We start from the raw sequence: 115,343 nt of genomic DNA on the forward strand, positions 1-115,343 counted from the left end.
TGGTGGCCCCTTCGAGGCGGCTGATGTGGTGGGGCGTCCGGTCCTTTCGGTCTCTCCGGTCTCTCCGGTCTCTCCGGTCTCTCCGGTCTCTCCGGTTTCTCCGGTTTCTCCGGTTTCTTCGGTTTCTGTTCCGGCGGTTGGGGTGGGGCGGGTCGGTGGTTCGGGTCGCTCTTCGAGTGTGTTGCGGGAGGAGTTGCGGGCGGGGCTCGCGGCGGTGTTGTTCTTGTCGGAGGGTGAGGTTGATCCTCGGCGTAATTTCGTGGAATTGGGTTTGGACTCCATCATTGGGGTGGAGTGGGTGAAGTCGATCAATAAGGCGTATGGCACGTCGTTGACTGCGACGCGGTTGTACGACTATCCGTCGGTGGCGGAGTTGGCTGCTTATGTGGAGCAGTTGATACCGGCTGAGGAGGCCGCTTCGCCGGGGGTGGCCCCGGACCCGGACCCGGTGCCGAGTTTCGTGCCAGTTCCAGTTCCAGTTCCAGAGCCGGTGCCGGCGCCGGTGCCAGTTCCAGAGCCGGTGCCGAGTTCCGTGCCCCGACTTGATATTCCTTCCGGGACACGCGAGCATCCGGCTGCGGCCGCGACCGGGGCCACAGCGCTACCCGGGGACGCTCCGCACACCGCCTTTCGCGGTGACCGCGCGGCCGTTGTCGGAATGTCCGGCCGTTACCCGGATGCGGAGAATCTCCGCGAGTACTGGGCCAACCTCCGTGACGGTCGTGACTCCGTGCGGGAAGTGCCCGCCGATCGGTGGGACGTGTCTCGCTACTACGACCCCCGCCCCGGCCAAAAGGGCAAGACCTATTGCAAGTCGATGGGTTATTTGAAGGATGCGGACTGCTTCGACCCGCTGTTCTTCAACATCTCACCGGCCGAAGCGGAAGGTATCGACCCGCAGCACCGCCTGTTCCTTCAGGAGGCCTATCGGGCCTTCGAGGACGCGGGCTACGACCCTGGTTCGCTGAGCAGGATGAAATGTGGTGTCTATCTGGGCATCAGCGGCAACGAGTACAGCTTTCTGGTATCAGGCAACGACAGCGAGGAAGACACCATCGCGACGAGCAGCAGCAACGCGATCGCCGCGGCACGCATCGCCTACTTCCTCAACCTCAAAGGCCCGGCGATCGCCCTTGACACCGCCTGCTCGTCCTCTCTCGTCGCGTTGCACCTCGCCCAGCAGGCGCTGGCCAGTGGTGAGATCGACGTCGCTCTGGTCGGAGGTGTCTCGCTGTACCTGCTCGCGGGCACCTACGTCAGGATGTCGGGAGCGCAGATGCTGTCGGCACAGGGGCAATGCCGGTCGTTCGACCAAGGAGCCGACGGCTTCGTGCCGGGGGAGGGCGTCGGAGCCCTGGTGCTGAAGCGGCTGAGCGACGCCGAAGCCGATCACGATCACATCTACGGCGTGGTTGCGGCGTCAGGTACGAACCAGGACGGCAAGACCAACGGCATCACGGCTCCCAGTGCCAACAGCCAGATGGAACTGGTTCGTACGGTCTACGACCGGCACGGCATCGAGGCGGCTTCCATCGGTTACGTCGAGACGCACGGTACGGGGACGAAACTCGGGGACGCGATCGAGCTCGACGCCCTGAGCACGGTCTACCGTGAGCGGGGAGTCGCCGCGGGGTCGTGCGCCATCGGCTCGGTGAAGAGCAACATCGGACACACCTCCGCCGCCGCCGGCATCGCCGGCGTACACAAGGTGCTGCTCGGCCTGCGCCACGGCCTGCTCGTACCGTCGCTCCACGTCGAGACACCCAACGAGCTTCTCGAGCCCGACGACTGCCCGTTGTTCGTCAGCAAGGACCTCCAGTTCTGGGAAGCACGGAACGGCCACGAGCTGAGGCGGGCCGCCGTGAGCTCTTTCGGATTCAGCGGGACGAACGCCCACGTGGTGCTGGAGGAGTATCGCTATGCGTGACACACGTGAACACGCCGAGTCCTCGGCTGTCGTGATCATCCTGTCGGCAGTGACAGAAGGGCAGTTGGACGCCCGGGTGCGCGATCTGCTCGCCTTCGTCGAGGAGCAGCCGCGGCTCGATCTGATCGACCTGGCCTTCTCGCTCCAGGAGGGGCGGGCGGCGTTGGACTGCCGATTGGCCTTCACCGCTGATTCCCTCGACGCGGTGGCCCGGGGTCTGAGGACCCATCTGGGACAGGACGGCACTGTCGAACTCTTCCACGGCCGGACACCGGAGTCGCCGGGTTGGGAGGAGCAGAGCGAGGACGACCGCAACCTGGTCCGCTCGCTGATCTCCGCCCGCGCATGGCGCCGCATCGCGGAGGTCTGGGCCGGCGGCCGTGCCGTCGACTGGGCTCGGCTCTACGCTCCGCGTCGGCCCTTTCGCATCCCGCTTCCCACGTACCCGTTCGCCAAGGAGCGGTACTGGGTGACGGTGAGTCCACAGGCGCCAGCCAGTCCCGTCCCGCCGGCGACTGCCGTGCTCCACCCGCTGCTGCACCGCAACACCTCCGAGCCCGGAGGTCGGCGCTACAGTTCGACCTTCATCGGCGAAGAGCCGGTTCTGAGGGATCACCTGGTGCACGGGGTGCGGACGCTGCCCGGTGCCGCGTACCTGGAGATGGCACTCGCGGCGGCCGCCGACTCCAGGGGAAAGGCTGTGGCGGACAGCGCGGGCGCCGCTCTCACGGACGTGGTCTGGATCCGGCCGCTCCGCATCGACGATCACCCGCGCGACCTGCATGTGGTGCTCCGGCTCGATTCCGCGGACGCGGTCCACTTCCAGGTGTCCGTCGCCGACGAGGACGCCGATGCAGCCTTGCTGTGTACGGGCTCGGTGGTGCCGTGTGACGCGCCACCGGCCTCCGTGGACCTGGCGCGGCTGCAGGCCGAATGCGGCGAACGGCGCCTGGACGCGGCCGAGATCTACCCCGCGTTCCGATCCGCCGGGATCGAGTACGGCGATTCGTTCCGAGGTATCGATCATCTGCTCCTCGGCGAGTCCCAGGTGCTTGCCCGCCTGGTGCTGCCCGAAGCGGCGCGCATCGACGCGGCCGGCTGCTGTCTGCCACCGGGCTTGATGGATGCGGCTCTCCAGACATGCGCAGGACTGACGGCCGGCGAGCCGGACCTCCGGCGGCAGGCATTCGTGCCGTTCGGGGTGGAGCGGGTCGAGGTGCTCGCCGCCCCGGCCGGAGCCCTCTGGGTCTGGGGCCGGCGTGGCGCCCGGGACACGACGGGCGGGGCCACCCGTTCCTTCGATCTCGATCTGTGTGATGACGCCGGACGAGTGCGGGTACGCGTTCGGGGCCTCTCGGTACGGGCGCTGCACCCGGAGGCGACAGCCGAGGCACCCGCCGCGCCTGGGGACGGCGAGGTGTTCGCCTCCCCGCGCTGGAAGCAGAGCCCGTTGCCCGACGCGGCCGTCCCCGCCGTCAGCGAGCGGGCCGTGGTGTTCGCCGAGGACGGCGCACTCGTGGACGGTGCCTCGGCGGATCCGGGCTGCGAGGTGGTGACGCTCGGCTCCCGGGCCGCCGCCGTCGATGTCCGCTACACGGACTACGCGTTGCAGGTGTTCGAGAAGACGCAGAAGCTGTTGCGGGACGGTACGCAGACGACGTACGTCCTCCAGATCCTGTTGACCGATCGACCGGAGTCACGGGTGCTGACCGGTCTCGGTGCGCTGCTGAGGACCGCAGCTCTGGAGAACCCGCGGATTACCGGACAGATCGTTGTGGTGGCCGCCGAGACACCGGTCGCGGTACGGCTCGATCTCCTCGCGAAGGAGCGGCGCGACCCCGTCGACGCCACCGTGAGGCTTCGCGGAGACAGGCGTGAGGTGCTCACCTGGGCCGAGGAGTCCCCGGCGGAGTCCCTCGGCTCGCCGTGGCGGGCCGGAGGCGTCTACCTCGTCACCGGCGGCATGGGCGGTCTCGGCCGCATTTTCGCGGAGGAGATCGCGGGGGAGGTGAAGGACGCCACGCTCGTCCTCATCGGCCGCTCCCCGGAGGACGAGCAGTCGCGCCGGGTCCTCGAGCAGCTTCGAGCATCGGGCGCGGAGGTGTCCTACGAATCACTCGACGTCGCCGACCGGGTCGCGGTCAAGGCTCTGGTCGACGGGATCCGGCGTACCTCGGGGACGATCCACGGTGTCATCCACAGCGCCGGCGTGATCAAGGACGACTTCATCCTGAGAAAGTCCGAACGCGCGTTCCGCGAGGTCCTGGCCCCGAAGGTGAGCGGCCTGGCGAGCCTCGACGAAGCGACCAAGGATCTCGATCTGGACTTCTTCGTGACGTTCTCCTCCGGTGCCGCCGTCACGGGGAATGTCGGTCAGGCCGACTACGCGGCGGCGAATGCGTTCATGGACGCGTTCGCCGAGTACCGCCAGGGTCTCGTGGCCGCCGGACTCCGGTCCGGCCGCACCCTTTCGATCAACTGGCCGCTGTGGGCCGAGGGCGGTATGGGTGCCGATGCCGACACCAGGATGTTGCTGCGCGACCGCTACGGGATCTCCCCGCTGGGGCGCGGCGCCGGGGTCGGAGCCTTCACCCGGTGCCTCCAAACGAACCATCACCAGGTACTCGTCGCCGCTGGGCACACGGATCGGATCAGGAAGGCGCTGACGATGCAGCAAGCCGGAGAGCACACGGCACCTGTGAACACCGGAACTCCCGGCGGCCCGACGGCGGGACGGGACGACGGCCTGGCCGGATGGACCATCACGTACATCACCTCGCTGCTGTCGGAGGTGCTGAAGGTGCCCGCGCAGCGCATCGAGGCGGGCAGCCGGCTGGAGCGCTACGGCATCGACTCGATCCAGGCCATCAACCTCACCACCCAGCTCGAGGCCTTCTTCGGAAACCTCCCGAAGACGTTGTTCTTCGAGTACCGCACCATCAAGGAGCTGAGCCAGTACTTCATCGAAGTCCACGAGGACCGACTGCGGGAGCTGAGGGGGACCGGCCCGGCCGCCGCGGCGCCCTCTTCTCCGTCACCGGCAGAGCCTTCCTCCACGTCCGCCGCCACCGGACGGGCGAGCGCGGTACCCCGGACCGGGCCGGCGAACGACGCGGAGTGGTCCGGATCCGCACCGCGCGGCACGGACATCGCCGTCATCGGAATGGGCGGGCGCTACCCGCAGGCACCTGACCTGCGGACGTTCTGGCGCAACCTCACCGAAGGCCGGGACTGCGTCACCGAGGTCCCCCAGGATCGCTGGGACCACCGTGTCTACTACGACGCGGACCGTTCCAAGCCGGGTACGACGAACTCCAAGTGGGGCGGCTTCCTCGACGACGTCGACCGGTTCGACCCGCTGTTCTTCAACATGTCGCCGCGTGAAGCCGAGTTCACCGACCCTCAGGAGCGCCTGTTCCTGGAGTGCGTCTACGAGACACTCCAGGACGCCGGGTACACGCGCCAGGACCTGACGGCGCCCTCCCCGCACGGAGCCGGGGGCAACGTCGGCGTGTTCGTGGGCGCGATGTACGACGAGTACCAGCTCTACGGCGCGACCGACCAGGCGATGGCCGACGGAAGGCCGGTTCCGGGCAACGCCGCGAACATCGCCAACCGCGTCTCCTATTTCTGCGACTGGCAGGGACCGAGCCTCACCGTCAAGACGATGTGCTCCTCGTCCCTGACAGCTCTCCATCTCGCCTGCCAGAGCTTGCAGTTCGGCGACTGCGAGGTCGCCGTCGCCGGTGGTGTCAACCTGTCCCTGCACCCCGCCAAGTACCTTCTGCTGGGACAGGCCGGCTTCGCGTCAAGCACGGGCCGCTGCGAGAGCTTCGGCCAGGGCGGCGACGGTTATGTGCCCGCCGAGGGGGTGGGAGCGGTGATGCTCAAGCGCCTGGACCGGGCCATTGCCGACAACGACCGCATCCACGGAGTCATCAAGGCGACAGCGGTGAATCACGGTGGCCGGACGAACGGCTACACCGTCCCCAACCCGAACGCCCAGGCCGACGTGGTGGCCCGCGCACTGGACAGGGCGGGGGTCGACGCGCGCACCATCAGTTATGTCGAGGCGCACGGTACGGGCACCTCGCTCGGGGACCCGATCGAGATCGCCGGCCTCGCCAAGGCGTTCTCCCGACACACCGGTGACCGGCAGTTCTGCGCGATCGGCTCGGTCAAGAGCAACATCGGGCACGCCGAGAGCGCCGCGGGCATCTCGGCCTTCACCAAGGTGCTGCTGCAGCTCGCGCACGGCCGCTTGGCGCCTTCGCTCCACTCGGAGACGCTGAACCCGCACATCGACTTCGGCGAGACACCCTTCCGAGTGCAGCGGGAGCTGGCGGAGTGGCGACGGCCGGTGGTCGACACACCCGACGGACCTCGGGAGTATCCGCGTGTCGCCGGCATCTCGTCGTTCGGGGCCGGCGGCTCGAACGCCCACGTCATCGTGGGGGAGTACGTACCGGCCGGGCCTGCGCCCGCCGACGATCCGGCGCAGTGGCCCCTGAAGTCGGTCATCGTGCTCTCGGCGAGAACTGAGGAGCAACTGCGCGAGCAGGCCCGGCGCCTGCTGGACTGGGCGCGGGAGGAGCGGATCGAGGATGCCGATGTGCCCGGTGTCGCGGCCACTCTCCAGGTGGGCCGTGAGCACATGGTCGAGCGGCTGGCGTTCCTGGCCGGCTCGGCGGCCGAGCTGACAGCCCGGCTGGGCGACTTCGTCGAGGGCAAGGACGACACCGAGCTGTACCGGGGGCGCGGCAGGCGCTCCAAGGACGTCGTCTCCGTCCTCGTCGAGGACGAGGACATGGAACGCACCATCGCGGCCTGGGTGGACAAGAGGAAGTTCGCCAAGCTGCTCGAACTGTGGACCAACGGGTTGGATCTGCCGTGGCGCAGCTACTACCCGAACTCGCTGCCGCGTCGGATCTCGTTGCCGACCTACCCGTTCGCCCGCAAGCGGTTCTGGATAGCCGCAGCTGCTCAGTCCGACACCGGGACGGCCGGCCGCAGCGCGGTCACGGCAGCCGAGTCCGTGGAGCCGGCGGTGCGCCCTGCCGTGCCGGTCCAGGCCGCGCCGACAACTGCCCCGGCAGCACCCGGCGCGCGGATCATCGCGAAGCCCCGCGGCATCGGCTTGACGCCCCTGGACGCAGGTTTCGGGCACAGTGGTGGGCCGGCGCCCGCGCGACCCACTTCGCCGGGCGTCGTCCCGGTGCCGGAGGGGCCGGCCGCGGAGACCGGAGCGACCGTGACCGGTACGGAAAACATCCCGCGCCCTGCTCCGGCAGACCCGCTCGGCCCGACGCCCGGCGCGCTCGTCCCTCAGGCGCCCGCTGTTCCGGACCAGGAGAAGCTCGTCCACGAGCTGGCGGCGAGCCTCGCCGACGCCCTGTACATGGGCGAGGAAGAGATCGATCCGGACACGAAGTTCACCGACATCGGCCTGGACTCCATCGTCGGCGTGGAGTGGACGAAGGCGATCAACAAGCGATACGGACTGGATCTGGCGGTGACCCGGCTCTACGACCATCCCACCGTCATGGAGCTGACGGCCTACATCGTCCGGGAGCTGGCCAAAGGAGGCGCCCCTCAAGGGCGACCCTTTCGTGAGGTGACTGAGCCCGAGCCCGAGCCCGAGCCCGAGCCCGAGCCCGAGCCCGAGCCCGAGCCGATCGGGGTGGGCGGGATGGGCGGGCCGGTTCCAGCGACCGAGCAGACGACGCGGGCCGAGTCCGTCGTCGTGCCGCCGGGAGCGGATCCCGGCCGGGCCGGTGCGATCGCCGTGGTGGGCATGTCCGGTAGGTACCCGGCGTCCGGGACTCTGCACGAGTACTGGGACAACCTGGCGCAGGGCCGCGACTGTGTGGGTGAGGTCCCCGATTCCCGGTGGTACGTCGCCGATCACTACGACCCGCGCCCCCACCAGCAGGGCAAGGTCAACTGCAAGTGGATGGGGCACCTCGACGACATCGACGTCTTCGACCCGTTGTTCTTCAACATCCCGCCCGCGGAAGCGGAGCTGATGGATCCGCAGCAGCGGCTCTTCCTTCAGGAGGCGTATCACGCGTTCGAGGACGCGGGATACGACCCCAGCTCGCTGAGCGGTCACAAGTGCGGTGTCTATCTGGGGATCATGAGCAGTGAATACGGCATGCTCATGCAGCGGCAGGGCGGTGAGTCGAGTGCGGCGGCCACGAGCGGCAGCAATGCCATCACAGCTGCACGCATCGCCTATTTCCTCAATCTCAAGGGTCCCGCCATTGCTCTGGACACGGCCTGCTCGTCCTCTCTGGTGGCCACTCATCTGGCAACGCAGGCCCTGCGGAGCGGTGAGATCGACATGGCCCTCGTCGGTGGCGTCACCCTCTATCTGAGCCTGGACTCGTACCTCAGCATGTCCAGCGCGGGAATGCTGTCCCCGGACGGCCGCTGCAAGGCCTTCGACAACGGTGCGAACGGGTTCGTTCCCGGCGAGGGTGTGGGGGCGCTCGTCCTCAAACGTCTCGACGACGCCGTGCGCGACCGCGACCACATCCACGGCGTGGTTGTCGGCTCCGGCATCAACCAGGACGGCAGGACCAACGGCATCACCGCGCCGAGCGTCGTGAGCCAGACGGAGCTGGAGCGCGACGTCTACGAGCGGTACAACATCGACCCGGCCGGGATCGGCTACGTCGAGATGCACGGTACGGGGACCAAGTTGGGCGACCCGATCGAGCTGGAAGCCCTGGCGACGGTCTACCGTGAGCGGACCGACAAGACCGGATACTGCGCCATCGGCTCGGTGAAGAGCAACCTCGGCCACACCTCCGCCGCAGCAGGCATCGCCTCGATCCAGAAGGTGCTGCTGTGCATGCGGCATGAGCAGCTGGTGCCGACGCTGCACTTCGACCGCCCCAACGAGCACTTCGACTTCGAAGGCTCTCCGTTCCGCGTGAACACCGAGCTCGCGCCGTGGAAGACCGAACCGGGCTCCCCGCGGCGCGCGGCCGTCAGCGGCTTCGGCTTCAGCGGTACCAACGCCCACCTGGTCGTGGAGGAGCATCTGCCGGAGGCGGCGGACGCCGCGGAGCGGCCGGTCGGGGGCCCGCAGGTCTTCGTGATCTCAGCCAGGAGTGAGGAGCAGCTGAGGACGTCGGCCGCTCGCCTCGCGGCGCACTTGCGCGCCCACCCGTCGCTGGTCCTGACGGACGTCGCCCACACGCTGCAGCAGGGCAGGGAAGCCATGACACGGCGGCTGGCCGTCGTGGCCACCACGCCGGGAGAGTTGCTGGAGAGACTGACACGGTACGCCGAGGACGGCCGGGCGGACGGCGTATTCACCGGCCTGGCCGGCAAGAACCGGGCAGGGCGGTCCGAGCCGGTACCGCAGGCCGATCGGGACGGCACGGTGCCGGTGACGGAAGCCGAGCAGCTGGCCGCGGCGTGGATCGGCGGAACGCCCGTCGACTGGGCGCGGCTGTCTGCGGGGACCCGGCCCCGCCGGGTCCCCCTGCCCACGTACCCCTTCGCCCGCGAGCGCTACTGGTTCGACGACGCCCCGGCGTCCCGGCAGCCCGCGGTGTCCCTCCAGTCACCGGACCCCGTCGTCACCGAGGAACAGCACGAACCGGACATGCCCGACGGCGAGGTCACGGACGGTACGAACATCCTGTTGGCGCCTGTCTGGGACGTGGTCCCCCAGCGCGTGCCGCAGGACGTCACCCTCCCGCCCGGCCGAGTCGTCGTGATCGGCGGCACCACGGAGCACTGGGAGCGGATCCGTGTCGTCCATCCACGTGCCGAACGCCTGCCGCTGGACCCCGCGGACACGACGGAGACCATCGCCGCGAAGCTCGACGCCACCGGCGAAGCCCTCGGGCACCTCGTCTGGCTGGCTCCTGGGGAGCCGGCCGCCGACGGCGCGGACGACGCGCTGGTGGACGCACAGGAGGCCGGTCTGTACGCCTGTTTCCGCACGCTGAAGGCGCTGCTGAGCCTGGGGTACGGCCGCCGCCCGCTCGACGTCACGGTCGTGACCGAGCGGACTCTGCGGGTCCGGCGTACGGACGCCGTGGACCCGACCCACGCCGGACTGCACGGACTGCTCGGCTCAGTGGCGAAGGAGTACCCGGGCTGGACGGTGCGCCTGGCCGATCTCGACCCGGACCGCGACTGGCCGGTGGCGCAGCTGTTCGCGCTGCCCCGCGAGGAGAGCGGCAGCGTGTGGGGGTACCGCCGTGCCCGCTGGTACCGCCAGACCCTCGTGCCCGTGCAGGACACCACCACGGAGCGCACCCGCCGGGCGGTGTACCGGCAGGGCGGCGTCTACGTCGTCATCGGCGGCGCGGGAGGCATCGGCGAGGCATGGACCGAGCACATGGTCCGCACCTACGGGGCGCATGTCGTGTGGATCGGACGGCGGGAGGAGGACGAGTCGATCCGGGCGAAGCTGCGGCGCCTGGGGGAGCTGGGCCCCCAACCGCGCTACGTGCGGGCCGACGCCACCGACCGGGCGGCGTTGGAGCGGGCGTACGAGGACATCAAGAGGACCCACCCGGTCGTCCACGGTGTGATCCACTCGGCGATCGTGCTGCTCGACCGGAGCCTGGAGCGCATGGAGGAGCAGCGCTTCCGCGCCGCGGTCACGGCCAAGGTCGACGTGAGCGTCCGAGTCGCCCAGGTCTTCCGGGGCGAGCCGCTGGACTTCCTCCTCTTCTTCTCCTCGATGAACTCGTTCCTGAAGGCTTCGGGGCAGTGCAACTACGTGGCGGGATCCGTGTTCGAGGACGCGTACGCCCACCGCCTCGCGAGCGAGCTGGACATTCCTGTCAAGACCATGAACTGGGGTTACTGGGGCACCGTCGGCATCGTCGCCGCACCGGAGTACCGGGAGCGCATGCACAGGGCAGGTGCGGGCTCGATCGAGCCCGCAGACGGCATGGCGGCTCTTGACGTCCTCCTTTCCAGCACGTTCGATCAACTTGGGCTGATCAAGGCCCACGGGGGTAATTCCTGACATGCTGAACGACATTCGGCGCGAAGCCATCACGATGGTGCCCGAAGGCACGCGGGTTCCCCTGCGCCAGCTGTGTCGGGAGCCGGCTGGTACGACGGGCCCGGCGGCGGGCACATCGGCCGGTGCCGCCGCGGGCGTGGACGAGGACCTGCTGAGCCGCCTGCTGCTCGTTCAGCTCGAGAGCGCGGGGCAGCTGTCCGGCGAGGCTCCCGCCCTGCCCCCCGGCGGCGGACTGCGGCGCTGGCTGGGCGAATCCGTGCGGCGGCTGCGCGTTCAGGGGCTGCTGCACGGCTCCCCCTCGCGGCCGGCCCCGGCGGTGGCGGTGAACAGCTCCGCCACGTGGTCGGAATGGGAGGACCACGGCGCCGGCGCGCAGGTCGACGCCGCCCTGCGCGCGCAGTTCACGCTGCTCGACGCCACACTGCGTGCGCTGCCGGGCATCCTGCGCGGCGAGGTGCTCGCCACCGACGTGATGTTCCCCGACTCGTCGATGGAGCTGGTCGAGCGCATCTACCGGAACAACCCCGTCTCCGACTGCTTCAACGAGATCCTGGCGGACGCCGCGGCTGCCGTGGTGCGGGAGATCGTGCGCGCCGACCCGGATGCCCGCATCCGCATCCTGGAGATCGGCGCGGGCACCGGCGGCGGGAGCGTCACCGTCTTCGAGCGGCTGGAGCCCTTCGCGGCGCATGTCGAGACGTACTCCTACACGGATCTGTCGAAGTCCTTCCTGATGTACGCGGAGCAGGAGTACGGGCCGCGTCACCCCTATCTGGAATACCGGTTGTTCAACGTCGAGGACCCGCTGGCGGCGCAGGGCATAGCACCCGGTTCCTACGACCTCGTCCTGGCCACCAACGTGCTGCACGCCACGAAGGACATCCGCCGGACGCTGCGCAACGCCAAGGGCGCGCTCAAGCAGCACGGCGTCCTGCTCGCCAACGAGCTGTCCACCCATTCGCTCTTCACACACCTGACGTTCGGCCTCCTCGACGGCTGGTGGCTGTACGAGGACGACGAGCTGCGCATGCCGGGCGGTCCCGGCCTCTCCCCGGAGTCCTGGGAGGAGGTGCTCGACGACGAGGGATTCGGCTCCGTGTCCTTCCCGGCGCGGCGGCTGCACGAGCTGGGCTACCAGGTGATCGCAGCGGACAGCGACGGCCTCGTCCGGCAGGAGGTCCAGGAGACTGCGGCCCCCACGGCGGAAGCGGTCGGCGACGGCCTCGTCCGACGCGAGGCCCAGGAGGCCACGGCCTCCGGCGAAGTGCTGGAACAGCACGTCAAGGACACGATCTTCGAGCAGCTGAGACTGTCGTTGAAGATCGACCGGACACAGATCGCCGCGGATGACGCCTTCATGGACTACGGCGTCGATTCGATCATCGGCGTCCGGCTGATCCAGGAGATCAACCGCGCGCTCGGCACCGACCTCTCCACAACCGACCTCTTCGACCACGGGTCCGTCAGCCGGCTGACGCGACACATCGTCGACCACGCCCACCGGAACGGGGTGGCTGACCCGCCGCCGGCCGGGCAGCGGTTCGCGCCCGAGGAGCTCGCGTCGCCTCCGGCCGCGTCCCGCCCGACCGCCGCGGAAGCCCCGTCCAGAGAGCCCATCGCCGTCGTCGGCATGAGCGGCAGGTTCGGCGGCTCGGCCGGCGTCGAGCAGCTCTGGGAGCACCTCGCACAGGGCCATGACCTCACCGAGCCCGTCTCACGCTGGGACCTGTCGCGGTACCACCCGACCGATGCGCAGGGCTGCGATCGCGGCAGCTTCATCGACGGGATCGATCGCTTCGACCCGGCCTTCTTCAACATCTCGGGCGTCGAGGCCACCTACATGGACCCGCAGCAGCGGCTCTTCCTCGAGGAGTCGTGGAAGGCGCTGGAAGACGCCGGCCACGCGGGATCCGACACCCAGGGGCGGCGCGTCGGCGTGTACGTCGGCTGCCAGGAGAGCGGATACGCGCAGCTGTTCGGCGCCGAGGCGCCCCCGCAGTCCATGTGGGGCAACGCGCTGTCGGCGATGCCGGCGCGCATCTCGTACCATCTCGACCTCCAGGGCCCGGCGATCGCGGTCGACACGGCCTGCTCCAGTTCGCTCGTCGCCATCCACCTCGCCTGCCAGGGGCTGTGGGGCGGTGAAACCGAGATGGCCCTGGCGGGCGGCGTCTCCGTGCAGTGCACGCCGCAGTTCTACGTGCTGGCAGGCCGCGCCGGCATGCTCTCCGCGAGCGGCCGCTGCCACACCTTCGACGACCGGGCCGACGGCTTCGTGCCCGGCGAGGGCGTCGGAGTCCTCGTCCTCAAGCGGCTCAGCGACGCGCTCGCCGACGGCGACCACATCCGCGGCGTCATCAGCGGCTCCGGGATCAACCAGGACGGCGCGTCGAACGGGATCACCGCGCCGAGCGCCGCGTCCCAGGAGCGGCTGGAGACCTCGGTCTACGACACCTTCGGGATCCGCCCCGACGACATCCAGATGATGGAGGCGCACGGCACGGGCACCAAGCTCGGTGACCCGATCGAGTACCAGGCGCTGAAGCGGGCCTTCCGTCGGTACACGGACCGGCGGGACTACTGCGCACTGGGGTCGGTCAAGTCCAACCTCGGCCACACCGTCACCGCCGCCGGCGTCGCCGGAGCCATCAAGGTCCTGCTCTCGCTCGAGCACCGGAGCATCCCGCCCTCGATCAACTTCGAGCAGGCGAACGCGCACATCGACATGTCCGACAGCCCCTTCTACGTGAACACGGTGAACCGCCCCTGGGCTGCCGGGAGCGACGGCACACGACGTGCCGCGGTCAGCTCCTTCGGGGTCAGCGGTACCAACGCCCACATCGTGTTCGAGGAGGCTCCGGGGGCGGTCCGCCGCCCCACCGCACCCACCGCACACCTCGTCACCCTGTCCGCGGCCACCGCCGGGCAACTCGTCGAGCAGGCCGAGCGCCTGATCGAGCACTGCGAGCAGCGGCCCGAACTGGACGCGGGCGACATCGCCTTCACCCTTCTCCTCGGCCGCAAGCACCTCTCGCACCGGCTGGCCTGGGTCGTACGCGACCGCGGGGAACTGGTCCAGAGCCTGCGCACCTGGCTCGACCGGGGGCAGAGCCCCCGCGTGTGCGCCGGCGAGGTCCCCGCGCAGGGGCTTGACGAGCGTGCCGCACTGCGGAACCTCGGCAACGACTGCGTCCGGCAGGCCGCCACCGACCCGGCATCCCGCACCGAGCTGCTGTCGACCGTCGCGGACCTCTACGTCCAGGGCTACGGCTTGGATTACGCCGCTCTCTTCGCCGGAGACCGCTACACCCGCGTACCGCTGCCGACTTACCCGTTCGCCCGTGACCGGTACTGGGTGCCCGAGCAGCGGGCGCTCACTCCGGCGCGCCCCGACACGGCCGAGCCGCACCCGCTGCTGCACGAAGACGTCTCGGACTTCGGCGCCCGGCGCTATCGCACGCGGTTCACCGGCCTGGAGCACTTCCTCACCGACCACGTGGTCAAGGGACGGAAGGTGCTGCCGGGCGTCGCCTGCCTGGAGATGGCGCGGGCCGCCGCCGCCCTGACCCTGGGGACGCCCGAACCCGGTGGCGGCACCGGCGGAATCGCCCTGCGCAACGTGGTGTGGGCGCGGCCCGTGGCCGTGGACGCCGAGCCCGTCACCCTCGTCACGTCCCTCGTGCCGAAGGGCCCCGACGAGGCCGACTACGAGATCACCGGCATGCCGGGCCCGGAGACCGGCTCCACCCCGGTGGTGCACAGCCAGGGGCAGGTGGTGCGGAGGACAGCGGCGCCGGCGCTGCTCGACGTGTCGGCCCTCCTGGCCGCGTGCGACCAGGAGGAGCTGACCGCAGCCCAGCTGTACCAGGCGTACGAGGCGATCGGCTTCCGCTACGGCCCCTCGCACCGCGGCCTGGAGCGGTTGCACGTCGGCCGCGGCCAGGTCCTGGCCCGCCTGGTACTGCCCGGTTCGGTGCGCGCCGCTCGCGACGCGTTCGTCCTGCACCCGAGCCTGCTCGACGCGACCCTGCAGGCATCACTCGGCATCGGCCTCGCGGCCGGGACGGCCGCCGCACTCGACGTCACCGGCATGAAGCCCTCCCTGCCGTTCGCCCTGGACGAGCTCGAAGTGCTCGGCAGCTGCCCGGAGTCGATGTGGGCGTGGATCCGTTCCAGCGCGGGCTCCCGGGCGGACGGTACGGTCTTCAAGCTCGACATCGACCTCTGCGACGACCGGGGACGGGTGTGCGTCCGGATCCGTGGCATGTCCTACCGCGTCCTGGGGGGCGAGGTCGGCGCGACCGAGCCGGACGCGGTGTCCTGCGTCAGCTTCCTGCCGGTCTGGCGGGAGGCCGTCCCCGGTGCCCCGGACACCGAGCCGCGGGAACACGTCGTGCTGCTGCCCGACCTGCCCGGCCTCGGCGCGCTCCTGGCCCGGCGGGATCCGGCGGCGCGGCTGCTGCGTCTGACCTCCACCGCCCCCGGGATCGCGGAGCGGTTCACCGAGTACACCGTCCAGGCGCTCGACCACCTGCGCCGCCTCCTGGCCGCGGGCGTGCGGCACGGGGTCCACGTACAGCTCGTCGTCCCCGACGAGACCGGACCCGACACCACCCGCGGCCTGTTCGGGCTGCTGAAGTCGGCACAGGCGGAGGAGCCCGGGCTGCTGCCGCAGGTCGTGCTCGTCGACCCGGCCGAAACCGCCGAGCAGATGATGTCCCGGGTCGTCGCCGGCCGCCGGCATCCCCACGAGTCCTGCCTGCGTTTCCGGTCCGGCCGCGTCGAGGCCCTGGCCTGGTGCGAGGGGGACGCGCCCGCGGAGGTCCGGGTGCCCTGGCGCAGTGGCGGGGTCTACCTCGTCACGGGCGGGCTGGGCGGCATCGGCACGCTCGTCGCACGGGACATGGCCGCCGGGGTGCGCGACGTCAAGCTCGTCCTGGCGGGCCGCTCGCCACTCGGACCCGAACAGGAGTCCCTCCTCGACGCGTTGCGCGGCCAGGGAGCCGACATCCGCTACGCCCAGGTCGACGTCGCCCGGGCCGCCGCGGTGCGCTCCCTGGTGGACGGCATCGTGCGGGAACACGGCACCCTGCACGGCATCGTCCACGCGGCCGGGGTGCTGCGCGACGGTCTCGTACGGGGCAAGACCGCCGAGGAGTGCCGCGCCGTCCTCGCGCCGAAGGTCGCCGGCCTGGTGAACCTGGACGAGGCCAGCAAGGACGTACCCCTGGACTTCATCATGGCGTTCTCCGGCGCGGCAGGGGTGTTCGGCAACGCCGGGCAGAGCGACTACGCGGCGGCCAACGCGTTCCTGGACGCCTACACGCACCACCGGCGGCAGCTGGTCGCCCGTGGTGAGCGCTCGGGAGCCTCCGTGTCGGTCGACTGGCCGCTGTGGGCCGAGGGCGGGATGCGGGTGGACCCCGGAACCGAGGCGATGATGAACGAGCGGCTGGGCATGGCGCCCATGCCGACCGCCGAGGGCATGGGCGCGCTGTACGCAGCGCTGGACGCGCCGCACAGCCAGGTCCTGGTCGTGGCGGGCGACGCCGAACGGATCAGACGTGCCGTGCTGGGCCTGGCCGCGGCGCCGGAGGCGTCCCGGCCCGCACCGCTGCGGTCGGCCGCCCCGGTGGAAGGCCCGGCTGCCGGCCGATCCCGGCAGGCGACGGGCGTCGAGGCAGACGCGGTGCCCGCCGCCCTGGTCGCCTACCTCCGGAGGACGTTGAGCGAGGTCATCCAGGTGCCCGGCCACCGGATCGACTCGGCGGCGCCCTTCGAGCGGTTCGGCATCGACTCGGTGCTGGCGCTCTCGGTCACCAACCGGCTGGAGGCCGATTTCGGCTCGCTGTCCAAGACGCTCTTCTTCGAGTACCAGAACATCCAGGAGCTGAGTGCCTACTTCCTCCGCGCCCACGCGGACGCGGTGCGGACAGTCGTCGGCATCCACGATGAGCCCGACCGGTCGCCCGTACCCGAGGCCGGAGTCCCGGTCGCAGTCACACAGTCCCCGGCGCCGATCGAGGTGCCGTCACCGGCCGAGCCGGTGCAGCCCGCGCTCCGTGAGGACGCGATCGCGGTGATCGGACTCGCCGGCCGCTATCCCGGCGCCGAGGACCTGGACGGGTTCTGGGAGAACCTGGTCGAGGGACGGGACTGCGTCACGGAGGTGCCCCAGGACCGCTGGGAGCACGACCTCTACTACGACTCCGACCGGAACCAGCCCGGCAGGACCCCCACCAAGTGGGGCGGATTCCTCGACGGTGTAGCCGATTTCGACGCACTGTTCTTCAACGTCTCACCGCGCGAGGCCACGATCATGGATCCGCAGACGCGCCTGTTCCTGGAGTGCGTCTGGACCCTGCTGGAGAGCTCCGGCTACACCCGGGACCGGCTGCGCGACGTGCACGGGAGCCGGGTCGGCGTCTACGTCGGCGCGATGTACCAGCAGTACCAGTTGCTGTCGTCCGACATCGTGCACGAGTCCATCACGTCGGTGATGAGCTACAGCGCCATCGCCAACCGGGTGTCGCACTTCTTCGACCTGCAAGGGCCGAGCCTCGCGATCGACACCACCTGCTCCTCGTCGCTCGTCGCGATCCACATGGCGTGCGAGGAACTGCGCAGGGGCGGCTGCGACATGATGATCGCCGGTGGCGTCAACCTCTCCCTGCACCCCAAGAAGTACCTGGGGCTCAACCTGACCGGCCTCACGGGCAGCGACCCCGACAGCCGGGCTCTCCTCGACGGGGACGGGTTCATACCCGCGGAGGGCGTCGGCGCGGTGCTGCTGAAGCCGCTGGCCAGGGCCGTCCGCGACGGGGACGAGATCCTCGCCGTCATCCGGTCGAGCGCGACCAACCACAAGGGCCGCACCAGCGGCCCCATGGTGCCCAGCCCGGACCGGCAGGAGCGGCTGATCGGGGAGAACCTGGAGCGGGCGGGCATCCACCCGCGCACGATCAGCTACGTCGAGGCGTCGGCCAACGGTTCCCAGATGGGCGATGCCATCGAATTCGCGGCGCTGCGGGACGCCTTCGGCGAGCACACCCGGGACGAGCAGTTCTGTGCCGTAGGCACGGTCAAGTCCACGCTGGGCAACCTTGAGGCGGCCTCGGGCATAGCCCAGCTGAGCAAGGTCGTCCTGCAAATCCGGCACCGCCGACTCGTTCCGTTCGCCGGGCATGGCCGGCTCAACCCGGGGGTGGAGCTCGCGGGCACCGCGTTCTATCTGCCGCAGGAGGCGGAGCCGTGGCGCCGGCCCGTCGTGAACCTCGACGGCCAGGAGCGGGAGTACCCCCTGCGGGCGACCGTCAACTCCTTCGGAGCGGGCGGTTCCAACGCCCATCTGGTCGTCGAGGAGTACGTGGGGGAGCCCGTGGCCGAGGACGCCGCTGCACCGGCTTCCCGGGACGCCGACCTGATGCCACAGATCGTGGTCCTCTCGGCCCGCACCGAGGACCGGCTGAGGGCCGTCGCGAGCCGGCTGATGGAGTTCGTGCCCGCGCAGGCGGATCTGTCCCTCGTGGACCTCGCCCACACACTGCAGCGCGGGCGCGAGGCCATGGACTCCCGGCTGGCACTGGTGGCGGGGAACCTCAAGGAACTCGTCGCGGGCCTCGCCCACTACCTCGACGGTTCCGAGGAGACCGCCCCCGTCCCGCTGTTCACCGGTAACGCCGGGCGGGACGACTCGGATTTCGGCCTGCTGTTGAGCGGACGGGCCGGGGACACGCTGGCCCGCGAGCTGCTGGCCGAAAACCACCTCGAGAAGCTGGCCCTGCTGTGGGCGCGGGGCGGGAACGTGCCCTGGGGATCGGTGCCGCGCGGCGGCCGAACCCCGCGGATGCTGCGGTCGCTGCCGTCCTACCCCTTCGACCGGAAACGGTATTGGGTGCCACTGCCCGCGGGAGGGAATGGCACGACCGCGATCGCTGCTCCGGCGGCGTTCACCGCTCCGGCGGCTGCTGCTCCGGCCACCGGCGCCGCGGACCGGATCACGGTCATCGTCGCCGAGGTGCTGGGATTGCGGACGGAGGAACTCGACCTTGCGACGCCGTTGGAGGACCTCGGCTTCAGCTCGATCCACGCCACACAGCTGCTCCAGGCGCTGCAGGCCGAGGTCGCCCCCATGGCCGACCTCGGCGCACTGAGGGAGTGCCGGTCGACCCGGGACCTGGTGCGGCGCTTCGGGGCCGAGGCTGTCGCATCCGCTGGGGCCGGGCCGGCGCCCACCGCTCCGGTGCGCGTCCCCGAGGTCGTCCACCTCAATTCCGGACGTGAGGGCCGACCGGTCTTCTGGTTCCACGGCGGGCTCGGCGGGGTGGAGGTCTACGCGTCCATCACCGACAGCGTCGAGCGGCCCTTCTACGGGATCCAGGCCCGTGGCTGGATGACGAACAGCGATCCGCTGCACGGGATCTCGGCGCTGGCAGCGCACTACGCGCAGATCATTCGCACGGTCCAGCCCGAGGGGCCCTACGACCTCGGTGGCTATTCCTTCGGCGGCCTGCTGGCCTACGAGGTGACGCGGCGGCTCCAGGAGCAGGGCGGAACGGTCGAGAGCATCGTCATGGTGGACACCTACGACGACAGCGTGGGGGACGTGACCATGTCGCGCACCGACATGCTGTTGCAGCAGGTCAACGCCCTGCTGTTCGCCGCGTCCAAGCCTGCTCCGCAGGATTTCGCCACCACGTTGGTGCCCGGCCGCGAGGTCGACTGGGACCAGGACGAGGACGGCCTGATCGACCAGATGCTCACTCTGGCGCGACAGCGCGGCCTGAAGGGGGACGCGCAGGTGCTGCGGGCCCGGGTGCTGCGCAATCTGCGCGTCCAGGAGGCCTACGGACTGCTGGATTACGACATCGCGCCGCTCCCCCGGCCGGAGTCGGTCACCTGCTTCTACTTCCGCAACGGGAGCGGACTGTTCTACGGGGAACTGGAGCCACTGTTCTCGACGCAGGAGGACGGCGCGGTCCTGGACCACGCCGTGTACTGGGCGGAGTGGCAGCGGCAGCTGCCGAACTTCCACCAGGTCGACGTGGACTCGGCGAACCACTTCGTGATGCTCGGCGACCCGGTGGCGCTCACCGCCGTGCGGTCCTTCTGCAAGGTGCTCTACACCGCCAAGCGGGACAAGCGGCTCCCGGTGGCGAAGGCCTGGGTCACCCGCCACCAGAAGGCGAGGGACACGAAGTGAACGCGGCAGGAGGACGTGAGGAGAACATGGCAGGGCGGCTCGGCTGCGCCTCCTTCCGCAGGGACTTCGGCGTCGACTACGCCTATCTGTCGGGGTCGATGTACCGAGGTATCGCCTCGAAGGAGCTGGTGGTCGCCATGGGGCGGGCCGGCTTCATGGGATTCCTGGGCGCCGCCGGCCTGAACCCCGAGCGGGTGACGGACGACATCGCCCACATCCGGCGGCACCTGGCGCCCCACCGACCCTTCGGCGTCAATCTGCTGTGCGACCTCCAGCACCCGGCACGGGAGACGGCCAACGTCGAGATGCTGCTCGCCCACGGTGTGCGCGTCATCGAGGCATCGGCCTTCATCAAGGTCACCCCGGCCCTGGTCCTGTTCCATCTGTCGGGGCTGCGGGCCCGGCCGGGAGGCGGGGTCGCCCGTGACACGCGGATCGTCGCCAAGGTCTCGCGGCCCGAGGTGGCCCGTGAGTTCATGCGACCCGCGCCGCAGGACATCGTGGCGCAGCTGGTGGCCGAGGGCAGGGTCAGTCGCGAGCAGGCCGCGCTGGCCCGGGGGGTCCCTGTGGCGCAGGACCTCACCGTCGAAGCGGATTCAGGGGGCCACACCGACCGCGGGGTGTCCACCGTGCTGCTGCCGTCGATGCAGAGCCTGCGGCTGCGCATGACGCGGGAGTTCGGTTACGACGAAAAGATCCGTCTGGGGCTCGCCGGGGGGATCGGGACGCCGCACGCGGTCGCCGCCGCCTTCGCCATGGGTGCCGACTTCGTCATGACCGGTTCCATCAACCAGTGCACGGTCGAGGCCCGCATCAGCGACGCGGTGAAGGACCGGTTGCAGACCATCGACGTCCAGGACACCGATTACTGTCCAGCGGGCGATATGTTCGAGATCGGTGCCCTGGTACAGGTCCTGAAGAAGGGCGTTCTGTTTCCCGCCCGAGCGAACCGGTTGTACACGCTGTACAAGCGCTACGACTCGTGGGAGGAGATCCCGCAGGGGATTCGGCAGCAGGTCCAGGACACCTACTTCAAGAAGAGCGTCGACGAGGTCTGGCGGGAAACCTGCGAGCACCTGCAGAAGACGGGCCGTGAGTCGGAGATCGAGCGGGCCGAGCGCAGTCCGAAGCGGCGCATGGCTCTCATCTTCCGCTGGTACTACGGCTACAGCAGTCGGCTGTCGTTCATGGAAACCGAGTTCGATCGGGCCAATGTGCAGATCCATACCGGGCCTGCGCTGGGGGCTTTCAACCAATGGGTGCGGGGCGCTCCGTGGGAAAGCTGGAGAAATCGGCATCCGGACCGGATAGCGATGGAGCTGATGCGCCAGGCGTCCTCGATTCTCTCGGAGTACAGGGAGGCGTGGGAGTAGATTTTCTGGCAGGGTAAGGCGACACATGATCGCGGTCGTCGCGACCGGATTTGGAAGATGATGAGAAAGGATTGCCCATGCGGACCTACGTCTTCCCCGGGCAGGGGGCGCAGCAGAAGGGGATGGGGTCTTCCCTTTTCGACGAATTCGAGGATCTCACCCGCTCTGCCGACTCGATTCTGGGCTACTCCATCAAGAACCTCTGCCTGGAGGATCCGGACAAACTGCTCGACCAAACGCAGTACACCCAGCCGGCGATGTATGTCGTCAACGCCCTGTCCTACTACCGAAAGCTCCGTGAGACCGGGCTTGTTCCGGACTTCGTCGCAGGTCATAGCCTTGGCGAGTACAACGCGCTGCTGGCGGCCGAGGTCTTCGACTTCGAGACCGGCCTGCGGCTGGTGCGCAAGCGCGGGGAGCTGATGGGCCAGGCTTCGGGCGGCGGGATGGCGGCCGTGCTGAATGCCTCGGAGGCGGAGATCCGCACGATCCTCACGAAGAACGGGCTCGACTCCCTCGATCTGGCGAACTTCAACACACCGTCGCAGATTGTGATTTCCGGCCGTGCCGAGGACGTCGAGGCCGCGAAGCCGCTGTTCCAGACCGGGAACCACCTGTTCGTGCCGCTGAAGACGAGCGGGGCATTCCACTCCCGGTACATGGAGTCGGCCCGCGTGGAGTTCAGTGGGTTTCTGGCAGGAATCCCCTTCTCCGAGCCGCGTATACCGGTTATCTCCAATGTGACCGCGAGGGCCTACGAGGGCCACCTCGTCAAGGAGATTCTGACGAAGCAGATGGTCAACGCTGTGCGGTGGTCCGACACGGTGGAGCACCTCCTCGAATATTCTGGGATGGAGTTCGAAGAGATCGGTCACGGCGCGGTGCTGACTAAATTGCTGAAAAAGATCAGCCGCGAACTCGCGCGTGGGGCAAAAGCCCCGGTGCACGCCGCGCGGAAGCCAACCGAGAACGCCGGAGAAATGGTCCGGAAGTGGAACGATCGGTACACGATCGGGACTCTGTTCCGGTCCACCACAGGCAACTACGGGAACCTCGAGACCGCTACGACGGCAACCGTTCTATTCGGGCACCGAGCAGCCGTCTACATGCACGGTTATCGAGGGTACTTTGATCTCCAGGAACTGGAGCCGGTCCCAGCAGCGAAGTAAATCGGACCGAACCGACCAGCAAGCCCCAGTGGGAGAACTGATGACGACCGTTGGAATCGAAGCACTGAACATATTCGCCGGCAGCTGCTATCTCGACGTGGAGAAGCTGGCGATCCATCGCGGGCTCGACACGGCGAGGTTCGACAACCTCCTCATGAAGGAGAAGACCGTTGCGCTGCCCTATGAGGATCCGGTGACCTTCGGTGTCAACGCGGCCAAACCCCTCATCGACGCCCTGTCGCCCGAGGAGCGGGATTCCATCGAACTGGTCATCACCGCGACCGAGTCGGCGTTCGACTTCGGCAAGTCCATGAGCACGTACTTCCACGACCTGCTCGGGCTGAACCGGAACTGCCGCCTCTTCGAGATCAAGAACGCCTGCTACTCCGGGGTCGCTGCGCTGCAGACAGCGGCGAACTTCATCCTGTCGGGGACCTCACCGGGTGCGAAGGCACTGGTCATCGCCACCGACATCACGCGCTTCATGGTCGCGGAGAGCGGCGACGCGCTCTCCGAGGACTGGTCCTTTGCCGAGCCGAGCGGCGGTGCCGGCGCCGTGGCGATGATCGTCAGCGACACCCCGCACATCTTCCAGATCGATGTCGGCGCGAGCGGCTACTACGGCTACGAGGTGATGGACACCTGCCGTCCCCTGCCCGACAGCGAAGCGGGCAACGCGGACCTGTCCCTGTTGTCCTACCTCGACTGCTGCGAGAACTCCTTCCGCGAGTACCAACGGCGTGTCGGTGACGTGGACTTCGTCTCGACCTTCGGTTACCTCGCCTTCCACACGCCCTTCGGCGGAATGATCAAGGGCGCGCACCGCAATCTGATGCGCAAGGTAGCCAAGGCACGTCCCGCGGTCATCGAGGAGGACTTCCGGCGGCGCATGCACCCCGGCCTGACGTACTGCCAGCGCGTCGGGAACGTCATGGGGGCGACCACGATGCTGTCGCTGGCCAGCACCATCGACAACGCGGACCTTTCCAGCCCCCAGCGCATAGGCGTCTTCTCGTACGGCTCCGGCTGCTGTTCCGAATTCTTCAGCGGCGTGTCCCGCCAGGAGAGCCAGGACCGCACACGCGGCCTCGGCATGGAGAAGCACCTCAGCGCCCGGTACGAGTTGACGATGCCGGAGTACGACTCACTGCTGCAGGCCAATCACGCTGTGAAATTCGGTACCCGGAACACCCTTCTGGACACCGGTATCGTGCCGCAGGCCCGGACCGCGCTCGGCCGGGAACTCCTGTTCCTGAAGAAGATCGACGAGTTCCACCGGGAGTACGAGTGGCTGTCCTGAACCCGGCGGGATACGAGACCGTCAAGGTTCGCTTCGAGAACGAGATCTGCTTCCTCCAGCTGCACCGGCCGGAGGCGGGCAACACCATCAGCACCCGCCTGGTCGAGGAGTGCGCCGACGTGGTGCGCTTCGCCGAGGAGCACGCCAAGGTCCTCGTCCTGGAAGGCCTGCCCGAGGTGTTCTGCTGGGGTGCCGACTTCGAGGAGATCGCAGCGGGGGACGGGGACGGCGGGAACGAGGGATCGCCTGCGACGGCCCTGTACGACCTGTGGCTCTCGCTGGCTTTCGGATCGTTCGTCTCCGTGGCGCATGTGCGCGGCAAGGTCAACGCCGGGGGACTGGGGTTCGTGGCCGCATGCGACATCGTGTTGTGCGCGGACACGGTGATGTTCAGCCTGTCCGAGTTGCTCTTCGGACTGATGCCGGCGTGTGTCCTGCCCTTCCTGATCAGGAAGGTCGGCCTGGCCAAGGCCAACTTCATCACGCTGACGACTCAGCCGTTCACCGCCGAACAGGCCGTGAGCTGGCAACTCGTCGACGCCAGCGCGGACAACAGCGACAACCTGCTGCGCCGGCACATCCTGAGGCTGCGCTATCTGCCCAAGACCGGAGTGACCCGTTACAAGAAGTACCTGCGCAACCTCGATGACATTCTGCTCCCCTCCCGGGACAAGGCCGTCGCGGCGAACCGGGAGGTGTTCTCCGACGAGGAGAACCTGCGCAAGATCGAGCGCTACGTGAACACAGGGCAGTTCCCCTGGGAAGGAGAGTAGGAATGCACGGCCCACCCGTGGAATACCGGGAGATCACCTCTTCCATCGTCCAGATCACGATGCAGGACCAGGTGCACAAGAACACCTTCTCCGATCAGCTCATCACCGGCCTGCAGGAGGCCTTCGCGAGGGTCGGGACGAACGAGCGGTGCAAGGCAGTCGTTCTCACCGGCTACGGCAACTACTTCGCCAGTGGCGGCACCAAGGAGAGCCTGCTGCTGATCCAGGAGCGGCGCATCAGTTTCACCGATGCCGACATCTACGGCCTGGCGCTGGACTGCCCCGTTCCCGTCATCGCCGCGATGCAGGGCCACGGCATCGGCGGTGGCTTCGCCATGGGGATGTTCGCCGACTTCGTGATCCTCAGCCAGGAGAGCATCTACACCACGAACTTCATGAAGTACGGGTTCACTCCCGGCATGGGCGCGACCCTGATCCTGCCCAAGAAGCTCGGCTCCAGCCTGGCCGGGGAGATGCTGCTCTCGGCGAAGACCTATTACGGCCACGAGCTGAAGGAACGGGGCGTCCCCTTCCCTGTCCTGCCGCGCGCCGACGTTCTGCACCAGGCCCTCGAACTGGCCGAGACCCTTGCCGAGAAACCCAGGATCTCCCTGGTCACACTCAAGAGCCATCTCGTGTCCGAACTCCGCGCCGAACTCCCGCACTACATCGAGCGCGAGGTGGCCATGCACGCGAAGACCTTCCACCAGCCCGAGGTCCGGGCACTCATCACGTCCCACTACGCAGGAGGCTGACCACATGCCCGACCACCACGTCTTCGATCTGATCGTGGAGCACATCCGCGAGGTGATCCCTGAACTCGACGGTCACCGTTTCGAACGCTCCGATTCGCTGCGCGATCTGGGAGCCAACTCCATCGACCGGGCAGAGATCATCATGATGACCCTGGAGTCGCTGTCGTTGCGCATACCCCTGGTCGAGCTGGCGGATGCGAAGAACATAGGCGAGCTGGCGGACCTCATCCATGGCAAGTCCGCAGTCTGACGCCCGCGATGTCGTCGTCACGGGCCTGGGTGTCACCACCGCGGTGGGGCAGGGCAAGGACGACTTCGTCGCAGCGCTTCTCGACGGTCGCCATGCCTTCGGGTTCATGCAGCGTCCGGGCCGGGTGCCTCCGGCCTCTTCCGCCGACGGAGCCGCAGTCTTCCTGGGCGCCGAGATGGGGGAGCCGAGCTTGCCCGGGAGCATCGCCGCGCGCACCGTGCGCACAGCGTCGCTCTCGGCCAAGGCGGCCCTGACCACCCTGGACGAGGCATGGCACGAGGCCGGGCTGGACGATGCCGATCCGTCCCGCATCGGCCTGGTGATCGGCGGATCCAACGTCCAGCAGCGCGAGTTGACTCTGCTGCACGCCCGCCACGCGGACCGTCCCGAGTTCCTGCGCCCGACGTACGGCATGGGCTTCATGGATTCGGACCTGTGCGGGTTCTGCACCGAGCAGTTCCCGATCCGCGGATTCGCCCACACACTGGGCGGTGCCTCGGCCAGTGGTCTGCTCGCAGTGCTCCAGGCGGTGCGGGCGGTGCAGTCCGGCCAGGTCGACGTCTGCATCGCCCTGGGCGCGCTCATGGATCTGTCGTACTGGGAGTGCCTGGCCTTCCAGGCCATGGGCGCCATGGGCTCCCACCGCTGGGCCGACGACCCGGCCGCGGCCTGCCGCCCCTTCGACCGGAACCACGACGGCTTCATCTTCGGCGAGGCATGCGCCGCGGTAGTCGTCGAGCGGGTGGACGGGCGCCGGCATCCGACGCCGTACGCACGTTTCCTCGGCGGCGGTACGGCGATGGACGGCACCCGCAATCCCCACCCTTCGCTGGAGGGAGAGGTGGCTGTCGTCGAGGCGGCGCTGCGCGAAGCCGGCATGTCCGCGTCCGCCATCGACTACGTCAACCCGCACGGCACCGGATCGCCCACCGGAGACGCCGTCGAACTGCAGGCGCTCGCGCGCTGCGGGCTGACCGAGGCCCGTATCAACGCGACCAAGTCGATCACCGGGCACGGGCTCGCCGCGGCGGGGGCGGTGGAGATCGTGGCCACGCTCCTGCAGATGAAGGAGCAGAAGCTGCACCCGACCCGCAACCTGGTCGATCCGCTGGACGAGAGGTTCCCCTGGGTGCGTGAGAAGGCGGAGGACTGCGCATTCCGGACGGCTGTCAGCCTGAGCATGGGCTTCGGCGGAATCAGCTCGGCGATCTGCTTCGAAAAATGCTGACGGCGACCGCATCCCGGACCCACGACGGAGACCTCTCTCGAAAGCAGCGGCGATGACGAGACCGACCGTGTTCATGTACTCGGGGCAGGGGTCGCAGTATTTCCAGATGACCCGCGAACTCTACGAGCGGCACCCGCGCTACCGGCTGTGGCTGGAGTACTGCGACGACATCGCCTTCCCCGTTCTCGGTAAGTCGGTGGTGGACACGATCTTCGACCCGGACCGCACGAAGAGCGATCCGTTCGACTCGTTGGCGGACTCCAACGCGGCGCTGCTGTGCGTGGAGTACAGCCTCACACGGGTGGTGCAGGAAATGGGTTACCGGCCCGACGTCCTGGTGGGCTACAGCCTGGGAGAGATCACCGCAGCCGTGGTCGCGGAGGTGGTTCCGCTGGAGTTCGGGATCTCCTTCGCCGTGGAGTTCGCGCGGATGCTGGCGGAGCGGACACCGCTGTCCGGGATGCTGGCGGTCCTCTGCTCTGCGGAAGTCCTGCGCAGCCATGCCGGATTGTTCGCCGACTGCTGGGTGACGGGACGCAACTTCGACGGCAACTTCGTGGTCAGCGGTCGGGTCGAGGCGGTGGCACAGCTCGAGTACTCCCTGGGCCGCGAGGGCATCGTGTGCCAGCGGCTCCCGGTCAACTACGGCGTGCACACCGAACTCATCGACCCTGTCGAGGAGCAGGTACGCGGCATCCTCGCCACCGCGAGTTTCGCACCGCCGCAGATCCCGATCGTCTCGTCCGCGTCGACGGACCGGGTCGTCGACGTGACGGCCGACGGCATCTGGGCCGCCATGAGAAGCCCGGTGGATTTCGCGCAGACCATCGAGAAGATGACCGCCGCCGGCGACGCGACCTTCATCGACCTCGGGCCCAGCGCGACGCTCGCGACGTTCGTGAAGTACATCCTGCCGCCGGGCAGCGGCTCCGCGCAGGTGCACACCATCAATCGATTCGGACAGGACCTGAACTCGCTCCGCGAGTTTCAGGAGCAGACAGCTTCGATACGTGGCTGAGGACGAGTCGGAATCCAGGAGGGACATCCGGTCATGTCAACACTGAGCGAGATCAGGATCTATCAGGGCGCCACCGCGATCATCACGGGCGCCGCGTCGGGGATCGGCCGTGCGCTGGCCGAGGAGCTCGTCGCCCGTGGGTGTGAGGTCGTACTGGCCGACCTCCAGATCGAGCAGGCCGAAGAGCTGGCCGACGCTCTGCGGGAAGCCGGCGGGAAGGCGACCGCCGCCTGGCTCGACGTCACCGACCACGCGAAGTTCGAACAGCTCGTCAAGGACACCGTCGCGCGGACCGGCCGGCTGGACTACCTGTTCAACAACGCCGGCATCAGCCACGGCATGGGTGCGGGCGCACGGCACTACCGCATCGAGGACTGGCGGCGCATGATCGACGTCAACGTCATCGGTGTCGTCAACGGCGTCCAGTCCGCGTACAACCTCATGATCGACCAGGGCTTCGGCCACATCGTGAACACCGCCTCCCTTGCGGGCCTCGTCCCGAGTGCGGGGACGACGTCGTACGTCACCACCAAACACGCGGTGGTCGGGCTCTCCCACAATCTGCGCATCGAAGGGGCCCAGCTCGGAGTACGCGTGAGTGTGCTGTGCCCGGGCGTCATCCGGACCCCACTCATCGAGGGGGGTGTATACGGCCGCAGCGTCGAGGGGGTGACCAGTGAGATGACGCGGAACATGTGGGAGGAGCAGAAGCCGATCTCACCGGAGGAGTTCGCCAAGAAGTCACTCGACGCGGTCGCCCGGAACAAGGGAATCATCGTGGTTCCTGCGGCCTGGAAGCTGTTCTGGTGGCTTTTCAGGTTGTCGCCGACCTTCTCGCTGAACATCGCGACCAAGAAATTCCGGGATCTCGGGAGGCGCGAGGTTTCCGGCGGCTGAGCCCGGAAGGTACCGCGGAACGAAACCAGAAACGTCTGCCGACAGTATGTGAACAGGGAGTACCGACATGATCAGTGGGGCGTCATATCCGCAGCGCAAGCCGATACCGCGGACTCACGGAGTGTCCACGGGTGTGTCCACGGCTGCTGTGTACCCGCCTGCGGCCACTGACTGTTTCTACTCGACGGTATGGGTTGAGGCGGAGGGGCCCTCAGGGGTTTCGCTGCCGGGTTCATATCTGCTGCTGTCCCGGTCGGACGTCGATGTCGATCTGCCGGACGGGTGGGTCAACCGCGTTGTCCGCGCTTCGGATTCGGTGGGCGATGTGCTCGTTGAGCAGGCCTGGGGCTGCGTTGCGGTTCTGAGCGACGGGCGAGAAGCTGATGTGTGGTGGGGGCTTCGCGTTCTGCAGGCCTGTTCGGAGGGTGCGCTTGCGTCTCCAGGCAGGGTCGTCTTCTTGCCGGCGCCGGGCGCAGTCGACGATGCGGGGTTGTGGGGGCTCGGCCGGACTGCCCGGTTGGAGAGGTCCGACCTGGCGGTCCACTGCATCGAGGCATCGAGGGAGCAGCTTTCCCGAGCGTTGACTCTGAGCCGGAGCGACCGCTTGGAGGAGGACTACCGGTTCACCGAAACCGGGGTCCTCGAGGTGCCGAGACTGCGACGGCACACTCCTGGCGACGGAGGGTTCGCTGCTCGTCCGGATGTCTCGTACGTGGTGAGCGGGGGTTCGGGTGCTCTGGGTCTGGTGGCGGCAGAGTTCCTGGTGGAGCGGGGGGCGCGGCATGTGGTGCTGCTGTCCCGGTCGACGCGTGCGGGAGCTCCTGTGCCGCCTGAGGTCGTGGAGCTGCGTCGATCTGCTCGGGTCGAGTGTCTGACGTGTGATGTGAGTGATCCAGGGAGTGTCCGTCGGGCGCAGGACGCCATGACGCAGGCCGGTATGCCGGCGGTGGCCGGGGTGGTTCACGCCGCGGGTGTCCTGGCCGACGGTGTGTTGGCGAATCAGACGGAGCCGAAACTGAAGCAGGCTTACGGGGCCAAGGTCGAGGGCGCGAAGAACCTCCGGAACGTCTTCGCTCCGCCGGACTTTCTGGTGCTGTTCTCCTCGGCCGCTTCGATCTTCGGGGCCGTTGGTCAGGCGAGCTATGCCGCGGCGAATGCGACGTTGGACGCGTTGGCCGAGTCGTGGTCGCTGCGGGGTGAGCCCGTGCTCTCGATCCAGTGGGGCGCGTGGTCCGATGCCGGCATTGCGGCGCGTCACCGAGCAGTCGAACGTGCGAGGACCTCGGGTTTCGGGGCGATCAGTGATGATCTTGGGACCGCAGCGTTGAACCGCCTGCTCGCCGGACCCGAACGGGGGGCAGTCTGTGTTTCTCCGGTGGATTGGGACACGCTGTCGCCGGCAAACAGTTTTGCTTCACGCTTCACCGCCCGGCAGGCAACCGGTTCGCCGGTACCGGCACCGGAACTGGGCGACGTCCGTCACGTCGTTCGCATGGCGGCTCGAGAAGCTGTTGGAAGGCAGATCGAGGATGACGCCCTGTTGTCAGAATCCGGTTTGGACTCGTTGGGCAGCATACTGCTGCGAAACAGGATCGCGTCCGACCTGAAAGTCGTGCTGCCAACAGCGTTCGCCGTGGAGTCGTCAGATATTCGCTCTCTGGTGGGGTACGTCTTCGAGCAGATGCGGAATCGATCGGGCGAGGGCGGCCCTACTCGGGGAAAGCCCGCGACACAGAAACCTGCGTCGCGGACGCCTGCTGCTTCGCAGACGTCCGTCTCTCCGCTGCGTCTGCCGGTCCTGGTCATAGGGGCAGGCCTGGGCGGTATCGGCTTCGCTCGACGACTTGAAAGACTGGGTATTGCAGTAATAGTCATGGAGAAGCAGGACCGTGTCGGCGGTGTGTGGAGCTCCCTCGCCAATGCGGATTCCAGAGTGCAAATTGACTCCCCAGCGTACAGCTTCGACAGCGCGTCGCCCGCAGTGCACGGAGATCATCGATGGCGAGCGGTTTTTCCGGGCCGGGATGAGGTCCTGCAGCAGTCGAATGCCGTGTCGTCCGAGCTGAAGGAGCCGATTCACTTCAACTGTGAAGTGGTTTCTGTCAGGAAGGTTCGAGAGCAGGAGTACGAGGCCGTATACCTTCAGGGAGGCGTTGCCAAGTCTGTCCGGGTCTCAGGTGTCGCGGCACTGACGGGCGGGCTCCACCGGCCCGTGCACCACCGGTTTCGTGATGAGCACCTCTTCGCGGGGCACGTCGGGTTGGGGGTTGCCGATGACACGCCGCCCGAGCGGTTCAATGACGCGTCGGTAGTGATTGTTGGGCACGGTGCTTTTGCCTTGGAGAACATGCGCACAGCCCTGGAGAACGGTGCGCGACATGTGACGATCATTTGTCGGCGACGAAATCTGGTCGTGTCCACTCTCTGCAACTGGGTGATCAATTCGAATGAGGGGGCGACATCGCTCAACGATGTCGTTGACATCATGCGTCCGTTCTATGACCTCTGTGGCATCGATATGGAGTCCCTTCCTTCGCTCTCTCAGGAAGCGGACGGAAGTTTTGTGCTGGACCAGTCGACGGTCCCGGCGGCCTCGGATGTCTATTTCCTGGCGCAGGCGCTCGGGAAGGTGACGGTCATAGAAAGCGAGATTGATTCCGTGTCGGCCCACTCGGTCGTCACTGAGAGCGGAAGGGAGGTGGAGGCCGATGTGTTGGTCAAATGCCTGGGATCGCAGACGGACGGGAGCGTCCTGTTGCGAATTTTCGGCGAAGACAGCCGAGTTGAAGGGCTCTGGGTCGACGGGGATCCCAATCTTTTCACCTACAACGATGGTGCACAGATACCCCGAAAGGCGAAATCCCTGCTCTGCTCGAGCTACGTGTTCTTCCTGCAGGCATTCGCTGAAGCGTATCTGCATTTTCGGGACAACCCCGCCGAGCTGAAAGCGCTGTTCGGCAGAATTGCTGTCGAAACCTCCGAGAAGTCGTCCTCCGAGCGATTGCTTGTGGAGTTGTGGGATTTCATCGAGCGCGCGAAGAGGAACGTTGCGTCGCGAACCGTCGAGCTCTGCCCGTTCGACCGCTTTCAAAGCGAGAGGGAAGGGGAGTGGCGGGCGTACTCTGCGTTGCTGGGCGAATCGGCAGATGAGGGGGAGGGGCTTTGGAGTGTGATGTCCCCGACCGTGTCGCTGCTTCACCGACGGGATCCTGCGTTTCCCGTGGAGCGACGTGTCAAGCACGACGACTTCGGCTCGATAAGCATCTTTGTGCCGCGACGGCACAGGGTGCTGTTCCTGCCGGGGCAGGGGACTGATGGACGCCTCTCGCGAGCCATGCTGAAAAAAGCTGGTTGGACCAGGCGCGAAGATCTTGAGTTCGTCATTCCCGATGCTCCCTACGCGATGCCGGCATTTTCCGGTGCGGAGCAACTCGAAATTCGGGGCCTGGACTCCATGGTTGAGGAGGGTCTCTACGATGTTGCAGGAACCTATCGGGAGTGGAAAGCGGGTTTTTCGGAGCTGTGGAATCAGTATTACGGTATTCCCAGCGGCGTGGAAAATTCTGACCCTGAGGAGTCTTTGAACTCGGCCCTCCAGTACCTCAGGTCGATTGCGGAAGATCATGGACCGTTTGCCGGTGTTGCTGGATTCGGTGAAGGTGCTGCGATTGCCTCTGCGGCTCTCCACTGCCAGGATCTGGGGCGTGATGTGGGACTGGGTGACGTGCGGTTCTTCATCGCGATGTCCGCGTGGCGGTCACCTGCCCATGAGCGGGCTGGGATATTTGAGAAGACCCGGCCCATCGATGTTCCCGTGCTTCAGACGCTGGGTGAGCGAGAGGCGGATGTGTTCCAGGCTGCTGCTCCGGTCTTCGGCCGGGACTTTCGCAGGGTGTTTGAACACAGGCACCTGGGAAAGCACGCCTACCCTTCGCTCACGCGCAGTCTCGATCAGAAGCTCAATCGCCTGCTTCACGCGGCATCCAGCCTCGATCGTTCATGAGTCCTTGAGGCTCTTCCAACCTGGCTGCGCAGCGGGCCGGTTGGTCCAGGAGGGCGTTGAGGAAAGGTGAAGCTCCTGGTAGATGGGTTGTCGACCAAGATCGACCTGGCTGCCAGGAGCTTCACGTGCTTGCCTACCCATCGGGGATCGAGCTGTCCGGCTCGATCCTGCGCTACCCGGCCAGCAAGACCGTCGCCGGAACGCAGTTGAGATGGTGCCCTTGATGGGGAAGAGTCTGAGGTCATGGAGTTCTTCTGCTTTCACCGTGATCGGCCCGGCTCCCTCGCGTTGCGCGAGGAGTTGCTGGAGGAACACTGGTCCTACATGGACCGGTACGCGGAGGAGCTGATCGCTCGCGGCCCGACCTTCGCCGATGATGGTGAAACACCCACCGGCAGCGTGCACATCGTCGACCTGCCCGATCCCGCCGCCGCCCGCGCGTTCGCCTTCGGCGAGCCCAACTACCAGGCCGGCGCGTACCGGGACGTGCTGCTACGCCGGTGGCGCAACGTGCTGGGGCGCACCATGTGGGATTTCCCGGGTGGCCGGACCGGCGGCAACCGGTACCTGGTGCTCGGCCTCGGCCAGGGCCCGGCCGCCGACCTTGTTCTGCCGCTCGACCGGGACGAACTGGTCGCGTGCGGGCCGTTGCTGTCCGACGACGGCGACACCTGGCTGGGTACGGCGGTGCTGCTCAGGGCCCCGGACCCGGACACGGCAAGAGCCGTCCTGACTCCGGAGCGGTACGTGGACATCGAGGTCCACAACTGGGAGTTCGGCGGGCGCCGATGAGCCACGGAGGCACCGGGCTGACGTCATCTCCGGACCACATCGACCTGGGACAGGAGCAGGTGACGGTGGCGCTTCGGGCGGTTCCTCTGGTGGGCGGGCCGGTGGAGTTCCGGGGAGCGTTGGAATCCGGTGAGCTGTCCGGCCCTGGAGGAGGCCCCCGGACCGGCCGGACCGGCCCGGACGAGACAGACGACCTGGCCGACGGCCTGCATCCCACCGCCGCCGCGTACCGTCGCATGGGCAAGCGCTTCGCAGCCCACGCTTTCGCGGCCGACGGCGCCTTCCTCTGAGCGAGCCGGGCTTCGCACCCTGCACCAGGCGGAACGCCGCCTGCGGGTACAGCGCGTCGCATCCGCGAAAGCCCTCCGCCCAGATGTTCAGTTCCGGCCGTCGGCCATCCAGACCCTTCGCCGAGAGCGCCCTGGCTGGACCAGCTGCGGGCCGGTCCGCTCGGGTCGGCGGCAGCCGGAAGGGGGCATTGCCGCCCTTGCGCTTGTCGATCAGGAGTTGCACCGGTCGTTCGGCAGTCCCTCCTCAGCCGCGCTGGAAGAACTCCACCTCCGCGAGCGCGATGTGGCGGCCCCGGGCCAGTCCGGCGGGGGAGCTGAGGGTCAGTCGGATGGCCGTGACGTCGCTGATGCCGACGGAGACCGTCTGGGGGCCTGCCTTGTCGCTCAAAGCGATCGGCTTCCGGTGCACGTGCCCGCCCTTCACCGTCACCTCCATGTCCATCTGCAGGGCACGGGCCTCTTCTGCGTACTTCTCGGCGGATTTCGAGGCGCCGTTGGTGATGATCAGGTCGACGAGCCGGAACGGCTTGCCGAAGGTGTACGTCACGGAGGCACCGGATCCGGGCACTGCCCAGTAACGGTTGCTGAGCCCGTCCGTGGTGTCGTCCGCCGGGTGCCCGGGCAGCTGGGCGGTGGCCGTGACGCGGGCCGGGGTCACCGCCTTCGGCCTGCCGAGTTTGTCCCGGGTGTCCTCGAACAGATTCCGTCCGGCCGGGAGAAGCAGGAAGCCTCCCGCGCACAGGGCCACCACCACGGCCAGGGTCACCGCGAGGCGCACCAGGCGTCCCGAGCCCGCACGGGCGCGCCGCCGCAGCGGCCACACGGTCCGCCACCACGGCAGCGGAGTGGACGCGGCGACCGGGGTCAGGGGGGCTGCGCAGCTACGGCAGAAGCGGCGGTGCGGCGGGTTGGGAGTGCCGCAGGCCGGACACGGCACTCCGCTCGCCGTGTCGTTCGCCGCGACGGGCCGGACCACCGCGCGTGGGGCGACCGCCTTGGCGGGCTTGACCGGTTGCGGTGCCGCCGCGCGGGGCGCGGCGGGGGCGGGCGAGCGTCCGGGCGTCGGGCCGGCGGTGCTCCGGGAGGGCGGGTCCGCGGTGGGTCCGTCGACCGTGACTCCTGACCCGGGCGGTTCCGGGGTGGCGCGTGGGGGAGCAGATCGTGGTGAGGTCCCGGTCGCCCCGGCCGCAGACTCCGCGCCGGTGTCCTCGGAGTCGGCCGCAGCCCTGGAGCTGTCGGGGAGCGGCGTCGCGGCCCTCTCGTGCGAGGGAGGCAGGGCGGCATTCGCCGTACCGGTGGACGGGGCGTGAGGTGACTCGGCGGCGGGACCGGACGTACGCGACGCAGGGTCCTCCGTGGGCCGGCCCGCCGTCGGCGGGTGTTCCGGCCCGCCCGGCGTTCGCTCCGTACGCGCTGCCGCGCCGGCCTCCGACCAGCCCAAGTAGCTTCCGCAGTTGCCGCAGAAGTCGTCCGTCGCTCCGTTGGACGCCCCGCACACGGGACATTCACGCATGACGTTGCCCTCCTTCGTCGGCGGGTGGCCCGGACAGCACGTCCACCCGGTACGCGATGTGCACCGGGCACAGGGCCCGGACGAGTTCGTGGACCCGGTCGGCGTCGACCGTCTCCGTCCGGTCGGGCCACACCCGGATCAGGACCTCGTGGGCCGGCGCGGGCGGCAGACCGGTGCCCGCTGTGCGTGACCAGACGGCGGTGCCGTCCCCGCTGACGTCCGCCCGCACGCCGAGGACCAGGCGCAGCGCCTCGACCAGGCCGTGCCGCGTGCCGCGCCGACGGTGCAGTTCCATGGCCCGGACCGCAGCCTCGCGGCGCAGCTCGACCGGCCACCTGGGGTCGTCGACGCCACCCACCCATGAGGCCAGCCAGGCCAGGAAGTCGGTCGGTGCCACCCGGGGATCGAGGTAGGCGGGCAGATTGTCGAGGGTGGCGAACACCGGGGCCAGCACGGTGTCGAGGCCGGCCGTGAACCGCTGGGCGAAGTCGGCGTCGGCGTACAGGGCGGGCAACTGCGCGCCGATGGGATGCCGGCTGGGCAGGCCGGGGACGGCGGCGCGGCTCATCCGTGGCCCCCCGGCTCCGCGGCACTCACGACCACCTGATGCTGGTACGAGAAGACGAGCGTGCCGGCGCCGATGTCGATGCGGTCGACGGGGGAGCCGCGCCGCCCCGTGATCGGATCGGCGGCGAACAGCCGGATGTCGTCCACCAGGACGTCGCCGACGGCGCGTTGCAGCACACCGAACACCTCTCCGTACTGCACCGGCCTCCCGAACGGCCAGCCCGTACCTTCCGTACCGCCGTGCAGGGGATTGAGGTGGCGGAACAGTGCGGCCAGCGCGGCGTCGCGCACCCGGCCGGTGTCACCGGACAGCACGGTGAGCCGGGCCACCACGGTGACGCCTTGGTAGACGGGCGGTTCCACGACCAGCCGGGTGCCGATCAGACGGCGTTCGTCGAGAGCATCGGTGATCGTGGCGAGCACCTGGTCGGAGGGGATCAGCTGCTCGAAGCGGAGCCGGTCGTCGCCCTCGTCGGCGACCGCGTCGGGCACCACCAGAACCCGTACCGCGCCCGGGGCCTCGGCGGCCGGCAGGCAGCGTACCCGGCGCACCGAAGGTGCCGCCTGGCGGGCGATCAGCTCATGGTCCTCCGCGGTCACCGCGCGCTCCTGCATGCGCAACGCCTGCGGAGCGCGCAGCTTCGCGTTGTCGACGGTTTCGCCGGCGACCCCGCCCCGGGCCGCCTCCCGGTTGCCTACACGGGCCACGTACGGCACGGAGCTGCGCAGCACATTGATCGCACCCCGGGCGACGTTGCCCGCCGGGCCGCCACCGGTGCGGTAGCGCGCCACGCGCACCTGGGCCCCCTTGGGGGGAACGGCGCCGCATACACGCAGCGTGCCGTCCACCTCGCGCAACGCCGGAGGAAACGTGAACTCGCCCGTCGTCGCGTTCACCTGCACGTGCCGGTCGGTGGGCTGCGAGCCTCCGAAGTGGTCCACGACGTCCCAGCGCAGCCACCCCTCGGCCGAGGAAACCTCCACCACCGGTGGTGCTCCGTCGAGCAGGACGGGCGGGCGGTCAAGGCGGAAGGTCTGCCCCGCCACCCCCTCCGAGGTGCCCAGCGGTACGTCCGTCACCGTCTCGGCGTGCTCCACCGTCATGGTGCCCCCGATGGTGAAGACGGCGGCCTCGCGCACCGTGGGGGACTCGGAGTAGAACGGCTGGCCAGGCTCCGCCTCGACGACACGGCAGCGCAGCCAGCCCGCCCGCGTCCCCCCGACCACCGACGTCGTGTGCCCGGCCGGTACGTACACGACGATCTCGCCGGGCCGGTTCAAGCCGCCCGTGGTGTCCTCACCGGTCTCGCACCGCTGCCAGCGGCCACCGTCCCAGGCCTCCCACACCAGCGGGGGCTGGCGCGGGTCGACGCCGACGCCCTCGACGCGGCTGTCGAGACGCACCGCGACCACGCAGCGTGGCACGGAGGTCGGCAGGCCGAACAGCAGGGCGTCACCGGGCTCGGGCGCCGCCTGGAAGCACGGTACGTCGCGGCCCTCCGCGAGGGTGCCCGTCCGGTCGGTCTGTTCCCCCGTGCGGGGCGCGGTCACCAGGCGTGTCAGCTCGCTGGGAACGATGTGCAGTTCGGCCGTGGTGGCGAACACCACGGCCTCGCCACTGTCCCCGGTCGCCGTCGTCACCTCGGTGCCCGTGGCCAGGGTCACCGTGTCGGACTGTGGGGCCGACAGCCAGAAGTCGACCTCGGCGCCGGCGGCCGCCGGCGGGAACAACTGAATGCCCAACAGGTCCAGGAACGCCAGGTAGTTCTTGTCCGGGACCCGGTTCAGCCGGTACAGCAGCTGGTCCACGAGGTAGGCGAACGTCTCGATGAGGGTGATGCCGGGGTCGGAGACGTTGTGGTCGGTCCACTCCGGCGCGCGCTGCTGCACGTACCGTTTCGCCTCGTCGACGAGCTGCTGGAACCGGCGGTCGTCCAGATTGGGGGAAGGCAGGACCATCAGATCGCGACCGGTTCCTCGGCCCCCTCCTCGGAGGGGATCGTGTAGAAGGGAAAGACCAGGTTGCGCCGGTCGTTGGTGGTCCGCACCGTGTAGTGCACGTCGATGTAGAGGGTGCCCGCTTCCACGGAGTCGAAGGCCACGACCACGTCGTCGACGGCGATCCGTGGCTCCCACCGCTCCAGCGACTCGCGCACCTGCTGGGCGACCCGGCCGGCGGTGTCACCGCTGCCCGGGGCGAAGACGTAGTCGTGGATGCCGCAGCCGAATTCGGGCCGCATGGGGCGCTCGCCGGGCGCCGTCCCGAGCACCAGCCGGATGGCCTCCTCGATCTCGCGCCCCCGCTCGACCATGGCGATCCCGCCGGTGGGGCCGACCCGCAGCGGGAACGCCCAGCCGCGGCCGATGAACCGGTCGCTCACAGCACGCCTCCGATCACGACGTTCGCAGCGCCAGGGGGGATGATCTGGGCACCGCAGACCGCTTTGTCGCCCACTCGCGCGGCGGGGAGCCCGCCGATGAGGACCTTGTCGCCGACAAGGCCGGCCGGGTTGGGCTGGAGCACGTTGAGAGGGCCCGTGGCCGCGTGCGGCGGGACCGCGCAGACGTGCAGGCTGCCCACGACGGCGGCCGGGCGGCCACCGATCAGCACGCGGACCACCGCAGCGGCGGCCGAGGGGGGCGGGGTGGTGATCCGGCCCCCGTGAGTGGTGGCATCGCCGGAACGGGCTACGGCTGGCATCGGGTTACTCCTTGAGGAATGCGGTCGGCTGTGGCGCCTGGAACGGCCTTGGGGCACGGCACGAGCAACTGTCGTGACGGGATCGTCAGTTGATCTTGATGAGCTTCGCCTTGAGGATGCCGAGCAGGCCGCCGTCGACGGTGACCTCCGTCTGTGCGGCCACCCCCACCTTGCGGCTGCTGATGTCGACCCCCGCCGAACCCCTGATGTCCACCCTGCGCCCCTTCACGGTCACGGTTCCCTCTCCGGCGTCCAGGGTGATGTTCTTCCTGTCCAGGACGACGGAGGTCGCGGCGCGCTTCGGCCCCGCGTACACGGTGATCTCGATCCGATCCCGGCGGTCGTCCATGCGTACTTCGAGGCGCTCGTCCCCGGTCACCAGGCGCAGCCCCGACGGGCCCGGTGCCGCGGCGTCCAGCAGTTCCACGCGGTGCCCTGAACGTGACGCCACAGAACGGCGGTTGACCTTGCCGCTCGTCTTGTCGATCAGCGGCACATCGTGTGGCGAGGGGGTGTCGACGCCGTTGTAGAGGCCGCCGATGACGTACGGACTGTCCAGCAGCCCCTGCTCGAAGCCGACGAGAACCTCATCGTTGACCTCGGGGCTGACCACGCCGCCACCGCCCTTGCCGCCCCACTGCACGGTGCGGACCCAGTCGGTGACGTACATGTCGTCCAGCCAGGGGAACTTCAGGCGGACGGCTCCGCGTTCCGAGCCGTTCGGTTCGCGGACGTCCGTCACCACCGCGATGGCCAGGCCGGGGATGCGCGGGCCGCGGCCGGGTGCGTTGGCACCGGTGACCAGGCCGGTCAGCGACCGGTCGGGGCTGGCACTGACCCACAGCGTGGTCCGATAGCCGCTGTGCGGTTCCAGGACGTGCTGAACGGCTGTGGCCGTGTACCGGCCGGAGAACGCCGTGCCCACGTTGCCGAGCGCGATGGGTGTGCCCGCGCGCAACATGGGGTTGCCGTCGGCCACTGCCTCCAACTCCGCGTAGTGCGAGCTGATCTGTTCGGCAGTGGCCCGTGCGACCGCCGTCGCCTCGGCCTGCGTACGGTACGGAGTGTCGGTGACGGTCACCTGCGTCGACTTGCCGAACCGGGCGACGGACGCCGGGTTCAGCCCCGGCACCACCGTGCCGCTGACCACGGACGCCTGCTCGGCGACCAACGGCCGCTTGGTGGTGGTGTCCCAGCCGCGCACCTGAACCTTCGCCGCAGCGTCCGCGACCGACAGCCCGGCCCGCAGCGCCAGCAGGTTCCGTCCGTACTCCAGGACCAGCGGATCGCTGGTGGCCGGTGTCGACGGCGCCGGCGCGCCGGACGCCCTCAGCGGCCGGGTGAACTGCAGCTTGCCCTTGTCGTCGATCCGGACCTGCGCGCCGCTCTCGCCCGCCAGGTACTGCAGGAAGTCCCAGTCGGAGACGTTGGCCTGCGACAGCTGCTCGTGCGTGACGGCCGGTGCCTCCACCTTGCCGCAGGCCAGGCCGGCGTCGGCCGCCACCTTGCGGACGATCGCCGCAGTCGTCATGTTCCGGTACGCGATCACCTTGCGGCCGCGCTGCAGGCGGTGGGCCTTGGAGTAGGCGCGTAGGACGGTGAACGTGCCGGTGCGGTCCCGGTCGAGCTCGAGGGCGGTGACCTCGCCGTCGAATAGTTGTTTGCGCGCCTGCCCCTTCACGGTCACCACCGAGACCCGCAGAGGCGTGCCGATGGTGATGTCGGTCGCGCCCAGGAACTCGTGGTCGGGGTCCCGGTAGGTCAGCACCGCGGTGTCCGGCAGGCCGACGTTCTCGTCCACGACGCAGCTCACCAGCTGAGCAGCCCAGGCCGGCGGCAGTTCGCCGGGTGCCTCGATGACGGGGTCGGCCGCGAACGACCGGCCTCCGCCGGCCTTGGACGGGCTCATGAGTCCTCCTCGCCGTACGCGTCCCCTACGCCGGGCACCACGAGTTCGGTGCCGGGCCGAAGGGCCATCGGGTCGTCGATGCCGTTCGCCTCCGCGATGGCCCGCCAGGCGGTGGCGTCGCCGTACTCGCGCCAGGCCAGCATGGCCAGGCTGTCGCCTGCCACCACCGTGTGTGTGCTGCGGGCGGTGCGCGCGCCCGACGTGGGGTTCTGTCCCGCCGGGTCGACGCTCGCTTCCTCTATGGACAGCGAACAGGTGGCCCGCAGCGGCTTTCCGTCCACGTCGAAGAGTGTGTACGACACCGACAGGCTGGACAGGACCCCGTCGAACGATGTGGTGCGCGCCGTGCCCCACTCGAACCGCACCCAGGGACTCGCGGGCTTCTTGCGGCTCAGGCTCGCCGGAGTCGGCACGCATGCCTTCATCAGCTTCTCCACCGCCTGTTCCACGGAGTTGTCATGAGTGGCGGTGGCATCCAGGAACACCTCGAGGCTCAACGTGCGCGGGCCGCTGCCGACGAACTCCGGGAGCGCGGACTGGCCTGCCATGCGGGAGGGGGTGCGGCGCCACTCGGTGGACTTGCTCAGTGCGAGCGTCGAAGGGTTGAACTGGAGGTTCAGCTGCGCGATCGTCCCGCCCGGCCTGGCCCCCACCGAGGTCGGCGGTTCCTTGAGGGTGAGCTGGGCCCTGGCCCGGCCGGCACGGACGGCTGGAGACATGGTGTGCGTTCCTTTCCGGAGCGGGCTCGGACGACGGCGAGGGAGGCGAACTGCTGTCTGTGGCACGGAACATGAGACGCTTCAGGACGGTGTCAACCCCTGATGGGCGATCTCCAGGGTCTCCACCGCCGCCTGGGAGTCGGCCGGGTCGAAGGAGGGCCCCTGCCACCGCACGGGAACGATGCCGTACACCTGCCAGCTGATGATCCGGGTCAGGTCGGGCCGCAGCGCCACGATCTCGCCGTCCTTGGGCTCCACCCGCTGCAGCGTCTCGTCCAGCCAGCGGCCGATCTTGGCCGTGTCCGTCGTGACGGGACGGGTGAGGGTGATGTTCGTCCAGGTCACGCGCCCGGGCAATTGCCAGGTGAAGCCGTTGTTGCCGCCCTCGGCGTAGCTCTCCATCTCGACCTCGGCGCCCATGCCGGAGCAGGTGTGGAAGGCCCCCAGGTCGTTTCCGCCGATGGCGAGCCGGAAGAACACGCTCGTCGCGAAGATGTTGTCCGTCATCAGTCCGTCGTCCCTCGTCCGTTCCTCGTCCGTTGTTCTCAGCGGCGGCCGTCGAAGGGCCTGCCCGTCCGTTCCCGGCCGCGCCGCAGTTCGGTGCGCAACAGGCGGGCCACCGGGTCGAGCAGGCGCCTGGCCAGATCATCCAGATCGGCTCCTGCGATCTGTGCCGCCTCGTCGTGCGAGCCGGTGTGACGGGCTCCCTGAGGGGCGGACTTCAGCCCCTGTGCAGGTGAGGCGGTGGTCGCGGCTCCGCCCGTGTGCTCCCCGCCGGCGGGCGGGCCGGGGTCGCGCTGGACGATCGGTGGGGCAGGGGACGACGGCGCCGCCCGCAGCGCGTCCGCCGGCTTCGAGGGCGCCGCCACCGAGGGTTGGACGGTGGGCAGGTGGGACTGTGGTGCGGTCACAGGCAGGGGACGCGCAGGCGCGGAGCCGTCCGGGCGGGCCACCGGCACCACGCGTGGTCGCGCGGCGGGCGCCGGGCGTACGACACGCGGTGGGGTGGCAGCGGCAGGGGTGCGCTGGACCCCCGGAACCGGCGGGACGCCGTACGGGGGGCGCGAGCCGCCGGCCGGCGCACCGCCGCTGTCGGCCGAGACCGCCTCACGGGGCCAGCGCGCCGCGACCACGGGGCGGGAACGGGTGGGGGAAGCGGGAGGAACGATGGCGTCCGCCCTGCCGGTCCCGGTGCTGGTGGTGAGCGGTCGCGCTGCCAGGAGCCGGACGGTGGGCCGTGCCGGTGGCGCCGCCTGGGGGACGGGGCCGGCGCCGGCTTCCGGATCGGCAACGGCGCGTGCGACGACCATGTGGACCGGACGGTCATGGCGTGTGGCGCCGCCCGGGTCCCCGACGCCGGTGCCCTGCGGCGCCGGCGACCTGCCCGGCTGCTCCGTGCCGTGCGCCGTCCGGCGTTGTACGAGGGCATCGGGGACCCCTGACGAGCCGGGCGTGCTGGTTGCTCCGGCACTGGGCGCACCGTCGGCCTTCCCGGCGTCCGGCTCCGGGGGCGGCCCCAACAGGGGGGCCTGTCGCGGGCGGCCGGTGGACGGTGCCTCCGGATGCGGGACACCGGCGGATCCCGGTGCGGCTGGAGCGGGCGGCACGCCCGCCGGGGCGCGCTGCACGGCGGTGCGCGAATCCGGTCCGGAAGCGCGCGCGGTACGGGAGCCGGGTAGCAGATCGGCGCTCGGCGGCAGCGCGGAGAGGGGCGGCCCCAGCCCGGTGCGGCGGGGCCCGGACTGCTGAGGGGCGGACCGGTGTGCCGAGCCGGCCCGGCTGGTGCCGGCGGACGGGCCGGACACCGGCGGTGCGGCGGGCGCACTGTGCCCGCCGCCCTCGGACCGCACCTCCCGCCGGTCGGTGGATTCCTCCGACTGCCTCTGCACGACGGGCAGCACGGGGCCGGACGCCCGGCCCGTAGCGGCGCCCCGAGGGTGCGACTCCGTTGCGGTGGGTGGGAGGGGGCCGGGCAGCGGGGCGCCCAGCGGAGGGCGGCCGGGCGCACGTCGGGCGGGTGTGCCGGTACCGGACTGCACGCTCTTCGCGGGGGTGGCTGCGGGAGCACCGGCCGAGCCGCTCCGTGCGTCTGCCGTGGGGGCGGCGGGACGCACCACGGACACCCGGCGCACCGGTCCGGCCGTGCGCCGGGCGACGGTCAGGGAGCGGCCCACCGGGCGCGGGCGGACGGAGGGCCGGCCCGTACCCGGGCCGGCGGAGCCCGAAGGGCCAGGCTCGGACTCCCGCTGCACGGCGGCGGCCCCGGTGGCCTTCGTACCGGATCGCGGTGGTGCCGTGCGGCCGGGCGACGTCGCCCTCCTGCGGTCCACAGGGGCAGCGACCCCGGACGGGGTCACTGTGGCGTGGGAATCGGGAACCACCGCGACACGGCGGACCAGGGGGAAGCGAAGGGGGCTCGGCGCGGGGGCCGCGTGGCCGCCCGGCGCGCCGGTTCTCCGCACGGCGGCCGTGCGCGCGGCCGGCTCGGTGGTGTCCAGCACCGTGGCGGTGTGCTCGAACGCGAGACCACGTTGCCCCTGGGCTCGCGCGGATGCGGCGAACGGAGCGGTGTGATCGGAGCGGTCCGCAGGCTGACGTCCGCTCACTGTGAACGAGGAGCCGGACGCCGACGGGGTCCCGGTCCTGTTCTGCGGGCCGTTCGCCATGCGCCCGCCGCCAGGGGCGGCGGGTGACGGGGCCGGGCCCGGGGACTGGTTCTCGCTCCGTGTACGACGTTGTACCAGCGGTGTCTCGCGCTGCTCGCGTACGAGCCTGTCCGCGGAGCCGCTGTCACCGGTGCCGGACACCAGGGCGTCCGGCGGCCCGTCGTCGTTCCGTGTGCGTCGCTGGACCTGCGGGCGCTCCCACGGTGGCGTGGGAGCGGCTGCGGAGCCGGCGCCCGAGGGGGTGGTGTCCTGCCCACGGCCGTCGAACCGCGCTGCCGCAGACCGGGGGCCACCCGTCGGGGCAGTGCCCTCATGTCGCGCTCCCGGCAGGACCGGCGTCGGCGAACCGCCCTCTGCCGCACCGGACACGGCCTCCACCCCGGCGGGCGACAGCGCGCGCAACAGCAGCGGGCCGCCTCCGCCGTGGGAGGCGGGAGCCGAGGTCGCCGGACGGGTGACCTCGTGCATGAGGCCGCCCGGAGCGGACGCCAGCAGGCCGTGTGCGAGGCCCGTGTCGAACGACGGGTCGCGCCACGCGGCCAGGCCCGCACGGAAGGCGAGGCCGTCACTGACGGCCATGGGAGTGCGGGCCAGGGTGAGTTGCGGCGGGGCGGTGCGGCGCCAGCCGCCGTCCCAGCCGACGGGCACGGTGGACGCCTGCACGGCAGGGTCCGATTGCTCCCCTGCGTCGACCGAGCTCCGGACGGCCGGGGTGTACGGGCCGGCGGCGCGGCGCACGCGACGCACTCTGTCCCGCCATGTCATGCGCTCAACCGCCTTCGTTCACACGGGTGTTGATGCGGGCGATCTCGGTGACCCACTTCTGGCGTTCGCCATGGGTCAGGTCGAGGACCTCCTCGCGCGGCCAGTGGAAGTGATAGGCGACGTACGCGATCTCCTCCCACAGCCGGGGGAGGGCGTACGTCACGATTCCCCCAGGCGCCCACCCGAGAGGTCGACCTCGAAGCCGCCCTCGCAGTGCGGGCAGGTGACGGCCGCACGGGTGTGTCCCTCACTGTTGACGCGTCGGTAGAAGTCCTGCAGGAAGGCGACGTCGGTCGCGTACATCCGCTCCACGACACCGACGTGCACATCGGTGACCGTCCCGATCCTGGTGATCACCTGACTGAGCAGCACCACGCTCAGGTAGGCCGGGTTCTCCTTGACCCGCAGGTCGATCTGAGGCCGCAGCTCGTCGCGGGCCGTCGCCAGGCGCATGGCACCGTGGCGGTGCACGGTGCCGGTCTCGTCGACGTAGCCGCGCGGCAGCTCGAACTCGAACTCGGTTCGCAGGCCGTGGTCCTGGCGGGCTGCGGGTGCGGCGGGGGGAGGCCGGACCGCCTCTCCGGCGTCCGCTGTGGGCGCGGTGGCCTGGAGGATCTCGTCCAGATTGCCGGCTGTGACCGTACGGCGCCTCATTCGACGATGATCTCCTCGAACACGATGGTCACGGACTCGGTGGCCGCGGAGGATTCGCCCGCCTTGAGCGAGGGGCCCTCCCACTTCGAGGCCCAGCCCTGCATCAGCTGGATGCGGCGGACCGTCTCCCCGGTGGAGTCCTTGATCTCGATGGTGAGGTTCTGCCGCGCTGTGTCCACGGCCCCGTTGTTGAGGGTTTCCTTGATCCATTTGGTGAACTCGCTGCTCTGGTCGAGTCCCCGGGTGATCGTGATCTCACCGGCCTGGCGGGCACCCGGCTGCTTGCGGATGATCTGCTTGCCCTCCGCGCTGACCTGCCGGACCTCGACGACCTCCTCCTCGACGGTCAGTCCGCTGATCTCCTGGATCGATTCGACCAGGTAGCCGCCGAGCTGCACACCGAAGATGTGGGTGGAAAGAGCATCGCCCTCTGCCATGACTGTCAGTCACCTTTCCTGTATTCGCTTGGCCCGGAGGTGCCCGGGCCGGATGGCGGAGCCGTGGCTCACTCGTCGACGAGGCTGGTGCTGTCGGAGAACTGGGCGAGCCGGAACACCACGAACTCCGCGGGCTTGACGGGTGACACGCCGATCTCGCAGACCACACGGCCCTGGTCGATGGACTCCTGCGGGTTGTTGTCGCGGTCGCACTTCACGTAGAAGGCTTCCGTGGCCGTCCGCCCGAACAGCGCGCCGCGTCGCCACTCCTCGGTGAGGAACGCGCTGACGTTGCGGCGGATGCTCGACCACAGACGGTCGTCGTTCGGCTCGAAGACCACCCACTGGGTGCCCAGGAGGATGGATTCCTCCAGGTAGTTGAAGAGGCGGCGCACGTTCAGATAGCGCCACGCCGGGTCGGAGGAGAGGGTACGGGCGCCCCAGATCCGGATGCCCCGGCCGGGGAAGGCCCGTACGCAGTTCACACCGATCGGGTTCAGCAGGTCCTGCTCACCCTTGCTCAGCCGCAGGGCCAGATCGACGGCGCCGCGGATCACCTCGTTGGCGGGGGCCTTGTGCACGCCACGTTCGGCGTCGCTCCGGGCCCACACACCGGCGATGTGACCACTGGGCGGGACGGTGGCGTTGCGCCCGGTGGCCGGGTCGAAGACGCGCACCCACGGGTAGTAGAGGGTCGCGTAGCGGGAGTCGTAGCCTGCCTCGTCGTTGCGCCAGGTGCGGACCTGCTGCGCGGACAGGCCGGGCGGGGTGTCCAGGACCGCCACTCGGTCGCCCATCTGCTCGCAGTGCGAGATGACGGCGAGCTGCACCGTGCGCAGACCCTCGTCGTCGATGTCGCCGCGCTCGTAGGAGCTCATCAGGTCCGGTACGGCGACCATCGTGATCTCATCGATGGTCTCCAGGCCGCCGAACCCGGTGCGGGCGCCCGCGTCGCCGACGTACTCCGCCGGGTCGAACCGGGCCGGCCCGCCCGACGCGGCGGAGGCGGGAGTCACCGGTGCGTCGGGGACCGCCACCGTCTGCGCCGATGGCCTGCTCTGGGTCGCGCCGCGCTGCTCCGTGACCTCGATCAGCTTCGAGGCGCGGGCCTGCTGGGGGAGGTAGCCCTTGATGTTCTTGCGGGTGGAGGCGTCGTAGGTCTCGGCCACCTGGTCGCCCAGGCGGACCAGCACCCTGAAGCGGTCCTCGGGCGGACTCTCCCCCTCGGGCTCGGCGATCTCCACGGACACATCGCTCACGCCGGGCCGGGCAGCGATGAGGAAGCCGCCCAGTTCCACCGGTGGCGGTACTTCGTTCTGCGGTGCGGCGGAACTGGTGACGGCGGGGGCGGACGTGTCGTCCGGGGATCCCCCGACGCGGACGATGTACGCGGAGCCGCCGCCGTTGGCGAAGTACCCGTAAACGGCGTGCGGCAGATAGGTGCCCTGGGTGAAGCCGCCGAACTGCAGGGTGTACTGGTCCCAGCTGGTGACCAGCGTCGGTGCGTGGAACGGGCCGTCCTCGGCGAAGCCGACGAAAGCGGCGACGGCGGTGCCGACCCCCTCGATGGGGCGAGCACCGGACTGCACCTCCTCCATGTACACACCTGGGGTGAGGTACGTCGGCATGCTCGCTCCTTCGCTGTCCTGCGGTCGGGGTCCCGCTCAGCCTTTCCGCCGGTCCGCGGTGACGGCAGAGGACTTCGGGCCCTGCCGAGGGCAATCGCCCTGCCCGTCCGGACGCGTGCCCCGGGGCCCTGGGTGCAGCTCAGACGCCGGTGACCTGCGCCAGGTAGGGGCCGAACTCGACATCGAGCACCAGCCGGCCGAGCTTGCGGTACTCCTGGGCGACCGCGGACACCACCTGACGCATGGTCAACGGAGTGCCGGACTCGGCCGACAGGTAGGCGGCCGTCACCGCGCACGCCCGGATCGAGCCGCCGGCCAGTTCGAAACGGTCCGCGCAGAAGCCGAGATCGAGATCGTCGGCGCGCGGCAGCCGCTCGCCCAGACACCGTTCCCACAGGGCCAGCCGCTGGGCCGTGTCGGGCATCGGGAAGTCCGCCACGATGTCCAGGCGCCGGGTGAACGCCTCATCCAGGTTGGCGCGCAGATTGGTGGTCAGGACGGCGATCCCGTCGAACGACTCCATACGCTGCAGCAGGTACGCCGACTCGATGTTGGCATGCCGGTCACGCGCGTCCTTCACGTCCGAGCGCTTGCCGAAGATCGCGTCGGCCTCGTCGAACAGCAGTACGGCGTTGATGGCCGACGCCTCGGTGAAGATCCGCTCCAGATTCTTCTCGGTCTCCCCGATGTACTTGTCGACGACCGTGGACAGGTCCACCACGTACAGGTCCATGCCGAGATCGGCGGCCACGACTTCGGCGGACATCGTCTTGCCGGTGCCCGACTCGCCTGCCAACAGGGCGATCACGCCACGGCCCCGGCCACCGCCCGGCCGCATGCCCCACCCGCCGAGTACCTGGTCGCGATGGTGGGCGCGCACGGCGAGTTCACGCAGCCCGCGGTGGGTCTGCGGCGGCAGCACGAGGTCGTCCCAGCCCACCGCGGGCTGCACCCGCCGGGCCAGCCGGGCCAGACCCGCCCCGTTCTGCGCCCGCACAGCGGCGCGCAGATCGTCGGGACCGACCGGTCGGCCGGCGAGAGCGGCCGTGCGGCCGGCCACGTCGGCGGCACGCCGCAACTGCCCTGCGTCCAGGCGGTGCGCGGCCACGGACCGGGCGAGCACGTCGGCGTCCTCCACCGGCTGCCCGCCGTCGGTGGCAGCCTCCAGTGCGTGCCGCCACCGCGAGACCCGCTGGTCGGGAGAGGGGGGACCGACCGTCAGGGTTACGGGCGTACGGGCCGCCCATGCCGGATCCCAGCCGTCCGAGCCGTACGTGAACAGGGGGTTCCCCGACAGTGCCGAGCACAGCGTGCGCAGCATGTGTGCCCGCTCGGAGGGCTTGTCGGGCAGCACGTCCAGCGGGCCGATGACCACCCCGGTACCTGACAGGCGTGCATCGAGGGCAGCCGCCCGCGCCAGCTCGGGCAGGTCACCTGCGCGTCGGGCCAGCGCCGCCGCGTCCAGGACCAGAGGGGGACGTCCGGACGCGCGCAGAGCGGCTCCCGCCAGGCCCTCGGGGGCGCCGCCGACGGCCCGCAGGTGCACATGACCGGTGCGGGCCGCGGCTGCGGCCCGCCGGACCAGCGCCGGGTCGAGGGCCGGATCGACGGTGTCCGCACCGAGCACGTCCAGGAGTCGTACGTCGGGTGCGGAACTGCCGAGGAGATGCCCGGTGACCCGGTCGGGAACCGTCAGCACCCTCGACAGCGGAGGCCGGTCGGGCTCGGTGACCTCCACCAGACCGCCCGCGAGCAGCGGCGCACCGGGGGAGAGTCGGAACCGGCCGGAGGACATCCCCGTGTGCCCGCACAGTTCCAGTGCGAGGCCGGCCGTGGGACGTCGGCGCGTGAGATCGTCGTTGAGATAGCCGTAGAGCCGCTCGAACCGGGAGTCCAGGTCCGGTGCCACGGCGATCAGGAGCAGATCCACATCCAGTGGTGACAGTCCGAAGACCCGGGCCAGGCGCTCCAGGACGGACCCGGGCGGCGGATCTGCGGACGTCAGCGCGGGCAGGCCGAGTCCGCCCGGCTCGTCGAGGATCCGGGCGACCGCGTCGGGAGTGAGGTACTGGCCCCGGTAGGGGTCGTCCGGGTCGGGATCAACGGCCCGCCTGGCCGCGACCGTCCGCCGCACCCGATCCTCCACCACCTGCAGCCGCTGCCACAGGAAGGGAACGCGGTCCTCGTCCGGCGGGGTGGTCGGCTCCACGGTGTACGTCACGGCTGCCGGTCTCCTCGTCGTCGGCGCCGCGCGGGAGCCGGCTGCCGTTCTCTGGAGCCCCCGAAGCCGTTCGGGCCCGGATCGCTCACTTCGGTGTAGCGCAGGCGGCGGGCCGGCTCCGTGTCGTCCGGGTCGGCCCGCGGCACAGAGCGGACGGTCAGCCCTTCGGTGACCGGCGGGGCGGCGACCTCCCGGATACCGGCCAGCGGGGCACGGACCCGTACCCCGAGCGAAGGTTTCAGCTCCCCGCCGAGGGCGGACCACACGTCGGACGCGGCAGGGGCGTCGAGCCCGGTGCCGCCCGCGTCCAGGCCCACGATGAGGCCGAGTTCGGCGAGCGAACCGGTCAGCAGGTCCGGCGCCAGGGTGTCGGTCGAGACGAGGCAGGCCAGCACCTGGGAGAGCAGACGGTGTTCGTCCTGCGGCCGGCCCGCCCACGCGGTGACCAGATACGTCAGCTCGAACCAGCGCGCGGGGGCGCGGCGCATGACCACGAACCCGTCCGCGTCGTACACCTCGCCCGCGCTGCTGCCGCGCCGCGAGTTGTCCTCGCGGATGTCGTACAGGAACACGCAGACCGTGGGGGCGCTGCGACGGGCCGCCCAGTCGCTGGTGGGCGCGTCGAAGACCACCTCGATGCCCGATGCCGTGAGCCCGGACTCGCCGAGCAGACGCCGCAGCGCCTCGTCCACCTCGTGGATCACCGGCGCGTCACCCCGTACGGCGGCTGCACGCTGCCGTTGACCACCAGGAAGTCCGTCTTCACCGGCGAGAAACCGGGGCCGCTCGCGGTGATCACGCGGGGGCCCGTCGCGTCCTTGGCGAGGATGAGCAACTGGCCGATGAACGTGCCGTCCGGCATCGGTACGGTCGGTGCCGCCGCGGCGGTGATCCCCGGCTTCCAGCGGAACCGCACCGGCACGCCGGGCGGGAAGTCCTCGCCGCGCACCGAGGTCACGAAGCCGGGCTTGCCGATCGGCGGCACCGCGACGATCCGCGGCTGCAGGATGCTCAGCCGCTGCCGGGCGGTGTTGTCGCCGAGGTCGGCGTCCGTGCCGGTCGTCGTCAGTTCGCCGGTGACCCGAGCGGTGAGCGCCTTCCTCGGGCTGAGCACGACCTGGAGCCCGGTGCGAGCGCCCGGCGCCAGATCGGGCAACGCGCACACCCAGTTGGTGTCGCAGCCCGCGGGCGGCCCGTTGTTCGGTACCCCCGCGGGCAGACCGAGGCGCAGGCGCAGACCGGTGGCCAGTGCGTTGCGGCCGTTGCGGACCGTGTACGTGACGACGACTCGGCCGCCGACGTAACCGGGGTTCGGCTGCGTCGTGACGCGTACGCCCGGTCCGGCCTTCGGAGCAGGCGGCTCGGCAGGCGGGGGCGGCGGCGGGGCCGGAGGCCCGGTCGTGGGCGGGGTCGGGCCCGGTGTGGGGCCGGGCGGCTCGGGTGCCTCGCCCACCGGCACCGTGGTCCGGTCGGCGTTGTCGCTGGGATTCGGGTCGAGCACGGCGCCGGTGACCGACCAGTCGACCGGCTGATCGCCCGGCGTGACACCGGTGAGGGTCACGGTCACGGGGACGGTGTCACCGGGCGGGACCACACCCAGGTCGCAGGTCAGGGCGGCGGCGTCGCAGTCGCCGCCGGGGGCGGATAGCCCCGTGACGCCGACGCCCGGGGGCGGGGCGACGGTCAGCCGGGTGCCGGGGGAGGCGGCGGGGCCGTGGTTGACGACGTCGACCTGGAGCGTGCCGGTACGGCCGACAGCGATCTCCCCGGACGTATCGGGCGCCCGCACCGCGAGATCCACGGACTGCTGCACGCTCGGTTCCTTCTGACGGCCCGGCAGTGTGTGGGTGAGCGGCGTCATGGCACCCGAGTCCACATCCACCAGCTGCAGCTTCTCCGGGCTGTTCGTGGCCGCCTGGGCGCGGGAGCTGAGCACCAGGCTCCGGCCGTCCGCAGTCCACGCGGCGTCCCGGGGCTGGTACGGCCCGGAGGCCGTGGTGTCGGGAAGCCGGCGGCCGCAGGCACCGGGCAGACCGCGTGCGGCGTCGGGCAGAAGGACGCGGCAGTCGTCACCCTCCACCGAGGTGAGCAGGATGCCGTTGCGCTCGTCCACTCGGCCGGCGCCGTTCTTCCGGTTGAAGGCGATCGTGGTTCCGTCCGGCGAGAAGGCCGGACTGTCGTCGATCACCTCGCAGGCGCCGGGGCAGTCGGCCGCGCTCAGATCGTCCTGCTCGTCCAGACGGTCCAGACGGTCCACCGGCACGGTCCAGATGTGTTTGTTGCCGCCACCCCCTTCGATCACCTGCTCGCGGGTGAAGGCCAAGGTGGTGCCGTCGGAGGACCAGGTGGGCTGGGCGTCGCCCCCTCGGACCTCCCCGGCGGGCGGGGTGATTTCGTCGCGGAGCTCGCCGGTGACGGCATCCGCGATCAGAATGCGGCTGGGCCCGGCCGCGTCGCCGACACCACCGGGCGACGTGCGTGTGAACGCGAGGAGCGTGCCGTCGGGAGAGAACGTCGGGTCGGTGTCCCAGTCCCCGGCCCCGCGTCCCGCGAGCGGCAGGAGCCGTGCGTTCGAGCCGTCGGCGTTCACGGTCCAGATCTGCTCGATCCGTCCCTCGGACGTGTCCTCGAAACGGGTCACCACGATCCGCCGGCCGTCGGGTGTGTAGTTCTGCCGCTCGGTCCACGGGTCGTACCCGGCGGCGGGCTCGAACAGCGGGTCCTTGGCCGGGTCGGTCTCGGTGTCGGCCGCAGGGTCCTCCTTGAGGATCGTCAGGCCGAGGTCACGGGGGTCGGAACCGTCCGTCCGCACGTCCTGGAGGGTCACCACGTGAGGTCCCGACGCGGACGTACGATCCACCACCGCCGTCCCCCCGTCGAGCGGACCCAGCCAGGTGACCGACCCGACCTCGCGATCCTCGCTCAGCACCAGCGAGGGCGTCTGCGCCGAGTGGGCCGGCACCCGGAACACATGGTCCCAGTCGCCCTCGCAGTCACAGGTGCGGTCCGGGCTCAGGAACAGCACACCGTCCCCGTCGGGCAGCCACGCTGCCCCGTGGGTCTGCCAGTCGGCCTGGGCACCGGACAGCAGCGGACCGCCGCCCCCTCCGCCGCCGGCGGTCCAGCGCAGGCGCGGTCCGTCGGAGCCGGTCGCGGTGTACGCGATGATGTCGCTGTTCTCGTCGTCGTCCACCGGGTTCCAGGCGGGTTCGCTCCCCGTGCCGTTCGCGGGCCCGGTGACGCGTTCGGCGGTGCCGCCCCGCAGGGGGCGTACGTAGATCTGCTGTCCCGTGACCGGATCACTGTCGCTGGAGTAGGCCAGGCGCTGCCCGTCCGGCGAGAGGGTCGGGCTCTCCTCGTTCGCGGGAGTGTCGGTCAGCCGGGTCAGGCCGGTCCCGTCGGTCCGTACCAGCCACAGGTCGCGCTGGGTACCGCCCCCGGCCCGGGGCTCGGCGGAGTCGAACACGACTGCCCGGCCGTCCGGCGTCAGCCGGGGATGTGCCGCGTCGCGACCGCTGGTCAGACGGCGTACCGACCCGTCCGCGGCCCTCAGGTAGATCTGCGGATTCTTCTCGTCGCGGCGGCTCCCGAAGACCATCATGTCGCCCAGCGCCGCTGGTTGTACGTCGAGGTGGGCCGACCCCTTGCCGAACAGAGCCGTACTGGACGTGGTCGTCGCGACACGACCCAGGCTGCGGTGCCGGGTACCGGCGTACGCGATCCGGGTGGTGGCCGCGTCAGCCGCCACGGCGTCGGCCTCGGCGGGGCCGGGGCCAGGGCCTGGGGCCGATGCGGCAGCCAGGAGGGGGACCAGGAGGAGCAGCGACATGCTGGATCTCCCCAGGCGATGCCGCCAACTGCCTCGTTCTCCCGTGCCGTTCACGGCCCACCTCACTGTCCGAATGCCGCCGTCGCACATACGCCCGTCATCCTGCGTCCCGTCGGCCTTGGCGGAGCAGGTCCGACGGGACGCACCCGGGGGAAACGTCCGGTGCGCTTTCGGGCAGGGGCGGGGCGGCCTGAGGGCTGTCGGGGAGCCGCCCGAAGGTCAGATCAAACCGTTGCGCAGCGCGTAACCGACGGCGTGGGCACGATTGCGCAGCTGCAGCCGTGTGATGACCTCGTGGAGCACGTTCTTGACCGTGCGTTCGGAGAACGAGGTCTCCCGGGCGATCTCCGCGGTGTCCAGGCCGTCCGACACCAGACGCAGCATCTCCGCCTCGCGTGAGGTCAGAGTCGACAGAGACACGGCGCGCGGGTCGAGGGGCGAGCGCTGGAGACTGCCCACGTGGCTGAGCAGCTTCGCCAGCAGATCTCCGGGGAGGACGCCCTCGCCGTTGGCTATCGCCAGGACCAGGCGCAGCAGCTGGTCCTGGTCGGCCTCGGCGCGCCGCAGCACCGCCGCCACACCGGAGTCGATGGCGCGCTGCAGTGCGTCCCCGGACTCGAAGGTGCCGACCACGAGGCCGGTGCGCGTCCTGGTGTTGTGCCGTAATCGGTTGAGCAGGGCGGCCGTCTCGTTGTCCACGGAGTCCACGACGACGAGGGACACCTGCGCCTGGTCGGCGTCGGGAACGTCCTTCAAGTCGATCTCGGGCCGCTGACGCAGAGGCTGGACGACCCCGACGTGCAGAATCGGATCGGGTGCGTAGACGGCCACGGAGACGCGCTCGCGCCGGACGGGGGGAGTCGTCCAGCGTGTGGTCCGGTCAGGGGCGGGTGGCTGCTGCGGCGAGGTGGAGGAAGAGGCGGGACTGCTCACGCGAGGGCTGGGCATGGGTGTCTGTACCTGTTTCTCATGCATGGCGGGGGTGTGGGGCGGGGGTGCGGGGCGGGTTGCCCCTGCGGGAACGGTGGTGCCGCAGAGCCGATGACAGGCGCCCGTTCGGCCCGTCGCTGTCGGCACGCAGGTCAAGAAAGCTCATCGGAAGGTGAGCTGAACACAGCTCTCAGGGGCATGGCCGCTGCCCGGTGCGTTGCCCCTGTGCCTCTCGTGGAGGCCGGATGAGCCCTCGTAGCGTTGCCGCCGTGACGTCTCCAACAGCCTCCCCCAGCCCCGGCGCCCCTGGTCTCGACATCCCCGAGGTGTCGGTGACGCCCGGCGGTACCGCGTCCACCAGCCTGACCGTTCGCAACGACAGCGACATCGTCGAGGCGTACCGCCTGGAGGTCATCGGCGACTGCGCCGCATGGGCCACCGTGGAGCCGGAGCGTGTCTCCCTCTACCCGGGCACGTCGGAAACGGTGACGATCCGTCTGGACCCGCCGCGCACACCGGAGGTGACGGCCGGTGAGGTGCCCCTCGCGGTCCGGGTGCTGCCCACCGAACACCCTGAGGCGGTACGGGTCCCCGAGACCGTCGTGCGCATCGAGACGTTCCGGCAGCTGCGCACCGAGATCGCCCCTCGGCGCCGCCGTGGCTGGCTGCGCGGCCGGTACCGGCTGGCGCTGCGCAATGAGGGCAACTCCCCCGTCCAGGTGGGCTTCGAGCCCGCACAGCCGGGTGAGGAGCTCCGGTTCGCCTTCCGGCCGACGGTACGGAAGCTGGAACCGGGCGAGTCGGCTGACGTGGGACTGCGGGTGCGCACCGGGTCGCCGGTATGGTTCGGCAGCCCGATGGTCCTGCCCTTCACCGTCGCGGTCACCGAGACGGACCAGGCCGGTGAACGGCCGGAGCCCGCCGAGGCCCCGGGCGGCGACCGGGCGCCGCTGGACGCTGAGTTCGTCCAGATACCGATCTTCCCGAAGTGGCTGCTCGTCGTGCTCGCCGCGATCCTCGCACTGCTGCTCGCCTGGTTCGCCCTGGTGCGGCCCACCGTGCGCAGTGCGGCCAAGGAAGCGGCGGCGGATGCCGTCGTCCAGGCCCGGCCGACACCGGGCGGTGCCGGCGACCCCGGCCAGGAGGCCGGTGCCGGCGAACAGCCCGGTGGCGGCGGTTCGAGCGCCAAGCCGGGCACGGGCACGGGTGGGGACGGGGATGGTACGGGCACCGGCGGCGCGGGCGACCAGCAGAGCTCGGCCACCATCGACCTGCAGACAACCCAGGGGTCGGAGAAGACCGGCACGTACAAGGTGCCTGCGGGCAAGGTGTTCGAGATAACCGACATCGTCGTCGCGAACTTCCAAGGCGACGAAGGGGTGTTGACCATCGACTTCGGTGAACGCAAGATCACCACGATCGCGCTGGAGACCTTCCGCAATCAGGACTACCACTGGGTCACCCCCATCAGGATCACCGAGAACGACACGGTGACAGCCCGGGTGACCTGCGCAAAGCCGGGCACACCGGCTACGGGACGTCGTGCGCAGAACTGTCACGAAGTACTCAATGTGAGCGGCGTGCTCAACAGCATCGGCTGAACCGGGCGTCACAGCCATGGTCGGTGAGGCATGCCCAGGTGCAAAGAGGCAGCTTTTTTCGCGTCCGGAAAACAGGGCTCGATGACTTCGATCGAATGCCCACTTTGCTAATCTTTGTTCCAGTGTCATTGTCCAAATGCCCGGATCCGGTGGTGTATAGGGCCGGTCTGGCGCAGCAGAAGATCGGCCTGTTCTTTACCTATGACCGAGCTCCGGCATGTGCTGCTCGGCTCCGCCGAGAGGGGCGGACGTTCTCTGCGGGACGGCATCGGTGCTGTGGGATCCCCGACCCGCTTGCGTGCCGCGACCCGTAGCCGGACGGAGCGCTACCGTGGTACCCCATGGCACAGGGGCTGCGGATCGTGTCCTGGGAGCAGCCCTGGGCTCCCTGGCCGTCACCCGCCTTACCCCGCCGTACCGCCCTGCGGCTAGTTTGTGTGCAGGACAGGTACGCGGGCCCGTGGTGGCAGAGCTGCACGGGGGACAGGAGGTCGGGAAGAGTGTCGCTACGCGGAGGTGATCCAGCCGAGATCGGCGGCTATCCGCTTGAGGCGCGGCTCGGCTCGGGTGGCATGGGAACGGTCTTTCTGGCCCGCACGAGTTCGGGGCGACCTGTCGCGATCAAACTGATCCACCAGCAGTTCGCGGGGGACGAGGAGTTCCGCATCCGCTTCCGGCAGGAGGTGGCGGCCGCGAGGCGGGTGAGCGGCGCGTTCACCGCCGCCGTGGTCGACGCTGCCCCTGAGGCCGAGCAGCCGTGGATGGCGACGACCTATATCGAAGGGCACACGCTCGCCCAGCACATCGCCATGAAGGGCCCGCTGAACGGAGCGGAGCTGAGGATGCTCGCCATCGGGCTGGCAGAGGCGCTGCGGGACATCCACCGGGTGGGGGTCGTCCACCGTGACCTGAAGCCCTCGAACGTCGTGCTCTCACCCGACGGCCCGCGCGTCATCGACTTCGGCATTTCGCGCGCCGCGGACCAGCAGACGCTGACGATGACAGGGCGGGTCATCGGTACGCCGCCCTTCATGTCGCCGGAGCAGCTGCAGGCGCCGCGTGGTGTCGGGCCGCGATCCGATGTCTTCTCGCTGGGGACGCTGCTGGTGTACTCAGCGACGGGGCACGGGCCCTTCGACGCGGACAGCCCTTACCTGTCGGCGTATCAGGTGGTGCACGAGGAGCCGTCGCTGGGTGCCGTGCCGGCGGCTTTGCGCACGGTCGTCGAGTCGTGCCTGGACAAGGAGCCCGGGGGGCGCCCTTCGGCGGACGAACTCCTCGTGCTGCTGCGGGATCTGCCGGCCGACCTCGGTGGGACCGACGCGAACGGGGTCGGCGCGGGCCGCACCCGCGACATGAACACCCAGCATCACTTCGGGGCGCGTGCCACCCCGGCGCCGGGTTCCCCGGCCACAGCCCCGGCCGGCCCCGAAGCGGAGAGCACCGGCACCCCCGTCGGGCGCCGTCTGCGTCGCCGATGGCGTCCTGTGCTCGCGGCCGCGGTCGCGGTCGCAGCGATCGGCGGGGGAGCCGCCGCGCTGAAGGCGGGAGGCTTCGGGGGGAACAGCGGCGGCGACAAGGGCGACAGCGTCGCGTCGCCGGGTGCCGCACTTCCGGACGGCTTCGAGCCGTGGCGCAAGACCGTGCGGGGCGGCAGCGAGGACATCCCCGACGAACTGCGTTGCGTCGCGCGCGGCGACGCGTTGTTCTGCGGGGGCGGCGGTGTCGTCGCGACCCGTATCAGGGTCCTGGACGGCTCACGGGTGTGGACCGCGAAGAGCCCTGGCGTCCCCGTCCAGGGCATGCACCTGGTGGGCGCCACCGACGACACGGTGCTCGGTTACCGCTTCGCCGTCCAGGACGCCCCGCAGGGCCCTCCCAAGGAGGTGGTGGCCATCGACGCGGACAACGGCCGGGAGCTGTGGTCCGTGCCGTCCGGCGCCCAGTCGACGGCGGTCACGGGTCGGACTCAGGACGCCGTTGTGGTCGGCTCCGCCGTCGTGACGGTCGACGTTTCCAACTCCCGCTTCGAGGCCCGGGACGCGCACAGCGGTGAGGTCACCTGGACGACGTCGTTCCCCGCGGGTACGCAGTGCGCTCCCGTCCCGGCGGGCCCACAGCTCTTCGCGATGTGCGCGACGGATGCGGAGGTGGAGACCTCAGAGGTGCGCCACCCCACCCTGTACACGGTCGACCGCGCCTCGGGGACACTGGGCAGGCCCATCGCGGTCGACGGCCCCGCCGTGCCGATGGGCGTCGCCGACGGCAGGCTCGTACTCCTTCAGGAGCACATGGAGGGAACGGCGCTGACCGGCTACGACGGGGTGGCGCGGGTCGACCCGGCCTCGCGGAAGGTCACGTACTCCCGACTGGCCACCACGTACGAGGGGACGCCCGGCATGGCGGACGGCACCGTCTACGTGAGCGGGCAGACCGGTCTCCTCACAGCGCTCGACCCCGCGACCGGCAGGAAGAAGTGGTCGCGGCAGACGAGCGTGGAGGGCGCGTCGGGTCCCGTCGCGGGAGCTGACGCGCTGTACTTCAGCTCGGCCACCGGCCGGGTGGTCGCACTGTCGCCGCACGACGGCGAAACCCTGTGGACGACAGACCCGCAGGCCGATGGTATGACGGGCGAGCAGGGCGCAAGCCCGCGCGTGACCCTTGCGGGGCGTGTGGTGATCGTGGCCGCGGCCGACAACACTCTCTTCGCCTTCGACGCGCAGAAGCCGCCGAAGTCCGGCTGACGATCACGGGAGCGGCGGGAGCGGCGGTCGGCGACCGGCCTGCTGCCGGCCTCACCGGGGCAGAGAGTTCGCCCCGGTGACGCCGGCGTTCTGACGCAGGTGCGGCAGGCGCACCGCGAGTGCTTCAGCCCGCTGCCGCGGGCACCACCTCACCCGAGAGCGGCAGCCCCAGCCGCGCCACGGCCCGGGAGACGAGGCGGGCCATCTCGACGGCGCCCCGCTCCTGGAAGTGGGTGTTGTCCTGGACGCCGTTGGGAAAGTTCGGGTACTGCCCTGCGTCCAGCCACAGGAAGATCCCCTTGGACGCCTCCACCCCGATCCCGTCGAGGTAGGCCCGGCTGGCCCCCGAGAGATCGACCAGTGCCGCACCCTCCTCCTGCGCCACCGCCTTCGCGGCGTCCACGTACGCGGGGAACGAGACGTTGAACTTCCCGGTCGACGCGTTGTAGGAGCGCCGCGACACCGGCGTCACCACGACCGGTGTAGCGCCCAGCGCCCGGGTCGCGCGGATGTAGTCGTTGCGCAGGTACTCCTTGTAGTCGGCAGGCGGCGTGTACCGCTCGGGATTGGTGACGGTGGCGTCGTTGTGCCCGAACTGCACGAAGAGGTAGTCACCGGGCTTGATCACGTCGTGGATCGCGGCCAGCCGCCCCTGCTGGATGAACGACCGCGAACTGCGCCCGCCGATGGCTCGGTTGGCGACGGTGATGTTCGAGGTGAAGTACGAGGACAGCTTCTGACCCCACCCGGCCTCCGGGTAGTAGCCCGAGCTGTACGTCTGCGCGGTGGAGTCACTCGCGATGTACACGGTGCCGGTCGCCGCCGCGCCCCTGCCGGTGGTTGCGGAGGAGACGGCAGCGGAGGCGGTGTGGGGAACGCCCAGGGCACCCGCCGCGCCGGCACCGAGCGCGCCCGCGGCGCCGAGGAGGAAGCGTCTGCGGCTGGTGCCGCTGACCATGGCTTCAGGGCTCATCTGAACCTTCTCTACGAGTTCGTTGAGGAATCGTCGGAGTTCAGTGGCAGCCGCCACGGAAAAGGTTGCCGGGGACCGGGCAAGGGGGAGCCGGGGCACGGACGGCGCCAGAGGTCGCGGAGCGTCCACGTGTGGAACTTCGCGATCTGCGTGGCAGCGCCCGCCTTCATGAGGAGGCAGCACCGGCCGGTCGGCGTCCAGTCGTAGAAGTCGGCGAGGCCGAAAATGTGGCCGACTTCGTGCCGGTGGATGTGGATGTTCTCCTGATCCACCGCGTCGGACTCCCGTCGGACGCAGCAGTCGATGCCTCCGTTGTCGGCCATGACCTGGTCCCAGCCGCAGTCGCGGAAACCGTAGGGGTCCGGGTAGGCCGACTCAACGGGTCACCAGGTGTGCCCCTCTCAAAGCTTACGGGCCACCGCGCCGTACATGGCGATGGCCCGGTCATCGACACCGTCCTGTTCGCGGTCGGGCCGCCACTTGTGGACCTGGGTGACCCCGGGCTCGACCAGTTCCATCCCGTCGAAGAACGAGGAAGCTGTCGGCAGATCGCGGAGCACCATCGGCATCCCCTGCCGGTTGTACTCCTCCGACACCCGACCGACCTCCTCGGGCGCGAAGTCCCCGGTGCCGATCGTCATCGCCAGGTAGCTGCCCGAGGGCAACGGATCCAGCAGCCGCCGCACCAGACGCCGGTCGTCCGGGGGAATGAGGAAGTGGAGAACCCCGATGATCATCAGGCCGACCGGCTCGTCCAGGTCGATCAACGACTGGAACTGCGGGCTCTCCAGAATCGCATCGGGATCGTGCATGTCGGCGTCGACGTAGGCAGTGGCGCCTTCCGCGGAACCCTGCAGGAGGGCGCGGGCGTGGGCGAGGACGATGGGATCGTTGTCGACATAGATCACGCGCGACTCCGGCGCCACCTCCTGCACCAACTCGTGCAGATTCGGGGCAGTAGGCAGGCCGGTTCCGATGTCGAGGAACTGGCGGATGCCCCGATCCCGGGCAAGGTAGCGGCCGGTCCGGTGCATGAACCGCCGGTTCTCCTTCATGTGCACCGGGAGCGCGGGCCAGTGCCGGCACATCGCGTCACCCGCCTCGGCATCAACCGGATAGTGGTCCTTGCCGCCCAGGATGTAGTCGTACACGCGCGCGGAGTGAGCCGTCGAGGTATCTATCCGCTCGTGTGAACCAGTCATGCCGCTCCGCTCATCGTCTTCGATCGTGCTCTCAAACCGTAACCCGTCCGACTCCGGTGCTCGACAACCGGCGGCGTGCCGACCGGAACGACGGTTCCATGGGCACGGCAGGACCGAAGGCCTCCCTGCCGTGCCCCAGTTGACCGGCGTCAACGCGGGGCGCCCCGCCGACCCGCGTCCGTACGCGGTGGTGAACTCCGTCCAGCGTGGTCCGGATCGTCGCCAAAGCCCGTCTTCCACGGCCGGGGCGGGGAAATGAGCCGGGGGCACCCGCCGGCTCGGCCAACATGCCCCGGCACGCAGCGAGTTCATCTGCCCTTATACCGTCAGGAAACCACCGCGCTCACTTGCCCAGATGCGTGACACAGCCCCACCAGGGCCTGTCCGCCAGATCACGGGGCCCGGAAAGCTCGCCGGTAGGCGCCCGGGGTCGTGCCTGTCCGGGCGCGGAAGCGGCGGCGCAGGTTGACCGCGGAGGAGAGGCCGACGCGGGCCGCGATCGCCTCGACCGGCACATCCGTATCCTCCAGCAGGGTGCGTGCCGCGGCCACCCGCCGGGAGAGCAGCCATGCACCCGGACTCGTACCGAGCTGGTCGGCGAAGCGTCGGGCGAGGGTGCGGGGCGAGACACCGAGGTGCGAGGCCAGGCCGTCCACCGACAACGGTGTCCCGAGACGCTCGTCGGCCCACTGGAGCAGGCCGTTGAGCGCGTCCCCGGGGAGTGGAGGCGACACAGACTGCACCTGACCGCTTTCGCGATGCGGCGGCAGCACCATGTGCCGCGCGAGCAGGGCGGCGTACGCGGCCCCGTGGTCCTGTCGGACCAGGTGCAGGCACAGATCGAACCCCGCGCCTGCGCCGGCACTGGTAGCGACGTCACCGTGATCCACGTAGAGCCTGTCCGGCTCCACGCGCACGCGGGGGAACTCGTGCCGCAACTGCCCGGCGCTCGCCCAGTGCGTGGTGGCCGAGCGACCGTCCAGCAGCCCCGTGCGCGCCAGCGCGAACACCCCGGAACAGATCGTGACCAGCCGCGCCCCACGCGTGTGCGCCCGCAACAGCGCCCGGCGCACGGGATCGGAGAGCGGCTCCTCCAGTGGCAGCCAGCCCGGGATGATCACGGTGTCCGCGGCCTCGAGCGCCGACAGACCCTGCGACACGGACATCGCGTACCCGCCTGTGGTCGGCACGGGGCCGGGCGTCTCGGTACACACCTCGAATGCGTAGTGCTGCGGCACCCCTGACCGCTTCGTGCCGAAGACCTCGACGGCGCAGCCGAGTTCGAACGTTGACTGGACCGGACGCACCAGGGCCATCACGCGATGCATGGCACGAAAGTACCCCACGGTGTCATCACAGACTCTGTTCCGCCGCAGCCCGCGCACGGCACTGTTGCAGGCATGTACCCAGAGATACTCGCGCAGGAGGGCTACACCTCCGCCTCTGTCGACGAATCCCCGGTCCGTGAGCTGTTCCCCGGGATAAGGCTGCGTCCCCTGTGGCGGGGGCCGACCGCCGCGCACGCCGACGTGCTGGAGATGGAGGCGGGCGCGTCCTGGCCGCGCCGTGACGTCCATGAACCCGGCTCGGAGGAGGTCTACGTGGTTGCCGGCACCTTCAACGACGGAGCACGCGACTACCCCGCCGGCACGTTCCTGCACGCCCCGGCCGGGTCGTGGCACGTGCCCTCGACCACCACCGGCTGCACGCTGTTCCTCTTCTACCCGGAGGGCTAGGTGTACGAGGTTGGACTGGTGGGCACACGTATTCAACCGTCGCGTAGTCGTCCACCGCAGCCTCGAACGGTGACTTCGGGTGACGAGGCCAGGGAGGCATGTCCCGAGCGGAGACGCCTCCGCTCGGCCCGCCCAAGCCGGAAGAGCAGCCAGAACCCCGAGGTGCGGGACTTCATCCAGGACCACCCCGAGAGGAATCCCGGCTGGTGGGCAGCCAGTTCCAGCAACCGCTCGCCGGTCTCCCCGTAGCCGCTGTCGCCAACGGTCCGCACGGCGGTGAACACCGCGGCGTAGTCGGGCGGGGCGGGCAGTGACGCGGGCGTACGTTCGGCCACGGAGGTCCTCCGACGACGGCACCGGCAGTGTCGCCTCGCACCATCTCGCGCATCACCTGACCTCACAACCGGCTGTCCGGTCACCGACCCACATCCCCGGCCGGCCCAAGGCAGCCGAGCTCCCACGCTCCGGCCTCGGTGGAAGCCGAGCCGCTGCTGACCCGTGCCGGGGTGATGTCGGGTGGGAGGTGAAATGCGCCTTTCCGAGGATTCCACATGTGGGCCCTCACTTTCGGGAGGGCCCACACCCCACATCTCAGCCCTGGGCGGCCATGGCAGGTGGGGCGGTGTTGACACCCCAGTTCGTCGGCCTGTCGGAGAGCTCGATCCTGATCGTGCCGGAGCGGAGCAGGTCCTTGTGGGCGAGCCAGCTCTGGCGCAGCTTGCCCTTGTTCGTGCCCACGGAGGACACGTACTGGAGCTTCGACGCGTCAGCGCCCGGCGCCTCGATGCTGATCTTGCGGCCGTGCTCGGGCCGGATCTCGACCTTCTCGAACATGGGTGCGCTGACTATGTAGTTGGCGGAGCCGGGCTGGGCCTCGAAGATGCCGGCCATGGCGAAGACGAGCAGCGACGAGGTGGCGCCGAGGTCGTCGTTGCCGGGCATGCCGTAGGCGTCGTCGGTGAAGAGCGTCCGCATCGCGCGCAGTACGGCTGAGGTCTTCCACGGTGTGCCGGTCCACGTGTACATCCACGGCGCGTGGAAGTCGGGCTCGTTGTTGGGGTTGAAGGAGAAGTTGTTGTGGTAGTCGTACGCGCCGGTCACCCACGACTCCGAGGCGGCCTTCGCGGGGTCACTGAGCACGGTCGGCATGTCGAAGAACGTGTCGAGCCTCTGCTCGGCCTTCGCCTGGCCGCCCATGAGACCGAAGAGGGCGTGGGGATCCTGCTGGGCGAGCCACTGGTACTGCCATGCGGTGCCTTCGTGGAACGCGCCGCTCAGGGTGGGGTCGGGGTCGCCGGCGACGGTGCCGTCCGCGTTCTTCGTGACGGGGAACCCTGAGAAGCCCTGCGAGGTGACGTCGGTGTCCCAGAGCTTGGCGAAGTTGCCGCAGCGCGGGGCGAGCGTCGCGGCCTTGTCCTTGTAACCGAGGCCGTCGGCCATCGTGGAGAGCGCGCAGTCGGCGAGCGAGTACTCGAGGGTGGCCGAGCCCGCCTGGCGGCTGTCGCCGTAGGTGTAACCGGGCAGGTCCTGGTAACCGACCCAGCCGTTCTCGACATACGTCGGGTTGCCGTCACGGCCGCGGAAGAGCGACTGGTCCGAGGGGACTTCGTTGACGTTCTTCCAGAGTGCGTCGAAGAGCTGACGCGCGGTGTGGTCGTCGAGCAGGCCGCGGTTGTAGATGTCGACGATCCACGGGGTGACGGGGTCGCCGCTCATCACGTTGGTCTCGCCGTTGCCGAGTCCCCAGCGAGGCACCCAGCCGCCGTCCTGGTGGATGCGGAGTACGGACTTGGCCATGTCCGCGGCCTTGTCCGGGTTCAGCAGTGCCACCAGCTGGTTCTGCGAGCGGTAGGTGTCCCAGAGCGAGAACATCTGGTAGTAGGTGGAATCGGCGCGGTGCACCTTGTCGTCGAAGCCGCGGTAACGGTTGTCGACGTCGGACCCGATCGACGGGTGCAGCAGCGAGCGGTAGAGCGCGCTGTAGTACGTGCGCTGGTCGGCGATGCTGCCGCCGGCCACGCGCATGCGGTTCAGCTCGTCCTCCCAGTCGTCGTGCGCGCCGGTGCGGGCCTCGTCGAACGACCGCGGCTGCTCGGCCTTGCGGTTGAGGCGCGCACCGTCGACCGAGGTGTAGGACAGGCCCACCGAAGTGCCGACCTGGTCGCCCTCGGCCGGGTCGAACGTCAGCCAGGCGCCGGCCCGCTTGGTGCCGCGCGACGCTTCGCGCTGGTCCGGGGTGAGGGTGCCGTCGGACCAGGTGCCGAACTTCGAGAACGTCCGGTCGAACTTGGCGCTGAAGAAGATCCGGTAGCGCTCCTTACCGGTCTCGCCGCAGAAGTTGCCTCCCTGGAGCCAGCCTTCCACGGTGTCGTTTCCGACCACCTTGATGTCGCCGGCATAGGTGCTGCCGTTGCTCTCGCCGGTCTCGATGAGGATGTTCTCCGAGTCCGATCCGGCCGGGAAGGTGTAACGGTGCTGGCCGGTGCGCTCCGTCGCGGCGAGTTCGGCCTGGATGCCGTTGTCGAACTTCACCCCGTAGTGGCCCGGCGCGCGGGTCTCGTTGTCGTGGCTGAACTTCGCGCCGTACTGCGCCGGGTCGGACGACGTGACCGCACCGGTGGTCGGCATGAACCGGAAGTTGCCCATCGTCTGACAGCCGACGCCCGACAGGTGGGTGTGGCTGAAGCCGAGGATGGTGTCCTGCGCGTAGTCGTAGGACGCGTACTTGTTCAGCTGCGTGTCGGGGCTCAGCTGAACCATTCCGAACGGGGCGGTCGCGCCGGGGAAGGTGGTCCCGTCACCGTTGTTGCCGATCGACGTGTCGACGAGCGTGGTGGGGTCATCGGCGAACTTCGGTCCTCGGTCCCTGGTGTCGGCGACACCGGAGGTGGCGGAAGCCGTGGCCACGGTGGTGATGATCAACAAGGTCGTGAACGCGCGCTTCAACGCTCTCATCGCGATCCTCTCGTAAGACAACGTTGTCAATTTCGAGCTCGACGATCCTTTCCCTTCGGTCGCTGTCGCGTCAACCCACTGTTGCCCACGTACGGTCAGACCTCGTGAACGTTCGGTGGAGCCGCTTCCTCGTCGTGGAGCGCCGGACGGCATGGGGTGATGCATCCGGACCAGCCGCTGTCGCGTGAGGGGCAGCGGCGCCGCCCTGACTTTGCGGCAGAGGTCGTTCACCTCACGGCTGATCGCCTTGGAGTGCTGGACGGTCAGCCGGCCGTGCTCCATGAGCCAGACCCGGTCCGCGTCGACCGAGCGCGACGGCACCGACATCCGGGTCTTCCCACGCGCAAGCAGGCCCCTGCCTCCTTGAGTTTCACACTCTCCAAGTATCTTGACCATTGAAATATTTTGGGTGGTACGAGGGGAGTGTGCAGTGTTCTCGCTGGTCTTCGCGGTGCTCGCGGCCGCGCAGTTGGGCTTGGCCGTGGCCGCAGGGCGTCACTGGCGAGCGTCGCCTGGCCTGTTGGCCGCCGTGCCGACCTTGGTGTGCTTCGCCCTGGTCTGGGACAACGGGGTGATCGCCATGGGGGGCCTGGTGGGAGCCGGGCCCCTGCTGCAGGCGATGAGCGTCCCCCGTTTCGTGCTGCACGCGCTGCTGACGCCCCTTCTGGTGCTCTGGTCGCTGTCGGCGGCGGACCGCGCGGGGCTGCTTCGGGCGCGGAGGAGGCTCGTACGAGGCGCGGCCGCCGGTCTTGCGGTCCTCCTGGTGGCGGCGGGTGCACTCCACGACATCCTCGGTCTGTCGCTGCGTGCGGAGCGGTGGGCGGACACCCTGCGGTACGTCAACGATGCCGCGTCACCGACGGGCCCGCTGCCGGCCGTCATCACCGGACTGGTGGTTCTCGCCGCCGGGATCGTGTTGTGGCGTCACACCGGGTTTCCTTGGCTCGCCCTCACAGCTGCCGTGATGGTGGTGGTCTCCGGGGCTGCCGCCCAGGTGCCCGTGCTCGGCAATGCCGGGGAGGTCGTCCTCGGTGCCGGGCTGCTGCTGACCGTCCGCGGGTTGCGGCCCCAGCGGGACCGGTGCGTGGGCGCCGTCCCGCCGAGGGCCGGTGCGCACTGAGCGGGCAGTGGTGTCGCCGTGAGAACGCTTGCCTCGCCGCCGGCAGGGTGAATGTCGCCTGGTGTGGCACCAGTCCAGCCCTTTGTGTGCTCGTCGGATCCTCAGGGTCCCTGCGGCAGTCGTCACCCGTTTCGACGTGTCACCCGTTTCGGTGCAGTCGAAGGAGAAGGGTGGACGCCCTGCTGGTGAGGTGCCACGCGGCATATTGACATGTTCAGGACCAGTCGGGATGCTGTGGGAGCGCTCTTCCATCGATGTAAATCCCCCCGGCTCGGCGTCGCAGCGGAGGCCAACCATGGAACGGGACTATGAATCTCTCTCGTCTTCTTTCCGGCGCCGCCGCCGTTGCGCTGTCCGGCGTCCTCGCTGCCGTCATGTCCCTGTCGTCCGCCGGGCACGCTCAGGCGGAACAGACCATCAGAGCCGCGGACCCGAGCGTGATCCGGGTCGGCAGCACCTACGTATCGGTGCAGTCGACCGGTGGGGGCATTGCCGTGCGGCAGGCCTCTTCGACAGCCGCGCTGGCGTCGGCGCCCGCCCGGCAGGTGTGGTCGGACACGGCCGGCCGCGGTGAGGTCTGGGCTCCGGAGATCGTGAAGGACGGCGGCCGCTACTACATCTACTTCTCGGCCGGCCGCGGGTCGGCCCACCGGATGTACGTCATCAGCTCGGCAGGCCCGGACAGCGGGTACACCGGCGAGAGCCAACTGGCCCTGCCGGACGACAAGTGGGCCATCGACGGAACCCTGTTCACCTTCAACGGCCAGCGCTGGTTCGTCTGGTCCGGCTGGGCCGGTGACACCAATGTGGAGCAGAACCTCTACATCGCGCGGATGAGCAGTCCCACCACCCCCACCGGTGCGCGGTACGTCATCTCGCAGCCGCGGGAGAGCTGGGAACGAGTGGTCGGCAACCCGTTCATCAACGAGAGCCCCGAGGCCATCAAGGACCCGAACGGGCAGCTGCACATCGCGTACTCCGCCAACGGCAGCTGGAGCGACCAGTACTGCCTGGCCGACCTGCGGCTGCGGGCCGGCGGCGACCCGACGTACGTCTGGGACTGGTACAAGTCGAACGGCTGCCTGTTCGGCTCCAACCGCGCGACGATGATGTCCGGCTGGGACCCGACGCTGTACGTCAACGGCCCTGGCCACCACAGCTTCGTCCTGCTCGACGGCGACATCGGCACCAGCCCGCCCGCCGGCCCCAGGTTTCCCCTGATGTTCCACGCGGTTCCGAAGGGAACGCCGTACACGTGGGAGAACCGGTACTGGTACACCGGTTCGTTCTCCTGGTGGGGCAACACCACCTACAGCCGCGCCAACGTTCCCGGCCCGGCCGCCGACACGGGCTGGAGCCTCAAGTTCTTCGAGTAGGGCGGCAGACGCTGTCGAGTCGCGGGCCCCGCCCGGCGGCAGGAGTCGACCCCGGACATTCCGCGCGCCGGCCGGTACTTCCCTCCCGAGGAGACTGCCCGCTGCACGTTCGGAGTCGTACTCGACACCTCCGGCTCGATGAGCAGCTCCCTGCTCGGCAAGGCCCTCGGGGCGATCGCCTCGTACGCGGAGGCACGCGACGTACCGGCGGCGCGTGTGGTGTTCTGCGAAGCTGCGCCGTACGACGCGGGATACCTGCCGCCGGCCGAGATCGCGGGCCGGTTGCGGGTGCGCGGCCGTGGCGGTACCGAACTCCAGCCGGGCATGGAGCTGTTGCGGAGGGCCGACGACTTCCCGGCAGAGGCGCCGGTGCTGATCATCACCGACGGCTGGTGCGACACGCTGCGGATCCGGCGCGAGCACGCCTTCCTGATCCCGCAGGGTGCGACTCTGCCGTTCACACCGCGCGGCCCGGTGTTCCGGTTGAGCTGAGGCCGGAGTCCCGTGTGGGGGCCCGAACGCGAACCCGTACACCGAGGCTCTCGCTCGGGAGTGCGTCCGTCCGAGGGAACCGGTCCCGAACAGGGCACGCCGTGGTGATCGTGGGCCCGCCGCCGGGCCATCGTGGTGCGGCGAACTGACGGGCTCTACGGATGGGGTAAGCGGATGTCGGAATCGGCCATGAGCCGGCGCAGTCTGCTCATCGCCAGTGGGGCCGTGGCGGCCACCACTGCTGCCACGGGCGGTGCCGCCGACGCTGTGGACAGGAAAGAGGCGGTGCCGCCGGGCTCGGGGAGCGGTGATGACGCAGGCCGGGCGAGGATTGACGTCCATCACCACTTCACCGCTCCGGCGTGGGTGGACTGGGCCGAGCGCGAGGGCCTGGTGCGGCGGGAGGAACTGCCGTGGTGGGCGCGTTGGGACGTGGACTCCGCCCTGGCACTGATGGACCGGGTGGGAATCGCCACCGCGGTCCTCAACCCGACCATGCAGGACCGGTACCGCTCCGCGGCGCAGGCGAGGGAAGGTCTTACTGTCGTCTTCGAGGCGCTGGCCGATGTGGTGGCCGCGCACCCGGGCCGTTTCGCGGTCCTCGGCCCTGCCGTCCTGGACCATCCCGACGTGACCACGTGGGCTCTCCGGCGCGCCTTCGACGAACTCGGCGCCGTGGGCGTCAGCGTGAAAGCCAACTACAACGGCGTCTACCTCGGTGACCCCTCGTACGACCGCTTCCTCGCGGAACTCGACGAACGCGCCGCGGTCCTCTTCACGCACCCGCTCGACCTCCCGGGCGGAGCCCCCGGCGTGCCCACCGTCCCCGGAATTCCGAACTTCATGTGCGATTTCCTGCTGGACACCACGCGTGCCGCTGTGAACCTGATCCGTACCAGGACACTCGACCGTTACTCGCACCTGTCAGTCATCCTGCCGCACGGCGGCGGGTTCCTCCCCCAGATCGCCACCCGCATGAAGGCCTTCGGCGACTTCTGTTCCCCTCCCCTCGACGCTGCCCAGGTGCAGGACCATCTTCACCGCTTCTACTACGACACGGCGGGCCCGATGGCCCCCTCAGGCACCCTGGTGTCCACCGCGGGTGCCGACCGGATCCTCTTCGGCACCGACTGGCCGGCCGCCTCTGCCGACATCATCACCGCATACACGGTGCCGGCCGTCGAGACCGACCCCGTCCTCACGGCCCGCCGCCGTCGCGGCATCAACCGTGACAACGCGCTCCGCCTCATGCCCGCACTGCGGCGTGCCTGAGGAGGGAACATGTCGTGTGGCGGGCGCGGAGGAACAGCAGCCATTCGCGGGAGGAGCTGCGCTGATGTCCACCTGGTCCACTCAAGGATGAATCGCGGCCGGATGTCCGTATGCCGTGGTCAACGACTCTCCACGCTGCTGCTGTGCACAGGACGAGCAATCCCGCGCGACGAACCCGACGAGGACGCCGAGATCGTCAAGAACCTGCTGTCCCTCCGGGCGGCGATCAACGACGACTGCCGCGCCCGGATCCTGGCTGTGGTCCGGGACGGCCGCTATCGGCTCGCCGCCACGCTCGCCGCCGGCCCGGGCGCAGTCATGAGAGAGCACGACGACGTCATCGTGATCACCCGGCTCTGCCCCCGGGTCGTCACCGTGTGCACGACCAGCGTCAAGTCCGGTCTGCCGAACGGGAGTTCACTCCGTGCGCGTGGGGCAGGATGCCGCTAATCTAACGCTTGATCTTTCAATATCTGCACGGTCAGCGTGCATGCGACGTCTCAGGAATGGACCCCCCCATGCGTTTGAGGACCATCGCCCTCGCGGCGATACCCGCAGCCTTCCTCGGTGTTATGGCTTCCGCGACCAGCGCTTCGGCGTGGTCTCCCGGCAACTGCCCGCAGGGCACGTTCTGTGTCTGGCCCGATTACTGGTACGGAGACACCGATACGCCTCCGTCACTGGCGACCGAGGGCGAATGGTCCGGCAGCGCCCCCGGCCACATCTTCTACAACAACACGGCCCGGGACGTCACGATGACGTACTACGTCGTGCAGGACGAGGGGCAGGGGCCCGCGTACACGGCATGTGTCAGCAGCGGCCAGGGGAGTTACTTCACCGTTCCCATGTCCGTCACGAACGTGGCCTGGCGCGAGGACGACGGAACCTCCTGCTGGTAACCACCGGATGTTCCCCGGACCGGTTCCGGTGCGTGCGGTTTCCGGCGACGCAGGCACACGCCGCGTCGCCGGGTACCGCTGCCGGGGCTACGCGTCGCAGGTCGGGTCGTGTGCGGGCAACTGTCCCGTAGGCAGGCAGGCGTTGACGCGCTCGTCGACGCAGGGCCCGTCGTCGAGCAGCAGCGGGCCGACGCGGTGGGCAGTTTCGGCGACCTGCGGGCGCGACGGTGACCGCGCGACCGTCGGGTCCGCGTAGTCGAGCGGCAGGGCAGGCCCCGAAGTCCGGTGGGGGCTGCCCCCTTGGACGTACTCAGCCTGCTCATTCCCCTGCGTCGCGGATCAGGAGTGCGATCTGCACCCGGTTCTCGACCGCCAGCTCGGCGAACAGGTTGCCTGTGTGCGCCTTGACGGTCGCGATGCTGATGCCCAGCCTCCGGGCGATCTCCGGGTTGCCCAGACCGTCAGCGATGGCCTGAGCCGTTCGGAGTTCTCGTTCGAGACCCGGACCCGGCAGGCGCTCGACACGGACCGTCCGCTGCCGCCCGGCCCGCCGCTGCCCCCGCTGGACAGCTTGTTCTCCGGCCGTCATCACGTCATCTGCAGTGATTCGCGGTGGCCGGGGACAGTCCGTGAGTACCAGAAGGATGTCGCGGCCGACCGTCTGAACCACCCGATGCTGGGCGGGTCCACGGCCGACATCGGACCGTGCGCGTTCTGGCCGGACGAGCGGGTCGAGCCGCCGGTGCGCATCGGTGACCGGGGCCCGTCGAACGTGCTCATGGCGCAGAACGAGCGCGACCCGGGAACGCCGCTGTTCGGCGCCCAGGAGTTGCGGCGGGCCTTCGGGAAACGGGCCACGATGGTGACGGCCGATCAGGGCGGGCACGGTGTCTATCCCTTCGGACCCAACACGTGCGCGAAAGACACGGTGACGGCCTTCCTGACCACCGGGCAGCGCCCCTCGCAGGACCTCGCCTGCGCGGCGGAGCCGAAGAAGTCCGGCGGCGTGCCCGGGGCTGCCACCCGAGGTGCTGGAGACGCTCATCGGTGACCCGGTCGACGGTGTCCCGGGTGACAAAGAGGGGACTGCGGAACCCGGCCGTGCCGTGGACGCGCCACCGTGGACCCGCTGGGTCGCCCTGTGGATGCCACTGGAGGAAGGGATCTTGTCCTGTGGCAGGCGCGATGATTGGCTCGTCCGAGCCCCGGACACACCCTCGCGGAAGGTTGCCCCTGCGATGACGATCCCCTTGTCGATCGGCCTCGTCCAGACGGCCGCGCGGCATCACGCCGCCGACGACCCGGACGCGTTCGCCGCGGAGGTACGCGGCGTCACCGAGGCGCATCCCGGCGTCCGGCTGCTCGCGTATCCGGAACTCCACCTGTGCGGCCACAGGCCCGGCGAGGACCCCGAGACGGTCATGACCGCGGCGGCCCAGCCACTGGACGGGCCCCGTGGCACCCGGTTGGCGGCCCTCGCCCGCGAACTGGGCATCTGGCTCGTGCCCGGCAGTGTCTACGAGCAGGGCGCGGACGGCCGGATCTACAACACGGCTCCGGTCTACTCGCCCACTGGCGAACGGGTCGCGGAGTACCGCAAGATCTTCCCGTGGCGGCCCTACGAGACCACAGCGTCCGGCAACACCTTCGTGGTCTTCGACATGGAGGAATACGGACGCGTGGGCCTGACGATCTGCTACGACGCCTGGTTCCCCGAGACCACCCGCCATCTGGCGTGGCAGGGCGCCGACCTCGTACTGAACCTGGTGCGTACGCCCACCGTCGACCGCGCCCAGGAAGTCGTGCTCGCCCAGGCCAACGCGATCGTGAACCAGGTGTTCATGGCAAGCCTCAACGCGGCGGCGCCGGACGGTAACGGGCGCAGTGTCGTCGTGGGCCCCGAGGGGGACTTGCGCGCCGAGGCGGGGCCCGGCCCGGAAGAGGTCCTCACGGACGTACTCGACCTTGCCGAGGCCCGCCGGGTGCGCGCGGGGGGGACCGCGGGCCTCACCCGGGTGTGGGACCCGTTCGAGGACGACCGGCCACCGCTCGAACTCCCCCTGTACGCGGGACGGATCGACCCCGAGCGGTGGCGCCGCGGGGTCCGCCCGTGAGGCGGCCGCCCTCGCGGTGACCACCCGGTCGACCGCTGCCGCCCGGCCTCAGGACGTGAGAGGCCGGGCGCCGCTGTCTCAGCGGTCGGACGTGGACGTGGACGTGGACGTGGACCCGGTCCGTAGCCAGACGGTGGTCCACGGCGGGAGCTCGTCACCGGGCAGCGGGCCGGAAGCGAGGAAGACCTCACCCAGCGGCAGCGCGGCAGGTTCACCGGAGAGGTTGCTGACGGTGTGCCAGCCGCCGGCGCGGGTGAAGTGCAGGAGCCCCTGAGGCGACTGCTCCTGCGAGCCGACCCACTCCAGTGCCTCGTCCGCGAGCAGTGTGCGGCGCAGCCGCAGGGCCTCGCGGTACAGCTCCAGGAAGGAACCCTTGTCACCGCTCTGCACGTCCGCGGCGTACCGGCCCCAGCCGACGGGCTGGGGCAGCCACGAGCCTCCCGGGCCGAACCCGAAGCTCGCGCCCTCCTGGGTCCACGGCAGCGGCACCCGGCAGCCGTCGCGGCCCTTGACGCGCCCGCCGCTGCGTACCCACATCGGGTCCTGCAGGTCGGCGCGGCCCAGGTCGGCGACCTCCGGCAGCCCCAGTTCCTCACCCTGGTAGACGTACGCGGACCCGGGCAGCGCCAGCATCAACAGTGCCGCGGCGCGCGCCTTGCGCACACCTGTCGCCAGGTCCGGGGCAGGTTCCCGGCCGTCGGTGAGCAGCCATGCCTCGATGTCGAGCTTGGTGGAGTCGCCGGGCAGGGCGTAGCGCGAGACATGACGCACGACGTCGTGGTTGGAGAGCACCCAGGTGCTGGTCGCCCCCGCTTCGCGGGCGTCGGCCAGCGCGGAGTCGATGATGGTGTGCATCTCGGCGGCGTCGAGCCGTGCGCCGAGGAAATCGAAGTTGAACGCCTGCCCCAGCCCGTCCCCGGAGGCGTAGGCCGTACGCCGTGAGGCGCGCACCCACGCCTCGGCGACGGCGAAGCGCGGCGGGTCGTACGCGTCGAAGACCTGCCGCCAGCCGCGGTAGATCTCGTGCACCGCGTCACGGTCCCACAGCGGATGACTGCCGTCGACCGGCAGCGCGCCGGGCTGGTAACTCCGTTGCTCGCCGAGGTCGCGCAGCGGCTCGCGCAGGTCCTTGGCGAGGCCGTGGGCGACATCGACACGGAAACCGGCGACGCCCCGGTCGGACCAGAAGCGCAGTGTGTCGTGGAAGTCCTCGCGGACCTCGGGGTTGTCCCAGTTGAAGTCGGGCTGCTGAGGGGCGTAGAGGTGCAGGTACCACTGGCCGTCCGGCACCCGCGTCCAGGCGGGGCCGCCGAAGCTGGACGGCCAGTCGGTGGGCGGGAGTTCACCGTCCACCCCTCGGCCCTCGCGGAAGACGTAGCGCTCGCGTCCGGCCGAGCCGGGCCCGGCCGCGAGCGCCTCCTGGAACCAGACGTGCTGGTCGGAGGAGTGGTTGGGGACGATGTCGACCATGATCTTCAGGCCGAGCCGACGGGCCTCGCCGACCATCACGTCGAAGTCGTCGAGGGTACCGAGCCGGGGGTCGACATCGCGGTAGTCGGCGACGTCGTAGCCGCCGTCGGCGAGCTGCGAGGGATAGAACGGGCTCAGCCAGACGGCATCGACACCGAGGCCGGCGAGATAGGGCAGACGGGAGGTGACGCCGGGGATGTCACCGATGCCGTCGCCGTCGGAGTCCGCGAAACTGCGAGGGTAGATCTGGTAGATGACGGCCTGCCGCCACCAGTCCGCGTCGTGCGGGGAGGGGGCGGGGGAGTCACGGTGGTGCATGGTGAGCCTCTCGGGCGTGTGCCCAGGGTGGGGTGCGGGTGTGCGGGCAGGCGAGGGATCGGCAGGGGGCCGGGGGATTCGTGCGGGCCGCTCAGCCCTTCACGGCGCCGGTGGTCATGCCGGAGACGACCGACCGGCGGAAGATCAGCACCAGGAGCGCGATCGGCACGGTGGCCACCATCGCGCCGGCGAAGATCACACCGTACGGGACCTGGTACTGGCTGGTGAACAGCGCGATGCCGACGGAGACGGTGCGGCGGTCGTCGGAACCGTTGAAGGTGAGCGCGAGCAGGAACTCCGACCAGGTCGCGGTGAAGGCGAACACGCCGGCCGTGAACAGTCCGGGCCGGGCCAGCGGCAGGATCACCGTCAGGGCGGTGCGCAGCGGGCCGGCGCCGTCGACCACGGCGGCCTCCTCCAACTCGGCCGGAATGCCACTGAGGTAGTTGCGCATGATCCAGATCGCGAACGGCAGATTCAGTGCCACGTACGGGATGATCAGGCCCGGATAGCTGTTGAGCAGTCCGGCCTGCCGCTCCATCAGGAACAGCGGTACGAGCAGAGCGATCGGCGGGAAGACCGACAGCATCAGCAGCACCGTCATGACGGCCCCACGCCCGCGCAGCGGCAGCCGGGCGAGGGCGTATCCGGCGAAGAACGCCAGGGACAGGATCAGTACGGTGGAAACGCAGGCCACGATGACGCTGTTGAGGAAGTAATGGCCGATCCCGTTGCGCAGGAACGCCGTCTCGTAGTTGCTGAGGGTGGGGTCCGCCGGCAGCAGGGAGGGCGGCGTCGCGCTGATCTCGCCGGGCCCCTTCAGCGAGGCGGACGCCATCCAGATCAGGGGCAGCAGGGCGCACCCGGCGATCAGCAGCCCGCCGAGGTTGACGACATTGACATAGCGGCGCACGCCTGTGCGCGGGACGTGGCGGCTCATGCCCGGCCCTCCTCGTCGACTTGGGTGCGAAAGACGCGCAGGAACAGCAGACAGCAGCCCAGGACGATGGCCGCGGTGGTGACGGCGACGGCGGCGCCGCCTCCGAAGTCGAGGTTCTGGAAGAGGAGCCGGTACCCGAGCATGGCCACCGACTGGGTGGCCGTGCCCGGGCCGCCCTGGGTGAGCACGAACGGCAGGTCGAAGATCCCGAACGCCTGGAGGATGCGGAAGAGGACCGCGATGGCGACGATGGGCCGCAGCTGCGGCAGTGTGACCTTCCAGAACGTGGTCCACGCGTTGGCGCCGTCGATCTCCGCGGCTTCGTAGACGTCACCCGGGATGAGCATCAGGCCGGCGAGAACGACGATGGCGACGAACGGCGTCGTCTTCCACACGTCGACCACCACCATCGCAGCCATCGCGGGCACCGGCTCCCCGAGGATGTCGGGTCGGGTCCCGAGCACCTGCTCGCAGAGCCAGCTCACCGCGCCGTAGGTGCCGTTGAACAGGTACGACCACAGTTGTGCGGCGACCACGTTGATGAGGGCCCAGGGCAGCAGGAGCAGGGCGAGGATCCAGCCGCGGGCGGCTCCGAGGCGTTCCAGGACGAGCGCCACGAGCGTGCCGAGAACCAGCTCGACGAAGACCGAGACGATCGTGAAGCCCAAGGTGAACAGGAGAGCCCGGTACCACTCGGAGTGCGTCAGGAGCGCCTCGTAGTGGGCGAGCGTGGGCGAGCCGAGCCGCAGACCGCCGTACTCGAGGCGGACCTCGTAGAACGACAGCACCAGCGAGAAGACGACGGGGAAGACCGTCACCGCGGCGACGACCAGGAGGGCGGGGGAGGCGAAGAACCACCCGGTGCGAGCGCGACGGCGGGCGGCGAAGCCCGGGGGCGTCCTTCTCGGAGACTGCCGTGACGCCTCGGCGCGCGTGGAGCCACCCTCGCCCTTCGACGGTGTTCCCGCCTTCTTCATCTGCTGTACGGAACTCACAGCGCGTTTCCTTCCAGGGCCGTACGCAGCCCCTCGCGTGCGGCGCGGACACCGGCCGCGGGGGAGAGGCTGCCGCGCACGACCGCGTTCGCCGGGGTGTACAGCGCCTTGCTGACCTGTGGGTAGTACGGGGTCTGCGTGGGCCGGGCGACGAGTCGCAGGTCGGCGGCGCGCAGCACCGTCGGGTCGCCGGCTGCGCGTGCCTCCCGGCCGTCGAGCACGGAGGTCATCGCGGGGATGACACCGGCCTCCCGGGCGAGGAGGCGCTGCACCTCCGCCCCGGCGCAGAACCGGGCGAACTCCATGGCGGCGCCAAGCTCCTGGGAACTCGGGTTGACGAGATTGCTCCAGCCGCCGGCGCAGGAGATGCCGGAGCGGCCGGTGCCCTCGAAGCCCGGACGCAGGGTGGCCCCGACCTTCCCGGCGACGCGGGAGACCGCGGGGGTGCTCGCGTTGACCCAGGCGTACGACCAGTTGCGGAGGAACAGCCCGCGCCCGCTGACGAAGGCGTCCTGTGCGTCCGATTCCTCGTACGTCGCCACGGTGCGGGGGGTGACCCCGCGGGCGGTGAACTCGGCCATCAGCGAGAACGCCCGCTCCGCCTCAGGGCCGCCCAGCGCGGCCCTGCCCCGCCCGTCCAGGACGGTGGCGCCCGCGTCGGCGAGGAACTCGGTGACATTGGCGGTCAGCGACTCTGTCACCGCCGCCTGCCACAGGAACCCGGCCTCCACGTCACCGGCGGTCTGCACCGTGCGGGAGGTGTGCAGCAACTCCTCCCAGCTGCGGGGGACACGCAGCCCGTGCTTGGTGAGGAGGTCCTTGCGGTAGAAGAGGTAGGTGCTGTCGATGAAGAAGGGCACCGCGTAGACCTTGCCCTGATAGGTGGAACTGCTTCGAAGGGCCGCCGGATAGGCGTCCCAGAAGTCGCTCGGGAGCAGCTTCTCCACCGGCAGGGCGAGTGCGGAGTGACCGAACTGCGCGGGCCACGTCGTGTCGCCCAGATACACGTCGGGCTGGGCGGAGCCGCCGGCGAGCTGGGTGGCGATGGCGCTGCGGTTGCCGTCCGAGGTGGACAGCGCGTTGATCTTCGAGACGCGGATCCGGGGATGCCGGCGCTCGAAGGCACGGATGATCAGATCGGCGACGACGGCGCCCCGTCGTGAGGGGATCTCGGAGACCCACCAGGTGAGCCGGGCCGGCCTCCTGGGAACGGCCGCGGCCTGTGCGAGCAGGTCGTCGAGGTCCTTTCCTCCGCATCCGGACAGCAGACCCGCCGCGGCGGTGCTCACGGCGCCCGTCAGCAGTGCTCGGCGGTGCAGGGACATGGCGTACTCCTCCCCTCTCGGGCTGTCCGATGACAGCGCTAGCAAAGTACGGAGGCCCGCTCTGGAGTGTCAACGGTCGCGACCGATGAATCACAGGAAGCCATTGAAATGACAGCGCTGTCACCTCGGGTGTCCGAGAGGGGTGAGCGGTGTGTTAGCGTCCCGCGCATGGCCGGTGAAACCGCTGAAACCGCTGAAAAGGGCGCCACGTTGGCGGACGTCGCCCAGAGGGCCGGAGTCTCGCCCTCGACTGTCTCCCGCACCCTGCGCGGTCTGTCGACGGTGTCCCCCGAGACCCGGGCGCGCGTGGAGAAGGCGGCCCGCGAGCTGTCGTTCGCGATCTCGCGCAGCGCCTCCAGCCTGGTCACGGGGCGGACCGGCCGGGTCGCCGTGCTCGTACCCAACCTCGACTCCTGGTTCCTGGGTGCGGCACTCGCCGGTATGGCACCCGCGCTCACCGCAGCCGGTCTGGACATGCTGGTCTACAGCGTGATCGACGCCGAGCAGCGCGCACAGTTCTTCGATCATCTGCCGGCCCGGCGCAATGCCGACGCCCTGCTCGTCGTCAGTTTCGCGCTCTCTCCCGAGGAGCGAGCGCGCCTGGACGACCTGGGCATGCCCCTGGTCTTCGTCAGTCAGCACGAAGAGGGCAGGGCCGGCGTCTACGTGGATGACGTGGAGGCAGCTCAGCGCGGCACCCGCTACCTGCTCAACCTCGGCCACCGGCGCATCGCCTACCTGGAGCCCGCGGACGCCTCGGGTTTCGCCTGGAGCAGCAGGGCTCGCCTCGACGGGTACCGCACGGCCCTGGCGGAGGCCGGTATCGGCCAGGACGACGAACTCGTCCGCCAGGTCGCCCACTGGCAGGGGCCGAGCCTGGAAGCGGCGGTGGGGCGGCTGCTGAGTCTCGCAGAGCCCCCCACGGCGATCTTCGCCGAGACCGACGACATAGCTTTCAGGCTCCTCACGGTGCTGCGCGGTGTCAACGTCCCGGTGCCGCAGCGGATGTCGGTCCTCGGCTTCGACGGCCACTCGATGGCGGAGCCGTGGGACCTGACCACGATGACCCAGCCGGCCCGCCGGCTGGGGGAGGCGGCGGCGGACCTGGCCCACCGCGTGATCAACGACCCCGAGGCGCATCGGGAGCGACACGTGGTCCTGCCGGTGGAGCTGGTGCCACGGGGGAGCACGGGCCCGGTGCCGGCCGCGCTTCCGCGGCCCGACGACGCGGACGGCGCTCCGGCACGGAGGGTGTGACACCGGCCTGGCCGTGGGGCGGGAGCCATGGGCCGTGACCGGCGGTGTCACGGTTCGGCGGCGACCCGTAAAAGTGTTTTGAATGCGTTCGAAGAGCGCTCTATATTCATGCAGCCCCGAGGCCGATGGTGAGCATGACAGCTGCTGGTCCTCGTGTGGCACCTGCGCGGCCGAAGGCGGCGAACCACCCTCGCGCAGAACCGGACAACCGAGTCGGGGGGACCCAACCGAATGACCACGCATTCCGGCCGGCGCGCCAGAACCGCCGTCGCGGCCACAGGGCTGGCAGCCGTGCTGCTCGCCGCCACCCCGGGCACCGCCACGGCGGCCGGGGAGAACCTTCCTCCGCTTCAGCCGCGCGTCGACACCCTGACCGTCGACTCGACCAAGGCGTGCTCCGACGAGCCCGTCCACGTCGCCCGCGCACCCGAACTCCGGGCCGTCGTCGCGGACCCGACGGAGGACAACGAGGAGTGGGAGACCAACGGGGCCGGTGCCGATTTCGAGGCCTGGTGGACCGACGCCGACGGAGCCCAGCAGCGCCGCGCCTACACGTCGCACGTCGTGCGCTCTCCGATCACCCAGCTGTGGCGGACACCCGCCGACCTCCCCGCCGACACCGTCGTCTCCTGGCACGTCCGGGCCGTCGACGACGAGGGCGCGACATCCGCCTGGAGTGACGAAGCCCCCGGCTTCACCTGCCGGTTCGTCATCGACACGGTCAGCCCCGAGCCGGCTACGGTCGTCTCCGAGCAGTACCCGGACGACGACAGCGGCTGGCACGACGGCGTCGGCGTCTACGGCACTTTCACGTTCGACTCCCCGTCCGAGGACGTCGTCGAGTACGTCTACACCGTCCTCGGCTCCGTGCCCACCCGGGTGCGGCCCGAAGAGCCGGGCGGACCGGCCACCATCCGGTGGATGCCGGAGAGCAGCGGGACCTACTACATGCAGGTCCGCGCCATCGACCGTGCCGGGCGGTCCAGCTCTCAGACGACCCACTACATGCGGGTCGCCACCGGCCGCAGCCCCGTCGCCCACTGGACGCTCGCCGATCCGGCCGGATCCCACAACGCGGCCGCCGAGGCCGGCCCCGTGGCCCGCGCCGAGGACGGCGTCGTCTTCGGTGCCCCCGCTCCCTCCCGCACCGACCTCGCCTCCACGGTCACCCTCGACGGCCGTGGGAACAGCTACCTCACCGCGGACGCCCCCGCGACGGACACCACCAAGACCTTCGCCCTCTCCGCCTGGGTCCGCCCCGCTGCCACCGACGCCCCGATGACGGTCGCCGGCCAGGACGCGGCCGACGGAACCTCAGCCTTCACGCTCGGTCTGCGCCCGACCGAGAACGGCCCGGCCACCTGGGCCTTCCGCTACGGCGCCACCACCCTCACCGGCGGCAGCGCCACGGTCGGCGGCTGGGCCCACCTGACAGGCCGGTACGACACCGAGGACAGCACCCTGCGCCTCTACGTCAACGGCAAGGAGGTCGCCTCCACCGCGGATGTCGCCCCGGTGGCGGCCCCCGGCGCCTTCCAGATCGGCCGCGCCCGCGGCGACTCAGGCGCGCGCTGGAAGGGCGAGATCGGCGACGTCCGGGTCTGGGACCGGGTCGTGCCCCGCAAGGAGATCGAGGAACTGGGCTCCCGCCCCGCCGAACTGGCCGCAGCCTGGGACATCGAGCGGACCGATGACGGTGTGATCCCCGACCGGGACGGCGACGAGCCGCTCACCCTGCACGGCGGCGCGGGCTTCTACACCCCTGACATCGAGGGCTGCCTCGAGGACCCGGAGTGCGTCGAGTTCCCGGCGGACGCCCTCGACGGCAACGACCACCTCGCTCTGGACGGCACGGACGACTACGCCGCCACCGGCGGCCCCGTGGTCGACACCGCCGACAGCTACAGCGTCGGCCTGCGGGTCCGGTTCGCCGACACCACCCCCGACCGCCCGATGACGGTCCTGTCGCAGGGCGACGCCGACAGTGACGCCTTCAAGGTCCGCTACGACCCGGCTGCTTCCGAGTGGCAGCTGGTCGTCACCCGCAGCGGCGAACCGGGCTCCACGGAGACCGTCGTCGCCGCGCCCGGCGCTCCCACGTCCCACACCGACGAAGTGGTCGTCGTGTACGACGACTCCGAGGGGCACATCACGCTGTACGTCAAGGGCGAGGCGGTGGCCACCACGGCGTTCAACGCCTCCTGGAGCGCCCCCGGCCCGCTCCAGGTCGGCCGCGGTCACACGGCCGACGGCGGCTGGGGCGAGTACTTCCACGGAGGAGCGGACACCGTCCGCGTCTTCGGTGGAGCCCTCACCGCGTCCCAGGTGAAGTCGTTCGCCTACCTCTACTGAGGCGCCGCTGCCCGTGAACCCGTCCGACGGCGGCGCCGAGCCTCGGTGCCGCCGTCAGCACCGGCGGGTGCCGGGTGGGGGGCCCGGCGACGGAGCGGTGGCTGCTGGCCGCCCACCATCAGGAGATTCGTCTCACAATGTGACGCAGACGTTTGACATTAGATGCGCTTATGGTCAATAAAGGTAATGCTTTGGCCATTTATTCACGTCCTGCTGCCCAGGGGCTGTGAGGGCTGCTCCGCCTAGACGAATGAGTATCGCCGTGTCCCAGTCCGCCCCCGCCCGCGCATCCGCCGATCCGGCAGAGGAGTGGGAAGCCTGGCGCGCCGAGCGCCGTCGCTCGCTCACGTCCCCCACGGGCAACCTCGCCCTGGTCGAGACCCGCTGGGCCCCGGCAGGCGAGGTCCCGGACGTGGCGGACGCCCGAGCGGACCGGCCGGAGACCGTGACCGTCACCACGCTCCAGCGCACCGACCGGGTCACCGGCGAGCCCGAGCACGGCCTGCGCTTCTGGGACGCCGACGCGCCCGCCCTCCGTCACTTCGACCAGGTCGACGCCTTCCCCTACGACCCCGCCTGGGTCCTGGAAGCCTCCTACACACCCGTCGCCGGCGCCCGGAGCATCGCCTTCGAGCACATCCGGGACAACGGCGGCAGCCGCGAGCTGGCCGTCCCCGGCGACATCACGCTCACCGTCGACGGCCGCGCGTACACGCTCAGCGCCTTCGACGACGACGGCACCCTGCTGCTCGTCTTCGGCGACCCGACCAACGGTGACCTCACCTACGGGGCCGGCCGCTTCCTGTTCGTACGGCGCACGGACGACGAGAGCCGGGTCGTCCTCGACTTCAACCGGGCGTTCGTACCGCCCTGCGGATTCTCCGACCAGTACAACTGTCCGATGCCGCCGCGGCAGAACCGCTTCCACCTGCCCGTCGAGGCCGGCGAGAAGCTCCCCGTCTTCCGCGACGGCTTCGACACCCAGCACTGATCACCCCGCAGCTTCCGGCACCGAAAGAGCCCTCACGCCATGAGCACCAAGAAGAACGTCCTGTACGGCACCGCCTCCGCCGCGGCCCTCGTCCTGACCCTGACCGCCTGCGGCGGCTCCGGCGGCTCCAACGCCTCGGGTGGCACCTGGGACAAGGACGCGGTCGTCAACATCGGCTCCCTCTACGAGCCGCAGAACCTCGACAACACCGCCGGCGGCGGCCAGGGCGTCACCGAGGCGCTCAACGGCAACGTCTACGAAGGTCTGTTCAGGCTCACCGACGACGGCAAGGTCGACAAGCTCCTCGCCCAGGACTACGAGACCAGTGCCGACGGCCTCACCTACACCTTCACCCTGCGCGACGGCGTGAAGTTCCACAGCGGCAGGGAACTCACCAGTCAGGACGTCAAGTACAGCCTGGAGAAGGTGACGGCGGGCGACTCGCAGTCGGCCCGCAAGAGCAACCTCGAGGTCATCAAGGACATCGCCACCCCCGACACGCGGACCGTGAAGATCACGCTGTCCAAGAAGTCGATCTCCTTCGTCTACAACCTCTCCTACGTCTGGATCATCAACTCCCAGGCGCAGAACCTGAAGACGAGCGAGGACGGCACCGGTCCGTACGCCCTGAACAAGTGGACCCGTGGTTCCGCGCTGAGCCTGAACCGCTTCGCCGGCTACTGGGGTGACGCCGCCGCCAACAAGCAGGTCGTCTTCCACTACTACAAGGACGCCACCGCGCTGAACAACGCGCTGCTGACCAACGCCGTCGACGTGGTCACCAGCGAGCAGTCGCCCGACGCCCTGGAGCAGTTCAAGAGCAACGGCAACTACAAGGTGAACGACGGCGACTCCACCACCAAGCTGCTCCTGGCGTTCAACGACAAGGCGAAGCCCTTCACCGACGTCAAGGTGCGCCAGGCCGTCTCCGCCGCCATCGACGACGAGAAGCTGCTGGAGTCCGTCTGGGGCGGCTACGGCAAGCCGATCGGCTCGATGGTGCCGCCCACCGACCCCTGGTACGAGGACCTCACCGACGTCGACGCCCACGACGTGACGAAGGCCAAGAAGCTGCTCGCCGAGGCCGGCTACGCCAAGGGCTTCAGCTTCACCCTCGACACCCCCAACTACGACCCGCACCCGACGGCCGCGACCTTCATCAAGTCCCAGCTCGCCGAGGTCGGCATCACCGTCAAGATCAACACGATCACGCCGGACGAGTGGTACACGAAGGTCTACAAGAACCACGACTTCACGGCCACGCTCCAGGAGCACGTCAACGACCGTGACCTGGTCTGGTACGGCAACCCCGACTTCTACTGGGGTTACGACAACCCGCAGGTCACGAAGTGGGTGGAGCAGGCCGAGGAAGCATCGAGCGCCGCCGAGCAGACCGAACTGCTGAAGAAGGTCAACCGGAAGACCGCCGAGGACGCCGCCAGCGACTGGCTGTACCTCTACCCGCAGATCGTCGTCGCGAACAACAAGCTCTCCGGCTACCCGCTCAACGGCCTGAACTCGCAGTTCTTCGCCTACGACATCGAGAAGAAGGGCTGATGGCGCGCTATCTGCTGCGCCGGCTCGCCTTCCTCGCGGTGTCGCTGGCCCTGGCCAGTGTGGTGCTGTTCGTGCTGCTGCGCATGCTGCCCGGTGACCCGGCCAACGCGCTCACCGCGGTCGGCGCCAGTCCCGAGCAGATAGCCGCGGCCCGCCACTCCATCGGCTCCGACCGGCCGCTGCCCGAACAGTTCGTCCACTGGCTCGGGCAGCTGGCGAGCGGTGACCTCGGCACCTCGTTCGTCAGCTCGCTGCCCGTGGGCCCCGAGGTCACCGCGCGGCTGGACGTCACCGTGCCGCTCACGCTGGCGGCGTTCGTCCTGGCGGTTCTGGTCGCCGTACCCGCCGGGTTCGTGGCCGCGCACAAGCGGCACACCTGGTACGGCGCGCTGCTCAGCGGCGTGTCCCAACTCGGCATCGCGATACCCGTGTTCTGGCTCGGGATGATCCTCATCGCGGTGTTCGCGCTGAACGCGGGCTGGCTGCCCTCCGGCGGCTTCCCGCAGGACGGCTGGGATGACCCGGCCGAGGCGTTCCGCGCCCTCGTCCTGCCGGTCGTGACCATCGCCCTGGTGATGAGCGCGTCCCTGATCCGCTACGTCCGCTCCGCCACCCTCGACGTCCTGGGCAGCGACTACCTGCGTACGGCGCGTGCCCTCGGGTCGTCCTTCGGCCGCGCCATGTGGCGGCACGGTCTGCGCAACGCCGCCGTGCCGGTGATCTCCATCCTCGGCATCGAACTCGCCTCGACGCTGCTCGGCGCCGTCGTCGTGGAGTCGGTGTACGCCCTGCCCGGCCTCGGCTCGCTGCTCGCCACCGGCATCGCGCAGCACGACTACCCGGTCATCCAGGGCGTGCTGTTCGTCTCCACCCTCGCGGTGCTGGTGATCGGCTTCGTCGCCGACCTGGTCCAGCGGATCATCGACCCTCGGCTGCGCGGCCGACTCTCGGGAGGTGCCCGATGACCGGGACGGACCTGCTCGCCCCCACGAAGCGCCGTTCCCGGCGCTCCGCCACCCTCGTCGTCGGCTGCGTACTCGCCGGTCTGATCGCTCTGCTCGCCGTGGTGTCGTTCCTCTGGCTGCCCTACGACGCCGGGGACACCTCCGGCGGGCGGCTCGCCGGACCCGGAGGCGGGCATCTGCTCGGCACCGACAAGCTCGGGCGCGACCTGTTCACCCAGGTGATGACCGGCTCCCGCATCGCCGTCGAGGCGGGGCTCGGGTCGGTGTTCATCGCCGCCGTCATCGGGGTCACCCTGGGCGTGCTCGCGGCGTTCGCGCAGGGCTGGCTCGACGACACGCTCTCGGCGTTCCTCGACATCCTCATCGCCTTCCCGACGCTGCTGCTGGCGATGCTCATCGTCGCCGCACGCTCGGCGACGCTCGGCTCGGCGGTCCTGGCGATCGGCCTGGCGCAGAGCGCCGTCGTGGCGCGGCTGGTACGCATCCTGGTCAAGCGGGTGCTGGCACAGGACTACATCACCGCCGCCCGCACCTCCGGCACCTCCTGGCCGCGTACGGTCCTCTCCCACGTCCTGCCCAACATCTGGCCCACGCTGGTGGTCAACCTCGCCCTGCAGTTCGGGCTCGCGGTGCTCGCCGAGGCCGGGCTGTCCTACCTGGGGCTCGGCGCACCGCCGCCCAACGCCTCCTGGGGCCGCATGCTCCAGGAAGCGCAGGCCACCTTCACCACCGCGCCGGCCGGCGCGCTCGCACCCGGCATCCTTCTCGTCCTGCTCGTCATCGGCGTGAACCTCATCGCCGACGGCCTGCGTGACACCCTCGACCCGGCCACCCGGCGGAGGCGCACGTGACTCTCCTCGACGTACGCGGACTGACCGTCCGCGCCCCCGACGGACGGACCCTGGTCGACGACCTGTCCTTCACGGTGGCCGGTGGTGAACGGCTCGGCCTCATCGGGGAGTCCGGCTCCGGCAAGTCCCTGACGACGCTCGCGGTGCTCGGACTGCTGCCCGACGGCATGACCGCGACCGGCAGTGTGGAACTGGCCGGGACGCAGACGGTCGGCACTGCCGAGAAGCGGCTCACCGCCGTCCGCGGGCGGGACGCGGCCGTCGTCTTCCAGGAGCCGCTGACCGCACTGGACCCGCTGATGCGGCTGGGCCGCCAGATCGCGGAGCCGCTCGCCCGCCGCACCGGCCTCAAGGGAAAACCCCTGCGTGAGGCCGTGCGCGACGCCCTCGAACAGGTACGGCTGCCCGAGCCCGACCGCATCGCGCGCGCCTTCGCGCACGAGATCTCCGGCGGTCAGCGCCAGCGCGTCGCCCTCGCGATGGCGCTGGCCTGCGAGCCGAAACTGCTCATCGCCGACGAGCCCACCACGGCCCTGGACGTGTCCGTGCAGGCGGAGATGCTGGAACTGATCGACGGCCTGGTCCAGGAACGGGAGATGGCCGTGCTGTTCGTCAGCCACGACCTCGCCGTCGTGTCCCGCGTCACCGACCGGGTGCTGGTCATGAAGGACGGCCGGGCCGTCGAGCACGGCGCGGTCCACGACATCGTGCGCACGCCACGCGAGGAGTACACCAGGGCCTTGGTCACCAGCGCCCGGAAGCTGGAGTCCGCCCTGGACCTGAGGAGCCCGCGATGACACCCGTGCTGGAGCTGAAGGACGCCTCGGTGCGCTACCGGGGCACCGCGGCCGACGTGGTGCGGGACGTGTCCCTCGCCGTCGAGGCCGGTGAGAGCCTCGCGCTGGTCGGCGAGTCCGGCGCGGGCAAGACGACGTTGCTGCGCCTGCTGCTGGGCCTGGCTCGCCCCACCGCCGGCTCCGTCCTCTTCGACGGAGCCGACCTGAACCCGCGCGACCGCGAGCAGATGCGCCACTTCCGGCGCAGCGTGCAGTGCGTCTTCCAGGACCCCTACTCCTCGCTCGACCCCAGCCGGCGGGTCGGCGCGATCGTCGCGGAACCGCTGCGCTCCCTCGGCCTCGCCACCCGCTCCACGGCCGCACCCAAGGTGGTCGAGGCGCTGGAACGCGTCGGCCTCCAGGCGGACGCCGTCGACCGCTACCCGCACGAGTTCTCCGGCGGCCAGCGCCAGCGCATCGCCATCGCCCGCGCCACGGTCTGCGACCCGCGCGTCCTGCTGGCCGACGAGCCGGTCAGCGCGCTGGACGTCACCACCCGGGTGAAGGTCGTCGATCTGCTGGCCGAACTGAAGGAGGAGCGAGGCCTGACGCTGGTGATGGTCTCCCACGACCTGTCGGTCGTGGCCTCCCTGTGCGAGCGCACCGCCGTGCTTGAGCGCGGCCTGGTCGTCGAGCAGGGAGCCACCTCTCAGGTGCTCGGCGCACCGGAGCACCGGTACACCCGCCGGCTGATCGAGAGCGTGCCCAGGCTGCCCGGCTGACCCGGGCCGCCGCACCCGCAACGAGTGGGGCGGCCAGGCAGGCGGTCAGTAGATGTTGGCCTCCACCGCCGGGCCGTCTCCCCGGGTGCTGTTGATCTGGGCCCGCAGCGAGATCTCGTCGTAGACGCGGACCTCCTTGACGATCCGGCCCTCCTGGATCAGGAACTGGGACACCCCGAGGACGGTCACCGGCTTGTCGGTCAGCTGACCGAACACCGGCGTGCCCCGGTAGGTGCCGTGCATGGTCCAGGTGACGGCCACCCGCAGACCGGCGTACCGCGGCGCGAAGTTGGTCTGCACGTCCCGCACCGCGAACCTGGCGTCGGGGAAGGCCCCGACCATGGCCAGCAGATCGCTCTGGTAGCGCTCGGGGCGGATGACGGTCCGGTCGCCGACCGTGTGCAGGAAGAGGTCGCGCACCATGAAGTCGTTGACCCGGTTCAGCCGTCGCTGCGACCACACGTCCTCGATGAACTCCAGCACCATCTCACACTCGGGCCGGAACTCGTCGGGACGCGGTCCGCTGACCCCGGCCACCAGCACGTCCTTCGGCGGCTCCTCCGTCATCGATCCGGTGTACCCCTGGAACCGCAGGGCCCGGGCCGCCTCGTCCGGGTCCTCGCCGCGCTGCAGACAGTCCGCCAGCTCGTCTCGGACCACCCACTCCTCGACCATCCGGCCGCGGCGGTAGAGGCAGTTGGCGACGGTGCGCTTACGGACACGGATGTTCCGGCCGTCCACCAGATGTTCGTCGGCGGAGAAGACGAGGTGCGAGCTGAGGAAGGCGTCGTCGCCGCGCGCTTCCCACACCACGTCCTCGGCCTGGCCGATGTGACCGGGCGCGCTGCCCATGCGCATCGTGCTGCCTTCGATCACCCCGTCGCGGCCCACCACGGTGCCCAGACTCGTGTGAACGATCGAGTCCGGCTCGTAGTTCTCGACGATGTGGGCGATGTCGCGGTCCACCCAGATGCGGTCGGTGACCTCACGGATGAAGTCGTCCGGGTCCTTGTAGGGGAGGTAGGCGACGGGGTCCAGCGGCATGAGTCTCACCTTTCTCGAGGTGCTGTGTATGCGTATGTACGGGAGAGTAATCGCGGTCCGCTGTGCCCGGCGGTGGGCGAGGGGCCGGCGCTGCGGTCCGGGTGCGGTTCACTTGGCGAACTTGTCCGCGCCCAGGTGACTCCGGTACGTCTCCGTCATGAAGGCGCTCACGACGACGAGCGCCATGACGGCGGCCGCGGCGAGATAGACCCACACGGCGTAGATCGTGTCGAAGCTGCTGACGAGCAGGGTCGCGACGAACGGTGTGATCCCCATGAAGATGGAGAACGAGCTGTTGTACGCGATGGCGCTCGCGCTGAACCGGGTCCGTGTGGCGAAGAGTTCCGCCGTGCAGACCGTGACGATGCCGGTCAGGAAGAACTCGGGGACGATGTAGATCAGCTGGCTGGCGACGGCCGTGCCGAAGGTTCCGCCCTCACCGACCCGGAAGGCCAGCGGAACCAGGACGATGCAGGCGACGGCGCCGGCGACCAGCATGGGTTTGCGGCCGATCCGGTCCGAGAGGATACCCGCCAGGGGGAGCAGCGGGATGAGCACGGCGACCGAGATGGCGTTGGACGTCAGCGCCATCCAGCGGGGCAGGCCAAGTGTGCCGGTCAGGTACTCGGGATAGAACGTGACCCAGCTGTAGGACAGGATCGCGAGCATGACGGAGACGCCGCAGAGCACCAGGATCGGCCGCCACTGCGTGCGCAGCGCTTCCCGGATCGGTGACGTGACGATCTCCTTGCCGCCGTCCGTGGCCCGGACGAACTCGGGTGATTCGTCGATGTGCCTCCGCAGCCAGATCCCGACCGCGCTGAGCGGCAGTGCGAGCAGGAAGGGGATGCGCCAGCCCCACGAGTCCAGTGCGGGCCCCTCGAACACCCAGCTGGTGAGCGCGGCGGTACCGGCTCCGGCGAGGATTCCGACGAAACAGCTGTTGGAGGCGTACGAGGCGTAATAACCACGCCGGTCGGGCTCCGCCCACTCCACGATGAAGGCCACGGCCCCGACGTACTCCCCGCCCGAGACCATGCCCTGGACGACGCGGAGCAACAGGAGGAGCAGGGGCGCGAGGATCCCTATCTGGTGGTAGGTCGGCAGGGCGCCGATCAGGGCGGTGGTGACGCCCATGAACATGATGGTCCACAGCAGCGTCTTCTTGCGGCCCACCCGGTCGCCCCAGCGGCCGACGAGCGTCCCGCCCAGGGGGCGGAACAGACACGCGATGGCGATGATCGCGTACGTGCTCAGCACCGCCACCGTCGGATCGCTCTCCGGGAAGAAGGCGGGGGCCAGGACCGGCGCCAGGTACCCGTAGAGACCGTAGTCGAACTGTTCGACGAAGTTTCCGATGCTTCCCGCGCCGATGGCTCGGCGTATCGCCTTCCGCTTCTCCGTGTCGCCCCCCGGGGCGCCGGCGGTGGCGGTGGGCGGCGCTACAGCGGACACAGCTTCTCCGATCGTGCACGGTCCTGGTTGTGCATACGTATGAATCCATGCCGAACACTAAGGAGCCCGGCGGAGGTCGTCAAGAGGTGTCGCGGCCGCGGCGTCACGAGGGCCTGCCTGGCCCGTCCGAGGGCCCGGGCACCGCGAGGGACCGGAAGGTGTCCATCAGGACGTGGGCCATGTTGTAGAGCACCAGTTGTGCCCCCGCCCGTTCGGCCGCCCTGGCGTCCTCGACGCCCGGGACGATCGTCATGACCGCCCTGCCCGCTTCACGGGTGGCCCGATGGGCCGAGGCGACCAGACCGTCGATCACGTCCTGCCCGGGGAAGGAGCAGTCCGCCGCGAGGTCGGCCGGACCCACCAGGACCGCGTCCACGCCCCGCGTGCCGGCGATGTCCCCGGCGGCGGCACAGGCCCGCTCCGTCTCGACCATCGCCACCACCAGGGTGTCCTGCGAGGCGGCCAGGTGATCGGCCGCCGATACCGTACCGAAGCGGCCCGCCCTGCTGTACGTCGCGAATCCCCGCGTCCCCAGCGGCGGATAGTGGGACGAGGCCACCGCCCGTCGCGCGTCCTGCGCGGAGTCGACATGCGGATGGATGAGCCCCGCGGCGCCCAGGTCCAGGCATCGCAGGGCGAGAGCCGGTTCGGCCGTACCCACGCGGACGAGGACGTCGATGCCCTGCGCCGCCGCGGCCGTCAGATGGTGCTGGAGCAGGGCCATGTCGGCAGGGCCGTGCTCGCAGTCGATGACCACGTAGTCGAGGCCGGCCACCCCCGCCATCTCCACCAGGGTCTCCGCGGGCAGCCGCAGCAGGGCGCCGTACAGCCGTTCACCCGCCGCGAGCCGCGCCTTGAGGGAGCGGTGCCCCGCACACGCCGCCGTCACCGCGCCACCATCCCCGCGGAGAGGTCGATGTCCGCACCGCACAGGCCGGGCATCCGCAGCATCGCGCTCACCGCGGCGCCCACCTCCTCCTCGCTGACCATCCGCCCGAGGGCCGACCGCGACACGAACGCCTCCTCGGCCTCGGCGTAGCTTCTGCCGGTGCGCTCCGCCTCCAGGCGGAAGTTCCGCTCCATCCGGGGACCCGAGACGGGCCCCGGGGACAGGGAGTTCACCGTGATCCCCAGCGGGCCCACCTCGCCTGCCAGGGTGGCGGTCAGGCCGATGACCGCCATCTTCGACGCGCAGTAGGGCGTGCGCCGAAGCAGGGGCCGCTTCCCCGAGACCGAGGCGATGTTCACGACGTCCCCGGTGCCCCGCGCCGTCATGGCGGGAAGGAAGGCCCGGCACATCAGGAACACCCCGCGCACGTTCACGTCGAAGACCTCGTCCCAGTCCCGAGCCGAGATCTCGGTCAGCGGCGCCACCGGTCCCGCGATCCCCGCGTTGTTGACGAGCACCGAGATCTCCTCGTCCGCGAGGCTCTCCGCGAGCCTCGCGACGTCGTCCGGCCGGGACACGTCGCAGACCCGGTGGACGACGTCCGGGCCCAGGCGCGAGGCCGTCTCCTCGAGGGTGTGTTCGCTGCGGCCGGTGATCACCACGCGGGCTCCGTCGGACACCAGGGAGCGTGCGATGGCCGCGCCGAGTCCGCCGCCGCCTCCGCTGACCAGCGCGGTGCGCCCGGTCATCCGCTGCGTGCCGCCGCTCATGAGCCCGCCTCGTCGTTCCACGGCAGCGTGCCGTTGCCGTACTTGGCAGCCCGCACGTCACCGGAGCGGGCATGTCCCTCGAACAGTTCGACGCGCGCCGCCCGCCCGCACACCTTGCCGAGCAGCGCCGACGAGGAGGTGTCCGTGACCTCCTGGTAGGTCACCGTCTTCAGGTACTTCCCCACCCACAGGCCGCCGGTGTACCGCGCGGCACCCCGGGTGGGCAGGACGTGGTTGGTGCCGATGACCTTGTCCCCGTACGAGACACAGGTGCCTTCCCCGAGGAAGAGGGCGCCGTAGTCGGTCATCCGGTCCAGCGCCTGGCGCGGGTTCTCGGTCAGGACCTCCACGTGTTCACTGGCGTAGGAGTCCGCCACCCGGAAGGCCTCGTCCAGGGAGTCGGCCACGACGATCTCGCCGTGGTCGCGCCACGCCGGAGCGGCGAAGTCCTTCGTCGGCATGCCGGGCAGCAGCCGTTCGATGTGGCGCTCGACCTCCCGGCCCAGATCCTCGGACGTGGTGACGAGTACGGCGGGGGAGTCCGGGCCGTGCTCGGCCTGAGAGAGGAGATCGACGGCCACCACGAACGGGTCGGCGTGCTCGTCGGCGATCACCAGGATCTCCGTGGGGCCCGCGAACAGGTCGATGCCGACCTCGCCGAACAGCTGGCGCTTGGCCTCCGCCACATACGCGTTGCCGGGGCCCGCGATCAGCGGTACCCGGCCGACCGTCTCGGTGCCGACGGCGAGCGCCGCCACGGCCTGGACCCCGCCCAGGAGATAGATCTCGTCAGCACCCGCCAGGTGCATCGCCGCGACGGTCGCGGAGGGGATCTCGCCCCGGATCGGCGGGGTGCAGGCGGCGACCCTCGGCACCCCGGCCACCTTCGCGGTCACGATCGTCATGTGCGCCGACGCCGTCAACGGGTAACGCCCACCGGGTACATAGGCACCGGCTCCCGCCACTGGGACGTGCCGGTGCCCGAGGCGGACACCGGGCAGGGTCTCGATCTCGACATCGTGCATCGAGTCGCGCTGCGCCTGGGCGAAGGTGCGCACCTGCCGCTGGACGAAGCGGATGTCCTCCAGGACCGTCTCCGGCACGCCGGCGATGATCTCCTCGATCTTCTCCGGGCTCAGACGGAACGACTCCGGGCTCCAGTTGTCGAACTTCTCGGAGTACTGGCGGACCGCTTCGTCACCCCGTTCGCGGATGTCGTCGAGGATGGTGCGGACGCGCTCGGCGACGTCCGCGCGGGCGGCGCGTACCTGACCGGCGGGCACGGGGGACTTGAGGAAACGAGGCATGGCGGCCTTCTTCAGGGGTGAGTGTGGGGTGCGGGGACATGAGGGCAGGTGACGAGGGGTGAGTGAGCGCCTGGCCGGGCGGCTCGGACGGCCGGGGTCGCGGGGTGTGGGCATGCCGGTGGTGCCTTCCGCACCTGGGCCAGCAGGTCCCGCAGCGCGGTGGAGACGGCGGTGGGGTTCTGCCACGGCAGCAGGTGGCCGGCCCCGGGCACCTCGCGCAGCTCCGCGCCCGGCACGGCCCGCGCGATGACCCGGTGGAACTCCGGCGGGCACAGCGCGTCCCGCTCCCCGGACAGGACCACGGTCGGGCACCGCGCGGTGCGCAGCGCGCCGGACGCGTCCTGGCGGGTGGCCTGTGCGGCGAGCTGGGCGCGGGCGGCCTCGGGGCCCACGGCGTACGCCATGCGCCGGTAGCGTTCCGCCGATCCGCCCGGCGGCCGAGATACGGGGAACATGCCCGGCAGCGTCTGTTCGACGACGTCCGGGAACCGGCCGTCGTCGATCAGCTCGTCCATCGCGCGCCAGGCGGCGTACTGCTCGGGCCGGGGCGCGCCCGCGTTCGTCGACATGACGCACAGACCGTGGAACCGCTCCGGTGCCCGGCGCAGCGCCTCGAAGGCGACGATGGCACCGAGGCTCAGGCCGACAGCAACGAACGGGCCGGTCACCGAGGCCAGCAGATCCTCGGCCATGGCCCCGACGTCCTGCTCCGTCAGCGCGACGTGGCGGACCGGGTGGCCCTCGGGGAACACCACCTCGGACCAGAGGTCCGCGTCGCACAGCATCCCGGGGGCCATCACCAGGGGCAGCGGGCCGGCCGGTCCGCCGCCGGGTTCGGTGGTCACCAGCGACGGGCGGAGCGGGGCAGCAGAGCGTACGGCGCGACGTAGCCGTTGTGGTCGATGCCGAGCCCCGCGTCGGCGGCGCTCTTGGCGACCTCCTCGTCCCAGTCCAGACGGACCCGGCCGTCACCCGAGTTGACGACCATCAGGTCGCCCTGTCCGTCACCGACGTTGCGCAGGGTGCGCCAGGCGTCCTGCGGGACGGAGAGCATGTCGCGCGGCCCCAGGCGCACCGACACGGGATCGGTGCGGTTGAGCGTGACCTCCCACAGGCCGTCCTTGACGATCAGCGTTTGCGTCTCGTGCTGCCGGTGCGAGGAGACCCCCTGCCCCGGATCGGCCCGCAGCCAGGCGACGTTGTGCCCGTGCGGGTTGAAGATCCTGGGCTCCTGGTGCAGGTCCTCGGTCATGCCGAACCCGATGACGCAGCTCAGCCGAGCTCCGCCGCCCGGCAGCGTGCTGTCGAGGAACGGCCGTTCCGACCACACCAGCTCGTCCGATGCCGCGACGCGCCGCTTCATCTGCTCGGCGCTGTAGTGCCGCAGCCGGTCGATGTGCTCCTGTGCCATCGGCTCGGTCAGCTCGGTCCCGGCCGGTACGCCGTCACCGGCGACCGTGTCGATCAGTTCGTTGTCGGCGGTGAGGTACAGGCCGTGGCCCTCCGCCTCGCGCAGCACCGAAGGGCCCCAGATGATGCCGCCGGTGTGGTCCATGCCGAGCACGGTGAACATCCAGCCGTCGTCGGGGCCGGTGTTGGTGAAGCCGCGGAAGATCCAGGTGGGGACGGAGGCGATGTCCCCGGCCCTGAGCAGGAGCTCGCCCTCCGAGCCGTCGGCGCCCCAGCGCAGCAGGTACTCGCCCTCGGTGCAGACGAACACCTCGGCGGTGTAGTGGAGGTGCAGGTTGTTGGTGATGCCGTGGGGCATGGCGGCCGCACCGATGTTGTAGCCGTGCGGCAGCCGGAGGTTGACGTGCTGGCCGGCGGCCTGCGAGACGCCGGGCCCGATCATGGCGTAGTTCTCCTTCCGGTCGGAGCCCGGCGTCCGGCAGTCGATGAAGGCCTGGTTGCAGGAGACGAAATCACTGCGGCGGATCGTGCGGCGACCCAGCTCGGCGGTGGACACGACGGCATCGGGCATGACTGCTCCCTTGGCTCGGGATACGCCTGGAATACGTATGCATTTCCATGACAGGGCTTCCGTCGGGCAATGTCAAGGGGGCGTACGAGGTGGGCTTCGGGTGTGAGGTGCGCGGGGCCCCGGGTGCGGCGCACGGGAGTATCGCGCAGAGATCCGAACGGAGTTCGGCGGCGCAGGCGGCCGATGCGTGCCGACTCAGGGGGTGTGAGGCCTGCTCGGTCCCGTGCGGTGTCAAGGGTGTAGGGGCGCCCGGGTGCGCATTTACATACGTATACTGCTGGGGACGGCGCACCGGGCTACGGGAAGAGGGCCGATGGCGATCACGAGCCATGACGTGGCGAGGCTGGCAGGCGTCTCGCAGCCCACGGTCTCCCGCGCCCTGCGGGACGACCCACGGGTCTCGGCGGCGACCCGCGAGAAGGTCAGGCGGGCCGCGCAGGCGCTGAACTACGTGCCCAGCGAGGCGGGCCGGACCCTGTCGACCCGGTCCACCCGGCGCATCGGCGTGATCGTGACCGACCTGACGAACCCCTTCTACCCGCACGTCATCGCGCCCCTGCACGACGAGCTCCAGCGCCTCGGCTACCGCATGATGCTCCTCACCGAGCGCTCCGACGAGGCGGTGGCCGAGGAGAACCTCCTGGACCAGTCGCTGGACGGCGTGGTCCTCGCGACCGCCACCACCGACTCCCGCCTGCCGGCCCAGCTCGACCGCCGTGGCATGCCCTACGTCTTCCTCAACCGCGACACCGGCGGCCGGGGCGACTACGCCTCCGTCGTCGACAACGAGGGCGGGGGACGCCTGGTGGCCGACGTGCTCGTCGGGCTGGGCCACCGACGGATCGCGGGCGTCTTCGGCGCGGCCAACACGACGACCGGCCGCGAACGCGAGCTCGGCTTCAGGCTGGCGCTGGCCGACGCGGGCATCGGCCTCCCCGAGGACCGGGTGGCCCGAGGCGCCTTCGAGTTCGACACCGGGTACCGGGCGCTGCCGTTCCTCCTCGACGCGGCCGAAGTGCCCACGGCGGTCTTCTGCGGCAACGACGTGGTCGCCATCGGCGTCCTGAACGCGGCCCTCGCCGCCGGGCTCCGCGTTCCCGACGACCTGACCGTGATCGGCTTCGACGACCTCCCCATGGCGGCCTGGGAGGTGTTCCGGCTGACCACGGTCCGCCACGATCTGCGGGAACTCTCGCGGCAGGCCGCGCGCCTGCTGGTACGGCGGATCGACGGGGAAGCCGATCCGGCCGGCGAACGCCTCGTCCTGCCGACCGAGTTCGTGCCCCGCGCCACCCACACCCGCCTCTCCTGACCGGTCGCCGGGCCCGTCGCCGCTCGGTGCATGGGGTGACCCTCGCGGCGGACACGGGCGGCGGTCGTTCAGGGTGTCCCGGGCGCGGCTTCCGGCGCAGGCCGGAGGCGGAGGGGGTCAGAGCTGCTCGCGCAGCGCCTCGGGGACGGCGTCGAACGCGCCGGACGTACGGCCGATCCGGTCGATGCGGATCGTCGCGGTCGCACCGTGAGCGGCCAGCCCCTCGAAGGCCGAGATCCGCTCGACAGCCGGCGCCAGCGAGGCCGTGCCCTCCTCGGCCGCCCTCTGGTACGTCAGGGGCTTCAGGAAGCGGGACACGGACAGGCCCGCGTTGTAGCGAGCGGTCTTGCCGGTCGGCAGTACGTGGTTCGTGCCGGCGATGCCCTTGTCGGAGTAGGCGACGGTGGACCAGGGGCCCAGGAAGAGCGAACCGTAGTTGGTGAGGTTCCGCTGGTAGTAGTCGTCGTCCTCGGTCTGGATCTCCAGGTGCTCGGGTCCGAGGATGTCCGACACGGCCACGGCCTGGTCGCGGTCGCGTACGACGATGACGGATCCGAAGTCGCGCCAGGCGGGCCCGGCGATGTCCCGGGTGGCGAGCGTCTCGAGCTGACGGTCGATCTCGGCGGCGACCGCGCGGCCTGTCCTCTCCGAGGTGGTGATGAGGGCGGCAGGAGAGTTGGGGCCGTGCTCGGCCTGGCCGAGCAGATCCGCGGCGACCCAGACCGGGTCGGCGGAGTCGTCGGCGATGACGGCCACCTCGGACGGCCCGGCGAGCAGGTCGATGCCGACCTGGCCGAAGAGCTGTCGCTTGGCCTCGGTGACGAAGGCGTTGCCGGCGCCGACCAGCATGTCGACCGGGGCCTCACCCAGCAGGCCGAACGCCATCGCGCCGAGGGCCTGTACGCCGCCGACGGCGAAGACCCGGTCGGCCCGGGACAGGTAGGCGCCGTAGAGCACGGCCGGGTGGGCGCCGTGCTCGCCGGACGGAGGCGTGCACGCCACCACGGTGGGGACGCCGGCCGTCTTGGCCACGCCCACGGTCATGAACGCGCTGGCCAGCAGCGGGAAGCGGCCCGCAGGGAGGTAGGCGCCGACCCGGGAGACCGGGACGTAGCGCTGCCCGCCCGTCACCCCGGGGGCCAGTTCGATCTCGAAGTCGGTCAGGTGCTCGCGCTGCGCGGTGGCGAAGCGGTGCGTGCGTTCGTACCCCATCTCCAGGGCCGTACGGACGTCTGCGGGCAGGGAGTCCCCCGACTTCTTCAGCTCGGCGGCCCCGATCTCCAGCTCACCGGACCAGCCGTCGAGCTCCTGGCCGTAGGTGCGGACAGCGTCCAGGCCCTTGCTCTCGATCTCCTTGAGCATCTGGGACACACGCTCGACCACCTTGGGGTCGCGCTGGGCGGGAGGGCCGTCGACCGCCGGCTTCTTCAGCCACTGGAAGGGGGCGAGGGTCTTCTGTTCGTCGCGCGTGATCTGCATACCCCGGACGCTAGACGCGACGCTGCCACAGGGCTAGTGGGGCAGTTCCTTCGTCTCCTACAGGGTTCCCCTGTGGGTTCTCGCTCCGTTACCGGTGGTCTTCCCCGGAGCGGCTGACCGCCCGCCCGGATGGCTCAGGAGCAGCCTGCGGGCGTAGGTGATCCGTCTCTGCTCGCTGTGTGTGATCCGCTCCGGCAACAACTCCGGCGCGCGGGGTCCCTGTTCCATCATCACGTGGAGCAACTGCGGGTCCTCGAGGTGGTTCTCGATCGCGCTGCGCACGTAGAAGCGCATGATGCCTTCGATGGACTCCGGCAACAGTTCGTCCTGGTCCAGCGGGGCCGCGGCCATCCCGGCGTCGAGATGACGGGTCAGCAGCTCGACCCGAACTGGTACAGCGACCCGATGGACACCCGGGCCCGCTCCGTGATCCGGTTGGTGGTCCCCGCGCGCCCGTCCCGGCGACCCGGCGGGCATCTTCGACATGTGCCTGACCTACCTCCCGCCGGCCGGTGCGGAAGGACACAGTTGCTTGTCGCGGACGAGAGCGCCACGCCCGCGGTCCTCGCCATCCTCGAGGACGTGCCGGCCTCCCTGGTCGCGGAGGTCTTCCTGGAGGTTCCCGAAATTCCGTCGCTCCCCCGGCCGGCTCGCACACTCGACGCGGTCAAGGGAGCGGCTCTGCCGCACGGCCGCACCTACACCTGGGCGGCCGGGGAGTCCGGCCTGGTCACCGGGGTGCGACGGCATCTCGTACGCGAACGGGGCGTGCCGAGGTCGGACATCGCGTTCTACGGCTACTGGCGGCACGGCCGCTCCAGTCCCGGCTGACGGACCGAAGGGCCGGGGAGCCCCGTCCGGCCGGGTCAGGTCATCGGTCCGTGGCCCAGCTCGCGGAGGGTGTCCTCGGCGAGGCGGGCGAGTTCCCGGGTGGCGCGGGAGAGGGGATGGCCGTAGCGCCTGACCAGCGCGATGGTGTCGTACAGAGGCTCGGCGAAGGGGGCGGTGCGCAGTCCTGCGGGGAAGGAGGGGCTGGTGATCACGGCCCGGCTGGCGATCGTGTCGCCGACGCCGGCCGCCGCCAACTTCAGCGCCGCCTCGACGCGTTCGAGCTCGATCAGGGGGTCGATGCGGATTCCGGCGAGCTGGGCGCGCTCGGCGATCTGCCGTCGGGTCGGGTCCTTCCACCCGTAATGGGCGTCGTACAGCACGAGAGGTGCCCGGGCGAAGGCCTCGATGGTGACCGGGGCGTTTGTGCGTTCAGCGCTCGCGCTGACGTAGTGCACCTCGTCGCGCATGAGCGGAGTCACCGCGAGCCCCTCGTCGTCGATCGGCAGGACGACCAGGCCCGCTTCGATCTGCCCCGTCGCGACGGCCAGCGCGGTCTCGGCGGAGTTCTGGCCGACGAGCCGCACACGGACAGCCGGGTACCGGGCGTGGAACATCTGTACCAGGTTGGAGAGAAGGTAGTAGTCGGCGTTGCGCAGCACCCCGAACGTGGCGGTGCCGCCGCCCAGCGATCCGAGCGAGTGGACGGCCCGGGCCCCGCTGTCCGCCGCCTCCACCGCCTCCTGGGCGTACGGAAGCAACTCCTGCCCGGCGGAGGTCAGGGTCAGCGTGCGGCTGCCGCGGAGGAACAGTTCGGCGTCCAGTTCCGCCTCCAGACGGCGGACCAGTTCCGAGGCGGAGGCCTGGGCGATGTCCATGGCCTGCGCGGCGGCGGTGAACGACCCGAGCCGTTCGGCCTCGACGAAAGCCCTCAGCTGGACGAGGGTCATGCTGCCCGGTGAAGTGGTTCTGCGCATGCCTGCACCTTAAGAACCGGCGGGGCCGTCAGCGGGACAGGGCCCCTGTGCCCCAACGGCTGGTGTCCGGGGAGGGAGGACGAGACCGGGAACGCGGCGGGGCCGGGAGGCCGCCGTGCCGGGGCGGTGATGTGCCGGCGCGTCAGGCCGGGAGGGGCCGTGTCCCGGAAGGGGGCGTCCAGCGGTGATCCATGTGTGGATACCCGGCATCAACAGGCGTTAGGTTAGGTTAGCCTCTCCTAGGTTTGAGTGGGAGAGGGGGAGTTCACGTTGCCCTGTGACGTGCGGGACGTCGATGCGGTCGCCGGGTCCGGCGCACTCAGCTCCTGGCCTCTCCCTCGAACCTCGCGCCCGGGTGTCTCCGTACACCGCCAGGTGTTGTGGCGTCGTGACTGTCGCCACCGCCGCCGATCGCCGACCGCGCTGCCTGCGTCCGCCCTCAGGAGTTTTCGATGAACCAGACCTTGTCGCCCGAACGTGTCCGCGCCGACGTCGCGGAACTGGTGGGCTGTGACCCTGCCGAGATCGAGCCCGAGGAGAACCTGACCGACCTCGGCCTGGACTCGGTGCGGATCATGGTGCTGGTCGAGCGCTGGCGTGCCGCAGGGGCGGACGCGCTGGAGTACGCCGACCTGGCCGAGCAGCCCGAACTGGCCCACTGGACCGAGCTGCTGACGGGTGGGGCCGTATGAGCCGGGCCGATCACCGGGGCCGGCACCTGGACCGGATCGCGGAGGTCCGGGCGGGCCTCCGGGCCGAGAAGGTGGGCTACCCGATCGGCATCCGGGAGACCGAGGTCGTACGTACCGCCATGGTCGGGGCCGGCCTGCTGCGGGTGACCCTGGGCGGGAACGGCGCCGAGGGTTTCGAGGCCCACGCGCCGGACGAACACGTGAAACTGCTGTTCCCGGACCCGGACGGCTCGCTGCGGCTGCCCGAGCGGAACGGGACGATGCTGCGCTGGCCGCGCCCCGCGCTCCGCTCGCGGCAGTACACGGTGCGCCGTTACGACCCGGTCGCCGGTGAGATCGACATCGACATCGCCCTGCACGACGGCGGCCTCGCGTCGGACTGGGCGCGCGAGGCCCGGCCGGGCGCTGTCATGCACCTCGCGGGTCCGCCCGGCGGGCTGATCGTCCCGCACTCCTACGACCGCTACCTGCTCGCCGGTGACCTGACCGCCCTGCCCGCGATCGCCCGTTGGCTGGAGGAGCTGCCCAGGAGTGCCAAGGGCTGGGCGTTCGTCGAAGTCTCCGACGCCACGCAGGAGATCGAACTGTCCGCGCCCGAGGGTGTCGAGGTGCGCTGGCTGCACAGCGCCGGCCTCCCGGCGGGAGCCGGCGACGCCCTGGTGCGGGCCGTGACCGAGGTGACGGTGCCCGAGGGGGACCGGGTGTACGTGTGGGTCGCGGGCGAGGCGGGACAGATCAAGCCGCTGCGCCGCTGGGCCCGCGACGAGCTGCGGCTGGAGAAGGCCGACCACGACATCACCGGCTACTGGAAGCGCGGCGTCTCCGACTTCGACGAGGACGGCCACTGACCGACCGGCGCTCGGGCGGGGGACGGGCCCGATGCCGATGCCGGGCTGTCCTGGCGCGAGCTCATCAACTAAGGTTAGCCTTACCTAAATCTCAGGGAGCATCGCATGTCCATACGCAGAACGTCCGGCCTCGTCGGCGCCGTCTCGCTGACTCTGGTTCTGGCCGGGTGCGGATCCTCGTCGGAGGGTGGTGCGTCGGACACCTCGGAGAAGGGCAGGACCCGGGTGTTCGCCGCTGACAACGGCAAGATCACCATCCCCGCCGATCCGAAGCGTGTGGTGGCCACCGGCTACGCCGTGCCCGCCCTGATCGAGGCCGACGCCCCCCTGGTCGGTATCTCGTCGTGGAAGCGCGGCGAGCCGATGATGAGCGAGGAGGACCTGGCCGAGTACAAGAAGCTCCCCAAAGTGGCGGGTGAGCAGGCGGCCGAGACCAACTACGAGGCCATCGCCGAAGCCGAGCCCGATCTGATCGTCATCGGTGTGCCCGCCCCCGTGCTCGGCGACATCGACGTCAAGCGGCTGGAGTCCATCGCCCCCGTCGTGGCGATCGGCCCGACCGTGCCGTCGGCGTGGCGGGACCTGTCCCGCAAGCAGGCCGACGCCGCCGGCTCCCTCGATAAGTTCGACGCCGGACAGAAGGCGTACGAGGCCAGGGCCGCCGAGTTGAAGACGAAGTACGAGGACGTGCTGCCCCAGCTCGCGCTGGGACACGTCGGTGCGTACGGCGAGGTCGCCAAGGGCACCTTCCAGCGGGAGTTCGGCGGTTCGTGGGGCACCAACATCGCCGAGGACCTCGGCGCGAAGTACTACGGCAAGGTCAAGGAGGCCGGCGCCGGCTCGCGTTCGGTCAGTGAGTACCCGTCCGTCGAGGAACTTCCGGCCGCTTTCGGCGAGGCCGACGTGCTGACGTACTCGGTCGACGCCGACGGCGGTGTCCCCGAGTCGGTGCAGTACGTCCTCGACTCGAAGCTGTGGAAGAACCTGCCCGCCGTCAAGGCGGGTAAGGCCTTCCCGTTCCGCTACACCGAGGCCGCGACCTACGGGCAGGCCATGAACACCCTGGACGCGATCGACACGTCGCTCGCTCCACTGCTGAAGCGATGACCGCCGCGGGTCGCGCGTCCGGGCAGGCAGGGGCCGAGCGCGCCGCCGTACCGCAGATCGGCCTGCTCGTCGGCGGACTGGTGCTGCTGGCGGTGGTCGCCGTGCTCAGCATGGGCGTCGGCGCCCGCCCGGTCCCGCCGGGTGAGGTCGTACGCGCGTTGCTGGACCACCAGGGCACCGACGACCACGTGATCGTGCGTGACGTACGAGGCCCCCGGGCGCTGCTGGCCGTCGCGGTGGGCGCCGCCCTCGCGGTGTCCGGCGCGCTGATCCAGACGCTGGCCCGCAATCCGCTGGCGGAGCCCGGCATCCTCGGGGTCACCGCGGGTGCCGGGTTCGCCGTCACCGTCGGCTCGGCGCTCGGACTGGCGGTGGGGCAGGCCGGCCAGCTCGGCTTCGCGATCCTCGGCTCCGTGCTCACGGCCCTGCTGGTGGCCGCCGTCGGACGCCGCTCCCCGCTGCGCCTCGTGCTCACCGGCGTAGCCCTGACCGCGGTGCTGAGCGGTGTCGCGCTGGGCCTGCGGCTGATGCTCCCTGACGTCTTCGACGCCTACCGCTTCTGGTCCGTCGGGTCGCTGGCGGCCCGCGAACAGGCGCCGCTGGCCCTGCCGCTGGCCGCGATCGGGGTCTCCCTGTTCGGGGCGCTGCTGCTGAGCAGGGGGCTCAACGCCCTCGCACTGGGCGAGAACGTGGCGCACACCCTGGGTGCGGGGGTGGGCCGGGTGCGGGTGGTCGCGCTGGTGCTGATCACCGTGCTCTGCGGGGCGGCGACGGCGGTGGCCGGACCGATCCTGTTCGTCGGCCTGATCGTGCCGCACCTGGTCCGCAAGCAGGCGTCGGGTTCGGTGCCCTGGCTGATCCTGTACACGATGGTGCTGGGTCCCGTCCTGCTGCTGGTCGCCGACATCGGGTCGCGGGTGCTGCTGCCCACCGGCGAGGTGCCGGTGGGCATCGTGACCGCGTTCCTCGGCGGTCCCATGCTGATCTGGGCCGTCCGCCGCTACGGGGCGGGATCACTGTGAACACATCGAAACCGAAGGTCGAACGCCGCACTGCGGTCCTGGTCGCGGTCATGGTCGTCCTGATGCTGTGCCTGAGCCTGCTCGGGCTCTGTTACGGGGCGTCATGGGCTTCCCCCGGCGAGGTGTTCGCCGTGCTGACCGGCGCGGACCACTCCGTGGTGATCTCGGACTGGCGGTTGCCGCGGGTGCTGGCAGGGCTCGTCTTCGGCGCCGCGCTCGGCGTGGCGGGGGCGATCTTCCAGAACCTCACCCGCAACCCGATGGGCAGTCCGGACGTCATCGGGCTCGACGCGGGCGCCTACACCGGTGCTCTGGTCGCCATCACCGTCCTGTCCGGCACGTCCGCGCAACTGGCCGCCGGCTCCGTGATCGGCGGGCTCGTCGTCGCGGCCGCGATCTACCTGCTGGCGTTCGAACGGGGCTTCTCCGGGCTGAGGCTGGTGGTGATCGGCATCGCCGTGAACGCGATGGTGACCGCGATCAACTCGTGGATCGTGCTGCGCGCCGAGCTGGAGGTGGCGATCGCCGCCGTCGGCTGGAGCGCGGGCTCACTCAACGGCGTGAGCTGGGAGGACCTGGGAATCCCGTTCGCGCTGATCGCCGTGCTGCTGATCCTGATGACCACACGGGCGCACGCGATGCACCAGGCATCGCTCGGCGACGCGGTCGCGACCACCACCGGCGTCGGGCTCAACCGGCTGCGGCTGCTGATGGTGCTGGTCGGCGTCGGCTGCACGGCCACGGTGACCGCGGTCGCCGGGCCGATCGCGTTCATCGCCCTGGCGGCCCCGCAGATCGGCCGCAGGCTCGCCGGAGCGGCCGGTGTGCCGCTGCTCCCGGCCGCGTTGACCGGAGCGGTTCTGCTCCAAGGCGCCGATCTGCTCGCCCAGATGCTGCTGGCGCCCGTCGCGCTGCCGGTGGGAGTGGTGAGTACCGCGATCGGCGGTTGCTATCTGATCTGGATGCTGACCAAGGAGGTGAGGCGCGCGTGACCGCACGCCTGACCGCGCGGGAGATCACCCTGCGCTACGGAGACCGGGTCGTGTCCACACGGCTGAGCCTCGACGTCCCCGACGGCGCGTTCACCGCCATCGTGGGCCCCAACGCCTGTGGGAAGTCGACCTTGCTGCGCGCCCTGGTGCGGCTGATGCGCCCGGAGGCCGGACACGTGGAGCTCGACGGCCGTGCGGTCGGCGACTACGCGCCCAAGGCCCTGGCCAGGCAACTCGGCTTCCTGCCCCAGGACCCGCTGGCGCCCGAGGACATCAAGGTCCGGCAGCTCGTGAGCCGGGGACGGTTCCCGCACCAGTCGCTGCTGGCTCTGTGGTCCCCGGAGGACGAGGAGGCCGTCACCGGGGCGATGGCTGCCGCCGGTGTCGAGGACCTGGCCGGCAGACCGGTGCAGGAACTCTCCGGTGGTCAACGCCAGCGGGTGTGGACAGCGATGGTGCTGGCCCAGCGGACGCCCTACCTGCTGCTCGACGAACCGACGTCGTTCCTGGACATCACCCACCAGTACCAACTGCTCGGCCTCCTGGCCCGGTTGCGCGACGAGGGCCGGACGGTGATCGCCGTACTGCACGACATCAACCAGGCGTGCCGATACGCCGACCACCTGGTCGCCATGAGGGACGGCCGGGTGGTCGCCGAGGGCGCCCCCGGGGCCGTCGTGGACGCCGCACTGATCAAGGACGTCTTCGACCTGCCGAGCGTCATCGTCCCCGACCCGGTGACAGGCACACCCATGGTCGTCCCCACACTGCAAGGAGAGTAAGTTGAGCACCGCAAGCGTGGCCTCGGACGGCCTTCTCGCCCTGACCCGCGCCCAGTTGGGTATCTGGAACGCGCAGCGTCTGGAGCCGGACTCGCCGTACTACGTCGTCGGTGACGTCGTCGAGATATCCGGCACCGAGCCGGTCGACGTCGACGCGCTGGTCGAGGCGGTCCGGGCGACCACGGAAGAGGCCGAGACGCTTCGCTTGCGGGTGTACGACACTCCGGAAGGGCCACGCCAGAGGGTCAGCGAGGAGCCGGTCGAGCCGCCCGAGGTGCTCGACGTCAGTGCGGCGCCCGATCCCGCGGCCGCCGCCCAGGCGCTGGTCGACGCCGAGCGGGCGCGGGCGGGCGAGGAATGCCGGGGAATGGTGGACCGGCCGCTCTGCTCACGTACCGTCATCCGGCTCTCCGACGGCGAGGTCTGGTACACCCAGCTCGGCCACCATCTGGTCTTCGACGGTTACACCGCCGCGATGCTCGCGCGCCGCACCGGTGCCCGCTACACCGCCCTGGTACGGGGGAGGGAGCCCGCCAGGTCGACCTTCGGTGCCGTCGCCGGCCTCGTCGCAGCCGACCAGGCCTACCGGGACAGCGACCGGTTCGCCGAGGACCGCGCGTACTGGGTCGAGCGGTTCACCCCGCTCCCCGAACTCGGCTCCCACGACGGCTCCCACGACGATCCCGGCACCGCCGACGGCGTGCCGGACCGCACCCTGACCGCCCGCGCGGTCCTCACGTCCGAAGAGACCGCCCGGCTACGGGAGTTCGCCGACAGCGAGGGAGTCACCTGGGGCGAGGCGCTGATCGCCGGTTACGCCGCCTTCCTGCACCGCATGCTGGCCCGCACCGACGTGGTGTTCGCGCTGCCGCTGATGTGCCGGGCGGGCTCGGTCGAGCTGCGCACACCCGCCATGGCGGTCAACGTGCTGCCCCTGCGGGTGACCGTGCGCGGCGGCGACCGGCTCGGCGAGCTGAGCCGGCGGGTGTCCTCCGCCATGCGTGAGATGCGCGACCACCAGCGGTACCGGGGCGAGGACCTGCCGCAGGACCTCGGAGTGCCCGGCGCCGGCGCGCTGTTGCACGGACGCGGGATCAACCTCAAGGCGTTCGACCTGGCGATCGACTTCGCGGGGTCCGGCGGTGTGATGCGCAACGTCGCGGGCGGCCCGCCCGAGGACATGGGACTGAGCGTCCTGCCGACCCGCGACGGCGGGCTGCTGCTCGGCTTCGAGGTCGACGCCAGGACCCACGACCAGGCGGCGGTCGACAGCCTGCTCGCCGGGCTGCGGACCCTGCTGACCGCGCTCGTCGACGGCCGGCCCGTCGGACAGATCGCGATGACGGACGACGTCGACGGCCTCATGGCGGCCTGGTGCCCGCCCGCGCTGCCCGGCACGCCGGTGGACGTACCCACCGCGTTCGACGCGATGGCCGCCGCCGACCCCGGCCACACCGCCCTGGTCTGCGGTGACGAGCGGCTGAGCGCGGCGGACCTCGCCGGCAGGGTGCACCGGCTGGCCCGTGCGCTGCGGGCCCGCGGGATCGGCCCCGACGACGTCGTCGCCCTCGCGCTGCCGCGTTCTGCCGACTCGGTGACCGCCCTGCTGGCGGTGCTGGACGCCGGCGCCGCCTTCCTGCCTCTGGACGCGGCGTACCCGCCCGAGCGGCTGCGCGGTCTGATCGACGACACCCGCCCCGCGCTGGTGGTGACCGACGGAACGGTCGACGGGCTGCCGTGGAAGACCCTGCTCGGTGAGGCCGACGGTCTGTCCGGCGCGCCGCTGACGGCTGACGAGCTGGCCGCGCCCCGGCACCCCGAGCACCTCGCCTACGTGATCCACACCTCCGGGTCGACCGGGCGCCCCAAGGGCGTACTCGGCCGGGCAGGCGGCCTGGCGGCTCTGTTGCACCACCAGCGGTCCACGGTCGTCGCGGAGGCCGAACAGGCCGCGGGCAGGCGGCTGCGCGCCGCCCACACCTACTCGTTCGCCTTCGACTCCGCGTTCGACCACCTGGTGTGGCTGCTGTGCGGGCACGAACTGCACGTCTACGACGCCGAGACCATCCGCGACGCCGACGCCCTGCTCGCCGCGTACGACCGCGACGGCGTCGACATCGTGGACACCACGCCGTCGATGGCCCTGCCACTGGTCGAGGGCGGCCTGCTGGACCGGCGGCCGACACTGCTGGTCCTCGGCGGCGAAGCCACCCCGCCCGCCCTGTGGCGCCGGGTCGCCGAGTCGGGGACGACCGCGCGCAACATCTACGGGCCGACCGAGGCGACCGTGGACAGCACCACCGCGCGGATCGACGACGGCGAGCCGACGATCGGGCACCCGCTCGCGGGCACCCGGACCTATGTACTGGACAGCGCGCTGCAGCCGGTGCCCCCCGGCACGACGGGTGAGCTCTACCTGGCGGGTCCGCATCTGGCGCGCGGCTACCTCGGTCGGCCCGGAGCCACAGCCGACCGCTTCGTCGCCGATCCGTTCGGCGCACCGGGGGAGCGGATGTACCGCACCGGCGACCTGGCCCGATGGGTGCCCGGCCGGGGTCTCACGTACGGAGGCCGGGGCGACGGGCAGATCAAGATCCGTGGGCACCGGGTGGAGACCGGCGAGGTCGAGTCGGCCCTCGCGGCGGTCCCCGGGGTCACCGCGGCTGCCGCCAGGGTGCTGTCGTCCCGGCTGATCGGATACGTCGTGTCCACCTCGGTCACCGGCGACGCGGTGCGCGCGCACCTCGCCGAGCGGCTGCCCGACCACCTGGTGCCCGCGGCGGTGGTCGTGCTGGCCGCGCTGCCGGTCACGCCCAACGGGAAGCTCGACCGCGCAGCCCTGCCCGCGCCCGCGTCGGCCGGCGGCGGCCGGGAGCCGCGTACCGAGCGGGAGCGCCTGCTCTGCGCCGTTCTCGCCGAAGCGTTCGAGGTCGAGCGGGTCGGCGTGGACGACGACTTCTTCGCCCTCGGAGGGGACAGCATCACCGCGATCACCGTCAGCAGCAGGCTCCGGGCCGCAGGTCTCGGGCTGCGGCCGCGGGACCTGCTGGCACGCCGCAGTTTCGCAGCGCTGGCCGCCTCCGCCGAGCTGCTGGAGAACGTGCCCGAGCCGGTGGACGACCCGATCGGGCCCGTACCCGCGCCGCCGATCGTGGCGAGCCTGCTCGCCCCCCATCCTGACGTGGACGTCGTCGCCGGGTACGCGCAGTGGACCGCCCTGAGCGTCGGCGCTCTGGACCACGACGACCTGGTCACCGGCGTGCAGGCCGTGCTCGACCACCACGACGCCCTGCGGCTGCGGGCGGACGACGGACTTGAGGTGCTGCCCCGTGGCGCGGTGCCGGCCGTCGTCGACGAGGTCCACGGCGAGGACGTGACCGGTCTGGCCGGCCGGCTGGCGGGGGAGCTCGACCCCAGGGCGGGCGACCTGCTGCGGGTGGCCCTGCTCCGCACCGGTGACGGCACCCCGGACCGGCTGGTCGTCGTCGTGCACCACCTCGCCATGGACGGCGTGTCCTGGCGCGTCCTGCTGCCCGACCTGCACACGGCCTGCACGGGTGGCGCCCTCGAACCGGTCGGGACGTCCTGGCGGCGGCACGCCCTGCTGCTCGCCGGCCAGGGGACGTCCGGTGCGCGACGGGGCGAACTCGACCACTGGCGGGCCGCGCTCGCCTCCGCCTCCCGGCTGGGCGCCCGGCCGCTCGACCCGGCACGCGACACGGTCGCGACCGCCCACCGTTCGGTCACCGTCGCCTCGCCCGAGGTCACCGAGGCGCTGCTGACGACCCTGCCCACGGCGTACCGCGCCGGGGTCGACGAAGTCCTGCTGGCCGCGCTCGTGCTCGCCCTGCGGGGCTGGGGCCTGTCCGGCGACGAGGTGACCGTCTCGATGGAGGGCCACGGCCGCGAACACCTCGACCTGGCACGCACGATCGGCTGGTTCACCAGCGAGTACCCGGTCCGCGTTCCCGCGTCCGGCGACGTGGGCCGGGCGCTGCGCACCGCCAAGGAGGCCAGGCGCGGCGTTCCCGACGGCGGCGTCGGCTACGGCGTCCTGCGCCACCTCGACCCGGGTACGGCGGCCGAACTCTCGGCCACCCCGTCCCCGGACGTCCTGCTCAACTACCTCGGCCGCTTCGCCCCGTTGGCCGCGACCGGATGGCGTCTGCCGGAGCGCGACGCCTTCTCGGTGACCGAGCCCGACGCCAAGGCCCTGGAACAGGTGCTGGCCCTCAACTGCTTCGTCCACGAGGAGGGCGCGCCACGGCTCGCCGTCGAGTGGACGGCGGCGACCGGGGTCATCGGCGCCGACGTCGTGGCGACCCTGCAGACAGCCTGGGCCGAGGCTCTGGACACGCTGGCCGCGCACGCGCTGCACACCACGGGCGGGCTCACCCCGTCCGACCTCCCGCTGCTGGATCTCGACCAGAGCGCCATCGACGCCCTCGAACGCACCGGTCGCATCGCCGACGTACTGCCCGCCACACCCCTGCAGGTCGGGCTGTCCTTCCACACCCTGGTCCGTGACGACGACGAGACCGACGTCTACGTCGTCCAGGCCGTGACCACCCTCGTCGGCGAGCTGGATCCGGACCGCATGGCCGAGGCCGCACACGAACTGCTGCGCCGTCACCCGGCCCTGCGCGTGTACCTGGGCACGGCCGGCGACGACGTGGTGCAGGTGATTCCCGCCGACGTCTCCCTGGACTGGCGGGCGGACGACCGGTTCCCCGAAGCCGCCCGCGCCGATCTCGAGCGCCCGTTCGACCCGAACCGGCCGCCGCTGATCCGCTTCCTGCTGTCCCGCGTCGGGCCCGCCGAGCACAAGCTGGTGATCACCAACCACCACGCCCTGCTCGACGGCTGGTCGATGCCGCTGGTCGGCCGCACCCTGCTCGCCCTCTACGCCGAGCTGAGCGGCGGACCCGCCGCGCCCACCGCTCCGCCGCTGTCGGAGTACTTCCGGTGGCTGGCGGGCCGGGACCGGGAGGTGTCGCTCACGGCGTGGCGGGACGCGCTCGCCGGCGTCGACGAGGCGACGCGGCTGGCGCCCACGGTCACCGGGGGGACCGGCATCGAGCGGCCGGGCCGTGAAACCCTCGGACTGGGCCGCGAGTTCAGCGACCGGATCCGCGCGTTCGCCCGCGAGGAGGGCGTCACCCTCACCACGGTGCTCCAGACGGCGTGGGGGCTGCTGCTGGGCAGACTCACCGGACGCCTCGACGTGCTGTTCGGCTGCCCGGTCTCCGGGCGGCCCGCCGAGGTCGACGGAGTGGAGTCGATGATCGGCCAGCTCGGTACCACGATCCCCGTACGCGTCCGGCACACCCGGGACACGACCGCGCGTGACCTCATGGCACAGGTGCACGCCGAGAGCGTCGCGCTGGCCGAGCACCACCACGTCGGTCTGCCCGAGATCCAGCGGGCTACGGGTATCGGCGAACTCTTCGACACGATGCTGGTGATGGAGAACTTCCCGCTCTCCAGCCGGAACCGCACCCCGCTCGCCCCCGGGCTCGACCTCGCGGGGGTGGACATCACCGACGCCACCCACTACGCGCTGACCGTCATCGTGATCCCCGGCGACGACATCACCATCGGCCTTGGCTACCAGCCGCGCGCCTTCGACGGGTCGACCGTGCGCGACTACGGCCGCTGGCTGCACAACCTCCTCCGGGAGATCGTCGACGACCCTGCGCGGCCCGCCGTCCGGCTGCCGGCGCTCGACGCCGGCGAGCGGGACCGGATGCTGCGCACCGGCACCGGGATCGTCGCGGCGAAGACCCGCGGACACTGGCTGGACGAGTTCGCCGCCTGGGCGGGCCGCAAGCCCGACGCCGAGGCCCTGGTCTGCCGCGACCGCAGTCTCAGCTACGCCGAACTGGACCGGCAGGCCAACCGGCTGGCCCACGCGCTGATCGCGCGCGGGGTCCGGCCCCAGGACCCGGTCGCGGTCCTGCTCGGACGCGACGTCGAGATGACCGTGGCCCTGTTCGGCGTGGCCAAGGCGGGCGCCGTGTACGTACCCATGGACGCGAGTTACCCGCGTGAGCGGCTCGCCTACATGTTCGATGACATCGCCCCGGCCGCCGCCGTGACGACCGGCGCCGAACTGCCCGTGGCCCGCGACGTCCCCGTACTGCGGCTGGACGACCCGGCCACGCTCGCGTCGATGCCGGACACCGACCCGGCCCAGGCGCGTGCCGCACTCACCGAGGACGCCCTCGCCTACGTCATCTACACCTCCGGAACCACCGGGCGGCCCAAGGGCGTCGGCGTGACCCACCGCGGCGTGCCCGACCTCATCGCGCTCCAGGAGGAGGTCGTCGGCATCACCGAGCACGACCGCTACCTGCACTTCGCGTCGACCAGCTTCGACGTCGCGTTCTGGCAGACCATGGTGCCGCTGCTCTCCGGCGGTACGTCCGTGATCGCACCCGAGGAGGTGCGCGTCCCCGGCGACGAACTCCTCGACTACATCGTCGAGCACCGGGTGACCGGGGTGAACCTGCTCCCCTCGTTCCTGGCCGCGATGCCCGACGACCGCACCGTCGACCCCGACGTGTTCTTCGTCGTCGGCGCCGAGCGGCTCGACCCCGAACTGGCACGGCGCTGGGGCCGGGGCCGCAGGGCGCTGTTCAACGCCTACGGGCCGACCGAGGTCACGATCAACTCCACGACCTGGCGGTACGACCCGGACGACACCGGACCGCTGCCGATCGGCCGCCCGGACCCCGACGTCCGCGCGTACGTCCTCGACGGCGGGCTCCAGCCGGTCGGTGTCGGCGTGACGGGCGAGCTGTACCTCGGCGGGCCGAGCCTGGCCCGCGGATACCTCGGCCGCCCCGGCCTGACCGCCGCGACGTTCGTCGCCGACCCGTTCGGCCCGCCGGGGGAGCGCGTCTACCGCACGGGCGACCTCGTGCGGTGGCGGCCGGACGGACAGCTGGTGTTCCTCGGCCGCGCCGACCACCAGATCAAGATCCGCGGGTTCCGCGTCGAACTGGGTGAGATCGAGTCCACCCTGACCAGCCATCCCGACGTACGCGCCGGCGTCGTGATCACGAGGGAGGGCAGGCTCGTCGGCTACGTCATCCCGACCGACGGCGCCGACCTCGACACCGCACGGCTGCGCGCCCACCTGGCGGAGCAGCTGCCCGACCACATGGTGCCGACGGAGCTCGTCCCGATCGACCGGCTGCCGCTGGGCCCCGGCGGCAAGCTCGACGCCGCGGCCCTGCCGGCTCCCGAGACCACGGCCGCGGCGCGGCGCGAACCCGCGACCGAGGCCGAAGCGGTGCTGCTCGGTGTGTTCCGTGAGGTCCTGGGCACCGACGACATCGGCCTCGACGACGACTTCTTCGCCGTCGGCGGCGACAGCATCGTGTCGCTGCAAGTGGTGTCGCGGGCCCGCCGCCACGGGCTCGGCCTGAACGCACGCGACGTCTTCGAAGGGGAGACGGTCGCCGGGATAGCCGCCCGGACCCGCGACCTCGACGGCGCCGAGGCACCCGCCGTCGGGGACGCGCCGCTGACTCCGGTCATGCGGGACCTGCTGCGCCGCGCCGGATCCGCAGCCGACGGCTTCTGCCAGTGGGTGGAGATCTGCGTCCCGCCAGGAGGCGACGAGGCAGCCTGGCAGGGCGTGCTCGACGCGCTGCTGGCCCGGCACGACGTGCTGCGGGCCCACCTGGCCGACGACGTGCTGCGCATCCCGGCCGTCGGCCGGGTGACCGGGGCCGATGTACTGACCCGCGTACCGGCGGACGGTGGCCTGCGGGCCGCCGCCGATGCCGCGACCATGGCGGCCCGGGAGTCGATGGACCCGCGCACCGGTCCGCTGCTGCGCGCGGTGTGGGTGGACGCCGGGCGGGACCGGCCGGGCCGGCTCGTCCTGCTCGCCCACCACCTGGTCGTCGACGGCGTGTCCTGGCGCGTGCTGCTCGACGACGTGGAACACGCCCACTCCGGTGGGGCGCTGGCCCGGCACGGCCAGTCGTTCCTCGGCTGGGCGCGCTCCCTGCACGACGCCGACCGGCGGACCGAACTGCCGCACTGGCAGCGGATGAAGGCCACCCCGGCACTCACCCGTCCGCTCGATCCCGCCAGGGACACCGTGGCCACCGCGACGCACCACGAGATCCGGCTCGACGCCGAATCGACCCGCGCACTGATCACGACTCTGCCCGCCGCCCACCGCACCACACCGGACGCCGTCCTGCTGACGGCACTCGCCCAGGCGGTACGGGCCTGGCGAGGGACGCCGCGGCTCCTGGTCGCACTGGAGAGCCACGGCCGCCCGCGGCAGGTCGACCTGTCCCAGACCGTCGGCTGGTTCACCGCCGTCCACCCCGTACTGCTCGACGCCGACGACGACGTGCAGGCGGTCAGGGAGCGGCTCCGCGCACAGGGCGACGGCCTCGGCCACGGCGTCCTCGCGGCCGCGGGCCTGCTGGACCCCGTGGAACCGGAGGTCGCCTGGAACTACCTCGGCCGCTACCCCGGCGCACCCGCCGAGGAGACGCCGTGGCAGGCTCCCCCGGACGCCGATCCACTCGGCTCGGGCGGCTCCGACGCGATGCCCCTGTCCCACAGCCTCATGGTCAACGCCCTCGTACGCGACGACGGGCTCGGGGTCCGGATCACCTGGCCCTCCGCGCTGTTCACCGCCGCAGAGATCGACGACCTGGCCGAGTACCTGCGGACCGCGCTCCTGCGCGCCGCCGCCGTACCGGAGATCACGGAGCTCGGGTCCGGCCGCCAGGTCGCCGAGGTGCAGCCGCTCACCCCGTTGCAGGAGGTGATGCTGCGGCATTCGCGCACCGAGCGCCCCGACCCGTACACCGTGCAGTCGGCGTTCTCCCTCGCCGGTCCGCTCGACATCGACGCCCTGCGCGCGGCGGGCGACGACCTGCTGGCCCGCCACCCGAACCTGGGCGCCGTGTTCCCCGCCTCCCTGGCGGTGATCCCCGTGTCGCCCCGGCCGGACTTCCGGGTGACCGACGGACCGGCCGACGAGGTGCTGGCCGCCGACCTGGCCGAGTCCTTCGACCTCGGTCAGGGCCCGCTGGTCCGCCTGACCGTGATCCGGCTCGGCCGCGACCGCGCCGACCTGGTCCTCACCACCCACCACGTGCTCTCCGACGGCTGGTCCGCCCCGCGCATCCTCACCGAGCTGTTCGCCCTCTACACGGCCCGGCTCCGGGGCGGGGCACCGGACCTGCCCGCCCCCGTGCCGTTCTCCGGGTACCTGCGCTGGTGCGCCGACCACGAGCCCGACCTCTCCGCCTGGGCGGCCGAGCTGGACGGACTGCCCGAGGGCGACTACCTCAGCGGCGGCCGGCCCGGTCCGGAACGGCTGGCACCCGAGGTCATCGCGTTCGACCCGGTGCTGGTCGCCGACCTCACCGACCTCGCCGCACGGCGCGGTCTGACCCGCAACACCCTGGTGCAGGGCGCCTGGTCGGTGCTGCTCGCCCGCCGCTCAGGCCGCACGGACGTCTGCTTCGGCGCCATGGTCGCCTGCCGTCCCCCCGAGCTCGAAGGCGTCGAGGAGATCATCGGGCTGCTGGCCAACACCGTCCCCGTACGCGCACGGCTCGACGGCACCCTCGCGGAGACGCTCGCCGGCCTCCAGGCCCGGCAGCGGGCCCTGGTGGAGGACCAGCACGTCGCCCTGGCCGATCTGGAACGCCTGACGGGACGGCACAGGCTGTTCGACAGCATGGTGGTGTTCGAGAACTACCCGGTCGACCCGGAACGCCTCCGCGAACCCGCCCCTGGGCTCAGGGTCGTCGGAACCCGCTTCCGTGAGGCCACGCACCACCCGGTGACCCTGACGGTCATGCCGGAAGGCGACGGCTGGACCGGCGTGCTCGCCCACCGGTACGGCGCGGACGTCGACGGGCTCGCCGAGGATCTGCTCGACCTGCTCCGCACGCTGGACGAACACCTCGACCGCGATGTGCGCGCCCTCCTGGAGGACCGATGACCGGGGACGTCGCACCGCCCGTTGAGAGGGTGGACCGGGATCTGCTGCGGGTCGCCTTCATCCTGGTGCTCGGCACGTTCATGGCCACGCTGGACGGCACGATCGTCAGCGTCGGCATCGACGTCCTGACCCACGAGTTCGGCGCGTCCGTCGCGGAGATCCAGTGGGTCACCACGGCCTACCTGCTGGCCGTGGTGGCCGCCGTGCCCGCGTCCGGCTGGCTGGCCGGCCGGTTCGGCGGGCGGCGGACCTGGCTCGTCGCCGTGGGCGTGTTCCTGCTCGGCTCG

The 115,343-nt window shown here is 70.4% G+C and carries 78 protein-coding genes and 4 pseudogenes (1 of these 82 cut by a window edge); 44 read left to right on the forward strand and 38 right to left on the reverse strand.

The window, feature by feature from the left end:
• The 15 genes from ACFYQ5_RS03835 to ACFYQ5_RS03905 form a co-directional block, all read left to right on the forward strand.
• Positions 1-1,927 (forward strand): beta-ketoacyl synthase N-terminal-like domain-containing protein (locus ACFYQ5_RS03835; protein WP_389192634.1); only part of this gene is annotated, 1,927 nt, incomplete at its 5' end.
• Positions 1,920-10,928 (forward strand): SDR family NAD(P)-dependent oxidoreductase, encoded by a 9,009-nt coding sequence (locus ACFYQ5_RS03840; protein ID WP_389192636.1) that lies wholly within the window; start codon positions 1,920-1,922, stop codon positions 10,926-10,928. The genes ACFYQ5_RS03835 and ACFYQ5_RS03840, both read left to right, overlap by 8 nt.
• A gap of 1 nt (position 10,929) precedes the next feature.
• Positions 10,930-20,130 (forward strand): SDR family NAD(P)-dependent oxidoreductase, encoded by a 9,201-nt coding sequence (locus ACFYQ5_RS03845; protein WP_389192639.1) that lies wholly within the window; start codon positions 10,930-10,932, stop codon positions 20,128-20,130.
• Positions 20,127-21,503, forward strand: coding sequence for a PfaD family polyunsaturated fatty acid/polyketide biosynthesis protein (locus ACFYQ5_RS03850; RefSeq protein WP_389192642.1), 1,377 nt, complete (start codon positions 20,127-20,129; stop codon positions 21,501-21,503). Before ACFYQ5_RS03845 ends, ACFYQ5_RS03850 begins: the two co-directional genes overlap by 4 nt.
• A 77-nt stretch (positions 21,504-21,580) precedes the next feature.
• Positions 21,581-22,672, forward strand: a complete 1,092-nt coding sequence (gene fabD / locus ACFYQ5_RS03855) for an ACP S-malonyltransferase (RefSeq protein ID WP_389192645.1) — start codon at positions 21,581-21,583, stop codon at positions 22,670-22,672.
• A gap of 40 nt (positions 22,673-22,712) precedes the next feature.
• Positions 22,713-23,972 (forward strand): hydroxymethylglutaryl-CoA synthase family protein, encoded by a 1,260-nt coding sequence (locus ACFYQ5_RS03860; RefSeq protein ID WP_389192647.1) that lies wholly within the window; start codon positions 22,713-22,715, stop codon positions 23,970-23,972.
• Entirely contained in the window at positions 23,960-24,745 is a 786-nt protein-coding gene (locus ACFYQ5_RS03865; RefSeq protein WP_389192650.1) for an enoyl-CoA hydratase/isomerase, read from the forward strand. The genes ACFYQ5_RS03860 and ACFYQ5_RS03865 overlap by 13 nt, the downstream gene beginning before the upstream one ends.
• A 2-nt stretch (positions 24,746-24,747) precedes the next feature.
• A complete protein-coding gene (locus ACFYQ5_RS03870; protein ID WP_389192653.1) occupies positions 24,748-25,500 on the forward strand; it encodes a polyketide synthase in 753 nt (250 codons plus the stop codon).
• A 4-nt stretch (positions 25,501-25,504) separates the two neighbouring features.
• On the forward strand, positions 25,505-25,750 hold the full coding sequence (locus ACFYQ5_RS03875) for an acyl carrier protein (RefSeq protein ID WP_389192656.1): 246 nt from the start codon (positions 25,505-25,507) through the stop codon (positions 25,748-25,750).
• Positions 25,731-26,978 (forward strand): beta-ketoacyl synthase N-terminal-like domain-containing protein, encoded by a 1,248-nt coding sequence (locus tag ACFYQ5_RS03880; RefSeq protein ID WP_389192659.1) that lies wholly within the window; start codon positions 25,731-25,733, stop codon positions 26,976-26,978. The genes ACFYQ5_RS03875 and ACFYQ5_RS03880 overlap by 20 nt, the downstream gene beginning before the upstream one ends.
• A 73-nt stretch (positions 26,979-27,051) precedes the next feature.
• A complete protein-coding gene (locus tag ACFYQ5_RS03885; protein ID WP_389193105.1) occupies positions 27,052-27,996 on the forward strand; it encodes an acyltransferase domain-containing protein in 945 nt (314 codons plus the stop codon).
• Between the two features lie 33 nt (positions 27,997-28,029).
• Positions 28,030-28,893: an SDR family NAD(P)-dependent oxidoreductase gene (locus tag ACFYQ5_RS03890; protein ID WP_389192661.1), complete on the forward strand. Its 864-nt coding sequence runs from the start codon at positions 28,030-28,032 to the stop codon at positions 28,891-28,893.
• 67 nt (positions 28,894-28,960) lie between these two features.
• Positions 28,961-32,896, forward strand: a complete 3,936-nt coding sequence (locus ACFYQ5_RS03895) for an SDR family NAD(P)-dependent oxidoreductase (RefSeq protein WP_389192664.1) — start codon at positions 28,961-28,963, stop codon at positions 32,894-32,896.
• Between the two features lie 243 nt (positions 32,897-33,139).
• Positions 33,140-33,688 (forward strand): YciI family protein, encoded by a 549-nt coding sequence (locus ACFYQ5_RS03900; protein ID WP_389192667.1) that lies wholly within the window; start codon positions 33,140-33,142, stop codon positions 33,686-33,688.
• Entirely contained in the window at positions 33,685-33,978 is a 294-nt protein-coding gene (locus ACFYQ5_RS03905) for a hypothetical protein (protein WP_389192670.1), read from the forward strand. Before ACFYQ5_RS03900 ends, ACFYQ5_RS03905 begins: the two co-directional genes overlap by 4 nt.
• A gap of 244 nt (positions 33,979-34,222) precedes the next feature.
• Here ACFYQ5_RS03905 and ACFYQ5_RS03910 read toward each other — a convergent pair whose 3' ends face one another.
• From ACFYQ5_RS03910 to ACFYQ5_RS03990, 17 genes are all read right to left on the reverse strand, one after another.
• Positions 34,223-35,491 (reverse strand): NADase-type glycan-binding domain-containing protein, encoded by a 1,269-nt coding sequence (locus ACFYQ5_RS03910; RefSeq protein WP_389192673.1) that lies wholly within the window; start codon positions 35,489-35,491, stop codon positions 34,223-34,225.
• Positions 35,484-36,059: a phage tail protein gene (locus tag ACFYQ5_RS03915; protein ID WP_389192675.1), complete on the reverse strand. Its 576-nt coding sequence runs from the start codon at positions 36,057-36,059 to the stop codon at positions 35,484-35,486. The genes ACFYQ5_RS03910 and ACFYQ5_RS03915 overlap by 8 nt, the downstream gene beginning before the upstream one ends.
• A complete protein-coding gene (locus ACFYQ5_RS03920; RefSeq protein ID WP_389192678.1) occupies positions 36,056-38,017 on the reverse strand; it encodes a putative baseplate assembly protein in 1,962 nt (653 codons plus the stop codon). Before ACFYQ5_RS03920 ends, ACFYQ5_RS03915 begins: the two co-directional genes overlap by 4 nt.
• Positions 38,017-38,439 carry a GPW/gp25 family protein gene (locus tag ACFYQ5_RS03925; protein ID WP_389192681.1) on the reverse strand — a complete coding sequence of 141 codons (423 nt, stop codon included), beginning with the start codon at positions 38,437-38,439 and terminating at the stop codon, positions 38,017-38,019. Before ACFYQ5_RS03925 ends, ACFYQ5_RS03920 begins: the two co-directional genes overlap by 1 nt.
• Complete coding sequence (locus tag ACFYQ5_RS03930; RefSeq protein ID WP_389192684.1) at positions 38,436-38,759, reverse strand: PAAR domain-containing protein; 324 nt, start codon at positions 38,757-38,759, stop codon at positions 38,436-38,438. The genes ACFYQ5_RS03925 and ACFYQ5_RS03930 overlap by 4 nt, the downstream gene beginning before the upstream one ends.
• 85 nt (positions 38,760-38,844) lie before the next feature.
• Complete coding sequence (locus tag ACFYQ5_RS03935) at positions 38,845-40,668, reverse strand: VgrG-related protein (protein WP_389192687.1); 1,824 nt, start codon at positions 40,666-40,668, stop codon at positions 38,845-38,847.
• Positions 40,665-41,387, reverse strand: a complete 723-nt coding sequence (locus ACFYQ5_RS03940; RefSeq protein WP_389192689.1) for a LysM peptidoglycan-binding domain-containing protein — start codon at positions 41,385-41,387, stop codon at positions 40,665-40,667. Before ACFYQ5_RS03940 ends, ACFYQ5_RS03935 begins: the two co-directional genes overlap by 4 nt.
• Before the next feature lie 81 nt (positions 41,388-41,468).
• Positions 41,469-41,894, reverse strand: a complete 426-nt coding sequence (locus ACFYQ5_RS03945) for a phage tail protein (protein WP_389192691.1) — start codon at positions 41,892-41,894, stop codon at positions 41,469-41,471.
• 38 nt (positions 41,895-41,932) lie between these two features.
• Positions 41,933-44,791: a hypothetical protein gene (locus ACFYQ5_RS03950; RefSeq protein WP_389192694.1), complete on the reverse strand. Its 2,859-nt coding sequence runs from the start codon at positions 44,789-44,791 to the stop codon at positions 41,933-41,935.
• A 31-nt stretch (positions 44,792-44,822) separates the two neighbouring features.
• Positions 44,823-44,981: a DUF6760 family protein gene (locus ACFYQ5_RS03955; RefSeq protein ID WP_389192697.1), complete on the reverse strand. Its 159-nt coding sequence runs from the start codon at positions 44,979-44,981 to the stop codon at positions 44,823-44,825.
• A complete protein-coding gene (locus ACFYQ5_RS03960) occupies positions 44,978-45,472 on the reverse strand; it encodes a hypothetical protein (RefSeq protein ID WP_389192700.1) in 495 nt (164 codons plus the stop codon). Before ACFYQ5_RS03960 ends, ACFYQ5_RS03955 begins: the two co-directional genes overlap by 4 nt.
• Complete coding sequence (locus ACFYQ5_RS03965; RefSeq protein ID WP_389192702.1) at positions 45,469-45,909, reverse strand: phage tail protein; 441 nt, start codon at positions 45,907-45,909, stop codon at positions 45,469-45,471. The genes ACFYQ5_RS03960 and ACFYQ5_RS03965 overlap by 4 nt, the downstream gene beginning before the upstream one ends.
• A gap of 68 nt (positions 45,910-45,977) precedes the next feature.
• A complete protein-coding gene (locus ACFYQ5_RS03970) occupies positions 45,978-47,537 on the reverse strand; it encodes a phage tail sheath family protein (RefSeq protein WP_389192705.1) in 1,560 nt (519 codons plus the stop codon).
• A 139-nt stretch (positions 47,538-47,676) separates the two neighbouring features.
• Positions 47,677-49,758 carry an ATP-binding protein gene (locus tag ACFYQ5_RS03975; protein ID WP_389192708.1) on the reverse strand — a complete coding sequence of 694 codons (2,082 nt, stop codon included), beginning with the start codon at positions 49,756-49,758 and terminating at the stop codon, positions 47,677-47,679.
• A complete protein-coding gene (locus tag ACFYQ5_RS03980; protein WP_389192710.1) occupies positions 49,755-50,462 on the reverse strand; it encodes a DUF4255 domain-containing protein in 708 nt (235 codons plus the stop codon). The genes ACFYQ5_RS03975 and ACFYQ5_RS03980 overlap by 4 nt, the downstream gene beginning before the upstream one ends.
• On the reverse strand, positions 50,459-53,587 hold the full coding sequence (locus ACFYQ5_RS03985; RefSeq protein WP_389192713.1) for a hypothetical protein: 3,129 nt from the start codon (positions 53,585-53,587) through the stop codon (positions 50,459-50,461). The genes ACFYQ5_RS03980 and ACFYQ5_RS03985 overlap by 4 nt, the downstream gene beginning before the upstream one ends.
• Before the next feature lie 219 nt (positions 53,588-53,806).
• Entirely contained in the window at positions 53,807-54,535 is a 729-nt protein-coding gene (locus tag ACFYQ5_RS03990; protein ID WP_389192716.1) for a LuxR C-terminal-related transcriptional regulator, read from the reverse strand.
• A gap of 251 nt (positions 54,536-54,786) precedes the next feature.
• On the opposite strand from ACFYQ5_RS03990, the gene ACFYQ5_RS03995 reads away from it, so the two are divergent.
• Together ACFYQ5_RS03995 and ACFYQ5_RS04000 are read left to right on the forward strand one after the other, a co-directional pair.
• Positions 54,787-56,118 carry a hydrolytic protein gene (locus ACFYQ5_RS03995; protein WP_389192719.1) on the forward strand — a complete coding sequence of 444 codons (1,332 nt, stop codon included), beginning with the start codon at positions 54,787-54,789 and terminating at the stop codon, positions 56,116-56,118.
• Between the two features lie 500 nt (positions 56,119-56,618).
• The gene (locus ACFYQ5_RS04000; protein WP_389192722.1) at positions 56,619-58,862 is read left to right on the forward strand and encodes a serine/threonine-protein kinase; all 2,244 of its coding nucleotides are present in this window, start codon (positions 56,619-56,621) and stop codon (positions 58,860-58,862) included.
• Positions 58,863-58,986: 124 nt separating this feature from the next.
• On the opposite strand, the gene ACFYQ5_RS04005 is transcribed toward ACFYQ5_RS04000, so the two are convergent.
• The 4 genes from ACFYQ5_RS04005 to ACFYQ5_RS04020 all read right to left on the reverse strand — a co-directional run bounded on the left by ACFYQ5_RS04005 (position 58,987) and on the right by ACFYQ5_RS04020 (position 62,365).
• Entirely contained in the window at positions 58,987-59,835 is an 849-nt protein-coding gene (locus tag ACFYQ5_RS04005) for a rhamnogalacturonan acetylesterase (RefSeq protein WP_389192725.1), read from the reverse strand.
• An 11-nt stretch (positions 59,836-59,846) separates the two neighbouring features.
• On the reverse strand, positions 59,847-60,158 hold the full coding sequence (locus ACFYQ5_RS04010) for a hypothetical protein (protein WP_389192728.1): 312 nt from the start codon (positions 60,156-60,158) through the stop codon (positions 59,847-59,849).
• 78 nt (positions 60,159-60,236) lie between these two features.
• Positions 60,237-61,037, reverse strand: coding sequence for an SAM-dependent methyltransferase (locus tag ACFYQ5_RS04015; protein ID WP_389192731.1), 801 nt, complete (start codon positions 61,035-61,037; stop codon positions 60,237-60,239).
• Between the two features lie 392 nt (positions 61,038-61,429).
• The gene (locus tag ACFYQ5_RS04020) at positions 61,430-62,365 is read right to left on the reverse strand and encodes a GlxA family transcriptional regulator (RefSeq protein WP_389192734.1); all 936 of its coding nucleotides are present in this window, start codon (positions 62,363-62,365) and stop codon (positions 61,430-61,432) included.
• A 72-nt stretch (positions 62,366-62,437) separates the two neighbouring features.
• On the opposite strand from ACFYQ5_RS04020, the gene ACFYQ5_RS04025 reads away from it, so the two are divergent.
• Complete coding sequence (locus ACFYQ5_RS04025; RefSeq protein ID WP_389192737.1) at positions 62,438-62,773, forward strand: cupin domain-containing protein; 336 nt, start codon at positions 62,438-62,440, stop codon at positions 62,771-62,773.
• A 32-nt stretch (positions 62,774-62,805) separates the two neighbouring features.
• On the opposite strand, the gene ACFYQ5_RS04030 is transcribed toward ACFYQ5_RS04025, so the two are convergent.
• Both ACFYQ5_RS04030 and ACFYQ5_RS04035 read right to left on the reverse strand, forming a co-directional pair.
• On the reverse strand, positions 62,806-63,108 hold the full coding sequence (locus ACFYQ5_RS04030) for a hypothetical protein (protein WP_389192741.1): 303 nt from the start codon (positions 63,106-63,108) through the stop codon (positions 62,806-62,808).
• 256 nt (positions 63,109-63,364) lie between these two features.
• Positions 63,365-65,728: a GH92 family glycosyl hydrolase gene (locus tag ACFYQ5_RS04035; protein ID WP_389192743.1), complete on the reverse strand. Its 2,364-nt coding sequence runs from the start codon at positions 65,726-65,728 to the stop codon at positions 63,365-63,367.
• 430 nt (positions 65,729-66,158) lie between these two features.
• Between ACFYQ5_RS04035 and ACFYQ5_RS04040 the strand changes: the two genes are divergently transcribed.
• From ACFYQ5_RS04040 to ACFYQ5_RS04065, 6 genes and pseudogenes are all read left to right on the forward strand, one after another.
• The gene (locus ACFYQ5_RS04040) at positions 66,159-66,848 is read left to right on the forward strand and encodes a hypothetical protein (protein WP_389192745.1); all 690 of its coding nucleotides are present in this window, start codon (positions 66,159-66,161) and stop codon (positions 66,846-66,848) included.
• A gap of 308 nt (positions 66,849-67,156) precedes the next feature.
• Positions 67,157-68,224 (forward strand): glycoside hydrolase family 43 protein, encoded by a 1,068-nt coding sequence (locus ACFYQ5_RS04045; RefSeq protein ID WP_389192748.1) that lies wholly within the window; start codon positions 67,157-67,159, stop codon positions 68,222-68,224.
• A 21-nt stretch (positions 68,225-68,245) separates the two neighbouring features.
• Positions 68,246-68,716: pseudogene (locus ACFYQ5_RS04050) on the forward strand (VWA-like domain-containing protein); the annotation flags it as partial.
• A gap of 189 nt (positions 68,717-68,905) precedes the next feature.
• Complete coding sequence (locus tag ACFYQ5_RS04055) at positions 68,906-69,988, forward strand: amidohydrolase family protein (RefSeq protein ID WP_389192751.1); 1,083 nt, start codon at positions 68,906-68,908, stop codon at positions 69,986-69,988.
• Positions 69,989-70,090: 102 nt separating this feature from the next.
• A complete protein-coding gene (locus tag ACFYQ5_RS04060; protein ID WP_389192754.1) occupies positions 70,091-70,438 on the forward strand; it encodes a hypothetical protein in 348 nt (115 codons plus the stop codon).
• A 68-nt stretch (positions 70,439-70,506) separates the two neighbouring features.
• On the forward strand, positions 70,507-70,887 hold the full coding sequence (locus ACFYQ5_RS04065; RefSeq protein ID WP_389192757.1) for a hypothetical protein: 381 nt from the start codon (positions 70,507-70,509) through the stop codon (positions 70,885-70,887).
• A gap of 319 nt (positions 70,888-71,206) precedes the next feature.
• Here ACFYQ5_RS04065 and ACFYQ5_RS04070 read toward each other — a convergent pair.
• Positions 71,207-71,383: pseudogene (locus ACFYQ5_RS04070) on the reverse strand (response regulator transcription factor); the annotation flags it as partial.
• Between the two features lie 15 nt (positions 71,384-71,398).
• Here ACFYQ5_RS04070 and ACFYQ5_RS04075 point away from each other — a divergent pair.
• A pseudogene (locus tag ACFYQ5_RS04075) lies at positions 71,399-71,938 on the forward strand (alpha/beta hydrolase); the annotation flags it as partial.
• A gap of 187 nt (positions 71,939-72,125) precedes the next feature.
• Positions 72,126-73,001 carry a carbon-nitrogen hydrolase family protein gene (locus ACFYQ5_RS04080; RefSeq protein WP_389192760.1) on the forward strand — a complete coding sequence of 292 codons (876 nt, stop codon included), beginning with the start codon at positions 72,126-72,128 and terminating at the stop codon, positions 72,999-73,001.
• Between the two features lie 78 nt (positions 73,002-73,079).
• Here the strand turns inward: ACFYQ5_RS04080 and ACFYQ5_RS04085 are convergent, their stop codons facing one another.
• From ACFYQ5_RS04085 to ACFYQ5_RS04100, 4 genes are all read right to left on the reverse strand, one after another.
• Entirely contained in the window at positions 73,080-74,789 is a 1,710-nt protein-coding gene (locus tag ACFYQ5_RS04085) for a glycoside hydrolase family 13 protein (RefSeq protein WP_389192763.1), read from the reverse strand.
• A 91-nt stretch (positions 74,790-74,880) separates the two neighbouring features.
• Positions 74,881-75,729: a carbohydrate ABC transporter permease gene (locus ACFYQ5_RS04090; RefSeq protein ID WP_389192766.1), complete on the reverse strand. Its 849-nt coding sequence runs from the start codon at positions 75,727-75,729 to the stop codon at positions 74,881-74,883.
• Positions 75,726-76,724: a carbohydrate ABC transporter permease gene (locus tag ACFYQ5_RS04095; RefSeq protein WP_389192769.1), complete on the reverse strand. Its 999-nt coding sequence runs from the start codon at positions 76,722-76,724 to the stop codon at positions 75,726-75,728. The genes ACFYQ5_RS04090 and ACFYQ5_RS04095 overlap by 4 nt, the downstream gene beginning before the upstream one ends.
• Positions 76,721-78,049, reverse strand: coding sequence for an extracellular solute-binding protein (locus ACFYQ5_RS04100; RefSeq protein ID WP_389192772.1), 1,329 nt, complete (start codon positions 78,047-78,049; stop codon positions 76,721-76,723). The genes ACFYQ5_RS04095 and ACFYQ5_RS04100 overlap by 4 nt, the downstream gene beginning before the upstream one ends.
• A gap of 168 nt (positions 78,050-78,217) precedes the next feature.
• Between ACFYQ5_RS04100 and ACFYQ5_RS04105 the strand changes: the two genes are divergently transcribed.
• The 8 genes from ACFYQ5_RS04105 (at position 78,218) to ACFYQ5_RS04140 (ending at position 87,580) form a co-directional block, all read left to right on the forward strand.
• Positions 78,218-79,306 carry a LacI family DNA-binding transcriptional regulator gene (locus ACFYQ5_RS04105; protein WP_389192774.1) on the forward strand — a complete coding sequence of 363 codons (1,089 nt, stop codon included), beginning with the start codon at positions 78,218-78,220 and terminating at the stop codon, positions 79,304-79,306.
• Positions 79,307-79,537: 231 nt separating this feature from the next.
• Positions 79,538-81,658: a LamG domain-containing protein gene (locus tag ACFYQ5_RS04110; RefSeq protein WP_389192777.1), complete on the forward strand. Its 2,121-nt coding sequence runs from the start codon at positions 79,538-79,540 to the stop codon at positions 81,656-81,658.
• Positions 81,659-81,908: 250 nt separating this feature from the next.
• Positions 81,909-82,649 carry a DUF1684 domain-containing protein gene (locus tag ACFYQ5_RS04115; RefSeq protein WP_389192780.1) on the forward strand — a complete coding sequence of 247 codons (741 nt, stop codon included), beginning with the start codon at positions 81,909-81,911 and terminating at the stop codon, positions 82,647-82,649.
• Positions 82,650-82,688: 39 nt separating this feature from the next.
• The gene (locus tag ACFYQ5_RS04120; protein WP_389192782.1) at positions 82,689-84,206 is read left to right on the forward strand and encodes an ABC transporter substrate-binding protein; all 1,518 of its coding nucleotides are present in this window, start codon (positions 82,689-82,691) and stop codon (positions 84,204-84,206) included.
• Positions 84,206-85,171: an ABC transporter permease gene (locus ACFYQ5_RS04125; protein WP_389192785.1), complete on the forward strand. Its 966-nt coding sequence runs from the start codon at positions 84,206-84,208 to the stop codon at positions 85,169-85,171. Before ACFYQ5_RS04120 ends, ACFYQ5_RS04125 begins: the two co-directional genes overlap by 1 nt.
• Entirely contained in the window at positions 85,168-86,022 is an 855-nt protein-coding gene (locus ACFYQ5_RS04130; protein WP_389192788.1) for an ABC transporter permease, read from the forward strand. Before ACFYQ5_RS04125 ends, ACFYQ5_RS04130 begins: the two co-directional genes overlap by 4 nt.
• Positions 86,019-86,819, forward strand: coding sequence for an ATP-binding cassette domain-containing protein (locus ACFYQ5_RS04135; RefSeq protein WP_389192791.1), 801 nt, complete (start codon positions 86,019-86,021; stop codon positions 86,817-86,819). Before ACFYQ5_RS04130 ends, ACFYQ5_RS04135 begins: the two co-directional genes overlap by 4 nt.
• Positions 86,816-87,580 (forward strand): ABC transporter ATP-binding protein, encoded by a 765-nt coding sequence (locus ACFYQ5_RS04140; RefSeq protein ID WP_389192794.1) that lies wholly within the window; start codon positions 86,816-86,818, stop codon positions 87,578-87,580. Before ACFYQ5_RS04135 ends, ACFYQ5_RS04140 begins: the two co-directional genes overlap by 4 nt.
• A gap of 45 nt (positions 87,581-87,625) precedes the next feature.
• On the opposite strand, the gene ACFYQ5_RS04145 is transcribed toward ACFYQ5_RS04140, so the two are convergent.
• The 7 genes from ACFYQ5_RS04145 to ACFYQ5_RS04175 all read right to left on the reverse strand — a co-directional run bounded on the left by ACFYQ5_RS04145 (position 87,626) and on the right by ACFYQ5_RS04175 (position 95,026).
• Entirely contained in the window at positions 87,626-88,624 is a 999-nt protein-coding gene (locus tag ACFYQ5_RS04145) for an ester cyclase (protein WP_389192797.1), read from the reverse strand.
• Positions 88,625-88,732: 108 nt separating this feature from the next.
• A complete protein-coding gene (locus tag ACFYQ5_RS04150) occupies positions 88,733-90,079 on the reverse strand; it encodes an MFS transporter (protein WP_389192799.1) in 1,347 nt (448 codons plus the stop codon).
• A 103-nt stretch (positions 90,080-90,182) separates the two neighbouring features.
• Positions 90,183-90,968 (reverse strand): HpcH/HpaI aldolase/citrate lyase family protein, encoded by a 786-nt coding sequence (locus tag ACFYQ5_RS04155; RefSeq protein ID WP_389192802.1) that lies wholly within the window; start codon positions 90,966-90,968, stop codon positions 90,183-90,185.
• A complete protein-coding gene (locus ACFYQ5_RS04160) occupies positions 90,965-91,738 on the reverse strand; it encodes an SDR family NAD(P)-dependent oxidoreductase (RefSeq protein WP_389192805.1) in 774 nt (257 codons plus the stop codon). Before ACFYQ5_RS04160 ends, ACFYQ5_RS04155 begins: the two co-directional genes overlap by 4 nt.
• Entirely contained in the window at positions 91,735-93,045 is a 1,311-nt protein-coding gene (hisD, locus tag ACFYQ5_RS04165) for a histidinol dehydrogenase (protein ID WP_389192808.1), read from the reverse strand. Before hisD (ACFYQ5_RS04165) ends, ACFYQ5_RS04160 begins: the two co-directional genes overlap by 4 nt.
• Before the next feature lie 11 nt (positions 93,046-93,056).
• A complete protein-coding gene (locus tag ACFYQ5_RS04170) occupies positions 93,057-93,890 on the reverse strand; it encodes an alpha/beta fold hydrolase (protein WP_389192811.1) in 834 nt (277 codons plus the stop codon).
• A complete protein-coding gene (locus tag ACFYQ5_RS04175; protein WP_389192814.1) occupies positions 93,887-95,026 on the reverse strand; it encodes a hypothetical protein in 1,140 nt (379 codons plus the stop codon). The genes ACFYQ5_RS04170 and ACFYQ5_RS04175 overlap by 4 nt, the downstream gene beginning before the upstream one ends.
• 313 nt (positions 95,027-95,339) lie before the next feature.
• Between ACFYQ5_RS04175 and ACFYQ5_RS04180 the strand changes: the two genes are divergently transcribed.
• Positions 95,340-96,338 (forward strand): LacI family DNA-binding transcriptional regulator, encoded by a 999-nt coding sequence (locus tag ACFYQ5_RS04180; protein WP_389192816.1) that lies wholly within the window; start codon positions 95,340-95,342, stop codon positions 96,336-96,338.
• A gap of 117 nt (positions 96,339-96,455) precedes the next feature.
• Here the strand turns inward: ACFYQ5_RS04180 and hisD (ACFYQ5_RS04185) are convergent, their stop codons facing one another.
• The gene (hisD, locus tag ACFYQ5_RS04185) at positions 96,456-97,817 is read right to left on the reverse strand and encodes a histidinol dehydrogenase (protein ID WP_389192819.1); all 1,362 of its coding nucleotides are present in this window, start codon (positions 97,815-97,817) and stop codon (positions 96,456-96,458) included.
• A 57-nt stretch (positions 97,818-97,874) separates the two neighbouring features.
• Complete coding sequence (locus ACFYQ5_RS04190; RefSeq protein ID WP_389192822.1) at positions 97,875-98,303, reverse strand: hypothetical protein; 429 nt, start codon at positions 98,301-98,303, stop codon at positions 97,875-97,877.
• Here ACFYQ5_RS04190 and ACFYQ5_RS04195 point away from each other — a divergent pair.
• A pseudogene (locus ACFYQ5_RS04195) lies at positions 98,257-98,648 on the forward strand (siderophore-interacting protein); the annotation flags it as partial. The gene ACFYQ5_RS04190 and the pseudogene ACFYQ5_RS04195 overlap by 47 nt on opposite strands.
• A gap of 35 nt (positions 98,649-98,683) precedes the next feature.
• On the opposite strand, the gene ACFYQ5_RS04200 reads toward ACFYQ5_RS04195, so the two are convergent.
• Positions 98,684-99,622, reverse strand: coding sequence for a LysR family transcriptional regulator (locus ACFYQ5_RS04200; RefSeq protein WP_389192825.1), 939 nt, complete (start codon positions 99,620-99,622; stop codon positions 98,684-98,686).
• Positions 99,623-100,074: 452 nt separating this feature from the next.
• Between ACFYQ5_RS04200 and ACFYQ5_RS04205 the strand changes: the two genes are divergently transcribed.
• The 8 genes from ACFYQ5_RS04205 to ACFYQ5_RS04240 all read left to right on the forward strand — a co-directional run.
• Positions 100,075-100,314 carry a phosphopantetheine-binding protein gene (locus ACFYQ5_RS04205; protein ID WP_389192827.1) on the forward strand — a complete coding sequence of 80 codons (240 nt, stop codon included), beginning with the start codon at positions 100,075-100,077 and terminating at the stop codon, positions 100,312-100,314.
• The gene (locus ACFYQ5_RS04210) at positions 100,311-101,162 is read left to right on the forward strand and encodes a siderophore-interacting protein (RefSeq protein WP_389192830.1); all 852 of its coding nucleotides are present in this window, start codon (positions 100,311-100,313) and stop codon (positions 101,160-101,162) included. Before ACFYQ5_RS04205 ends, ACFYQ5_RS04210 begins: the two co-directional genes overlap by 4 nt.
• Before the next feature lie 105 nt (positions 101,163-101,267).
• Positions 101,268-102,269 carry an ABC transporter substrate-binding protein gene (locus tag ACFYQ5_RS04215; RefSeq protein ID WP_389192833.1) on the forward strand — a complete coding sequence of 334 codons (1,002 nt, stop codon included), beginning with the start codon at positions 101,268-101,270 and terminating at the stop codon, positions 102,267-102,269.
• Positions 102,266-103,291 carry a FecCD family ABC transporter permease gene (locus tag ACFYQ5_RS04220; protein WP_389192835.1) on the forward strand — a complete coding sequence of 342 codons (1,026 nt, stop codon included), beginning with the start codon at positions 102,266-102,268 and terminating at the stop codon, positions 103,289-103,291. Before ACFYQ5_RS04215 ends, ACFYQ5_RS04220 begins: the two co-directional genes overlap by 4 nt.
• 50 nt (positions 103,292-103,341) lie before the next feature.
• Positions 103,342-104,283, forward strand: coding sequence for a FecCD family ABC transporter permease (locus tag ACFYQ5_RS04225; RefSeq protein ID WP_389193108.1), 942 nt, complete (start codon positions 103,342-103,344; stop codon positions 104,281-104,283).
• Entirely contained in the window at positions 104,280-105,065 is a 786-nt protein-coding gene (locus ACFYQ5_RS04230) for an ABC transporter ATP-binding protein (protein ID WP_389192837.1), read from the forward strand. The genes ACFYQ5_RS04225 and ACFYQ5_RS04230 overlap by 4 nt, the downstream gene beginning before the upstream one ends.
• Position 105,066: 1 nt before the next feature.
• Positions 105,067-115,056 (forward strand): amino acid adenylation domain-containing protein, encoded by a 9,990-nt coding sequence (locus ACFYQ5_RS04235; RefSeq protein WP_389192839.1) that lies wholly within the window; start codon positions 105,067-105,069, stop codon positions 115,054-115,056.
• Positions 115,053-115,343: the 5' portion of a DHA2 family efflux MFS transporter permease subunit gene (locus ACFYQ5_RS04240; RefSeq protein WP_389192843.1), read on the forward strand. The gene runs 1,110 nt beyond the window's last position; 291 of the gene's 1,401 nt are visible here — the first part of the coding sequence; its start codon is at positions 115,053-115,055; its stop codon lies off the right edge, out of view. Before ACFYQ5_RS04235 ends, ACFYQ5_RS04240 begins: the two co-directional genes overlap by 4 nt.

The organism is Streptomyces sp. NPDC005794 (assembly GCF_042871445.1).
In the GTDB taxonomy this organism is placed as follows: domain Bacteria; phylum Actinomycetota; class Actinomycetes; order Streptomycetales; family Streptomycetaceae; genus Streptomyces.

Excerpts from the sequence above, each read along its gene's own strand:
- ACFYQ5_RS03840 (WP_389192636.1), top strand. The coding sequence starts at position 1,920 with ATGCGTGACACACGTGAACACGCCGAGTCCTCGGCTGTCGTGATCATC.
- ACFYQ5_RS03845 (WP_389192639.1), top strand. The coding sequence starts at position 10,930 with ATGCTGAACGACATTCGGCGCGAAGCCATCACGATGGTGCCCGAAGGC.
- fabD (WP_389192645.1), top strand. The coding sequence starts at position 21,581 with ATGCGGACCTACGTCTTCCCCGGGCAGGGGGCGCAGCAGAAGGGGATG.
- ACFYQ5_RS03860 (WP_389192647.1), top strand. The coding sequence starts at position 22,713 with ATGACGACCGTTGGAATCGAAGCACTGAACATATTCGCCGGCAGCTGC.
- ACFYQ5_RS03870 (WP_389192653.1), top strand. The coding sequence starts at position 24,748 with ATGCACGGCCCACCCGTGGAATACCGGGAGATCACCTCTTCCATCGTC.
- ACFYQ5_RS03875 (WP_389192656.1), top strand. The coding sequence starts at position 25,505 with ATGCCCGACCACCACGTCTTCGATCTGATCGTGGAGCACATCCGCGAG.
- ACFYQ5_RS03880 (WP_389192659.1), top strand. The coding sequence starts at position 25,731 with ATGGCAAGTCCGCAGTCTGACGCCCGCGATGTCGTCGTCACGGGCCTG.
- ACFYQ5_RS03885 (WP_389193105.1), top strand. The coding sequence starts at position 27,052 with ATGTACTCGGGGCAGGGGTCGCAGTATTTCCAGATGACCCGCGAACTC.
- ACFYQ5_RS03890 (WP_389192661.1), top strand. The coding sequence starts at position 28,030 with ATGTCAACACTGAGCGAGATCAGGATCTATCAGGGCGCCACCGCGATC.
- ACFYQ5_RS03895 (WP_389192664.1), top strand. The coding sequence starts at position 28,961 with ATGATCAGTGGGGCGTCATATCCGCAGCGCAAGCCGATACCGCGGACT.
- ACFYQ5_RS03900 (WP_389192667.1), top strand. The coding sequence starts at position 33,140 with ATGGAGTTCTTCTGCTTTCACCGTGATCGGCCCGGCTCCCTCGCGTTG.
- ACFYQ5_RS03905 (WP_389192670.1), top strand. The coding sequence starts at position 33,685 with ATGAGCCACGGAGGCACCGGGCTGACGTCATCTCCGGACCACATCGAC.
- ACFYQ5_RS03910 (WP_389192673.1), bottom strand. The coding sequence starts at position 35,491 with ATGCGTGAATGTCCCGTGTGCGGGGCGTCCAACGGAGCGACGGACGAC.
- ACFYQ5_RS03915 (WP_389192675.1), bottom strand. The coding sequence starts at position 36,059 with ATGAGCCGCGCCGCCGTCCCCGGCCTGCCCAGCCGGCATCCCATCGGC.
- ACFYQ5_RS03920 (WP_389192678.1), bottom strand. The coding sequence starts at position 38,017 with ATGGTCCTGCCTTCCCCCAATCTGGACGACCGCCGGTTCCAGCAGCTC.
- ACFYQ5_RS03930 (WP_389192684.1), bottom strand. The coding sequence starts at position 38,759 with ATGCCAGCCGTAGCCCGTTCCGGCGATGCCACCACTCACGGGGGCCGG.
- ACFYQ5_RS03935 (WP_389192687.1), bottom strand. The coding sequence starts at position 40,668 with ATGAGCCCGTCCAAGGCCGGCGGAGGCCGGTCGTTCGCGGCCGACCCC.
- ACFYQ5_RS03940 (WP_389192689.1), bottom strand. The coding sequence starts at position 41,387 with ATGTCTCCAGCCGTCCGTGCCGGCCGGGCCAGGGCCCAGCTCACCCTC.
- ACFYQ5_RS03945 (WP_389192691.1), bottom strand. The coding sequence starts at position 41,894 with ATGACGGACAACATCTTCGCGACGAGCGTGTTCTTCCGGCTCGCCATC.
- ACFYQ5_RS03960 (WP_389192700.1), bottom strand. The coding sequence starts at position 45,472 with ATGAGGCGCCGTACGGTCACAGCCGGCAATCTGGACGAGATCCTCCAG.
- ACFYQ5_RS03965 (WP_389192702.1), bottom strand. The coding sequence starts at position 45,909 with ATGGCAGAGGGCGATGCTCTTTCCACCCACATCTTCGGTGTGCAGCTC.
- ACFYQ5_RS03970 (WP_389192705.1), bottom strand. The coding sequence starts at position 47,537 with ATGCCGACGTACCTCACCCCAGGTGTGTACATGGAGGAGGTGCAGTCC.
- ACFYQ5_RS03985 (WP_389192713.1), bottom strand. The coding sequence starts at position 53,587 with ATGTCGCTGCTCCTCCTGGTCCCCCTCCTGGCTGCCGCATCGGCCCCA.
- ACFYQ5_RS03990 (WP_389192716.1), bottom strand. The coding sequence starts at position 54,535 with ATGCCCAGCCCTCGCGTGAGCAGTCCCGCCTCTTCCTCCACCTCGCCG.
- ACFYQ5_RS04005 (WP_389192725.1), bottom strand. The coding sequence starts at position 59,835 with ATGAGCCCTGAAGCCATGGTCAGCGGCACCAGCCGCAGACGCTTCCTC.
- ACFYQ5_RS04010 (WP_389192728.1), bottom strand. The coding sequence starts at position 60,158 with ATGGCCGACAACGGAGGCATCGACTGCTGCGTCCGACGGGAGTCCGAC.
- ACFYQ5_RS04015 (WP_389192731.1), bottom strand. The coding sequence starts at position 61,037 with ATGACTGGTTCACACGAGCGGATAGATACCTCGACGGCTCACTCCGCG.
- ACFYQ5_RS04020 (WP_389192734.1), bottom strand. The coding sequence starts at position 62,365 with ATGCATCGCGTGATGGCCCTGGTGCGTCCGGTCCAGTCAACGTTCGAA.
- ACFYQ5_RS04025 (WP_389192737.1), top strand. The coding sequence starts at position 62,438 with ATGTACCCAGAGATACTCGCGCAGGAGGGCTACACCTCCGCCTCTGTC.
- ACFYQ5_RS04035 (WP_389192743.1), bottom strand. The coding sequence starts at position 65,728 with ATGAGAGCGTTGAAGCGCGCGTTCACGACCTTGTTGATCATCACCACC.
- ACFYQ5_RS04045 (WP_389192748.1), top strand. The coding sequence starts at position 67,157 with ATGAATCTCTCTCGTCTTCTTTCCGGCGCCGCCGCCGTTGCGCTGTCC.
- ACFYQ5_RS04055 (WP_389192751.1), top strand. The coding sequence starts at position 68,906 with ATGAGCCGGCGCAGTCTGCTCATCGCCAGTGGGGCCGTGGCGGCCACC.
- ACFYQ5_RS04060 (WP_389192754.1), top strand. The coding sequence starts at position 70,091 with ATGTCCGTATGCCGTGGTCAACGACTCTCCACGCTGCTGCTGTGCACA.
- ACFYQ5_RS04065 (WP_389192757.1), top strand. The coding sequence starts at position 70,507 with ATGCGTTTGAGGACCATCGCCCTCGCGGCGATACCCGCAGCCTTCCTC.
- ACFYQ5_RS04080 (WP_389192760.1), top strand. The coding sequence starts at position 72,126 with ATGACGATCCCCTTGTCGATCGGCCTCGTCCAGACGGCCGCGCGGCAT.
- ACFYQ5_RS04085 (WP_389192763.1), bottom strand. The coding sequence starts at position 74,789 with ATGCACCACCGTGACTCCCCCGCCCCCTCCCCGCACGACGCGGACTGG.
- ACFYQ5_RS04090 (WP_389192766.1), bottom strand. The coding sequence starts at position 75,729 with ATGAGCCGCCACGTCCCGCGCACAGGCGTGCGCCGCTATGTCAATGTC.
- ACFYQ5_RS04100 (WP_389192772.1), bottom strand. The coding sequence starts at position 78,049 with ATGTCCCTGCACCGCCGAGCACTGCTGACGGGCGCCGTGAGCACCGCC.
- ACFYQ5_RS04105 (WP_389192774.1), top strand. The coding sequence starts at position 78,218 with ATGGCCGGTGAAACCGCTGAAACCGCTGAAAAGGGCGCCACGTTGGCG.
- ACFYQ5_RS04110 (WP_389192777.1), top strand. The coding sequence starts at position 79,538 with ATGACCACGCATTCCGGCCGGCGCGCCAGAACCGCCGTCGCGGCCACA.
- ACFYQ5_RS04115 (WP_389192780.1), top strand. The coding sequence starts at position 81,909 with ATGAGTATCGCCGTGTCCCAGTCCGCCCCCGCCCGCGCATCCGCCGAT.
- ACFYQ5_RS04120 (WP_389192782.1), top strand. The coding sequence starts at position 82,689 with ATGAGCACCAAGAAGAACGTCCTGTACGGCACCGCCTCCGCCGCGGCC.
- ACFYQ5_RS04125 (WP_389192785.1), top strand. The coding sequence starts at position 84,206 with ATGGCGCGCTATCTGCTGCGCCGGCTCGCCTTCCTCGCGGTGTCGCTG.
- ACFYQ5_RS04130 (WP_389192788.1), top strand. The coding sequence starts at position 85,168 with ATGACCGGGACGGACCTGCTCGCCCCCACGAAGCGCCGTTCCCGGCGC.
- ACFYQ5_RS04140 (WP_389192794.1), top strand. The coding sequence starts at position 86,816 with ATGACACCCGTGCTGGAGCTGAAGGACGCCTCGGTGCGCTACCGGGGC.
- ACFYQ5_RS04145 (WP_389192797.1), bottom strand. The coding sequence starts at position 88,624 with ATGCCGCTGGACCCCGTCGCCTACCTCCCCTACAAGGACCCGGACGAC.
- ACFYQ5_RS04160 (WP_389192805.1), bottom strand. The coding sequence starts at position 91,738 with ATGAGCGGCGGCACGCAGCGGATGACCGGGCGCACCGCGCTGGTCAGC.
- hisD (WP_389192808.1), bottom strand. The coding sequence starts at position 93,045 with ATGCCTCGTTTCCTCAAGTCCCCCGTGCCCGCCGGTCAGGTACGCGCC.
- ACFYQ5_RS04175 (WP_389192814.1), bottom strand. The coding sequence starts at position 95,026 with ATGCCCGATGCCGTCGTGTCCACCGCCGAGCTGGGTCGCCGCACGATC.
- ACFYQ5_RS04180 (WP_389192816.1), top strand. The coding sequence starts at position 95,340 with ATGGCGATCACGAGCCATGACGTGGCGAGGCTGGCAGGCGTCTCGCAG.
- hisD (WP_389192819.1), bottom strand. The coding sequence starts at position 97,817 with ATGCAGATCACGCGCGACGAACAGAAGACCCTCGCCCCCTTCCAGTGG.
- ACFYQ5_RS04190 (WP_389192822.1), bottom strand. The coding sequence starts at position 98,303 with ATGTCGAAGATGCCCGCCGGGTCGCCGGGACGGGCGCGCGGGGACCAC.
- ACFYQ5_RS04200 (WP_389192825.1), bottom strand. The coding sequence starts at position 99,622 with ATGCGCAGAACCACTTCACCGGGCAGCATGACCCTCGTCCAGCTGAGG.
- ACFYQ5_RS04205 (WP_389192827.1), top strand. The coding sequence starts at position 100,075 with ATGAACCAGACCTTGTCGCCCGAACGTGTCCGCGCCGACGTCGCGGAA.
- ACFYQ5_RS04210 (WP_389192830.1), top strand. The coding sequence starts at position 100,311 with ATGAGCCGGGCCGATCACCGGGGCCGGCACCTGGACCGGATCGCGGAG.
- ACFYQ5_RS04215 (WP_389192833.1), top strand. The coding sequence starts at position 101,268 with ATGTCCATACGCAGAACGTCCGGCCTCGTCGGCGCCGTCTCGCTGACT.
- ACFYQ5_RS04220 (WP_389192835.1), top strand. The coding sequence starts at position 102,266 with ATGACCGCCGCGGGTCGCGCGTCCGGGCAGGCAGGGGCCGAGCGCGCC.
- ACFYQ5_RS04225 (WP_389193108.1), top strand. The coding sequence starts at position 103,342 with ATGGTCGTCCTGATGCTGTGCCTGAGCCTGCTCGGGCTCTGTTACGGG.